The 113193-nt window shown below is 65.4% G+C and carries 104 protein-coding genes and 2 pseudogenes (1 of these 106 only partly in view); 73 read left to right on the plus strand and 33 right to left on the minus strand.

Annotation, left to right across the window (positions count from 1 at the left end; all coding sequences use genetic code 11):
- The 5 genes and pseudogenes from IN820_RS22590 to IN820_RS09785 form a co-directional block, all read left to right on the plus strand.
- Window positions 1–130 (plus strand): annotated as a pseudogene (locus IN820_RS22590) (tRNA threonylcarbamoyladenosine dehydratase); the annotation flags it as partial.
- A 251-nt stretch (window positions 131–381) separates the two neighbouring features.
- Entirely contained in the window at window positions 382–507 is a 126-nt protein-coding gene (locus tag IN820_RS22780; RefSeq protein ID WP_268939444.1) for a hypothetical protein, read from the plus strand.
- A 201-nt stretch (window positions 508–708) separates the two neighbouring features.
- On the plus strand, window positions 709–1767 hold the full coding sequence (locus IN820_RS09775; protein ID WP_235989119.1) for a porin: 1059 nt from the start codon (window positions 709–711) through the stop codon (window positions 1765–1767).
- A 331-nt stretch (window positions 1768–2098) separates the two neighbouring features.
- Complete coding sequence (locus tag IN820_RS09780) at window positions 2099–2800, plus strand: DUF2057 family protein (RefSeq protein ID WP_193680792.1); 702 nt, start codon at window positions 2099–2101, stop codon at window positions 2798–2800.
- 158 nt (window positions 2801–2958) lie between these two features.
- Entirely contained in the window at window positions 2959–4089 is a 1131-nt protein-coding gene (locus IN820_RS09785; RefSeq protein WP_193680793.1) for a GNAT family N-acetyltransferase, read from the plus strand.
- 66 nt (window positions 4090–4155) lie between these two features.
- On the opposite strand, the gene IN820_RS09790 is transcribed toward IN820_RS09785, so the two are convergent.
- The gene (locus IN820_RS09790) at window positions 4156–4710 is read right to left on the minus strand and encodes a peptidylprolyl isomerase (RefSeq protein ID WP_193680794.1); all 555 of its coding nucleotides are present in this window, start codon (window positions 4708–4710) and stop codon (window positions 4156–4158) included.
- A 63-nt stretch (window positions 4711–4773) separates the two neighbouring features.
- Entirely contained in the window at window positions 4774–5685 is a 912-nt protein-coding gene (locus IN820_RS09795; protein ID WP_193680795.1) for a LysR family transcriptional regulator, read from the minus strand.
- 63 nt (window positions 5686–5748) lie between these two features.
- Here IN820_RS09795 and IN820_RS09800 point away from each other — a divergent pair, with 63 nt between their 5' ends.
- Window positions 5749–6069: a 3-phosphoglycerate kinase gene (locus IN820_RS09800; RefSeq protein WP_193680796.1), complete on the plus strand. Its 321-nt coding sequence runs from the start codon at window positions 5749–5751 to the stop codon at window positions 6067–6069.
- 153 nt (window positions 6070–6222) lie between these two features.
- Window positions 6223–7551: a DEAD/DEAH box helicase gene (locus IN820_RS09805; protein ID WP_193680797.1), complete on the plus strand. Its 1329-nt coding sequence runs from the start codon at window positions 6223–6225 to the stop codon at window positions 7549–7551.
- A gap of 18 nt (window positions 7552–7569) precedes the next feature.
- Here IN820_RS09805 and IN820_RS09810 read toward each other — a convergent pair whose 3' ends face one another.
- Window positions 7570–7866: a hypothetical protein gene (locus IN820_RS09810; protein WP_193680798.1), complete on the minus strand. Its 297-nt coding sequence runs from the start codon at window positions 7864–7866 to the stop codon at window positions 7570–7572.
- Window positions 7867–8009: 143 nt separating this feature from the next.
- Here IN820_RS09810 and IN820_RS09815 point away from each other — a divergent pair, with 143 nt between their 5' ends.
- Window positions 8010–8390, plus strand: a complete 381-nt coding sequence (locus IN820_RS09815; protein ID WP_193680799.1) for a transcriptional regulator — start codon at window positions 8010–8012, stop codon at window positions 8388–8390.
- A gap of 11 nt (window positions 8391–8401) precedes the next feature.
- On the opposite strand, the gene IN820_RS09820 is transcribed toward IN820_RS09815, so the two are convergent.
- The gene (locus IN820_RS09820) at window positions 8402–9256 is read right to left on the minus strand and encodes a LysR substrate-binding domain-containing protein (RefSeq protein ID WP_193680800.1); all 855 of its coding nucleotides are present in this window, start codon (window positions 9254–9256) and stop codon (window positions 8402–8404) included.
- A 97-nt stretch (window positions 9257–9353) separates the two neighbouring features.
- Between IN820_RS09820 and IN820_RS09825 the strand changes: the two genes are divergently transcribed.
- A complete protein-coding gene (locus tag IN820_RS09825) occupies window positions 9354–9593 on the plus strand; it encodes a DUF1127 domain-containing protein (protein WP_193680801.1) in 240 nt (79 codons plus the stop codon).
- Between the two features lie 2 nt (window positions 9594–9595).
- On the opposite strand, the pseudogene IN820_RS09830 reads toward IN820_RS09825, so the two are convergent.
- From IN820_RS09830 to IN820_RS09850, 5 genes and pseudogenes are all read right to left on the minus strand, one after another.
- Window positions 9596–10356, minus strand: a pseudogene (locus IN820_RS09830) (sulfite exporter TauE/SafE family protein).
- A 192-nt stretch (window positions 10357–10548) separates the two neighbouring features.
- The gene (locus IN820_RS09835) at window positions 10549–11106 is read right to left on the minus strand and encodes a Tll0287-like domain-containing protein (protein WP_193680802.1); all 558 of its coding nucleotides are present in this window, start codon (window positions 11104–11106) and stop codon (window positions 10549–10551) included.
- 348 nt (window positions 11107–11454) lie between these two features.
- Entirely contained in the window at window positions 11455–13434 is a 1980-nt protein-coding gene (gene mnmC, locus IN820_RS09840; protein WP_193680803.1) for a bifunctional tRNA (5-methylaminomethyl-2-thiouridine)(34)-methyltransferase MnmD/FAD-dependent 5-carboxymethylaminomethyl-2-thiouridine(34) oxidoreductase MnmC, read from the minus strand.
- A gap of 274 nt (window positions 13435–13708) precedes the next feature.
- A complete protein-coding gene (locus IN820_RS09845) occupies window positions 13709–16465 on the minus strand; it encodes a response regulator (RefSeq protein ID WP_193680804.1) in 2757 nt (918 codons plus the stop codon).
- Window positions 16466–16730: 265 nt separating this feature from the next.
- Entirely contained in the window at window positions 16731–17357 is a 627-nt protein-coding gene (locus tag IN820_RS09850) for a trimeric intracellular cation channel family protein (protein WP_193680805.1), read from the minus strand.
- 144 nt (window positions 17358–17501) lie between these two features.
- On the opposite strand from IN820_RS09850, the gene IN820_RS09855 reads away from it, so the two are divergent.
- The 7 genes from IN820_RS09855 (at window position 17502) to IN820_RS09885 (ending at window position 25428) form a co-directional block, all read left to right on the plus strand.
- The gene (locus tag IN820_RS09855; protein WP_193680806.1) at window positions 17502–18410 is read left to right on the plus strand and encodes an HTH-type transcriptional regulator ArgP; all 909 of its coding nucleotides are present in this window, start codon (window positions 17502–17504) and stop codon (window positions 18408–18410) included.
- Between the two features lie 269 nt (window positions 18411–18679).
- Window positions 18680–19582, plus strand: a complete 903-nt coding sequence (gene cysM, locus IN820_RS09860) for a cysteine synthase CysM (protein ID WP_193680807.1) — start codon at window positions 18680–18682, stop codon at window positions 19580–19582.
- 77 nt (window positions 19583–19659) lie between these two features.
- Entirely contained in the window at window positions 19660–21012 is a 1353-nt protein-coding gene (gene rlmD, locus IN820_RS09865) for a 23S rRNA (uracil(1939)-C(5))-methyltransferase RlmD (RefSeq protein ID WP_193680808.1), read from the plus strand.
- A gap of 98 nt (window positions 21013–21110) precedes the next feature.
- Window positions 21111–23354, plus strand: coding sequence for a GTP diphosphokinase (gene relA, locus IN820_RS09870; RefSeq protein WP_193680809.1), 2244 nt, complete (start codon window positions 21111–21113; stop codon window positions 23352–23354).
- A gap of 162 nt (window positions 23355–23516) precedes the next feature.
- A complete protein-coding gene (gene mazG, locus IN820_RS09875; protein ID WP_193680810.1) occupies window positions 23517–24329 on the plus strand; it encodes a nucleoside triphosphate pyrophosphohydrolase in 813 nt (270 codons plus the stop codon).
- Between the two features lie 225 nt (window positions 24330–24554).
- Entirely contained in the window at window positions 24555–25094 is a 540-nt protein-coding gene (locus IN820_RS09880) for a DUF2058 domain-containing protein (RefSeq protein WP_193680811.1), read from the plus strand.
- 175 nt (window positions 25095–25269) lie between these two features.
- Window positions 25270–25428, plus strand: a complete 159-nt coding sequence (locus IN820_RS09885) for a hypothetical protein (protein WP_193680812.1) — start codon at window positions 25270–25272, stop codon at window positions 25426–25428.
- A 3-nt stretch (window positions 25429–25431) separates the two neighbouring features.
- Here IN820_RS09885 and IN820_RS09890 read toward each other — a convergent pair whose 3' ends face one another.
- Both IN820_RS09890 and IN820_RS09895 read right to left on the minus strand, forming a co-directional pair.
- Window positions 25432–26115 (minus strand): phosphoribosyltransferase, encoded by a 684-nt coding sequence (locus IN820_RS09890; RefSeq protein ID WP_193680813.1) that lies wholly within the window; start codon window positions 26113–26115, stop codon window positions 25432–25434.
- 3 nt (window positions 26116–26118) lie between these two features.
- Entirely contained in the window at window positions 26119–27456 is a 1338-nt protein-coding gene (locus IN820_RS09895) for an erythromycin esterase family protein (protein ID WP_193680814.1), read from the minus strand.
- Window positions 27457–27648: 192 nt separating this feature from the next.
- On the opposite strand from IN820_RS09895, the gene IN820_RS09900 reads away from it, so the two are divergent.
- Window positions 27649–27882 (plus strand): hypothetical protein, encoded by a 234-nt coding sequence (locus tag IN820_RS09900; protein ID WP_193680815.1) that lies wholly within the window; start codon window positions 27649–27651, stop codon window positions 27880–27882.
- 50 nt (window positions 27883–27932) lie between these two features.
- On the opposite strand, the gene pdeM is transcribed toward IN820_RS09900, so the two are convergent.
- From pdeM to mfd, 8 genes are all read right to left on the minus strand, one after another.
- Entirely contained in the window at window positions 27933–28595 is a 663-nt protein-coding gene (pdeM, locus tag IN820_RS09905) for a ligase-associated DNA damage response endonuclease PdeM (RefSeq protein WP_193680816.1), read from the minus strand.
- Window positions 28592–31210: a ligase-associated DNA damage response DEXH box helicase gene (locus IN820_RS09910; RefSeq protein ID WP_193680817.1), complete on the minus strand. Its 2619-nt coding sequence runs from the start codon at window positions 31208–31210 to the stop codon at window positions 28592–28594. The genes pdeM and IN820_RS09910 overlap by 4 nt, the downstream gene beginning before the upstream one ends.
- Before the next feature lie 129 nt (window positions 31211–31339).
- Window positions 31340–33064, minus strand: a complete 1725-nt coding sequence (locus tag IN820_RS09915; RefSeq protein ID WP_193680818.1) for an ATP-dependent DNA ligase — start codon at window positions 33062–33064, stop codon at window positions 31340–31342.
- Between the two features lie 109 nt (window positions 33065–33173).
- Window positions 33174–34190 carry a ligase-associated DNA damage response exonuclease gene (locus IN820_RS09920; RefSeq protein ID WP_193680901.1) on the minus strand — a complete coding sequence of 339 codons (1017 nt, stop codon included), beginning with the start codon at window positions 34188–34190 and terminating at the stop codon, window positions 33174–33176.
- 253 nt (window positions 34191–34443) lie between these two features.
- A complete protein-coding gene (locus tag IN820_RS09925) occupies window positions 34444–34983 on the minus strand; it encodes a hypothetical protein (RefSeq protein ID WP_193680819.1) in 540 nt (179 codons plus the stop codon).
- A gap of 236 nt (window positions 34984–35219) precedes the next feature.
- Window positions 35220–37550, minus strand: coding sequence for a DEAD/DEAH box helicase (locus tag IN820_RS09930; RefSeq protein ID WP_193680820.1), 2331 nt, complete (start codon window positions 37548–37550; stop codon window positions 35220–35222).
- A 117-nt stretch (window positions 37551–37667) separates the two neighbouring features.
- Window positions 37668–38189, minus strand: a complete 522-nt coding sequence (locus IN820_RS09935; RefSeq protein ID WP_193680821.1) for a CsiV family protein — start codon at window positions 38187–38189, stop codon at window positions 37668–37670.
- 9 nt (window positions 38190–38198) lie between these two features.
- A complete protein-coding gene (gene mfd / locus IN820_RS09940; protein WP_193680822.1) occupies window positions 38199–41636 on the minus strand; it encodes a transcription-repair coupling factor in 3438 nt (1145 codons plus the stop codon).
- Between the two features lie 158 nt (window positions 41637–41794).
- Between mfd and IN820_RS09945 the strand changes: the two genes are divergently transcribed.
- The 10 genes from IN820_RS09945 (at window position 41795) to sthA (ending at window position 52259) form a co-directional block, all read left to right on the plus strand.
- Window positions 41795–43246 (plus strand): glyceraldehyde-3-phosphate dehydrogenase, encoded by a 1452-nt coding sequence (locus IN820_RS09945; protein ID WP_193680823.1) that lies wholly within the window; start codon window positions 41795–41797, stop codon window positions 43244–43246.
- Window positions 43247–43582: 336 nt separating this feature from the next.
- Complete coding sequence (locus IN820_RS09950) at window positions 43583–44920, plus strand: Na(+)-translocating NADH-quinone reductase subunit A (protein ID WP_193680824.1); 1338 nt, start codon at window positions 43583–43585, stop codon at window positions 44918–44920.
- Window positions 44921–44923: 3 nt separating this feature from the next.
- Window positions 44924–46135 (plus strand): NADH:ubiquinone reductase (Na(+)-transporting) subunit B, encoded by a 1212-nt coding sequence (locus tag IN820_RS09955; RefSeq protein WP_193680825.1) that lies wholly within the window; start codon window positions 44924–44926, stop codon window positions 46133–46135.
- Window positions 46128–46922 carry a Na(+)-translocating NADH-quinone reductase subunit C gene (locus IN820_RS09960; RefSeq protein WP_193680826.1) on the plus strand — a complete coding sequence of 265 codons (795 nt, stop codon included), beginning with the start codon at window positions 46128–46130 and terminating at the stop codon, window positions 46920–46922. Before IN820_RS09955 ends, IN820_RS09960 begins: the two co-directional genes overlap by 8 nt.
- Window positions 46919–47593 (plus strand): NADH:ubiquinone reductase (Na(+)-transporting) subunit D, encoded by a 675-nt coding sequence (locus IN820_RS09965; RefSeq protein ID WP_193680827.1) that lies wholly within the window; start codon window positions 46919–46921, stop codon window positions 47591–47593. Before IN820_RS09960 ends, IN820_RS09965 begins: the two co-directional genes overlap by 4 nt.
- Window positions 47593–48201, plus strand: a complete 609-nt coding sequence (gene nqrE / locus IN820_RS09970; protein ID WP_193680828.1) for an NADH:ubiquinone reductase (Na(+)-transporting) subunit E — start codon at window positions 47593–47595, stop codon at window positions 48199–48201. Before IN820_RS09965 ends, nqrE begins: the two co-directional genes overlap by 1 nt.
- A gap of 12 nt (window positions 48202–48213) precedes the next feature.
- The gene (gene nqrF, locus IN820_RS09975; RefSeq protein ID WP_193680902.1) at window positions 48214–49440 is read left to right on the plus strand and encodes an NADH:ubiquinone reductase (Na(+)-transporting) subunit F; all 1227 of its coding nucleotides are present in this window, start codon (window positions 48214–48216) and stop codon (window positions 49438–49440) included.
- 103 nt (window positions 49441–49543) lie between these two features.
- Window positions 49544–50467 (plus strand): FAD:protein FMN transferase, encoded by a 924-nt coding sequence (locus IN820_RS09980; RefSeq protein WP_193680829.1) that lies wholly within the window; start codon window positions 49544–49546, stop codon window positions 50465–50467.
- On the plus strand, window positions 50464–50691 hold the full coding sequence (gene nqrM / locus IN820_RS09985) for a (Na+)-NQR maturation NqrM (RefSeq protein ID WP_193680830.1): 228 nt from the start codon (window positions 50464–50466) through the stop codon (window positions 50689–50691). The genes IN820_RS09980 and nqrM overlap by 4 nt, the downstream gene beginning before the upstream one ends.
- Before the next feature lie 173 nt (window positions 50692–50864).
- Window positions 50865–52259 carry a Si-specific NAD(P)(+) transhydrogenase gene (sthA, locus tag IN820_RS09990; protein WP_193680831.1) on the plus strand — a complete coding sequence of 465 codons (1395 nt, stop codon included), beginning with the start codon at window positions 50865–50867 and terminating at the stop codon, window positions 52257–52259.
- A gap of 414 nt (window positions 52260–52673) precedes the next feature.
- Here the strand turns inward: sthA and IN820_RS09995 are convergent, their stop codons facing one another.
- The 3 genes from IN820_RS09995 to IN820_RS10005 are packed head-to-tail and all read right to left on the minus strand — an operon-like array spanning window position 52674 to window position 54273.
- Entirely contained in the window at window positions 52674–53393 is a 720-nt protein-coding gene (locus IN820_RS09995) for a glycerophosphodiester phosphodiesterase (RefSeq protein WP_193680832.1), read from the minus strand.
- Entirely contained in the window at window positions 53390–53698 is a 309-nt protein-coding gene (locus tag IN820_RS10000; RefSeq protein WP_193680833.1) for a phosphodiesterase, read from the minus strand. The genes IN820_RS09995 and IN820_RS10000 overlap by 4 nt, the downstream gene beginning before the upstream one ends.
- Window positions 53699–53700: 2 nt before the next feature.
- Entirely contained in the window at window positions 53701–54273 is a 573-nt protein-coding gene (locus tag IN820_RS10005; RefSeq protein WP_193680834.1) for a PilZ domain-containing protein, read from the minus strand.
- A gap of 98 nt (window positions 54274–54371) precedes the next feature.
- Between IN820_RS10005 and IN820_RS10010 the strand changes: the two genes are divergently transcribed.
- From IN820_RS10010 to IN820_RS10020, 3 genes are read left to right on the plus strand one after another with little or no spacing between them, the layout of a single operon-like run.
- Window positions 54372–55619, plus strand: coding sequence for a lipoprotein-releasing ABC transporter permease subunit (locus IN820_RS10010; RefSeq protein WP_193680835.1), 1248 nt, complete (start codon window positions 54372–54374; stop codon window positions 55617–55619).
- Between the two features lie 7 nt (window positions 55620–55626).
- Window positions 55627–56325: a lipoprotein-releasing ABC transporter ATP-binding protein LolD gene (lolD, locus tag IN820_RS10015; protein ID WP_193680836.1), complete on the plus strand. Its 699-nt coding sequence runs from the start codon at window positions 55627–55629 to the stop codon at window positions 56323–56325.
- Window positions 56325–57569, plus strand: coding sequence for a lipoprotein-releasing ABC transporter permease subunit (locus IN820_RS10020; RefSeq protein ID WP_193680837.1), 1245 nt, complete (start codon window positions 56325–56327; stop codon window positions 57567–57569). The genes lolD and IN820_RS10020 overlap by 1 nt, the downstream gene beginning before the upstream one ends.
- Before the next feature lie 9 nt (window positions 57570–57578).
- On the opposite strand, the gene IN820_RS10025 is transcribed toward IN820_RS10020, so the two are convergent.
- On the minus strand, window positions 57579–58094 hold the full coding sequence (locus IN820_RS10025; protein WP_193680838.1) for a DUF2062 domain-containing protein: 516 nt from the start codon (window positions 58092–58094) through the stop codon (window positions 57579–57581).
- Window positions 58095–58241: 147 nt separating this feature from the next.
- Here IN820_RS10025 and IN820_RS10030 point away from each other — a divergent pair, with 147 nt between their 5' ends.
- From IN820_RS10030 to murB, 8 genes are all read left to right on the plus strand, one after another.
- Window positions 58242–60467 carry a DNA internalization-related competence protein ComEC/Rec2 gene (locus IN820_RS10030; RefSeq protein WP_193680839.1) on the plus strand — a complete coding sequence of 742 codons (2226 nt, stop codon included), beginning with the start codon at window positions 58242–58244 and terminating at the stop codon, window positions 60465–60467.
- Window positions 60468–60538: 71 nt separating this feature from the next.
- Complete coding sequence (locus tag IN820_RS10035; protein ID WP_193680840.1) at window positions 60539–61171, plus strand: MotA/TolQ/ExbB proton channel family protein; 633 nt, start codon at window positions 60539–60541, stop codon at window positions 61169–61171.
- Window positions 61168–61596, plus strand: coding sequence for an ExbD/TolR family protein (locus tag IN820_RS10040; protein WP_193680841.1), 429 nt, complete (start codon window positions 61168–61170; stop codon window positions 61594–61596). Before IN820_RS10035 ends, IN820_RS10040 begins: the two co-directional genes overlap by 4 nt.
- Window positions 61596–62600: a tetraacyldisaccharide 4'-kinase gene (gene lpxK, locus IN820_RS10045; RefSeq protein WP_193680842.1), complete on the plus strand. Its 1005-nt coding sequence runs from the start codon at window positions 61596–61598 to the stop codon at window positions 62598–62600. The genes IN820_RS10040 and lpxK overlap by 1 nt, the downstream gene beginning before the upstream one ends.
- A 45-nt stretch (window positions 62601–62645) precedes the next feature.
- Window positions 62646–62831, plus strand: a complete 186-nt coding sequence (locus IN820_RS10050; protein WP_193680843.1) for a Trm112 family protein — start codon at window positions 62646–62648, stop codon at window positions 62829–62831.
- Window positions 62828–63592 carry a 3-deoxy-manno-octulosonate cytidylyltransferase gene (gene kdsB, locus IN820_RS10055; protein ID WP_193680844.1) on the plus strand — a complete coding sequence of 255 codons (765 nt, stop codon included), beginning with the start codon at window positions 62828–62830 and terminating at the stop codon, window positions 63590–63592. Before IN820_RS10050 ends, kdsB begins: the two co-directional genes overlap by 4 nt.
- 2 nt (window positions 63593–63594) lie before the next feature.
- A complete protein-coding gene (locus tag IN820_RS10060; protein WP_193680845.1) occupies window positions 63595–64059 on the plus strand; it encodes a low molecular weight protein-tyrosine-phosphatase in 465 nt (154 codons plus the stop codon).
- Window positions 64056–65075, plus strand: a complete 1020-nt coding sequence (gene murB / locus IN820_RS10065) for a UDP-N-acetylmuramate dehydrogenase (RefSeq protein WP_193680846.1) — start codon at window positions 64056–64058, stop codon at window positions 65073–65075. The genes IN820_RS10060 and murB overlap by 4 nt, the downstream gene beginning before the upstream one ends.
- 41 nt (window positions 65076–65116) lie before the next feature.
- Here murB and IN820_RS10070 read toward each other — a convergent pair whose 3' ends face one another.
- Complete coding sequence (locus IN820_RS10070) at window positions 65117–66721, minus strand: FMN-binding glutamate synthase family protein (RefSeq protein ID WP_193680847.1); 1605 nt, start codon at window positions 66719–66721, stop codon at window positions 65117–65119.
- Between the two features lie 512 nt (window positions 66722–67233).
- On the minus strand, window positions 67234–70434 hold the full coding sequence (gene rne / locus IN820_RS10075) for a ribonuclease E (RefSeq protein ID WP_193680848.1): 3201 nt from the start codon (window positions 70432–70434) through the stop codon (window positions 67234–67236).
- Between the two features lie 558 nt (window positions 70435–70992).
- Here rne and rluC point away from each other — a divergent pair.
- From rluC to IN820_RS10090, 3 genes are read left to right on the plus strand one after another with little or no spacing between them, the layout of a single operon-like run.
- Complete coding sequence (gene rluC, locus IN820_RS10080) at window positions 70993–71946, plus strand: 23S rRNA pseudouridine(955/2504/2580) synthase RluC (RefSeq protein WP_193680849.1); 954 nt, start codon at window positions 70993–70995, stop codon at window positions 71944–71946.
- Window positions 71939–72625 carry an HAD-IA family hydrolase gene (locus tag IN820_RS10085; RefSeq protein WP_193680850.1) on the plus strand — a complete coding sequence of 229 codons (687 nt, stop codon included), beginning with the start codon at window positions 71939–71941 and terminating at the stop codon, window positions 72623–72625. Before rluC ends, IN820_RS10085 begins: the two co-directional genes overlap by 8 nt.
- Window positions 72615–73598 carry a S49 family peptidase gene (locus IN820_RS10090; protein WP_193680851.1) on the plus strand — a complete coding sequence of 328 codons (984 nt, stop codon included), beginning with the start codon at window positions 72615–72617 and terminating at the stop codon, window positions 73596–73598. Before IN820_RS10085 ends, IN820_RS10090 begins: the two co-directional genes overlap by 11 nt.
- A gap of 21 nt (window positions 73599–73619) precedes the next feature.
- Here IN820_RS10090 and IN820_RS10095 read toward each other — a convergent pair whose 3' ends face one another.
- Window positions 73620–74198: a Maf family protein gene (locus tag IN820_RS10095; RefSeq protein ID WP_193680852.1), complete on the minus strand. Its 579-nt coding sequence runs from the start codon at window positions 74196–74198 to the stop codon at window positions 73620–73622.
- A gap of 102 nt (window positions 74199–74300) precedes the next feature.
- On the opposite strand from IN820_RS10095, the gene IN820_RS10100 reads away from it, so the two are divergent.
- The 14 genes from IN820_RS10100 (at window position 74301) to IN820_RS10165 (ending at window position 86111) form a co-directional block, all read left to right on the plus strand.
- A complete protein-coding gene (locus tag IN820_RS10100; protein WP_193680853.1) occupies window positions 74301–74828 on the plus strand; it encodes a YceD family protein in 528 nt (175 codons plus the stop codon).
- Between the two features lie 12 nt (window positions 74829–74840).
- Window positions 74841–75023: a 50S ribosomal protein L32 gene (gene rpmF, locus IN820_RS10105; RefSeq protein WP_108105224.1), complete on the plus strand. Its 183-nt coding sequence runs from the start codon at window positions 74841–74843 to the stop codon at window positions 75021–75023.
- 3 nt (window positions 75024–75026) lie between these two features.
- Window positions 75027–76097: a phosphate acyltransferase PlsX gene (plsX, locus tag IN820_RS10110; RefSeq protein ID WP_193680854.1), complete on the plus strand. Its 1071-nt coding sequence runs from the start codon at window positions 75027–75029 to the stop codon at window positions 76095–76097.
- Between the two features lie 64 nt (window positions 76098–76161).
- Window positions 76162–77100, plus strand: a complete 939-nt coding sequence (fabD, locus tag IN820_RS10115) for an ACP S-malonyltransferase (RefSeq protein ID WP_193680855.1) — start codon at window positions 76162–76164, stop codon at window positions 77098–77100.
- 14 nt (window positions 77101–77114) lie between these two features.
- Complete coding sequence (gene fabG / locus IN820_RS10120) at window positions 77115–77858, plus strand: 3-oxoacyl-ACP reductase FabG (RefSeq protein ID WP_193680856.1); 744 nt, start codon at window positions 77115–77117, stop codon at window positions 77856–77858.
- Window positions 77859–78052: 194 nt separating this feature from the next.
- On the plus strand, window positions 78053–78289 hold the full coding sequence (gene acpP, locus IN820_RS10125; protein WP_003283670.1) for an acyl carrier protein: 237 nt from the start codon (window positions 78053–78055) through the stop codon (window positions 78287–78289).
- Between the two features lie 188 nt (window positions 78290–78477).
- The gene (gene fabF, locus IN820_RS10130; protein WP_193680857.1) at window positions 78478–79722 is read left to right on the plus strand and encodes a beta-ketoacyl-ACP synthase II; all 1245 of its coding nucleotides are present in this window, start codon (window positions 78478–78480) and stop codon (window positions 79720–79722) included.
- Window positions 79722–80540, plus strand: coding sequence for an aminodeoxychorismate lyase (pabC, locus tag IN820_RS10135; protein ID WP_408005234.1), 819 nt, complete (start codon window positions 79722–79724; stop codon window positions 80538–80540). The genes fabF and pabC overlap by 1 nt, the downstream gene beginning before the upstream one ends.
- Window positions 80537–81604 carry an endolytic transglycosylase MltG gene (mltG, locus tag IN820_RS10140; RefSeq protein ID WP_193680859.1) on the plus strand — a complete coding sequence of 356 codons (1068 nt, stop codon included), beginning with the start codon at window positions 80537–80539 and terminating at the stop codon, window positions 81602–81604. The genes pabC and mltG overlap by 4 nt, the downstream gene beginning before the upstream one ends.
- Entirely contained in the window at window positions 81601–82233 is a 633-nt protein-coding gene (tmk, locus tag IN820_RS10145; RefSeq protein WP_193680860.1) for a dTMP kinase, read from the plus strand. The genes mltG and tmk overlap by 4 nt, the downstream gene beginning before the upstream one ends.
- The gene (locus IN820_RS10150; protein ID WP_193680861.1) at window positions 82226–83212 is read left to right on the plus strand and encodes a DNA polymerase III subunit delta'; all 987 of its coding nucleotides are present in this window, start codon (window positions 82226–82228) and stop codon (window positions 83210–83212) included. The genes tmk and IN820_RS10150 overlap by 8 nt, the downstream gene beginning before the upstream one ends.
- 170 nt (window positions 83213–83382) lie before the next feature.
- Window positions 83383–83739, plus strand: a complete 357-nt coding sequence (locus tag IN820_RS10155) for a PilZ domain-containing protein (protein WP_037043113.1) — start codon at window positions 83383–83385, stop codon at window positions 83737–83739.
- A gap of 92 nt (window positions 83740–83831) precedes the next feature.
- Window positions 83832–84617: a TatD family hydrolase gene (locus IN820_RS10160; RefSeq protein ID WP_193680862.1), complete on the plus strand. Its 786-nt coding sequence runs from the start codon at window positions 83832–83834 to the stop codon at window positions 84615–84617.
- A 96-nt stretch (window positions 84618–84713) separates the two neighbouring features.
- Entirely contained in the window at window positions 84714–86111 is a 1398-nt protein-coding gene (locus IN820_RS10165) for an amino acid permease (RefSeq protein ID WP_193680863.1), read from the plus strand.
- Between the two features lie 413 nt (window positions 86112–86524).
- On the opposite strand, the gene IN820_RS10170 is transcribed toward IN820_RS10165, so the two are convergent.
- Window positions 86525–87658, minus strand: a complete 1134-nt coding sequence (locus tag IN820_RS10170; RefSeq protein WP_193680864.1) for an aminotransferase class V-fold PLP-dependent enzyme — start codon at window positions 87656–87658, stop codon at window positions 86525–86527.
- A gap of 73 nt (window positions 87659–87731) precedes the next feature.
- Between IN820_RS10170 and IN820_RS10175 the strand changes: the two genes are divergently transcribed.
- A complete protein-coding gene (locus IN820_RS10175) occupies window positions 87732–88352 on the plus strand; it encodes a TetR/AcrR family transcriptional regulator (protein WP_193680865.1) in 621 nt (206 codons plus the stop codon).
- A gap of 31 nt (window positions 88353–88383) precedes the next feature.
- On the opposite strand, the gene IN820_RS10180 is transcribed toward IN820_RS10175, so the two are convergent.
- Complete coding sequence (locus tag IN820_RS10180; RefSeq protein WP_193680866.1) at window positions 88384–88533, minus strand: transporter associated domain-containing protein; 150 nt, start codon at window positions 88531–88533, stop codon at window positions 88384–88386.
- 177 nt (window positions 88534–88710) lie between these two features.
- Between IN820_RS10180 and IN820_RS10185 the strand changes: the two genes are divergently transcribed.
- The 3 genes from IN820_RS10185 to IN820_RS10195 all read left to right on the plus strand — a co-directional run bounded on the left by IN820_RS10185 (window position 88711) and on the right by IN820_RS10195 (window position 92569).
- Entirely contained in the window at window positions 88711–89322 is a 612-nt protein-coding gene (locus IN820_RS10185) for a DUF4823 domain-containing protein (RefSeq protein WP_193680867.1), read from the plus strand.
- A gap of 99 nt (window positions 89323–89421) precedes the next feature.
- Window positions 89422–89988, plus strand: a complete 567-nt coding sequence (locus IN820_RS10190; protein WP_193680868.1) for a DUF1285 domain-containing protein — start codon at window positions 89422–89424, stop codon at window positions 89986–89988.
- A 445-nt stretch (window positions 89989–90433) separates the two neighbouring features.
- The gene (locus tag IN820_RS10195; protein WP_193680869.1) at window positions 90434–92569 is read left to right on the plus strand and encodes a putative bifunctional diguanylate cyclase/phosphodiesterase; all 2136 of its coding nucleotides are present in this window, start codon (window positions 90434–90436) and stop codon (window positions 92567–92569) included.
- Between the two features lie 14 nt (window positions 92570–92583).
- Here IN820_RS10195 and IN820_RS10200 read toward each other — a convergent pair whose 3' ends face one another.
- Both IN820_RS10200 and IN820_RS10205 read right to left on the minus strand, forming a co-directional pair.
- Window positions 92584–92916: a protealysin inhibitor emfourin gene (locus tag IN820_RS10200; RefSeq protein WP_193680870.1), complete on the minus strand. Its 333-nt coding sequence runs from the start codon at window positions 92914–92916 to the stop codon at window positions 92584–92586.
- Between the two features lie 9 nt (window positions 92917–92925).
- Entirely contained in the window at window positions 92926–93972 is a 1047-nt protein-coding gene (locus IN820_RS10205) for a M4 family metallopeptidase (RefSeq protein WP_193680871.1), read from the minus strand.
- A gap of 188 nt (window positions 93973–94160) precedes the next feature.
- Here IN820_RS10205 and IN820_RS10210 point away from each other — a divergent pair, with 188 nt between their 5' ends.
- Genes IN820_RS10210 through IN820_RS10220 form a run of 3 tightly spaced genes read left to right on the plus strand, consistent with a single transcriptional unit; the run spans window position 94161 to window position 96775 of the window.
- Window positions 94161–95600, plus strand: a complete 1440-nt coding sequence (locus IN820_RS10210; RefSeq protein ID WP_193680872.1) for a cytochrome ubiquinol oxidase subunit I — start codon at window positions 94161–94163, stop codon at window positions 95598–95600.
- Window positions 95601–95603: 3 nt separating this feature from the next.
- On the plus strand, window positions 95604–96611 hold the full coding sequence (gene cydB, locus IN820_RS10215) for a cytochrome d ubiquinol oxidase subunit II (RefSeq protein ID WP_193680873.1): 1008 nt from the start codon (window positions 95604–95606) through the stop codon (window positions 96609–96611).
- A complete protein-coding gene (locus tag IN820_RS10220) occupies window positions 96611–96775 on the plus strand; it encodes a DUF2474 domain-containing protein (protein ID WP_193680874.1) in 165 nt (54 codons plus the stop codon). The genes cydB and IN820_RS10220 overlap by 1 nt, the downstream gene beginning before the upstream one ends.
- A 446-nt stretch (window positions 96776–97221) precedes the next feature.
- Here IN820_RS10220 and IN820_RS10225 read toward each other — a convergent pair whose 3' ends face one another.
- On the minus strand, window positions 97222–98268 hold the full coding sequence (locus tag IN820_RS10225) for an AraC family transcriptional regulator (protein WP_193680875.1): 1047 nt from the start codon (window positions 98266–98268) through the stop codon (window positions 97222–97224).
- A gap of 1 nt (window position 98269) precedes the next feature.
- Entirely contained in the window at window positions 98270–99277 is a 1008-nt protein-coding gene (locus IN820_RS10230) for a carbon-nitrogen hydrolase family protein (protein WP_193680876.1), read from the minus strand.
- 182 nt (window positions 99278–99459) lie between these two features.
- Here IN820_RS10230 and IN820_RS10235 point away from each other — a divergent pair, with 182 nt between their 5' ends.
- From IN820_RS10235 to IN820_RS10250, 4 genes are all read left to right on the plus strand, one after another.
- Window positions 99460–101490 (plus strand): NADPH-dependent 2,4-dienoyl-CoA reductase, encoded by a 2031-nt coding sequence (locus tag IN820_RS10235; protein ID WP_193680877.1) that lies wholly within the window; start codon window positions 99460–99462, stop codon window positions 101488–101490.
- 277 nt (window positions 101491–101767) lie between these two features.
- Entirely contained in the window at window positions 101768–103114 is a 1347-nt protein-coding gene (locus tag IN820_RS10240; RefSeq protein WP_193680878.1) for a chromosome partitioning protein ParA, read from the plus strand.
- Window positions 103115–103119: 5 nt separating this feature from the next.
- Window positions 103120–104067, plus strand: a complete 948-nt coding sequence (locus IN820_RS10245) for a 1-aminocyclopropane-1-carboxylate deaminase/D-cysteine desulfhydrase (protein ID WP_193680903.1) — start codon at window positions 103120–103122, stop codon at window positions 104065–104067.
- A 22-nt stretch (window positions 104068–104089) separates the two neighbouring features.
- Window positions 104090–105193 (plus strand): cyclic nucleotide-binding domain-containing protein, encoded by a 1104-nt coding sequence (locus tag IN820_RS10250; protein WP_193680879.1) that lies wholly within the window; start codon window positions 104090–104092, stop codon window positions 105191–105193.
- Window positions 105194–105367: 174 nt separating this feature from the next.
- On the opposite strand, the gene IN820_RS10255 is transcribed toward IN820_RS10250, so the two are convergent.
- On the minus strand, window positions 105368–106759 hold the full coding sequence (locus IN820_RS10255; protein WP_193680880.1) for an MATE family efflux transporter: 1392 nt from the start codon (window positions 106757–106759) through the stop codon (window positions 105368–105370).
- Between the two features lie 111 nt (window positions 106760–106870).
- Here IN820_RS10255 and pdxB point away from each other — a divergent pair, with 111 nt between their 5' ends.
- The 7 genes from pdxB to IN820_RS10290 form a co-directional block, all read left to right on the plus strand.
- Window positions 106871–108013: a 4-phosphoerythronate dehydrogenase PdxB gene (gene pdxB, locus IN820_RS10260; protein WP_193680881.1), complete on the plus strand. Its 1143-nt coding sequence runs from the start codon at window positions 106871–106873 to the stop codon at window positions 108011–108013.
- A gap of 91 nt (window positions 108014–108104) precedes the next feature.
- On the plus strand, window positions 108105–110153 hold the full coding sequence (gene dnaX / locus IN820_RS10265; protein ID WP_193680882.1) for a DNA polymerase III subunit gamma/tau: 2049 nt from the start codon (window positions 108105–108107) through the stop codon (window positions 110151–110153).
- Between the two features lie 20 nt (window positions 110154–110173).
- On the plus strand, window positions 110174–110500 hold the full coding sequence (locus tag IN820_RS10270; RefSeq protein ID WP_193680883.1) for a YbaB/EbfC family nucleoid-associated protein: 327 nt from the start codon (window positions 110174–110176) through the stop codon (window positions 110498–110500).
- A 34-nt stretch (window positions 110501–110534) separates the two neighbouring features.
- Window positions 110535–111134 carry a recombination mediator RecR gene (gene recR, locus IN820_RS10275; RefSeq protein ID WP_193680884.1) on the plus strand — a complete coding sequence of 200 codons (600 nt, stop codon included), beginning with the start codon at window positions 110535–110537 and terminating at the stop codon, window positions 111132–111134.
- 186 nt (window positions 111135–111320) lie between these two features.
- The gene (locus IN820_RS10280) at window positions 111321–112310 is read left to right on the plus strand and encodes an ABC transporter substrate-binding protein (RefSeq protein ID WP_193680885.1); all 990 of its coding nucleotides are present in this window, start codon (window positions 111321–111323) and stop codon (window positions 112308–112310) included.
- A 102-nt stretch (window positions 112311–112412) separates the two neighbouring features.
- Entirely contained in the window at window positions 112413–113159 is a 747-nt protein-coding gene (locus IN820_RS10285; protein WP_193680886.1) for an ABC transporter ATP-binding protein, read from the plus strand.
- A protein-coding gene (locus tag IN820_RS10290) for an ABC transporter permease (protein WP_193680887.1) crosses the window boundary here: on the plus strand, window positions 113156–113193 show its 5' end (the start). 736 nt of this gene lie beyond the right edge of the window; only the first 38 of its 774 coding nucleotides appear in the window; it begins with the start codon at window positions 113156–113158; the stop codon falls past the right edge of the window. Before IN820_RS10285 ends, IN820_RS10290 begins: the two co-directional genes overlap by 4 nt.

Below are 113193 nucleotides of genomic sequence, written 5' to 3' on the forward strand. Positions count from 1 at the left end.
CGACTGCGCCGGCGGCTTTGGCGCGGTGACCATGGTCACCGCCAGCTTCGGCATGGCGGCCGCGGCCAAGGCGGTGGACAAGCTGGTGGCAGGAGCGCGGCGGCCCGCGGAGCGTGCGCGAGGCCGCTAGTGGCCTGTTTGGTTAGTTTGTTAACTCACTGAGCATTATGTTGTAGGAGCCAGCTTGCTGGCGATCCGGCGATGGTGGTCGGGATCGCCAGCAAGGACTGGGTGTTCCCAAGCTTTTGCGCTCGAAAGGCTCTTGCGCTTTTCCCGAGTCGAGGCAACGTATGAATAAACGAACTTCCAAGACAGTCCACTAGCGTCATCCGTCACGCTATCGCTCCAGACTGCTTGCGAGAAAGGCGCCGAACTGGGCGCATGAGCCCGCGCAAGCAGGTCCCTTCGCCCGTTGATATTGGCGAAGATAAAATAAAGGCCGCCATTCTGTGCCTTGTCGCACATTTTAAATTTTTTCTTCTGCTGATGCCTGGTGTCGGTACTTGAACCGGGCTCCTGCGTTTTCCATCGCCGCCTTTCGGCTTTTCTGTTTTTTAACGGAAAGTTCCTTCGACTTTAAATTTTCATAATCCAGAAAGCGTTCTGTCACATTCGATTTCCATACTCCGCTTCGACCGAAACAGCCAACCCTTACGTCATTTGCAGGACGACGTTATACAAAACCCAATGGAGCTCTGGAGCTTTCTGATGATGAAGAAGAAGTTGATTGCGATTGTTGTAAGTGCTGCAGCCGTCATGCCTGCTTTGGCTGCGGCGGAAGTCAATATCTATGGTCGCGTGCACGTCTCCACTGACTTCCTGGACGACGGTGACGACTACTCCGAAACCAACATTTCCAGTAACTCTTCGCGCCTGGGCTTCAAAGGCGACCATCAGATCAATCCCGATCTGAAAGCGTTCTTCCAGATCGAACAGCAGATCAACTTCACCACCGGTAGTGGGGATGGAAACAGTACCGATTTCGCTACTCGCGACACCTTCGTGGGGCTGGGCGGAAATTTCGGTGCCGTGCAACTGGGTCGTTTCGACAGCCCGTTCAAGGTGGCTCGCGGTCCGGCCAACCTGTTCGGCGATCAGGTCGGCGACATGCGCAACCTGACCCGTGTCGGCAATGCTCGCTTCGACGAGCGTTATGACAACACGGTCCAGTACACCACTCCGAATTTCAGCGGCTTCAACGCAGTGCTCGCCTATTCCGTCCACGAAGGGCAGTGGGTCGAGGAAGATCAGGATTCCGACGGCATCAGCATGGCGCTGAACTATGCCGGAGGCCCGCTCGAGGCATCGCTGGCCTATGAGGCTATCGAGGAAGACACCGGCCGTGGTGAGCGGGATGGTATCCGTGCCGCCGCCGCCTACAAGCTGACTGACGCCTTCAAGCTCGTCGGTTTCTACCAGACCGTCGATTACGATGGCTTCGAAGGTACTTCCGAGGCCCTGCGTGATCAGCTGAGTTCTGACACCTACGGTCTGGGCGGCGAGTACAAGATCACCTCCGACACGGCTCTCAAGGCCATGTGGATGACCCGCGATTCGGACGCCAGGGACTACGATGCCGACATGTGGGTAATCGGCGTAGAGCACAAGCTGGACAAGGCCGTTCGCGTCTATGCCAACTACGCGGTGCTCGACAACGATGACAACGTGGCCCTGACGCCTTGGAGCCAGGCGCGTTCCGCCACTCCCGACGGCGCTCTCGGCGAAGAAGCCTCCGGTTTCTCCGTGGGTCTGCGCTACGATTTCTAATTTCGAAATCGGAAATACCGAGCCGGGATACTCCCTTGCGAGTATTCCGGCTCTTTTGTCATTACGTTGAAATAATTTGTTCTTATGCTTGCTATCCGGTTGTAACTAGTGGCCTGTGCGGTTAGTTGGTTAACTCAAGTTCGGATGATCAGGGTTCTGAGACAAGGCGCTGCGACGAGTCATAGCGGGCTATGGCAAGGAGCAGCAACGCCGTATCGGAGCCCTGAGCGCCGAAATTGACTAACTGAACTGGCCAAGCAGGCCACTAGACAGAGCGGCCATTCCGGTTCGTGCAACCAGCCCATTCGCTGATCGTGTCCAAGGAGTTTCCATGCGTCGTATTTTATGGGTCGCCATTGTTGGCCTGTTATCGGGTTGTGCGCAGCAATCCCATGTGAAGTTGTATTCCGGCTCCGAACTGCCCAGGACGCAAGTTGTGGTAGTGGAAATACCCAGCACTCTGGAAGTATTGGACATCAACGGCCAGGAAGTGCCGTTGGCCAACTCGTCCTTCGGTACCGCGAACAAAACGCTGCATCTGCAGCCGGGCGAGTACCGGATCAATGCCTATTACAAGAACGGCTTCGATATCGGCGGCGGCCTCAGTCACGAAATCGTCCGCACGCGCAGTGCGCTGTATCGCCTGAACGGTCGTGCGGGTGACGTCTGGAAGCTGGAGTACGACGAACCGGCCAACCTGCAGGAGGCTCGGGCCATGAAGGATTCCTTTGCCGGGTGGTCAACGAATCAGCGCACCGGTGAGCGTATCGAGACGCAGGTGGGGGCTGAGCCGACGTCCGCCGTGAACCAGTTGCTGGTCGGCAGTTCCACCAGCTACACGCAGTCCACGGTCGAGCCGCTGAATGGTGCCCAGGCCGCTGCGGCCAGTGCCGCGGTGCCCGTTCCGTCCAGAGCGGCCGTGCCTTCGCAGACCCTCCCTCACAGTGATGCGACCCTGAACACGCTGCAGCAACTGTGGTTGATGCTCAGCCCAGAAAGCCGGAAGGCTTTCCTGGAGTGGGCGAAGCAGTAGATCTAACGCTGGTCAGGTGACCCCGGCGAGCCGGATGGCGACGGTAACGCCGCCGTCATCTGCCCCCGGTAAATTCCCGGATGCATGCTCCTTTATCCCGCCTTTCGGCGGGTTTTTTTTGCTTTTTTTCGTCGCACTGCCGAGGCAGACTGGCGGGCATGCCTATCCAGACGATTACCCGCCTCGCCGAAGTCGCCCCTGAACACTGGGATGCGCTGCTTGCCGATTCGCAACCCTTCCTGCGTCACGCCTTCCTGGCCACACTCGAAGAGAGCGGCAGTGTCGGCGGGCGTAGTGGTTGGCGGCCCGAACACAGGTTGCTGCGCGACGAGCAGGGCGCGCTGGTCGCCGCTTTGCCGCTGTATCGCAAGAGTCATTCCTACGGCGAATACGTATTCGACTGGGCCTGGGCCGACGCCTGCCAGCGCGCTGGCATCCGCTATTATCCGAAGCTGCTGTGCGCGGTGCCGTTCACGCCGGTGAGCGGTGATCGGCTGCTGGGCGACGTGCAGGCGGCCGCTCGGCTGCTCGACCTGCTGGTCGAGGGGCTGCAGGCGCAGGGGCTTTCCGGGCTGCACGTGAATTTCACCGAGCCGCGGGCCGATGCGGTGCTGGCCGGTCGGGACGGTTGGCTGGAGCGAATCGGCTGCCAGTTCCACTGGCACAACCGCGGCTATCGCGACTTCCAGGATTTCCTCGATGCGCTCACCTCGCGCAAGCGCAAGCAGTTGCGCAAGGAGCGTGAACAGGTGGCGGGGCAGGGCGTCGCGTTCGACTGGCGCGAAGGCCATCAGCTCGACGAGGCGGAGTGGGATTTCGTCCATGCCTGCTACGCCAATACCTATCATGTGCGCGGGCAGGCGCCCTATCTGACGCGCGGGTTCTTCAGCCTGCTGGCCGAGCGCATGCCGCAGGCGATTCGCGTGGTGCTGGCGCGGCAGGGGTCACGGCCGGTGGCGATGGCCTTCAGCCTGCGCAATGGCAACGGCCTGTATGGTCGCTATTGGGGTTGCCTGGCCGAATTCGATCGCCTGCACTTCGAGACCTGCTTCTACCAGGGCATCGAGCAGGCCATCGCCGATGATCTGCAATTCTTCGATGCCGGCGCCCAGGGCGAGCACAAGCTGATCCGCGGCTTCGAGCCGGTGATCACCCGTTCCTGGCATTACCTGGCGCATCCCGGGCTGCGCGCGGCGGTGGCGGATTTTCTCCTGCAGGAGCGCGCTGGCGTGCTGGCCTATGCCGAATCGGCGCGGGCGGCGCTGCCGTATCGGCAGGTAGGGGCGTGAGGAGCGGGTTTCGGCGGCGCCGCGATTCAAGCGGCGGAAAGGCCGGCGGCGCCGGCCCTCAGAGGATTAAAGCTTCTTCGCGGAAAGGATCTTGACCGGCGTCAGCGGGACGTTCTGCATCATGCTGCGGTTGCCGGTCGGCACCTGGGCGATCTGGTCGACCACTTCCATGCCGCGCACCACCTTGCCGAACACCGCGTAGCCGAAGTCACGGGTGCCATGGTCGAGGAAGTCATTGTCGCGATGGTTGATGAAGAACTGGCTGGTCGCCGAGTTGACGTTCTGGGTCCGGGCCATGGCGAGGGTGCCGCGCACGTTGTGCAGGCCGTTGTCGGCCTCGTTCTTGATCGGTGCCTTGGTCGGTTTCTGGTTCAGCCCTTCGCCGAAGCCGCCGCCCTGGATCATGAAGCCGGGGATCACGCGGTGGAACACGGTGTCGTCGTAGAAGCCGCTGTCCACGTAGCCGAGGAAGTTCTCGACGCTGATGGGGGCTTTCTCCGCCTCCAGTTCGATCTCGATCTCACCGAGGCTGGTCGTCAGCAGGACGTGGGGATTTTCCGCTGCCAGCAGGTTGCCGGCCAACAGAACGGAGCAGGCGGCGAGGGCGATGCGTTTCAACATGGTGTCTTTTCCTGGTGTCGAGGGGATCTGTTCGCTGGGGTCAGGTGGCTGGTGCGCGGCGGGTCAGCCGGGCATAGCGTTCCTGGACTGCCCGGCATCGTACGTCCTGATCAGCTCGATGAGAATCCGGGTCGCCGGGCCGAGCGGTTTGTCGTGGTTGGTGTAGAGATAGAACAGCGGCCGGCGAATGCTGCCCTGGACCAGTGGCAGCGGCTTCAGTACGCCTTCGGCCAGTTCGCGCTCGATCATGTGCCGCGGCAGCCAGGCGAAGCCCAGGCCGCTGCTGACGAACGCCACGGAAGTGGCCAGGCTGCCGACCGTCCAGCGTTGTTCCGCGCCCAGCCAGCCGGCATCGCGCGGTTGCCGCAGGCCGGTATCGCGTACCACGATCTGCATCTGGCTCTGCAGATCCAGGACGCTCAGCTTGCGGCCGAGCTGGTGCAGCGAATGCTGCGCATGCGCCACGGCGACGAATTCCACGGTGCCGAGCTCGCTGCCCAGATAGCCGGTGATGTCCAGGCCGCTGATGGCGAGGTCGGCGGTGCCGTCCTTGAGCACCTCCTCGACCCCGGACAGCACTTCCTCGCGCAGGCGCACCCTGCAACCACGGCTTTTCGGCATGAACTCGGTGAGTGCGCGGATCAGCTTGGCACTGGGGTAGGCGGCGTCCACCACCAGCCGGACCTCGGCCTCCCAGCCCTGTTCCATATGGTGCGCCAGTTCCTCCAGCTGGCTGGCCTGGATCACCAGTTGCCGGGAGCGGCGCAGCAGCACTTCGCCCGCCTCGGTGAGCACGGCCTTGCGACCATCGATGCGCAGCAGCGGGACGCCGAGCTGTTCCTGCATGCGGGCGACGGTATAGCTGACCGAAGACTGCGAACGATGCAGCGCCTCGGCCGCCTGGGCGAACCCGCCGTGATCGATGACGGCCTGCAGGGTGCGCCATTGATCCAGGGTCACTCGCGGCACTTTCATTGCTTGCTCATTCCTGTCTCCAGGGTCTGTTACGCTGGCCGCCTTTCGAGGAGACCGCCGGAAATGAAAAGACTCAGTTACCTGTTCCTTGCCTTGCTGCCGCTCGCGGCAACTGCCGCCAGCTACCCGGTGGAGCTCGAGCAGCAGCTCAACGGCGCGGAGATCACCGCTACGCCGGAATCCATCGATCGCGACCTCGCCGGGTTGCTGCTGCTCAATTACGGGCAGGCTCCGGCGGTGTGCACGGCGGTATTTCGCAACGGGCCGGAAGCGCCGCGCACGCGGCGCACGGAGCTGCAGCCCGGCGAGCGCAAGGCGCTGACCTCCAAGTTCAAGCGGGATGTGATCCGCCTGCGCATCAAACTGAGCTGCGAGCCGAAGTAGTCGCTCGGCCAGCACCTTCTAGGGATGTCGGCGACCGTGCCCAGCTTAACGGTTGTCCGCCGGGGAAAACATGCCGACGGTTACAGAACGCGCCTTTCCCTAGCGGACGGGTTAACCTATGCCATTGTTTTTCGATCCTTGAGGTAGCTCCCCTTGTTTGACCAATTCGCCCTGCACGAACGCCTGCTCAAGGCCGTCGCCGAACTGAAATTCGTCGAGCCGACTCCGGTGCAGGTGGCGGCGATCCCGCCGGCGCTGGATGGGCGCGACCTGCGCGTGACGGCCCAGACCGGTAGCGGCAAGACCGCCGCCTTCGTGCTGCCGATGCTCGATCGGCTGATCGGCGATGCCCAGCCACGGGTCGACGTGCGCGCATTGATCCTGCTGCCGACCCGTGAACTGGCCCAGCAGACGCTCAAGGAAGTCGAGCGCTTCTCGCAGTTCACCTTCATCAAGTCCGGACTGATCACCGGGGGCGAGGACTTCAAGGTGCAGGCGGCCATGCTGCGCAAGGTGCCGGATGTGCTGATCGGCACACCGGGGCGACTGATCGAGCACCTCAATGCCGGCAACCTGGTTCTCAAGGACGTCGAGGTCGTGGTGCTCGACGAAGCCGATCGCATGCTCGACATGGGCTTCGCCGAAGACGTGCAGCGGCTGGTCGGTGAATGCGCCAAGCGCCAGCAGACCCTGCTGTTCTCCGCCACCAGCGGCGGCGCCGGTCTGCGCGAGATGGTCGGCAAGGTCCTGCGCGATCCGCTGCACCTGCAGCTCAATCGCGTCAGCGAGCTGAACGAGGGCACCCGTCAGCAGATCATCACTGCCGACCATCCGGCGCACAAGGAGCAACTGGTGCAGTGGCTGCTGGCCAACGAGACCTACCAGAAGGCGGTGATCTTCACCAACACCCGCGCCCAGGCCGATCGCCTTTACGGCCACCTGGTGGCCAGCGACATGAAGGTCTTCGTGCTGCACGGCGAGAAGGACCAGAAGGAGCGCAAGCTGGCCATCGACCGCCTCAAGCAGGGCGGCGTCAAGGTGCTGGTGGCCACCGACGTGGCCGCGCGCGGGCTGGATATCGAAGGCATGGACCTGGTGATCAACTTCGACATGCCGCGTTCCGGCGACGAGTACGTGCACCGGGTCGGCCGTACCGGGCGCGCCGGGGCCGAGGGCCTGGCGATCTCGCTGATCTGCCACACCGACTGGAACCTGATGTCGAGCATCGAGCGCTACCTCAAGCAGCGCTTCGAGCGTCGCGTCGTCAAGGGCCTCAAGGGCAGCTACCAGGGACCGAAGAACCTGAAGGCCTCCGGCAAGGCCGCCGGGACCAAGAAGAAAAAGGTCGAGAAGAAGAAGGGCGTCGAGAAGAAGGCCAAGCCGGCTGCCAAACGGCCGAAGAATGCCAGGCGCGAACCGTCGCCGGTGGTCAGCCAGGACGGCATGGCGCCGCTCAAGCGCAGGAAGCCGGCCGCGGATTGACGCACCCGGCCTCAGCCGCTACCGCTGGCCGTCGGCCGGCGGGATGTCGGCCTGCTTTTCCGCTTCTTCGATCTGCTTCAGGCGCTTGTCGTAGGCCTCGCATTCGTCGCCGAGCTGATCGGCGCTGCGCTTGGCTTCCATCTGGCGGATTTCCTCGTTGATTTCCTCGGCACGCTGCGGATCGCTCTGGGTCAGCTGGTTGACGCGTTCGGCCAACTGCTCGGCCTTGGCGTTGATCTCGTCCGGCGTGCAGTCGGCATGGACGGCCGGGCTGGCCAGCAGGGCGGCGGTCAGGGTGATCATCAGCAATCTCATGGGCTCGATCCTCGCTCAGTCGTTCTGAACGGTGGATCGCCCCGCGGCCGCTTTAGTTCAGCGGCGAACCCCCGGGCACTGCGCACGGTCGGTATGCATAGGCGCCTCGTTCGCGGGGCGATGACCGTTACCGGAGAAATGCCATGAGCTACAAATGGGATCTGATCCAGCGCCTGCTGCATGAAGTCCAGACCGGCGCCAACGACAGTTTCAAGCCCCGCCGCTATGCCGAGGAGCATGCCGCACAGCTGGAGAGCGAAGGCCATCCGCTGCCGAACCTGGACAGCCTGCGTGCCGAGGCCGCCGACTACGAGAGCCTGTTGTTCGAAGGCGGCTTCATCGTCAGCCGGCCGGAAGAGCAGGGCGGCAACGGCGAGAATTTCGTCCTCACCGAGCGCGGCATGCGCCTGCTCGAGATACTCGACGGTCGCCAGGACGACAATGCTCTGCGCCAGCGGCTGGTGGACAAGGGCGAAGCGGCGCTGGTGCCGGAAGTCTTCGACGAGCTGGCGGCGGGCCGCTAGGCTGTCGCGTGCTACAGGCGGAAGCCGTCGACGATATAGTCCGCCAGGGTTTCGCTGATCTGCGACTGCTGCTGCGGGTTGCGCAATAGCACGATGCTGCTCTGTGGCAATCCGGGCAGGCCGTCCGCTTCGCCGAGAATCTGCAACTGCGGGGTGATCAGGCTCTGCAACTGCGCGGTCACCGCCAGTCCTGCGCCGACCACGGCGATGATCGCCGAGAGGCTGGGGCTGGTATAGGCGATCCGGTAGTCGATTTCCCTGGCGTCCAGCGCGTTGCACACCCAGGCACGACAGAAACAGTCGGTATTGAAGGTTGCCAGCGGCAGCGGCCGCTGCTCATGCAGGTTAAACCCTGGAGCTGCGGCCCAGACGACGTGCTCCTGGCGCAGCAATTGGCCGATCTCGGTCCCCGGCTCGCGGGTGACGATGCTGAGATCCAGGTCCCGACGCTGCAGCAGCTGGCTGGATGGTTCGCAGTGCACTTCGACCTGCACCAGCGGGTAGGCCTGGGCGAAGCGCGCGAGGATGCCGGGCAGGAAACGCATGACGTAGTCATCCGGCGTGCCGATGCGTACGGCGCCGACCATGTGCGGCTGGCGCAGGGTGGTCATCACTTCGCCGTGCAGCTTGAGGATGCGCCGCGCGTAACCCAGCAATATCTGGCCCTCCGCGGTGAGCCTCACCTGGCGCCCGCTGCGCTCGAACAGCGGGCGCTGCAGTACATCCTCCTCCAGGCGCTTCATCTGCATGCTCACCGCCGACTGGGTGCGGTTCACCACGTCGGCCGCGCGGGTGAAGCCGCCGTGGTCGGCAATGGCGACGAAGCTGCGCAGCAGTTCGGTATCGATACTTGGATAATTGGCCATTCATCAATCTCCGAGATGCAAGGCATCAGGAACATTCGTTGGATTGATCTTAAGCCCGGCGCAAGACTGGCGCCAATCCAATTCGGAGGGTATCGAGATGAATACGCAGAAAAATGCCATGCAGGGGTTGCTGCGCCTGCCGCGAACCGCGCAAGCGCCGGGGCCGGCACTGCTGATGCGGATCTGGCTCAGGGTGCGCCGCTGGAACGAGCTGTCGCGCCAGCGCCGACAGCTGGCTGGCCTCAGCAATGCGATGCTCAAGGATATCGGCCGCAGCCGCGCCGACGTCGAAGCCGAAGCCGGCAGGCCGTTCTGGGACGACCCCGAGCAGCATTGAAATCACTGCCCCAACAGCAGCTTCTGGATACCCAGGGACAGGCTGACGAGCACCAGCATCAGGGCGAACAGGCGCTGCAGCAGACCGCTGTTGAGGTATTGGGCCAAGCGGTTGCCGCTGAGTACGCCGAAGGCGCCGCNCCGCCGGCCGCCAGGCCGCCGAGCAACGGCAGCGGTGGTTCGGCGTCGGTGAGGTAGAGCAGAAAGCCGCCACCGCTGACCAGGGCGATCACCGCCATCGAGGTGGCCATGGCGCTGAGCAGCGGCAGCGGCGTGAACCAGAGCAGCGCCGGGACGATGAGAAAGCCGCCGCCGACCCCCATCAGCCCCGACAGCAGCCCGACGCCGACACCGATGCCGAGCAGTGCCAGAGGACGTTCCTCGCCGCTCGCCTTGGCCGGCAGGGCGGCGCCGCGCCACATGCGCCAGGCCGACCAGAGCACCAGCAGGCAGAAGGCGACGATCAGCCAGCGTTCGGCAATGAACTGGCCCAGCCATTGGCCGGCGGCGTTGCCCGGCAGGCCGCAGATGGCCAGCAACAGCACCGGGCGCCAGGCAACCTGGCCCATGTACGCACGCGGGATCGCGCCGATCAGCGCCGACATGGCGACCGCGCCAAGGCTCACGCCGATGGCGTCGCGCAGCGGCAGGTGCAGGCTGAGCAGCAGCGGCAGGGCGACCAGCGATCCGCCGGCGCCGGTGAGCCCGAGCAGCAGGCCGAGAATCAGGCCGATGCCCAGTGCTTCGAGCAACAGGATGTCCATCAGCGCTCGCTTGCCAATCCGGGTTCGCTAGCGGAATCGGGGCAAGGGAGAGGGGCGGGGCGCATTGGTTACTCCGTCGATTGTTGGATCGCTTCCCGGTTGGGCATGCCGGAAGTCTGGAGCGTTCCGCAGCGGGAACGAGCGGTGGGTGGCGCGTTACGGGCGAGCCCGTCGCACGGAGTGTAATCGCGATCAGGGCGCCAGGGTACGGCTGAGGGTGAACGCGCCGCGCAGATCGCCTTCGCGGAAACCACGAGCCCGGTCCTGCGGATACCGCTGGTCGAGCAGGCCGAGCAGCTCGGGCTCGAGGTTTTCGCCATGGCAGCCCAGGCAGGCTTCGGCGGTACCGATCGCCTGCATGTAGCGGTATTCGGCGCCGACGATTTCGCCGTGCGCGAGTTTCTCCAGCGGCTCGCCGGCGGCGGCACGCTCGGCGAACTGCCCGAGTACCGCGCGCTCCCAGGCATCCGGGGCGTTGTCTGGATTGCGGACCTTCAGCGCGGTGCGACCGATCTGCCACGGGGCCTTGCTGTGCTGGTCGGCAATTCCCGGGGCCAACAACTGGCAGGCTTCCACCGCCCTGGCCGGGCCGCCATCGGCCATCGCCTGTTTGACCGTGCCCAGCAACTGCTGCTGGAAGGCGGGAATCAGGTTGGCGGCTTCGCTGCGCAGACGTTCGGTGTCGGTTGCCGATGCGGCGTGTACGCCGAACGCGAGCAGGCCGAGGGTGATCAGGGGCAGCGCGTTCATGGGGCCTCCACGGGCTGGGTTGATAGTGGGGGGAGTATAACCGGCTTCAGGCTGGAAGCCATTCCGCCCAGGGGCAGGCTTTTCCTAAGGCGCTGTCCCAGTTGCGTGTCGCTCGGAGTGTCGAGGTGTTCTGAACGTCCGTAGGAGCGGGCCGTGCCCGCGAAGCTTTGCGCGCTGGAATATTCGCGGGCATGGACTCGGCGTCCCCGCCCTCTCCTACAGGGATACGTCTATCCGCAACAGCCAACTCGGACAGAGCCTTTCCTAATGGACTGTCTTGGACGTTCGTTTTGTGCTTCGCACACCGCTTGCGGTGCGCGGAGCGAACCTACGACGCGTCCAGCTCTGCTATCCGCCCCTTATCAGCTTGCGCAGCAGGAAGCGGTTGGGGTGGCAGGCTTCGGCGACGTCGCGCGGCAGTGGCAAGGGTTCGCCTTCCAGCCAGCCGGCCAGCAATTCGCCGGACAGCGGGGCGCTGATCATGCCCCGCGAGCCGTGCGCGGTATTGACGTAGAGCCCGTCCAGCCAGGGGCACTCGGCTTGTGGAACCTGTCGGGTGTTCTTGCTCAATGCCGCGTAGGTTTCGGCGAAGCGTTCCTGATCGGCCAGCGGGCCGATCAGCGGCAGGTAGTCCGGGCTGGTGCAGCGGAACGCCACGCGTCCCTGCAGTGCAGCGGTCTGCTGCGGGTCGGCCTGCAGGCGTCGATAGAGATCGCTGGAAATCTCTTCGAGCATGTCCAGGTTGGACTGGTGCTCGGCCGCGCTGGGCGCCATGTCGGTCTGCTGGAAGTTGAAGCTGGCGCCGAGGGTATGGCTGCCGTCGCGTGGCGGCGCGACATAGCCCTTGGCGCAGAGCACGGTGCGCAGCTCGGCGCTTGCCGGCGTCGCGGGCAGGCAGGAAATCTGCCCGCGGATGCGCTTGAGCGGCAGCCAGGCGCTGTGCTCGAAGCGGGCCGCATCGGCGGCGCCCGTCAGGACCACCACCGGCGCCCGCGCCAGCAGCCGCTCGCCGGCCATGGCTTGCCAGTTGCCGTCGTCGCGTTGCAGTTCGAGCGCTTCGTGGTGGCGCAGCAGCTCGATGCCCGGCTGCTGCAGCAGCCACTGGCAGAGCGCCGGCGGGTGCGCCCAGCCGGCTTCCGGGTAGAACAGGCCGCCCTCGGGCAGGGCGACACCGGCCAGGGCTTCGGCCTGCTCCCGGGCCAGCGGATGCATCAGCGCGGCCGGGAAGGCGCCGGCCAGTTCGGCCTGGCGTTGCCGCTCCTTGTCGTCATAGGCGATCTGCAGCACGCCGCAGGCCTGCCAGTCATGGCCCTGCTGCAGATGCCGGAGCAGGCGGCGGGTGTAACCGAAGCCGCTGACGACCAGCCGTGACAGCGCCGTGCCGTGGGCCGAGAGCTTGAGGTAGAGCACGCCCTGGGGATTGCCCGAGCCTTCCCGGGCCGCCTCGGCATGCCGTTCGAGCAGCGTGACCTGCCAGCCCCGCGCGGCCAGGGACGCCGCCGTGGCGCAGCCGGCGAGGCCGGCGCCGATCACCAGTGCGCGGCGCTCCGGGGAGACGAAGGCCGGCCGGGCATACCAGGGCTTGACGTCGTTCCCGGGCGCGCCGACGAAACGGCCGCGCAGGATCTCCCGCTTGTGGCCGAAACCCGGCACTCGCTGCATGTCGAAGCCGGCCTCGATCAGCCCACGGCGGACGAAGCCGGCACTGGTGAAGGTGCCCAGGGTCGCGCCGGGGGCCGAGAGCCGCGCCAGCTCGGCGAACAGCGCCGGCTGCCACATTTCCGGGTTCTTCGCCGGGGCGAAGCCGTCGAGGAACCAGGCATCGACCGTCGCGCCCAGGCCCGGCAGGGTTTCCAGCACGTCGCCGACCAGCAGCGTCAGCACCACCCGGCCTTGCCCGAAGATGAACCGCTGGAAGCCCGGATGCACCGCGACGTACTGCTCCAGCAGCCGCCCGGCCAGGGGTTGCAGTTCCGGCCAGAGCGCCAGCGCCCGCGCAAGGTCGTCGCGGGTCAATGGATGCTTTTCGACGCTGACGAAATGCAGCCGCGCCCGGCTGTCGGCGACGCGCTCGAACAGTTGCCAGGCGCAGAGGAAGTTGAGGCCGGTGCCGAAGCCGGTTTCGCCGATCACCAGGCGCTGGTCCGGCTGCAGCGCGGCGAAGCGCTGCGCCAGCGCGTTCTGGGCGAGAAACACGTGCTCGGTTTCCGCCAGGCCCGAGGCGCGGGAGAAATACACGTCGCCGTAGCGGCGCGATTGCGGCTGGCCGTTTTCGTCCCAGTCGAGTTCGGCGTGCTGAAACCTGGGGGATGCGGGGCGATCTTGCATGGGTGAGTCCTGAATGAAACGGGCGGCTCGGTAGAAAAGGAGGAAGTGCGCGGGCCGGAGAGCGTTCGCGGCGGCTAGTGTGATGTCTGGTTAGTTTGTCAACTCACTGGGCATTATGTTGTGGAGCCGGCTTGCTGGCGATCCCGGTCACCATTGCCGATGATCGCCAGCAAGGACCAGGCGTCCCCCCCCCAGGCGCCTACGCTCGAAAGGGCTCTTGCACTTCTCCCGCGTCGCGGCAGCGCATGGATAAACGAACCGCCAAGACAGTCCACTAGCTGTCGACGCGGGCTTGCTGCTCCAATCGGCCGATGGCTGCGTCCAGTTCGTCGAGCGCGGCTGCACTGTCGGGATGGTTCTGCTTGAGCAGGGTTTCGCTCTGCTGGCAGGCGCTGCGCAACTGCGGCACGCCGCAATAGCGGGTGGCGCCGTGCAGGCGGTGCACGCGTTCGAGCAGCGCCTGATGGTCGCCGGCCTGGCGCGCCTCGCGGATCGTCTGGCGGTCGCCTTGCAGCGAATGCAGTAGCATGCCGAGCATGTCGGCGGCGAGATCGGCCTTGCCAGCGGCCAGGCGCAGGCCTTCCTCTTCGTCGAGTACCTTGAGGGTCTGCTCCGGTGCTGGCAACAGCTCCAGCGTGCGTTGCGGCTGGCTGCGCAGGGCCAGGCCGGTCCATTTCAGCACCACCTGGGCGAGCTGGCGTTCGCTGATCGGCTTGGTCAGATAGTCGTCGAGGCCGCTTCGCAACAGCGAGCGCTTCTCGTTGGCCAGGGCGTGGGCGGTGAGCGCGATGATCGGCAGCGGCGCGCTGTTGCTGGCGCTCTCCCACTGGCGGATCGCTTCGGTGGTCTGCCGGCCGTCCATTCCTGGCATCTGCACATCCATCAGCACCAGGTCGAAGGGGTGCTGCTTGACCGCGTCCAGCGCCGCGGGACCGTTGTCCACCGCGACGACCTCGGCACCCATGTCGCCGAGCAGGGTCTTCACCAGCAGCAGGTTGGCCGGGTTGTCGTCGACGCAGAGCACGCGCGCCGCGCGGCTGGGGGCGGGCTGCGCGGGTTCGGCATAGGCCAGCTGCGGGCGTACCAGTTCCAGCAGCACGCGCTGCAGCTTGCGGGTGCAGGCGGGCTTGCCCTGCAGTTGGGTGTACGTATGGCTGTCGGGCAAGGCGTCGTGATAGTGGGCCTGTTCGGTCGTGGGGCAGAGCACCACGCACTTGCAGCCGAGGGTTTCGATCTCTGCCAGGCGCTGGCTGAGCTGCTCGGGCTCGATCTCGCGGCTGGTGACGCCAAGCACCGCCAGGTCGATCAGTTGGCTGCCCTGGCGCTCGGCATCGATCACCTGCTGCATCTGGTCGAGGCTGTCGAATGTCTGCACCTGCAGGCCGCAGCTTTCCAGCTGGTGCTGCAGGGCCTGGCGCGCCAGCGGGTGCTGCTCCAGCAGGGCGACGCGGCGACCCAGCAGGGCTGCGTGGGGATGGTCTTCGATATCGTCGCGGGCCTTGGGCAGGCTCAGGCTGATCCAGAACTCCGAGCCTTCGTCGGGAATGCTGTCGACGCCGATCTCGCCGCCCATCTGTTCGATCAGGCGCTTGGAGATGACCAGGCCCAGGCCGGTGCCGCCGGGTTGGCGCGACAGCGAGTTGTCGGCCTGGCTGAAGGCCTGGAACAGCGCACGCAGGTCCTGGTCGGTCAGGCCGATGCCGGTGTCCTGTACGCTGATGCGCAGCTGCGCGCGCTCGGCGTTGTCGCCCTCGACCATGGCGCGGACGGCGATGGTGCCCTCGTTGGTGAACTTGATGGCGTTGCTGATCAGGTTGGTCAATACCTGCTTGAGCCGCAGCGGGTCGCCCACCAGCGACAGCGGCGTATCGCGGTAGACCAGGCTGACCAGCTCCAGCTGTTTGGTGTGCGCCGCCGGAGCGAGGATGGTCAGGGTGTCCTCGATCAGGTCGCGCAGGTTGAAGGGAATGCTGTCGAGCACCAGCTTGCCGGCCTCGATCTTGGAGAAGTCGAGAATCTCGTTGATGATCCCGAGCAGGCTGTCGGCGGACTTTTCGATGGTGCCCAGGTAGTCCTGCTGACGCGGGGTGAGGTCGCTCTTCTGCAGCAACTGGGTGAAGCCGAGGATGCCATTGAGCGGCGTGCGGATCTCGTGGCTCATGTTGGCGAGGAATTCGGACTTGATCCGGCTGGCCTCCAGGGCCTCCTTGCGCGCCAGGTCCAGCTCGATGTTCTGGATCTCGATGGTTTCCAGGTTCTGCTGCACGTCCTCGGTGGCCTGGTCGATGCTCTGTTGCAGTTCCTCGCGGGCGCTGAGCAGCGCTTCGGCCATGCGGTTGATGCCGGAAGCCAGCTCGTCCATCTCGTGGCTGCCCAGGGGCGGCAGGCGGGTCTCGAGATGGCCATCCTTGAGTTGCGCGACGGCGCCTTTCACGCGCTGCAGCGGCTGGCTGATGGCGCGGCTCATGCGCAGTGCCAGCAGCGCGGTGATGATCAGGCCGGCACCGATCAGCAGCAGGCTGGTCAGCAGGCTGCGGTAGCCGCGCAGCAGCATGCCGTGGTGCGAGAGTTCCAGTTCCAGCCAGCCGATCAATTGCTCCCCGGAGCCGCGGGGGTCCTCGGCGAGGTTCAGGTGGCGGCTCAGCACCGGCATCAGGATGCGCGTATGGTCCAGGCTGCTGACGTGGGTGAGGCCTTCCGGATCGCCGGGCGGCGGCGGCGTGAGCATCCGCGGGCCGGCATGCACGCGCTGATTGCGCTCGGGGTCGAGGATGCTCACCGCGCGTACGTCGGCCTGATCCAGCACCTGCAGCAGGATGCGCTGCAGGCGCTTGTCATAGCCCAGGTTCATGGCGGGCGCGGCGAGCGGGGCCAGTTGCTGGGCGATCAGTTGGCCGCGTTCGTCGAGCTGATGGCGCAGATCGGACAGCTGCATCCAGGTGAAGTAGGCACCCAGCACCACCGCCAGCAAGGTGCTGGGCAGCAGCGTCAGTATCAGCACGCGGCCTCGAATTCCCAGGTCTTTCAGCACGTTCCCATACTCCCGAGGGGCTGTTGCCAGCGCGCTAGTGTAGCGGTTCGGCGGGGTGGAATCTGCAGCATGGGTTGTCTCGCCAGGGCAATTGCGCCATGCGTCATTCCGCAACGGCCATTCGATAAAGGCGCTGGAGGCTGGAAAGCTGGACGAAGGAACGCCGGATCCTCGCTCAATCTCGGGCCGCCTGTCGTTCAGCCTCCCGTGCTGTTTCGGCTTTGAGGCATGGCGCGATCCCTGGGCTGCCTTGACGCAGCGCCGCTCAATCCAGGCCGCGAATGTCCTTGCCGTTGAAGTCCGGCAGTTTCCAGCGAAAGGTCATGGCCAGCACGCGGAACAGGAAGCCGCTGCCCAGGGCGAGCAGGGTGGCGACCGAAGTGTTGATCTGCAGCCACAGCAGCGCCACGTAGAACACCCCGGTGAACAGCGCCACGGTGGCGTAGAGTTCGCGCTGCAGCACCATCGGCACCTGGTTGCACAGCACGTCGCGCAGCAGCCCGCCGAAGATGCCGGTGATCACACCGGCGAGCACCACGATGGATGGATGCGCGCCCATGCCCATCGCCACGTCGCAGCCGATCACGGTGAAGGCCACCAGGCCAAGGCCGTCCACCAGCAGGAAGACCATGCGCAGATGGTGCAGGTGGCGGGCGATGAAACCGGTGACGATCGCTGCACCAATGGTGAACGTGAGGTATTCCGGATGCGCGATCCAGCCGACCGGATAATGGCCGAGCAACACGTCGCGGGCGGTGCCGCCGCCCAGCGCGGTCACGGTGCCGAGCAGGCAGATGCCGAACAGGTCCATACCGCGGCGCATGCCCATGATGGCGCCGGACATGGCTTCGGCCGTGATCGCGATCAGGTAGATGATGTGCAGCAGTTCCACGGCGGTCGGTCTCCGGGTAGGCCGCTGCTCCGTGATAGGGCAGGGCGGTTTGAAGGGGCGCGATTATGGGGCAGGCACTGGCTTGAATTGATATGGCTAAGTATTTTTAGGCTATCCAAATATTTTCTTAATGAGCGGCTTGCGATGAATCTCGATCCGAAGCAGACCGAAGCCTTCCGCTGCGTCATCCGCACCGGCAGTTTCGAACAGGCCGCGCTGCGCCTGCACCTGACGCCGCCCGCCATTTCCCAGCGGGTCCGTGCCCTGGAAAGCGCTCTCGGCAGCGCACTGGTGGTGCGCAGCCGCCCGTGCCGGCCCACCGAGACCGGGCAGCGCCTGCTGCAGTACCTCAAGCGCGCCACGTTGCTGGAAGCGGACCTGCTCGCCGACCTGGCCGAGCGCAGCGATGCACCGCTGGTGGTGGTCGCGGCACTCAATGCCGACAGCCTGGGCACCTGGTTCTTCCCGGCGCTGGCCGAGGTGCTGATTCGCGAGCGGGTATTGCTGGACCTGACCGTGGAGGACCAGGACCACACCTACAGCCTGTTGGAGACCGGCCTGGCGATCGGCTGCATCAGCACCGAGCCCAAGCCGATGCGTGGCTGCACGGCGAGCCCCCTGGGCAGCATGCGCTATCGCCTGGTGGCCTCGGCCGGCTTTCGCCTGCAGCACTTCGCCAATGGCCTGACCCGCAACGCCGCGCGCAAGGCGCCGGTGGTCGCCTACACACGCAAGGACACCCTGCAGTCAGTCTTTCTGCTGCGCCGCCTGGGCTTGCCCGAAGGCGCCTATCCCTGCCACTACGTGCCCGGCGCCGAGCCGCATTTCAGTGCGATCCGCTACGGGCTGGGCTACGGCATGGTGCCCGAACTGTTGCTGCACGATGCGCTGCGCCAGGGCGAGGTGGTCGATCTGGCGCCGGACCAGCCGACGGACATCGCGCTGTACTGGCACACCTGGAAGGTACAGTCGCCACGCATGGAGCATCTTTCGCGACAGATCGTCGAGGCGGCGCCGAAGATTCTCGGCAGGCCGTTGGGGCAGGGCGCGTAGGTTGGGTTGAGCCGCATTGCGGGGAAGCCCAACAGCGCATACCGCGCAGCCCAAGGCCATGCGCGCGGGCTTCCTGCAGCCGAAAGGCAATGGCGTGACGGATGCGCCGCCTGATGCATCGTCGCGTTGGGCTTCGCTGCGCTCAACCCAACCTACATGCACCCGGCCTGCGATTCGGAGCCGATCCATGCGGCCGCTTCGGCTACACGGTCTGCCCGTCGCCGGCGGTTGCCGTTATCATGTTCGCCTTTTCAGACGCGTGCGCCGCCATGACCATTGATTATCCGACCATTGCCGATTGCATAGGCAACACGCCGCTGGTTCGCCTGCAGCGGATGCCCGGCAAAACCAGCAACACCCTCCTGCTCAAGCTCGAGGGCAACAACCCGGCCGGCTCGGTCAAGGATCGCCCGGCGCTGTCGATGATCAACCGTGCCGAGCAGCGTGGCGACATCCACCCCGGCGACACCCTGATCGAGGCCACGTCCGGCAACACCGGCATCGCCCTGGCGATGGCCGCGGCGATCAAGGGCTACCGGATGATCCTGATCATGCCGGACAACTCCAGCGCCGAACGCAAGTCGGCGATGACCGCCTACGGCGCCGAACTGATCCTGGTGAGCAAGGACGAAGGCATGGAGGGCGCCCGTGACCTGGCGCTGAAGATGCAGGCCGAAGGGCGCGGCAAGGTGCTCGACCAGTTCGCCAATGGCGACAACCCCGAGGCCCACTACCGCAGCACCGGTCCGGAGATCTGGCGCCAGACCGGGGGCAGCATCACCCATTTCGTCAGCTCGATGGGCACCACCGGGACCATCATGGGCGTGTCGCGCTACCTCAAGGAGCAGAATCCGGCGATCGAGATCGTCGGCCTGCAACCGATGGAGGGCTCGGCGATCCCGGGCATCCGTCGCTGGCCGGTGGAATACCTGCCGAAGATCTACCAGGCCGAGCGGGTCGATCGCGTCGTCGACATGTCCCAGGCCGAAGCGGAGCAGGCCATGCGCCGCCTGGCCCGCGAGGAAGGCATCTTCTGCGGCGTGTCCTCCGGCGGTGCCGTGGCGGCCGCGCTGCGGTTGTCGCAGGAACTGGAGAATGCGGTGATCGTCGCGATCATCTGCGACCGCGGCGATCGTTACCTCTCCACCGGCGTGTATGACGTCCCCAACTGAGCACGCCATGGTCCGGGCCTGGAACGGCCCGGGCGTGGCATGCGTAGCGTATTGCGAATTCCTGCAGGTCCCAACCGATGGCCAAACGTAGCGGCGCTCTGCGCTTCCAACCCAGTGGTGGCGAGCGAAAGCCGCAGGTGCCCGCGGGCAAGAAACAGCGGCTGGGCATCGAGCGGCTGGCCCACGACGGCCGCGGCATCGCCTTTCTCGATGGGCGCACCTGGTTCGTCGAGGGTGCGTTGCCGGGCGAGGAGGTCGAGGCTCGGGTGCTGGCGGCGCGCAGCCAGATCGTCGAGGCCCGTTGCGAGCGCGTGCTCGTCGGCAGTGCGCAGCGCCGCGCCGAGCCCTGTCCTCACGCCCGCCAGTGTGGCGGATGCAACCTGCAGCATGCCGCCGCCGACGATCAGCTGGAGTTGAAGCAGCGCACCCTGAACGAGCAGCTGGCACGCTTCGCCGGCCTGCAACCCGAAGCCTGGGCCGCTGCGCTCAGCGGGCCGGAACTGGGCTATCGCCGCCGCGCCCGCCTGGCCGTGCGCTGGGACGTGAAGGCCCGGCGGCTGGATATCGGCTTCCGCGCCACGGCCAGTCAGCAGATCGTTTCCATCGAGCAGTGCCCCGTTCTGGTACAGCCCTTGCAGTCGCTTCTGCCGGACCTGCTGGCGATGCTGCGTGGGTTTGACAGGCCGCAGGCGATCGGCCACGTGGAGTTGTTCAGCGGCACGGCCGAAGCGCTGCTGGTTCGGCATACCGCGACCTTGCCCGCAAGCGATCTGGCGCGCCTGGCCGCGTTCAGCGAGGCGCACCGGGCGCAACTCTGGCTACAGGGCGAGGGCGAGCCGCAGGCCGTGGAGCCGGCGCAATTTCTGGGCTATCGCCTCGCGCAATGGCAACTGGAGCTCGCCTGGCGGCCGGGCGATTTCGTCCAGGTCAACGCGCCGGTGAACGAGGCGATGGTGGCGCAGGCCCTGGAGTGGCTGGCGCCGGCGCCAGGCGAGCGGGTGCTGGATCTGTTCTGCGGGTTGGGCAATTTCAGCCTGCCGCTGGCCCGGCAGGGCGCTCGGGTGGTCGGCGTGGAGGGCGTCGAGGCGATGGTCGGGCGTGCCCGCGACAACGCGCAGCGCAACGGCCTGGAGCATGCGCACTTTTACCAGGCCGACTTGTCGAAGCCGCTGGCCGACGCCCCATGGGCGCGCGACGGTTTCGCCGCGGTGCTGCTCGATCCGCCCCGCGACGGCGCGCTGCAGATCGTTCGACAAATGTCGATGCTCGAAGCCCGGCGGGTGGTCTATGTTTCTTGCAATCCGGCGACCCTGGCCCGCGATGCGGCCGAACTGGTTGCCCAGGGCTACCGGTTGAAGCGTGCAGGCGTGCTCGACATGTTCCCGCAGACCGCGCATGTCGAGGCGATGGCATTGTTCGAGCGGGCCTAGGCTGTATTTTTGACAGGCAATCGGCCTGTGGTTCAACCGACCGGCACGCAGAAATGCCGGCGTTATGGCGCACTAGCTGCGCAGAAGGGAAGGTTTAGATGGTACAGGTCAGAGCACTTCAGCCGATCAACACCGACGGCAGTATCAACCTCGAAGGCTGGCTCGATCATGTGCTGGGCATGGACCCGGCACTCGACCGCGCGGCGCTGAAAGATGCCTGCGAGTTCGCCCGCGAAGCGGAGCAGCAGGCCAATGCGGCGCAGAATCTCTGGAGCGAAGGCACCTCCAGCTATCGGATAGGACTGGAAATCGCGGAAATCCTCGCCGATCTCAAGCTCGACCAGGACAGCCTGGTGGCGGCGGTGATCTACCGCGGCGTGCGCGAAGGCAAGATCAAGCTGGCCGACGTGCACCAGCGCTTCGGTTCGGTGGTGGCCAAGCTGATCGAGGGCGTGCTGCGCATGGCGGCGATCAGCGCCAGTCTCAACCCCCGCGAATCCCTGGTGCTCGGCTCCCAGGCGCAGGTGGAGAACCTGCGCAAGATGCTGGTGGCGATGGTCGACGACGTGCGCGTCGCCTTGATCAAGCTGGCCGAGCGCACGTGCGCGATCCGCGCGGTGAAGAATGACGACGACGAGAAGCGCCAGCGCGTCGCCCGCGAGGTGTTCGACATCTATGCGCCGCTGGCCCACCGGCTGGGCATCGGCCATATCAAGTGGGAGCTGGAGGACCTGTCCTTCCGCTACCTGGAGCCCGAACAGTACAAGCAGATCGCCCAGCTGCTGCACGAGCGCCGGCTCGATCGCGAGCAGTACATCACCAACGTCGTCCAGCAGCTCAAGGACGAACTGGCCGCCGCCGGCATCCAGCCGGAGATCGACGGGCGCGCCAAGCATATCTATTCGATCTGGCGGAAGATGCAGAAGAAAGGCCTGCAATTCAGCCAGATCTACGACGTTCGCGCCGTTCGCGTGCTCGTCCCCGAAGTTCGCGACTGCTACACCGCGCTGGGCATCGTGCATACCCTCTGGCGGCACATTCCCAAGGAATTCGACGACTACATCGCCAACCCCAAGGAGAACGGCTACCGCTCGCTGCACACCGCGGTGATCGGCCCCGAGGGCAAGGTGCTGGAAGTGCAGATCCGCACCCACGCCATGCACGAGGAAGCCGAACTGGGCGTCTGTGCGCACTGGCGCTACAAGGGCACCGACGTCAACTCCGGCTCCGACCATTACGAGGAGAAGATCGCCTGGTTGCGTCAGGTGCTCGAATGGCACGAGGAACTGGGCGACATCGGCGGCCTGGCCGACCAGCTGCGCGTCGACATCGAGCCGGACCGGGTCTACGTGTTCACCCCGGACGGCCACGCCATCGACCTGCCCAAGGGCGCCACGCCGCTGGACTTCGCCTACCGGGTGCACACCGAGATCGGCCACAACTGCCGCGGCGCCAAGGTCAACGGGCGCATCGTGCCGCTCAACTACAGCCTGCAGACCGGCGAGCAGGTGGAGATCATCACCAGCAAGCACGGCTCGCCGAGCCGCGACTGGCTGAACCCCAACCTCGGCTACATCACCACCTCGCGCTCGCGGGCGAAGATCGTCCACTGGTTCAAGTTGCAGGCGCGCGACCAGAACGTCGCCGCCGGCAAGGCGCTGCTGGAGCGCGAACTGGCCCGCCTGGACCTGCCGCCGGTGGATTTCGACAAGCTGGCTGAAAAGGCCAACCTGAAGAACGCCGAGGACATGTTCGCCGCGCTGGGTGCCGGCGATCTGCGCCTGGCGCACCTGGTCAACATGGCCCAGCAACTGGTCGAGCCGGAGCGCGGCTACGACCAGCTGGAGCTGATCCCGCGGCGTTCGGCGCCGCACAAGCCGGGCAAGCGCGGCGACGTGCAGATCCAGGGCGTGGGCAACCTGCTGACGCAGATGGCCGGCTGCTGCCAGCCGCTGCCGGGCGATCCCATCGTCGGCTACATCACCCAGGGGCGTGGCGTCAGCATTCACCGCCAGGACTGTCCGTCGGTGCTGCAACTGGCCGGACGCGAACCGGAGCGGATCATCCAGGTCAGCTGGGGCCCGGTGCCGGAGAAGACCTACCCGGTGGAAATCAGCATCCGCGCCTACGACCGCGCCGGCCTGCTGCGCGACATTTCGCAGATGCTGCTCAACGAGCGGATCAACGTGCTGTCCATGAACACCCGTTCGAACAAGGAAGACAGCACCGCGCAGATGACGCTGACCATCGAGATTCCGGGGCTGAACGCGCTCGGCCGGCTGCTGAGCCGGATTTCCCAGCTGCCCAATATCATCGAGGCCAAGCGGCAGAGGGCCACGTAAGACGCAAGGCCGGCGGTGTCGCCGGTCACGTCACGGTGGATGGGTGAAGCGTCATCCACCCTACGATCTAAAGACAGCAGCAAGCTTCAAGCCGCAAGCGACAAGCAGGACAACCACTCCCTGCTCTTCTTGCAGCTTGAAACTTGCCGCTTGGAGCTATCCATGTACCAACTCAACGACCTGCTGCACCTGATGGCCCGGCTGCGCGATCCGCGGCACGGCTGCCCCTGGGACCTGCAGCAGGATTACGCCAGCATCGTGCCGCACACGCTGGAGGAGGCGTACGAGGTCGCCGATGCCATCGAGAGCGGCGACTTCGATCACCTGCCCGGCGAACTGGGCGATCTGCTGTTCCAGGTCGTCTACTACAGCCAGCTGGCGCGGGAAGAGGGGCGGTTCGAGTTCGCCACGGTGGTCGACGCGATCACCCGCAAGCTGATCCGCCGTCATCCGCACGTGTTTCCCGATGGCGACCTGTACGGCTCGCCCGAACTGCCGCGGCTCGACGAGGCGGCGATCAAACGGCGCTGGGAAGAGATCAAGGCCGAGGAGCGCGCCGAGAAGGCCGCCGTGCCCGAGCAGCTGTCGCTGCTCGATGACGTGCCCGCTGCGCTGCCGGCGCTGAGTCGCGCCGCCAAGCTGCAGAAGCGCGCGGCCCAGGTCGGTTTCGACTGGCCTGAGGCGCTGCCGGTGGTGGACAAGGTGCGCGAGGAGCTGGATGAAGTGCTGGAGGCCATGAGCGAGAACGGCCCGCAGGCCATCGCCGAAGAACTGGGTGACCTGCTGTTCGTCGTGGTCAACCTGGCGCGCCATCTCAAGGTCGACCCGGAAAGCGCCCTGCGCGCGGCCAACGGCAAGTTCGAGCGACGTTTCCACTTCATCGAGCAGGCGTTGCGCGAAGCGGGGCGGCCCATCGAAGATTGCGACCTCGAAGAGCTGGATGCGCTCTGGGAGGAGGCCAAGAAGCAGTTATAAGCCACAAGCCACAAGTGGCAAGAAAAAGCCGAGCAGAAGCGGAATCGAGCAGCCATGCTGATTCGCTTGCAGCTTGCAGCTTGCAGCTTGCAGCTTGCAGCTTGCAGCTTGCAGCTTCGTAGGGTGGATGTCGCTTTTCACATCCACCACAATCCCGCTCGGTGGATCGATGAAGCGCGATCCACCCTACGCCCAATTCGAATTCACGACGAGACGAGCCGAAACATGAGTCTTTCCCTCCGTGACCAGTTGCTCAAAGCCGGGCTGGTCAACGAAAAGCAGGCCAAGCAGGCCGTCAAGCAGAAGCAGAAGCAACAACGCCTGGAAAAGAAGGGCCAGATCGAGAAAGACGATTCGCAGCGCGAGGCGGCGTTGAAAGCGCAGGCCGAGAAGCTCGCGCGCGATCAGGAGCTGAACCGCCAGCAGCAGGAAAAGGCCGAGCAGAAGGCTCGCGCGGCACAGATCAAGCAACTGATCGAAACCAGCCGCCTGCCCAAGCTGACCACCGACGATTACTACAATTTCGTCGACGACAAGAAGGTCAAGCGCCTGTCGGTCAACAAGCTGATGCGCGACAAGCTGGCCAGCGGCTCCCTGGCCATCGTCCGCCACGGCGGCGGTTACGAGGTGATTCCGCGCGAGGCCGCGCTGAAGATCCAGGAGCGTGACCCCAAGCGTGTGGTGCAGCTCAATACTCGCAGCGAAGAGCCGGATGCCGACGATCCGTATGCCGCCTACCAGGTGCCCGACGATCTGATGTGGTAAGCCGTTCGCCCTGGCGCGGGTTGTCGATGCTTCGGCTGCGCTCTGCGCACCGGCTTTTTTCTCACCCATCGTGCCGCTCGCGCAGCGTCCGACCAAAGGCCGGATAGAAAGCGCGTCGTTCGCCCTCTATTGCAGACCTGCCCGCAACCGTGGGCAATGCCGTGGAGGGCGATGCATGGGCATTCAGTCGATTCGTTTCACCAATGCACAAAGCAGATACTGGCGTGCCGGGGGTGTGCCCGGCGATCCGGAGGAGCCGGGCGTACCGGACCTGCCCAGCGAACCGGGCGAACCCACCGTGCCGGATCAGCCACCGCCCGCGCCGGTGGCCTGATCTTCAATCGGTGGCTTCGACGAACTCGGCGGCGCGCTGCAGCAGGTCGATGACCTCTTCGTCGCTGGTTTGTCCGAAGTCGGCGTAGTGCAGCCCGACGCCGATGAACGGCTCGGGCATCGCCAGGCAGACCAGCTCGTCCACTTCCTCGCGCAGGGCTTCGATGACCTCCCGCGGGCCCACCGGGGTTGCCAGTACCAGGCGCCTGGCGCCGGCCCGCGCGAGGCCCTTGAGTGCGGCGCGGACGGTGGCACCGGTGGCGATGCCGTCATCCACCACGATCACGCAGCGTTCCGCCACCGCAGGTGCCGGCCGATTGCCACAGTACTGTCGACGGCGGCGCTCCAGTTCGACCAGTTGGCGCTGCATTTCCTCGTCGAACCAGCTCTCCGGCGGGTTGAGCTGGCGCAGCAGCCCCTGGTTGACCACCCATTGCGGCTGGGCACCGTCGACCACCGCACCCAGCGCCAGCTCTTCGTTACCCGGGGCGCCGATCTTGCGTACCAGCACCAGGTCCAGCTGGGCCTTCAACTGCCGGGCGACCTCGAACGCCACCGGCACGCCACCACGCGGCAAGGCGAGGACCAGTGGGTGCTCGTCCGCCAGGGCCAGCAGGGCCTCGGCCAGTTCCTGACCGGCATGTTGGCGATCTTTGAACAGGTGGGTTTGCTGAGCGAACATGCGCATGGCTCACTCTCCGAACGGGTAGGTATCCGGAACGATGCTGTCGTCGATCCGCCGTGGGCCGATGGGGGTGACCGCATGGGTCTGCTCCAGCCAGATCAGCGCATCGAACTGCTCGGCCAGTATGGCGCGAAAATAGTGGCTCTGCCGCTCGGTCAGCGGCCGGTAGATCACCCCGATGGCGCGCTCGAGCCTTGGTATCGCGAGCGCCTGGCGCAACTCCTGGCGACCGTTGCGCCAGTCGGTCAGCGAGGCGGGATGGCCGGCGCGCAGGAACAGTTGCTCCCAGCTATCCGGGCGTGATGGCAGCACCTGCTTGACCTGCATCGGCTCGTCCCAATTGTCCGCCGCCGCCACTTCGCCGCGATCGGTCGCCATGCCGAGCAGCACCGCATCCTGGCCGAAGGCCGTACGGCAGAGTTCGCCGATGTTGAATTCGCCACCCCAGCCCATCGAGGTCGCCGCGGCGTTGCCGATGTGCGAATTGTGCGCCCAGACCACGGCCTTGGCTTCGGGGCCGCGGTGTTCGAGCAGGGCGCGCAGGGTGTCGAACATGTGCCGGTCGCGCAGGTTCCAGGATTCGCTGGAGCCCCGGTACATGGCGCGGTAGTAGTGCTCCGCGGCGAGCACCACGCGGGCGTTGCGTTCGGCGTCGAAGAAGCGTTCACCGTCCTGCCCGATGTAGTCCAGGCGCTGCTCGAGCAAGGCCTGCAACTGCTCGACCACGGCATCCTCGCAGGACGGCTGGCCGCGCATGACGTTGCGGCCATAGACCGCCGGATCTTCCTGCCAGGGGCTCAGGCAACCGTAACGCAGGCGCGCGCTGGCGGCCGCTTGCGGGTCGATGCGGTCGAGATAGGCCAGCACCTCGCCGATCGAGCTGCCCAGGCTGTACACGTCGAGGCCGCGGAATTCGACGCGCTGCTCGGCCGGCAGACGGCCGTTGTGGTCGTGCAGCCAGCGGGTGAAGTCGGCGACCTCGCGGTTTCGCCACATCCAGGTGGGGAAGCGCTTGAACGCGTCTTCGACCCAGGCGGCCGGTTGCCGCTGCCGTGTGTAGCGGTCGATCTGCGCGGCATCCGGCCAGTCCGCCTCGGCGGCGACGATGGAAAAACCGTGGCGTTCGATCAGGCGCCGGGTAATCGCCGCGCGGGCCCGATAGAACTCCGAGGTGCCGTGACTGGCTTCGCCGATCAGCACCACCCGCGCATCGGCGAAACGTTCGAAGCGGTCGGCGAAACGCGGATCGTCCGGATCGGGAAGGGGTTCGGCATGCTGCCTCAGCAGGGCGACCAACTGATCTTCGGAGGACACGGAAGAACGATGCAGACGCGATACGGTCATGATCTCGGCTCCTGTCGAAGGGCGTCTACGGAGGACAAAGTGGCACAGGGGTCGTTCCTTGGTCTACGACTAAAGGCAGCAACTTTTTCCCTCGGGCCGAACTGCCGGCGCCGCGGGGGTCTAAAAAGAACAACAACCGGTGTCGGGCGGTGTTTCCGCGCGCTCCGGTGAATCCCAACGAGGGGCACTGTCATGACAACCTGGATCATCGCGTACAACAAAGACGGTAATACCGCGACGTTGAAGGTCGATTCCGAGCATCAGCCGGATATCGACGAGGCGGTAGAGCTGGTGACGCGCAAGGCCGAGGAGCTCTATGCCGATCAGGAGATCGAGCACGAGCACGATCCTGACCTGGAGGACACACCGGCGACGCGCCTGGCCGAGCGCTACGGCATCACCCTTACCGGGATTTCCCAGGCGTAGGCCTGTTGACGCTTGGCTCGTTGCAACACGACCTGCGACGTCGACAGCCCTTAGCCGCGGGCAAGCGGCCAGACGTTGCCATCACCGACCAGATAGATTCGCCAGCGATCCTCGGTGGCGATGTCCATTGCGCCAGTGAAGCTGCCGAAGGCCGGTAGCAGGCTGAGCCGTTCGCCGATGCAGAAACACGGCAGGCGCAGGCTCTGCCGACCGCGACCCTGCAGGCGAAAGGCGGGGTGCAGGTGGCCGGCAATAACGTGGTGCGTCGGGTGTGGCGCGGGTTCGTGCTGCAGTGCGAAGGGCCCCTGCAACAAGGGTTCGTCGATGACCGTGATGGCCAGCGCAGCGGGCGGGTCGCCGGCGCGGCGGTCGTGATTGCCGCGTATCAGCGTGACGGCCAGCTGTGCCTGTCGCGCACGCCACTCGGCCAGCCGCGCCAGCGTCGCCGGCACCTGGGATTCGGGCGCATGGAGGAAATCGCCGAGGAAGATCAGCTGGCGGCAGGCATAGCGCGCCAGCAGGGCGTCCAGACGCCGAAGATTGTTTTCGGTGGTGCCATGCGGCACCGGCTGACCCAGCCGGCGGTAGGCGGCGGCCTTGCCGAAATGGATGTCGGCAATCAGCAAGGCCCGTTGTTCGGGCCAGTAGATGGCCTTGTCGGCCAGCAGCCAGAGTTCGCTGCCGGCCAGCTCGATGGGCAAGTAATCGCTCATGGTCGGTGTCCGCCGCTTGGGTCCGCATCGATCTGTTTCTTCGCCTTCCGCGGTGTGCCGGTCTTGCGCTGGCGCGGCTTGCGCGGCCGTTCGGGCTCGCGTTCGACGGCGATCGCGTTCTGCGGTGCGGCCTGATAGCCGCCTGGGCCGGCGGCATTGTCCAGTTCGGCGACCATGCGCCGGATGCGGTCGGCGAGTTTTTCCGAACTCAGGCTTTCGCGAAAGCGTTCCACCAGCAACGGGAAGGCCAGTGGCGTGGGGCGTCGGATGCGGTGCAGGTCCAGTCGCTGGCGCTGCATGCGCGCCAGGGTCCGCTCGAGCCGCCCGATGTCCAGTTCCTGGCGCAGCACTTCCTCCTGCGCCTGGTCGAGCAACAGGTTGTCCGGATCGTATTGGCGGAACACGTCGAAGAACAGCGCACTGGAGGCCTGTACCTGGCGGGCGCTTTTCTGCGCCCCGGGATAGCCGGAGAACACCAGCCCGGCGATCCGCGCGATCTCGCGAAAGCGCCGCCGTGCCAGTTCCCCGGCATTGAGGCTGGCGAGCACGTCGTGCAGCAGGTCGTCGCGGCTCGACAAGGCCGGTGCCAGGGCCTGGAGCCAGTCCACTTCGGTCGCCGAAAGCAGCTCCAGGCCGTAGTCGTTCACCGCGATGGAGAAGGTCACCGGCTGGCGCTGGGCGATGCGCCAGGCGAGCAGGCTGGCCAGGCCCAGATGGACGTGGCGGCCGCCGAAGGGATAGAGGAACAGGTGCCAGCCCTCGCGTGACTTCAGCACCTCGGCGAGCAGGCTGCTTTCGCTGGGCAGCGCCGACCAGTCCTGCTGTACCTGCAGCAGTGGTTGCAGCAGGCGCATCTCGCGGCTGACGAACTCGCCGCGCGCGGCGGCGCCGAACTGCTCCACCAGCGCGTCGGCCAGTTCGCTGGAGAGCGGCATGCGCCCGCCGTTCCAGCGCGGTACGGCGGCCTTGCGGCCGCTGGCGCGATTGACGTAGGCGGTCATGTTCTCCACGCGCACCAGCTCCAGCAGTCGGCCGGCGAAGAGGAAGTTGTCGCCCGGCCGCAGGCGCGCGATGAAGCCCTCCTCCACCGACCCCAGCGAACGCCCGGCACCGCCCCTGGCCCAGAATTTCACCGTCAGGCTGGCATCGCTGACGATGGTGCCGATGCTCATGCGGTGGCGCAGCGCCAGGCGCCGGCTCGGGACCTTCCACAGGCCGGTCGCATCCGGCTCCACGCGCTGGTAGTCGGGGTAGGCGGTCAGCGAATGGCCACCGTGGCGGACGAAGGCCAACGCCCACTGCCAGTGGCCGTCGGGCAGATCCCGGTAGGACCAGGCCGTGCGCACCTCGGCCAGCAGCTCGTCGGGGCGGAAGCCGCCGCCCAGCGCCATGCTCACCAGATGCTGGACCAGCACGTCCAGCGGCCGCTGCGGCGCGCAGCGCACCTCGATCCGCCGCTCGGCCACCGCCCGTTGCGCCGCGGCGGCTTCCAGCACCTCCAGGCTGTGGGTGGGCACCAGCGTCACCCGCGAGGTGCGCCCCGGCGCATGCCCGGAACGGCCGGCGCGCTGCAGCAGCCGCGCCACGCCCTTGGGCGAGCCGATCTGCAGCACGCGTTCCACCGGCAGGAAGTCGACCCCCAGGTCCAGGCTGGAGGTGCACACCACGGCCTTCAGCGCGCCGTGCTTGAGGCCCTGTTCGACCCAGTCGCGGACCTCGCGCGCCAGCGAGCCATGATGCAGGGCGATCAGCCCGGCCCAGTCCGGGCGGGCGTCGAGCAGCGCCTGGTACCAGCGCTCGGACTGTGAACGGGTGTTGGTGAACACCAGTGTGGTGCTTGCGGCGTCGATCTCGGCGATCACCGGCGGCAGCATGCGCAGGCCGAGGTGCCCGGCCCACGGGAAGCGCTCGATGGCCTCGGGCAGCAGCGTATCGAGCAAAAGCGGCTTGCTCACCTGGCCTTCGACGAGGCGGCCGCTGCCGGGATGCAGCAGCACCTCCAGCGCATGGGGTTGGTTGCCGAGGGTGGCGGAAAGCCCCCAGACGATCAGCCCGGGGTTCCAGCGTCGCAGCCGTGCCAGCGCCAGCTGCAACTGGACGCCGCGCTTGTTGCCGAGCAATTCGTGCCATTCGTCCACCACCAGCATGCGCAGCCCGGCGAAGGCCTGGCGGGCGTCGGCGCGGGTGAGCAGCAGGGTCAGGCTTTCCGGCGTGGTGATCAGCGCGCTGGGCAGCCGGCGGCTCTGTCGTGCGCGTTCGGCGCTGCCGGTGTCGCCGGTGCGCAGGCCGATGCTCCAGTGCAGGCCGAGCTCGTCGAGCGGCAGTTGCAGGGCGCGGGCGGTATCGGCGGCCAGCGCGCGCATCGGCGTGATCCACAACAGCGTCAGCGGCGCCGGCCGGTCGGCGCTGGCGGGAAGGGCATGGGCGAAACGGTTCAAGGCGCCGAGCCAGACGGCGTAGGTCTTGCCTGAGCCGGTGGTGGCGTGCAGCAGGCCCGATTCGCCGTGCCGGACCGCCGCCCAGACCTGCTGCTGGAAAGGGAACGGCTGCCAGGCGCGGCTGGCGAACCAGCGTTCGGCCAGTTCGGCCGTTTCCGTGGAGGCTGGCCCGGTCATGCGTTACGGCCCTCGCCCGGGTATGGCGTAGAGCATGCACGGTGATGAACGGCCTTCGTAGGAGCGGGCCATGCCCGCGAAAGGCTGCCAGGCCCGTTCACGGGGGCGGTTCGCAGGCATGGCCTGCTCCTACAGGGAGCGTTCATGGCTAACCAGCAATGCCTTCAGGGTCTGCAGGGTATCGGCTTCTTCCACCGGCTTGTCGTGCCGCCAGCGCAGCATGCGCGGGAAGCGCACGGCAAGGCCGCTCTTGTGTCGGCTGCTGACGGCGATGCCTTCGAAGCCGAGCTCGAAGACCAGGGTCGGCGTCACGCTGCGCACCGGGCCGAATTTTTCCACGGTGGTCTTGCGCACGATGGCATCGACCTGGCGCATTTCCTCGTCGGTCAGCCCTGAATAGGCCTTGGCGAAGGGCACCAGCGCGCGCTCGGGATCGCCCGGCTCGCCGTTCCAGACGGCGAAGGTGAAGTCGGTATATAGGCTGGCGCGGCGACCGTGGCCGCGCTGGGCATAGATCAGCACGGCGTCCACCGCGAAGGGGTCGATCTTCCATTTCCACCAGACGCCGACATCCTTGGTCCGACCGACGCCGTATCGCGACGCGCGGGCCTTGAGCATCATGCCTTCGACGCCGAGGGCGCGGGAGCGCTCGCGCAGGCGCGCGAGGGTTTGCCAATCCTCACCTTCGACCAGTGGCGAGGCCATCAGCGCCGGATGATTGCATTGGCGAAGAATGGCTTCGAGCCGGCTGCGGCGCTGCTGGTGCGGGCGCTGACGCCAGTCTTCGCCCTGCCATTCCAGGAGGTCGTAGGCCAGCACCGCCACCGGTGCCGCGGCGAGTACCTTGCCGGTGAGGTTCTTGCGGCCGATGCGCTGCTGCAACAGGGCGAACGGTTGCACACCGAAACCCGCGGCCGGCTCCTGCTCGCCCTGCGGTTCGCTCTGCAGCAGTGGGGCGGGAGGCGCCTCGGCGGCCTTCCACACCACGATTTCGCCATCGAGTACCGTGCCGTCCGGCAGGCAGCCGGCCAGCGCGCAGAGTTCGGGGAAGCGGTCGCTGACCAGCTCCTCGCCGCGCGACCAGATCCAGATCTGTCCGTCGCGCTTGACCAGTTGCGCGCGGATGCCATCCCACTTCCATTCGATGTGCCAGTCGCTCGGCGGGCCGAGCAGTTCGTCGAATCGCTCGATGGGGGACTGCAGCGGATGGGCGAGGAAGAACGGGTAGGGTTGGCCGCCACGCTGGGCGTGCTCGGCATCCGACTCGGCGGCGATCAGTGCACGATAGCCTTCGGCGCTGGGACGATGGGACAGGTCGGTATAGCCGACCAGGCGCTGCGCCACCCGCTTCGGATCGATTTCGGCCAGTGTCGCCAGGGCGCGGGTGACCAAGAGTTTCGAGACGCCGACGCGAAAGGCGCCGGTGATCAGCTTGATGCAGACCATCAGGCTGCGCCGGTCCAGCTGCGCCCAGAGCCGCGGGAGCCGTGCGCCCAGCTCTTGCGGCGGCAGACCGCGCAGCGGCAGCAGGCGGTCCTGCATCCAGACGGCCAGCCCTTGCTCCGAGCGGTGTTCGGCTTCGGGCACCACCAGCGAGATCGTCTCGGCCAGGTCGCCGACGGCTTGATAGCTTTCCTCGAACAGCCACTCGGGCAGTTGCGCGACTTGCATCGCGGTTTCGCGCAGCAGGCGGTTCGGCACCAGCTGGCGCGGCCGGCCGCCGGCCAGGAAGTACACCGCCCAGGCGGCATCTTCGGCCGGGGCCTCGCGGAAATAGTCGCGCATGGCGGCGAGCTTGGCATTGCTCGAGGTGGTGGCGTCGAGGCGGCTGTACAGCGCGGCGAAGGCTTTCATGCGACGCTCTTTTTGTAGGAGCCCGGTGGGACGTCGAGTCCTTGCTGGCGATCAAAGGGGAGCTGATCGCGAGCAAGCTCGTTGCTACAGGGGAACGGAGTGGGACGGGTCATTCGGCCTCCTGTACGGTCACGTCGTCCTCTTCGCCGTACTCGGTCTCGAAGGCCTGCGCGTCCAGCCCGCGTTCCTCGCGCAGATAGCGCACCAGCGTGGCGACCGAACCGTGGGTGACCATCACCCGTTCGGCGCCGGTCGCGCCGATGGCCCAGAGCAGGCCCGGCCAGTCGGCGTGGTCGGAGAGCACGAAGCCACGGTCGACGCCGCGGCGCCGACGGGTGCCGCGCAGCAGCATCCAGCCGCTGGCGAAGGCATCGGCGTAGTTGCCGAAACGGCGCATCCAGCTGCTGCCGCCGGCCGCGGGCGGGGCGATGACGATGGCCTGTTTCAGCCGCGGGTCGTTCCTCGCCAGGTCCCCGGCGTAGAGTGTCGGCGGCAACTGGACGCCGGCGTCGCGGTAGACACGGTTGAGCGGTTCCACCGCGCCATGCACGACGACCGACCCGATGTTTTGGTCGAGCCCGTGGAGAATCCGCTGGGCCTTGCCGAAGGCGTAGCAGAACAGCACGCTGGGGCGGCCGACGGTGGCGTTGGCGCGCCACCAGTCGTTGATCTCGCGAAATACCTGGCTCTGCGCGGGCCAGCGGTAGATCGGCAGGCCGAAGGTGGATTCGCTGATGAAGGTGTGGCAGCGCACCGGTTCGAAGGGCGCGCAAGTGCCATCCGGCTCGACTTTGTAGTCGCCCGAGGCGACCCAGACTTCGCCGCGATGCTCCAGGCGGATCTGCGCCGAGCCGAGCACGTGGCCGGCCGGGTGCAAGCTCAGGCGTACGCCCTGGTGCTCCAGCGCCTCGCCGTAGGCCAGGGTCTGCAAGGGCATGTCGCTGCCGATGCGCGCCCGCAGGATGCCTTCGCCGTCGCGGGTCGCCAGGTAGTGGCGCATGCCCCAGCGCGCGTGATCGCCGTGGGCATGGGTAATGACGGCGCGCTCGACCGGGCGCCAGGGATCGATATAGAAATCACCGGGCGGGCAGTACAGGCCTTCGGGACGGGCGACGACGAGGTCCATGGCGACGGCTGGCATGAGGGCTTGCAGTCTTGGAGCCCAGTGGGGCCCTTCGAGTTCGCTTGCGCGGTGCCGCGGGGTGGGTGCCAGGTGGGCGTGGATGCTTTTGCAGGGTGCGTCTCGTGCATCAGGGGCGCCATGCTCGCGGTGCGCGGACGTACCCTACGGGGATATATGGGGGCGAGTGCGCGTACCAGAGGCCTCTGGTGGGCTGAAGCGGAACGCCGCCCGGCCCACCCCACGGGCAGGCGCTGGGTCAGTCCTGCAGCTTGATGTGGGAGATGTCCGGTACCGCGGCGGATGCGTCGCGGGGGATCTCACCCATGTCGCTGCCCACCGGCGCGAGGCTGAGCCGGGACAGGTCGACGGACGGCACCACCGGGTCGGGGCGTGCATCCTGCAGGTCGGCGCCGATCGGCGCGATGCCGAAGTCCGGCGCCTCGACATCGGCGAAGGCCGCCATGTATTCATCGCGGGGCGCCACTTCGAGCCTGCCGCTGGCGATGGCCGTGGCGACGGGGGGCATCGCGGCCGGTGGTGGCGCCAGTTCGATCTCCTCGACGTCGACCGGCATCGGCCGCACTTCGACCTGTGCGCCGGCGCGCTCCATGGCCTGCCGGTATTTCTCGACGGCGGCATGATCCAGGTTCTGCTTGATGACGATCCGACGGCCGGAGAACAGCAGGGCGATGCGCTGGGCGTCGGCCTGGAACAGGCGGGTCAGGTTGGCTTCGACCTGTTCGAGCCTGGCGCCGGGAAGCAACTGGCCGGAAAAGGCGATCTCGTAGAGGCTCATCGGAATGTCCTTGTTCGGTGCGAGGGCAGGCTTGTGGATAGCAGCGCAAGCTTGGACGAAAAGCATGCCGCCATCCAGTGAGCCATGTCCCATCGATGAGCGTGCGGGTGGCTAGCGTGAGGCTGTAGGGCGGGTCAAACCCGCCAGAAAGTGCACAACGCCAACTCCGCCCGGCGGGTTTCACCCGCCCTACGATTTCTTGCCGCTTGCCGCTTGCCGCTTGCCGCTTGCCGCCTTCAGTCCGGCAGTGGTGCGAAGAGCGCATCGATATCATGCTGCTGCAGCGTCCAACGACCTTCCGTATCGCCCGCCAGCACGCCGGCGGCGAGTTCGGCCTTGCGCCGTTGCAGCTGGCGGATGCGTTCCTCGACGGTGCCGCGGGTGATCAGGCGGTAGACGAACACCGGTTTGTCCTGGCCGATACGGTAGGCGCGGTCGGTCGCCTGGTTTTCCGCGGCCGGGTTCCACCAGGGATCGTAGTGGATCACGGTGTCCGCTGCGGTGAGGTTGAGGCCGGTGCCGCCGGCTTTCAGGCTGATCAGGAACAGCGGCACTTCGCCGGCCTGGAAGCGTTCCACCGGCGTGCGCCGGTCGGCGGTGTCGCCGGTGAGCTTGAGGTAGTCGATGCCGCGCTTGTGCAGTGCCTGTTCGATCAGCGCCAGCATCGAGGTGAACTGCGAGAACAGCAGCACCCGCCGGCCTTCGCTCATCAGCTCGTCGAGCATCTCCAGCAGACTGTCCAGCTTGCCGGAGCTGCCGCCGCGGGCCGTGCGGGTGGACTCGCTCTTGACCAGGCGCAGGTCGCAGCACACCTGGCGCAGCTTGAGCAGTGCCTCGAGAATGACCATCTGGCTGCGCGCCAGGCCCTTGCGTTCGATTTCCGCCCGGACCTTGCGGTCCATCGCCAGGCGCAGGCTTTCGTAGAGTTCGCGCTGGGCGTCATTCAAATCGACCCAGTGGACGATCTCGTTCTTGGCTGGTAGCTCCTTGGCCACTTCTTCCTTGGTCCGGCGCAGCAGGAAGGGTTTGATCCGGGCGCGCAGGTGCGCCAGGCGGGCCTCGTCGCCGTGCTTTTCGATCGGCGTGCGGTAGTCGCGGCTGAAGCTCCTGGCGTCGGCGAGCCAGCCGGGCATGAGGAAGTGGAACAGCGACCATAGCTCGCCGAGGTGATTCTCCAGCGGGGTGCCGGTCAGGCACAGCCGCTGGCGCGTCTGCAACTGGCGTGCGGCCTGTGCGGCCTTGCTGAGCGGGTTCTTGATGTGCTGCGCCTCGTCGAGAATCAGCACGTGCAGCGGCTGCTGCTTCAGCGTCTCGATGTCGCGCGGCAGCAGAGCGTAGCTGGTGAGCAGCAGGTCGTAGTCGGCGAGCTCGATGAAATGTTTCTGCCGGCCGACGCCCTTGAGCGTCAGTACACGCAACTGCGGGGCGAAGCGGGCCGCCTCGTCCTGCCAGTTGGGAATCAGGCTGGTGGGCATGACCACCAGCGCTGGCCGATCGAGCCGGCCGCTCTGCTTCTCGAGCAGCAGGTGGGCGAGGCTCTGCAGCGTCTTGCCCAGCCCCATGTCGTCGCCGAGGATGCCGCCGGCGCCCAGCTCGCGCAAGGTCTGCAGCCATGCCAGGCCCTGCAGCTGATAGGGCCGCAGGCGGGCGTTCAACCCGGCCGGCGGCAGGCCTGGCCGGTCACCGAGGTGCTGCAGGCGCCTGGCGAAGTCGCGCAGCCGTTCGCCACCGCGCCATTGCGCGTGCAGGCCGTCGAGCCCGGCGAGGCGCGCGCCGTCGGCCTTGCTCAGGCGTAACGCAGGGCCGTCCAGCGACTCGCGCAGGTAGAGTTCGCCGAGCGTGGCGAGAATCGGCTTGAGCCGCGCGAAGGGCAGCGTCACCTGCAGAGGCTGGTCGTCACGCCGGCGCGGTTGCTCGAGCTGCAGGCGCAACAGTTCGTCATCGCCGCGCAGGCTCAGGTTGCGCGGGCTGAGCAGTCGCGGATTCTGCCGGATCAGGCGCAGCAGGATCGGCAATATGCCGATGCGCTGGCCGTCGACGACGATCCCCAGCTCGAGGTCGAACCAGTCATGTTCTGGCGCTTGCTCGATCTCGGCGTACCAGCCGTCGATGGGCGTCAGGTCATAGAGAAAGCCGGGCTGGATATCGATCTGCCAGCCCTGCCTGCGCAGCTCGGGCAATTGTTCCTGCACGAACCTGATCCAGGCGTCTTCGCCGGACAGCTGGAACATTTCCGCCGAGTCCTTGGGGAGCGCGAGGCTCTGGCGCAGGGCGGGGCGGAAGTCCAGCTGCTCCAGTTGCCTGCGCAGCGCCTGTTCGGCCTGGGGCTGGCGCGCGATGAGTTCGATCGTCTCGCCCACGCGATGGCGAATCCGCTCGCCGTCGCGCTTGCCGTGAATCCGCGCCTCGCCATAGAGGAAGCTGAGCCCGGCGCGGTGCTGGTACTCGCTGACCATGCGCCGGTTGCCGGGCTGGTAATTGATCGCCAGGTGGCTGCCGAGGCTGAGCAGCGGGACGGGCGCCAGGTCGTCGACCAGACGTTCCTGACGCGGTGGAAGGGGCGCCATCGGCTCAGCGTCCGGGCACGGGATTGCCCATCGCGCACGCGGCCGCGGCGAGCATGCGTGGCCGCTGGCAGATGATGGCGGAAAGGGGCAAGGGCATACGAGAGGGACCTGCGGGACTTACAGTGGTTTCAGTTCGATCAGCAGCCCGAGGCTGTCATGGTCTATGTAGTTCAGCTTGCGCGGTTCCAGGCGCACGCGCTGCTGCAGTCGCTCGCTGGCCAGCAGTTGTCCATGTTCGCCGAAGCGATTGACCCAGAATACGGCATCGGCCTGGATGTATCGCCCCGGCCGCAGTTTCAGCCTGCCTTGCAGCGGGTAATGCTCGAAGCGTCGATCTCCCTGGGTCAGTGCGATGGTCTCGCCATCATTCGCGATGCGTTGCTGCCAGGCGCGTTGCATCAGTACCTGGTAGCCCCGGTCGGGGCTGAGCCGTGCGGCGACGTCGTGCAGGGCGGGGGCGCGCTCGTCGGCTCGCGCCAGCAGCCGCGTGCCGTGCGCCCAGTCAGGGGGCGCAGGGCGGCTGGCTTCCAGCGCGGCGGCATGGCGGAACAGGATCAACTCGACCCGGTACAGCGTATCCGCCAATGCCTGTGGCGCGACCAGCACGGCCAGCAGGGCGAGACAGCGTAGCGACTGCATGCGGCATCCTTATTCGTTGGGCGCGAGGCGTTCCAGCAGGGCTTCGAGGGTGTTGAAGCGTTCCTCCGGGCGCTCCATGGGCACCTGGAATTTGAACAGCGTGGCGCCCTCGAATTTGTAGCGGTTCGGCTGGCCCTGGATCAGCTTGATCAGCACCATCGGGTCGACCGAGGTGTCGGCGGAGAACTCGATGCGCCCGCCCTGGGGGCCGGCATCGATCTTGACGATACCGAGCTTCTCGGCCTGCAGCTTGAGCAGGGTCAGGCGCACCAGGTTCTTGGTCGGTTCGGGCAGCAGGCCGAAGCGGTCGATCATCTCCACCTGCAACTCCTTCAGGCCGTCCTCGTCGGCGGCGTTGGCGATGCGCTTGTAGAGGATCAGCCGCGCGTGCACGTCCGGCAGGTAGTCCTCGGGAATCAGCGCCGGCAGGCGCAGGTTGATCTCCGGACCGCCACCCAGCGGCTGTTCCAGGTTCGGCTGTTCGCCCTTCTGGATCGCCTTGACCGCGCGTTCGAGCATTTCCATGTAGAGCGTGAAGCCGACCGCCTGGATCTGCCCGCTCTGGCCTTCGCCGAGCAGTTCGCCGGCACCGCGGATTTCCAGGTCGTGGGTCGCCAGGACGAAGCCGGCGCCGAGGTCCTGGGCGTTGGCGATGGCTTCCAGGCGCTTCTCGGCATCCGGCGTCATCGCCTTGCGCGGCGGCGTGAGCAGGTAGGCGTAGGCCTGGTGGTGGCTGCGGCCGACGCGGCCGCGCAGCTGGTGCAGCTGGGCCAGGCCGAACTTGTCGGCGCGCTCGATGATGATGGTGTTGGCGCTGGGCACGTCGATGCCGGTCTCGATGATGGTCGAGGCCACCAGCACGTTGAAGCGCTTGTGGTAGAAGTCGCTCATCACCTGTTCCAGCTCGCGCTCGCGCATCTGCCCGTGGCCGACGGCGATGCGCGCTTCCGGCACCAGTTCCTTGAGATCGGCGGCGCACTTCTCGATGGTCTTGACGTCGTTGTGCAGGTAGTACACCTGGCCGCCGCGCAGCAGTTCGCGCAGCAGCGCCTCCTTGATCACGGTGTTCTGCTGTTCCATGACGAAGGTGCGCACCGACAGCCGGCGCGCCGGCGGGGTGGCGATGATCGACAGGTCGCGCATGCCGGCCACCGCCATGTTCAGCGTGCGCGGAATCGGCGTCGCGGTGAGCGTGAGGATGTCCACCTCGCTGCGCAGGGCCTTGAGCTGTTCCTTCTGGCGCACGCCGAAACGGTGTTCCTCGTCGATGATCACCAGGCCCAGGTTGCTGAACCTGACGTCGCCCTGCAGCAGCTTGTGGGTGCCGATGAGGATGTCGATCTTGCCCTCGGCCAGCTCGGCGATGGCGCTCTGCACGTCCTTGGCCGACTTGAAGCGGCTCATCACCTCGACCCGCACCGGCCAGTCGGCGAAGCGGTCGCGGAAGCTGTTGTAGTGCTGCTGGGCGAGCAGGGTGGTGGGCACCAGCACCGCCACCTGCTTGCCGCCGTGCACGGCGATGAAGGCCGCGCGCATGGCCACTTCGGTCTTGCCGAAACCGACGTCGCCGCAGACCAGGCGGTCCATCGGCTTGGCCGCCAGCAGGTCTTCGCGTACCGCGTCGATGGCGGCCTGCTGGTCCGGGGTCTCCTCGAAGGGAAAGCCGGCGCTGAAGGTCTCGTAATCGAGTTGCGGGTCCCTGAAGGCGTAGCCCTGGCGGGCGGCGCGACGGGCGTAGATGTCGAGCAGTTCGGCGGCGACGTCGCGCACCTGCTCGGCGGCCTTGCGCTTGGCCTTCTGCCAGGCTTCCGAGCCGAGCCGGTGCAGCGGTGCCAGGGCATCGTCGCTGCCGGTGTAGCGGGCGATCAGGTGCAGGCTGGCAACCGGCACGTAGAGCTTGGCCTCATCGGCGTACTGCAGCAGGAGGAATTCCTGCGCCTGGCCCTCGATCTCCAGGGTGACCAGCCCCTGGTAGCGACCGACGCCGTGGTCGATGTGCACCACCGGCGCGCCTTCGCGCAGCTCGGTGAGGTTCTTGATGACGTTGTCGCCGGCATCGCGGCCCTTCTCGCGGCGCCGGCGCTGCATGACGCGCTGGCCGAACAGCGGGCTTTCCGCGACCAGCGCCACGTCGTCCAACTGCAGGCCCTCGTCGAGCGGGGCGATGGTGATCGCCAGGCGCTCCGGGCTGGCCAGGAAGCCGGGCCAGCCGTCGACTTCCTGCGGGCGCAGTTTCAGCCGGGCGAGCAGTTCCAGCAGCACTTCGCGGCGGCCGGCGGACTCGGCGGTGAACAATACGCGGCCTGGGTAGTTGTCGAGAAACTGGCGCAGTTTGCCCAGCGGTTCGCTGGCCTTGGCCTCGATCGCCAGTTCCGGCAGCGGCTGCGCGGTAAACCGCTCACGACCGATGCCCGGCTCCACGTCCTGCTGGCTGGCGACCACGCGCGGCCACAGCTTGAGCCGCGCGAAGCAGTCTTCCACCGGCATGAACAGCTCGGCGGGCGGCAGCAGCGGCCGCTCGGGATCGACGCGGCGCTCCTCGTAACGGTTGCGCACGTCGCTCCAGAACTGCTCGGCGGCCTGCTCGATGCCGGGCAGCGAGAACACCTGGCTGTCCTCGGGCAGGTAGTCGAAGAGCGTGGCGGTCTCTTCATAGAACAGCGGCAGGTAGTACTCGATACCGGCCGGGGTGATGCCGGTGGAGAGGTCCTGGTAGATCGGGCAGCGGCGGAAATCCACGTCGAAGCGCTCGCGAAAGCGCGCACGAAAGCCGGTGACCGCTTCCTTCTTCAGCGGAAATTCGCGCGCCGGCAGCAGGCGGATCGACTCGACCTTGTCGATCGAGCGCTGGTTCTCCGGGTCGAAGGTGCGCAGCGTCTCGATCTCGTCGTCGAACAGGTCGATGCGATAGGGCAGGGGGCTGCCCATGGGATAGAGATCGATCAGCGCGCCGCGCACGGCGAACTCGCCGTGTTCGTATACGGTGTCCACGCAGCGGTAACCGGCGGCCTCCAGACGCAGGCGCATCTGCTCGACGTCGAGCTTCTGGCCGACGTCCAGCACCAGGCTCGAGCCCAGCAGGAAACGCGTGGGCGCCAGCCGGTGTAGGGCGGTGGTGATCGGCACTACCAGCACGCCATGGCTCAGCTCGGGCAACTGGTAGAGCGTGGCGATGCGCTGGGAAACGATGTCCTGGTGCGGCGAGAACAGATCGTAGGGCAGGGTTTCCCAATCGGGGAAATGCAGCACCGGCAGCTCGGGGGCGAAGAAGGCGAGCTCTTCCTGCAGGCGTTCGGCGCTCTGGCTGTCGGCGGTGAGCAGGAGGGTGAAGCGCGTGGCATGGCTGGCTGCTTCGGCAATCGCCAGGCTCAGCGCGGCTCCTGGAAGATTGCCCCAGTGTTGCTTGCCGCTGGCGGCGGGCAGAGGCGGAAGGCGCAAGACGGACACGGGTGGGCGTGACTCCGATCGAAAAATAGGCCGCCGGGATTGTAACTATCGAGGCGCTCGGCTGTCAGTGTTTCGTCCGCTGCAGATTGCCGGCGCTAGGGTGCGTCGTCATAATGTAGCCCCTTTTCTCAGCCCCTACATGTTGGAAGGAACTGCCCGTGACTCAGAAGCCCGACCAGTGTCTTGGTGAATGGATTGACCGCGAAGCCCTCGCCGAAGCGATGATTCCGCTGATTGGTCAGCTGTACCGCAACAACAACGTGGTGACTTCGATCTACGGGCGTGGCCTGATCAATCGCTCGGTGATCGCCATCCTCAAGGCGCACCGTTTCGCCCGCCATCGCATCGCCGATGAGGCCGAGCTGTCGGTTCACGACACCTTCCAGGTCCTCAAGACCATGAGCGAGATGAACCTGGGGGCCGCCTCGGTGGACCTGGGCAAGCTGGTGGCCAAGTACAAGGAGGCCGGCAACGGCCGCAACCTCGAGCAGTTCGTACGCGAGGAGCTGGCCGAAGTGGCCGACAAGCGCCATGCCTCCACCGCGCGCAAGGGGACCGACGTGGTGCTCTACGGCTTCGGCCGCATCGGCCGCCTGCTGGCGCGCATCCTGATCGAGAAGACCGGTGGCGGCGACGGCCTGCGCCTGCGCGCCATCGTCGTGCGCAAGGGCGCCGACAATGACCTGGTCAAGCGTGCCAGCCTGCTGCGGCGCGACTCGGTGCATGGCCCGTTCGACGGCACCATCACCATCGACGAGGCGAACAACACCATCACCGCCAACGGCAACCTGATCCAGGTGATCTACTCCAACGATCCGGCCTCGGTGGACTACACCCAGTACGGCATCGAAAACGCCCTGCTGGTCGACAACACCGGCAAGTGGCGCGACGCCGAAGGCCTGGGTCAGCACCTCAAGTGCCCGGGCGTCGAGCGCGTCGTGCTGACCGCGCCGGGCAAAGGCGAGCTGAAGAACATCGTTCATGGCATCAACCACGGCGACATCACCGCCGACGACAAGATCATCTCCGCGGCGTCCTGCACCACCAACGCCATCGTGCCTGTGCTCAAGGCGGTCAACGACCAGTACGGCATCGTCAACGGCCACGTCGAGACCGTGCATTCGTACACCAACGACCAGAACCTGATCGACAACTTCCACAAGGGCAGTCGTCGTGGCCGCAGCGCCGCGCTGAACATGGTCATCACCGAAACCGGCGCGGCCACCGCGGCGGCCAAGGCGCTGCCGGTGCTCAAGGGCAAGCTGACCGGCAACGCCATCCGCGTGCCGACGCCGAACGTGTCGATGGCCATCCTCAACCTGAACCTGGAAAAGGCGACCAGCCGCGAGGAGATCAACGAGTACCTGCGCCAGATGGCCATGCACTCGGACCTGCAGAAGCAGATCGATTTCGTCAACTCGCAGGAAGTTGTATCAACCGATTTCGTCGGTTCGCGGCATGCCGGCGTGGTGGATGCCGAAGCGACCATCTGCAACGACAACCGCGTCGTGCTGTACGTCTGGTATGACAACGAGTTCGGCTACAGCTGCCAGGTGGTGCGCGTGATGGAGGACATGGCCGGGGTCAACCCGCCGGCCTTCCCGCGCTGAGCAGGGTGCTGGTTGTAACCTGAAAAAACGGGAGCCTGGGCTCCCGTTTTGCATTTCCGCATGGCTAAAGGCGCTGCAAGCCCCGTCATTGAGCGGCTGCTGCAGGCCCGCCTGCGCGGTGCCGGGTTATCCCGTATCTCTTGTCCCGGGTCAAAAATCCGCAAGGCTTGGGTGGCCAGTCAAGGTCTGCGGCCTCTATAATCGGGCGGATTTTTTACCTGGGTCCGCGACATGGTGTCGCGTCAATAACTCATTGGCGCGCGCTATGCAATGCTACTTTCCGCTATGTCGGCTGGCCTGAAAAAAGCTTTCTAAAATCAGTGGTTAGGCAAACCGATGATCAATATAAAACGAGGGCTTGATTTGCCCATAGCCGGTGCGCCGGCGCAGCGTATCGAGGCCGGAAGGTCCGTGCGCAGCGTCGCCGTGGTTGGCTTCGACTATCCGACCATGAAGCCGACCATGGCTGTTCAGGTCGGTGATCGGGTTAAGCTGGGGCAGGTTCTTTTTTCCGACAAGAAATCGCCGGGCATCGACTACACGGCCCCCGGGGCCGGCGTGGTAAGCGCCATTCACCGCGGCGAGAAGCGTGTGCTGCAATCGATCGTCATCGACCTCGAAGGCGACGAAGAAATGACCTTCGCCGCCTATTCGCCAGCTCAGCTGGACAGTCTGAGCAGCGAGCAGGTTCGTGAGAACCTGCAGCAATCCGGCCTGTGGACCGCCTTGCGGACGCGGCCGTTCGGCAAGGTGCCGGCAATCGATGCGGTGCCCAATTCGATTTTCGTGACCGCGATCGATACCCACCCATTGGCGGCCGATCCGGCCGTCGTCATCGCCGAACAGCCCGAAGCCTTCGAAGCCGGCCTCAAGGTGCTCACCAGTCTGGCCAAGGTATTTCTCTGCAAGGCTCCGACGGCTTCGCTGCCGGGCGAGACGCTCGCCAAGGTGCAGACCGAGGCGTTCAGCGGCCCGCACCCGGCCGGCCTGGCCGGTACCCATATCCATTTCCTCGACCCGGTGAGCGCCAGCAAGAGCGTCTGGACCATCGGCTATCAGGACGTGATCGCCGTCGGCAAGCTGTTCACCAGCGGTCGCCTGTCGGTCGAGCGCGTGGTGGCGCTGGCCGGTCCGGTCGTGGAAAACCCGCGGCTGGTGCGCACCCGCCTGGGTGCCAACCTGGACGAACTCACCGCTGGCGAGCTGCAGCCGGGCGCCAACCGTGTCGTTTCCGGCTCGCTGCTCGGCGGCCGCACCGCGCATGGCGCTTTCGCCTATCTCGGCCGCTACCACCAGCAGGTTTCCTGCCTGCGCGAGGGCAAGGAGCGCGAGATGCTCCACTACATGCGCCCGGGCGTGGATAAGCATTCGATCCTCAATATCTATATCTCCAAGCTGATGGCAGGCAAGAAGTTCGCCTTCTCCACCTCCACCAACGGCAGCCCGCGGGCCATGGTGCCGGTAGGCAACTATGAGGAAGTGATGCCGCTGGACATCCTGCCGACCCAGTTGCTGCGCTCGTTGATCGTGGGCGACACCGAGGTGGCGCAGAAGCTCGGCTGCCTGGAACTCGACGAAGAGGACCTGGCGCTGTGCAGCTACGTCTGTGCCGGCAAGTACGAATACGGCCCGATCCTGCGGGACAATCTGACCCGCATCGAGAAGGAGGGTTAAGGCATGGGCATTCGCGCATTCCTCGACAAGATCGAGCATCATTTCGAAAAAGGCGGCAAGTACGAGAAGTGGTACGCACTGTACGAAGCGGCCGACACCTTCCTCTATCGTCCCGGTAGCGTCACCAAGACCACCGCTCACGTGCGCGACGGCATCGACCTCAAGCGCATGATGATCACCGTCTGGCTGTGCACCTTCCCGGCGATGTTCTTCGGCATGTGGAACACCGGCTACCAGGCCAACCTGATCTTCGCCCAGAGCCCGGAACTGCTGGCCGCCCAGGAAGGCTGGCGCTTCGGCCTGATCGGCGCGCTCGCCGGCTTCGATCCCAACAGCCTGTGGGACAACTTCATCCAGGGCGCGGCCTACTTCCTGCCGATCTACGCGGTGACCTTCATCGTCGGCGGTTTCTGGGAGGTGCTGTTCGCCTCGATCCGCAAGCACGAAGTCAACGAAGGCTTCTTCGTCACTTCGGTGCTGTTCGCGCTGATCCTGCCGCCGTCCATCCCGCTGTGGCAGGTCGCGCTGGGCATCAGCTTCGGTGTGGTGATCGGCAAGGAGATCTTCGGCGGTACCGGCAAGAACTTCCTCAACCCGGCACTCACCGCCCGTGCGTTCCTGTTCTTCGCCTATCCGGCGCAGATGTCCGGCGATGCGGTCTGGACCGCCGTCGACGGCTATGCCGGCGCTACCGCGCTGAGCCTGGGCTTCGTGGGCGGCATCGAGAACGTGATCGACAACGGTATCACCTGGATGGATGCCTTCATCGGCACCATGCACGGCTCGATCGGTGAAACCAGCACGCTGGCCATCTTCATCGGCGGCGCCGTCCTGCTCATGAGCAAGATCGCTTCCTGGCGCATCGTCGCCGGCGTGATGCTCGGCATGATCGGCCTGAGCTACCTGTTCAACCTGATCGGTTCCGACACCAATGCCCTGTTCGCCATGCCCTGGTACTGGCACATGGTCGTCGGTGGCTTCGCTTTCGGCATGATCTTCATGGCGACCGACCCGGTTTCGGCCTCCATGACCAATACCGGCAAGTGGGTGTTCGGCATTCTCATCGGTGTGATGGTCGTGCTGATCCGCGTGGTCAACCCCGCCTTCCCGGAAGGCATGATGCTGGCGATCCTGTTCGCCAACCTGTGTGCGCCGCTGATTGACCATTTCGTCATTCAGGCCAATATCAAGCGGAGGCTGGCACGTAATGTCTAGTCAGAAAGAATCCACCGTTCGCACGCTGACGGTAGCCCTGTTGGTCTGCCTGGTGTGCTCCATCTTCGTGGCGGGTGCCGCCGTGGCGCTTCGCCCGACCCAGCAGGAAAACCGCCTGCTGGACAAGCAGCGCAGCATCCTGGCCATCGCCGGCCTGGGTGAGGCCGGAATGTCCGGCAATCAGGTCAAGCAGCTGTTCAACGAGCGCATCGTCGCCCGTCTGGTCGATCTGGAAACCGGCAAGTTCAGCGATGAGTTCGATGCCGGGACCTTCGATCCGCTGGTGGCGGCCAAGGACCCTGCGCTGTCCAAGGCATTGCCGGGCGACCAGGACATCGCCTCGATCAAGCGTCGTGAGCGTTACAGCACCGTGTATATCGTCGAAGGGCAGGGCGAGGGCGAGATCGATACGCTGATCCTGCCCGTTCGCGGTTACGGCCTGTGGTCGACCCTCTACGGTTTCATGGCCGTGAAAGGCGACCTGGATACCGTCGCTGGCTTCGGTTTCTACCAGCATGGCGAAACCCCCGGCCTGGGCGGCGAAGTCGACAATCCGAAATGGCGCGGCATGTGGCCGGGCAAGCAGCTGTTCGACGACGACGGCAAGCTGGCCGTGCAGATCGTCAAGGGCGGTGTCGATCCGCAGAGCCCGAGGGCCGACCATCAGGTCGACGCCCTGGCCGGTGCAACCCTGACCAGCAACGGGGTCAACCACCTGTTGCACTTCTGGCTGGGCGAGAACGGCTTCGGTCCATTTATCGCTAATCTGCGCGCTGGGGAGGCTTGATCATGTCGCAACCCACTGTCAAAGAAGTTCTGTTCAATCCGATCTTCAACAACAACCCCATCGGCTTGCAGATCCTCGGGATCTGCTCGGCGCTGGCGGTGACCTCCAACCTCAACACCGCCCTGGTGATGTCGGTCGCGCTGACCCTGGTGACCGGGTTCTCGAACCTGTTCATCTCGATGATCCGTAGCCAGATCCCGAATTCGATCCGCATGATCGTACAGATGGTGATCATCGCCTCGCTGGTGATCCTGGTGGACCAGGTGCTCAAGGCCTATGCCTTCTCGCTGTCCAAGCAGCTGTCGGTATTCGTCGGCCTGATCATCACCAACTGTATCGTGATGGGCCGCGCCGAAGCCTTCGCCATGCAGAACCCGCCGCTGCTGTCGTTCTTCGATGGCATTGGTAACGGTCTGGGCTACAGCGCCATGCTGATCGCCCTGGGCATCATTCGCGAGCTGACCGGCGCCGGCAAGCTGATGGGTTACACCATCCTGCCGACCGTCAATGACGGCGGCTGGTATCTGCCCAACGGCATGATGCTGCTGCCGCCTTCGGCGTTCTTCCTGATCGGTCTGTTCATCTGGGGCATTCGCAGCTGGAAGAAGGAACAGATCGAGAAGCCGTCCTTCAAGATGGCGCCGCAGGTCTCGAGCAAGGAGGCTTACTAATGGAGCATTACATCAGCCTGTTCGTCCGCGCCGTGTTCATCGAGAACATGGCCCTGGCGTTCTTCCTCGGCATGTGCACCTTCATCGCGATTTCCAAGAAGGTGGAAACCGCGATCGGTCTGGGTATCGCGGTCATCGTGGTGCAAGCCATCACCGTGCCGGCCAACAACCTGATCTACACCTACCTGCTCAAGGACGGCGCGCTGGCCTGGGCCGGCCTGCCGGAAGTGGATCTGAGCTTCCTCGGCCTGCTCAGCTACATCGGCGTGATCGCGGCCATCGTGCAGATTCTCGAGATGACCCTCGATAAGTACGTGCCCAGCCTTTACAACGCCCTGGGGGTGTTCCTGCCGCTGATCACCGTGAACTGCGCCATCATGGGTGGCACGCTGTTCATGGTCGAGCGCGACTACAACCTGGGCGAGAGCGTGGTCTACGGCATGGGCTCCGGTTTTTCCTGGGCGCTGGCGATCGCCTTGCTGGCCGGCATTCGCGAGAAGCTGAAGTACAGTGACGTTCCGGATGGGTTGCAGGGTCTGGGCATCACCTTCATCACCATCGGACTGATGTCGCTGGGCTTCATGTCTTTCTCTGGCGTACAGCTGTAAGGACGGAACGAACTGATGAGTTACGAAATTTTCCTCGCCATCGGTATGTTCACCGCCATCGTGCTCGCGCTGGTGGTGATCATCCTGGCTGCGCGCGCCAAGCTGGTTTCCAGCGGTGACGTAAGCATCGAGATCAACGGGGAACGGACCATTACCGTGCCCGCGGGTGGCAAGCTGCTGCAGACGCTGGCGGCCAACAATATCTTCCTCTCGTCCGCCTGTGGTGGCGGCGGCACCTGCGCGCAGTGCAAGTGCATCGTCGAGAGCGGTGGCGGTGAGATGCTGCCCACCGAAGAGTCGCACTTCACTCGCCGCGAGGCCGGTGAAGGCTGGCGCCTGTCCTGCCAGACCCCGGTCAAGGCGGACATGAAGATCGAGGTGCCGGAAGAAGTCTTCGGCGTGAAGAAGTGGGAATGCACGGTGGAATCCAACCCCAACGTGGCCACTTTCATCAAGGAGCTGACGCTCAAGCTGCCGGAAGGCGAGAACGTCGACTTCCGCGCCGGTGGTTACGTTCAGCTCGAATGCCCGCCGCACACGGTGAAGTACAAGGATTTCGACATCCAGCCGGAATTCCGCGCCGACTGGGACAAGTTCGACCTGTGGCGCTACGTCTCCAAGGTCGACGAGACCACCATCCGCGCCTACTCCATGGCCAACTATCCGGAAGAGCGCGGCCTGGTGAAATTCAACATCCGCGTCGCTTCGCCGCCGCCGGGTCGCGATGACATTCCGCCGGGCAAGATGTCTTCCTGGGTATTCAGCCTCAAGCCGGGCGACAAGGTCACGGTGTACGGCCCGTTCGGTGAGTTCTTCGCCAAGGATACCGACGCCGAGATGGTCTTCATCGGCGGCGGTGCCGGCATGGCGCCGATGCGCTCGCACATCTTCGACCAGCTCAAGCGTCTCAAGTCCACGCGCAAGATGAGCTTCTGGTATGGCGCCCGTTCCATGCGCGAGGCCTTCTATGTCGAGGAATACGACCAGCTGCAGGCCGAGAACCCGAACTTCCAGTGGCACCTGGCGCTGTCCGATCCGTTGCCCGAAGACAACTGGCAAGGTCCCACCGGCTTCATTCACAACGTGCTGTTCGAGAACTACCTGAAGGACCATCCGGCTCCGGAGGATTGCGAGTTCTACATGTGCGGCCCGCCGATGATGAACGCATCGGTGATCAAGATGCTCACCGACCTGGGCGTCGAACCGGAGAATATCCTGCTCGATGACTTCGGCGGCTAGCGTGTCTCGAGCCATGCTCCGGCCCGTCATCGCTGTCGCTCTGGCGGCAGCCCTGACGGGCTGTCTGTTTCGGGACCAGGTCGCAAGCTTCGGCGGTCCGACCATGGGCAGTACCTATACGGTCAAGTACGTGGCCAGCCGCGATGTCGCCGCTAAGGAGCAATTGCAGAAAGAGACCGAGGCCATTCTCGGTGAACTCGACAAGCAGCTGTCCACCTACCGCAGCGACTCCGACGTCGAGCGGTTCAATGGCCTGGCGGGCGACAGCTGCGAACCGATGCCCGAGGCGGTGCGCGAATTGGTCGCAGCCGGAGCCCGCTTGTCCGCCGACAGCGACGGCGCGTTCGACCTTACACTCGAACCCTTGCTGAACCTCTGGGGCTTCGGTCCGCAGGGCCGGGCCGAGCGTGTGCCGGATACGCAGGAGATCGAAGCGGCGCGGGCGCTCACCGGCCATCGTCACCTGCGTATCGACGGCGAGCGGCTGTGCAAGGACGTGGCCGTGCAGCTGGATTTCAACAGCATCGCCGCCGGCTACGCCGTGGATCGGGTGATCGCGCGCCTGCAGGAGCTGGGTGTGCAGAGCTACCTGGTGGAAATCACCGGCGAGCTGAAGGCACAGGGGCGCAAACCGGATGGTTCGCCATGGCGCATCGCCATCGAGGCGCCGCGGGATGACGAGCGCGTGGCGCAGAAGATCATCGAACTCGATGGTCTGGGCGTCTCCACGTCGGGCGACTACCGCAATTATTTCGAGCGCGAGGGCAAGCGCTATTCGCACACGCTCGACCCACAGACTGGCCGGCCGATCGAGCATCGTCTGGCATCGGTTACGGTGATCGACCCATCGACCCTGCGGGCTGATGGGTTGTCTACCGCACTGATGGTGCTCGGCCCCGAGCGTGGTTTCGCGCTTGCCGAGCAAGAGGCTATCGCTGCGTTCTTCGTGATTCGGGAAGGACAAGGCTTCGCAACGAAAAGCACCAGGGCTTTCGATGAGCTGTTCGGTGCGGGAGTGGAACAATGACCTGGTTACTGGTTTTTCTGGTGATGCTGCTGGTCGTCTTCGGTATGGCGATCGGCGTGATCATGGGCCGCAAGCCCATCGCGGGATCCTGCGGCGGTATCGCCAACCTCGGGATCGAAAAGGAGTGTTCGATCTGTGGCGGCAGCCGCGAGAAATGTGAAGAAGTGAACGAAGCGAACAAGGTGGGCAAGACCGATCTTGCTTACGATGCGACCAAACGGTGAGCGTGGCTCGGTGGAGCACTGAGCTGAACGCTTGCTGCCAGCATGGCTGGCCGTAGCGGATATCCGTAGCGCGGCGTCGTGCCCGGCGGATACGCATGTGCGGTGGCTTTCCTTGATTCTCGGCGAGTTCGTTGACAGCAGCGGCGTGGTCCGCTGCGTTTTCAGGAGTGTATATGGCTGTCTATAACTACGATGTGGTGGTACTGGGTTCCGGTCCGGCCGGGGAGGGCGCGGCGATGAACGCCGTCAAGGCGGGACGCAAGGTCGCCGTGGTAGACAACCGTCCGCTGGTCGGAGGCAACTGTACCCACCTGGGCACCATTCCCTCCAAGGCGCTGCGTCACTCGGTACGGCAGATCATGCAGTACAACACCAACCCGCTGTTCCGCCAGATCGGCGAGCCGCGCTGGTTCTCTTTTCCCGATGTCCTGAAAAGCGCCGAGAAGGTCATCAGCAAGCAGGTGACGTCGCGCACCAGCTACTACGCGCGCAACCGCATCGACACTTTCTTCGGTACCGCCAGCTTCTCGGACGAGCAGAGCGTCGAGGTGGTCTGCCTCAACGGCATGGTGGAAAAACTGGTCGCTGGCCAGTTCGTCATCGCCACCGGCTCGCGCCCCTATCGTCCGGCGGATATCGACTTCAGTCACCCGCGTATCTACGACAGCGACACCATCCTCACGCTGAGCCACACCCCGCGCCGGATGATCATCTACGGAGCCGGGGTCATCGGCTGCGAGTACGCCTCGATCTTCAGTGGTCTCGGCGTGCTGGTGGATCTGATCGACAACCGTGAACAACTGCTCAGTTTCCTCGATGACGAGATTTCCGACGCGCTCAGCTATCACCTGCGCAACAACAACGTGCTGATTCGCCACAACGAAGAGTACGAGCGCGTCGAGGGGCTGGAAAACGGCGTGATCCTGCACCTGAAGTCGGGCAAGAAGATCAAGGCCGATGCCTTCCTCTGGAGCAATGGCCGCACCGGCAATACCGACAAGCTCGGACTGGAGAACATAGGCCTGAAGGCCAACGGGCGTGGCCAGGTGCAGGTCGACGAGCACTATCGTACCGACGTGGGCAACATCTACGCGGCGGGCGACGTGATCGGCTGGCCCTCTCTGGCCAGTGCGGCCTACGACCAGGGGCGCTCGGCGGCCGGCAGCATCGTCGATAACGACACCTGGCGCTTCGTCGACGACGTGCCGACGGGTATCTACACGATTCCCGAGATCAGCTCGATCGGCAAGAACGAGCGCGAGCTGACCCAGGCGAAGATCCCTTACGAAGTGGGCAAGGCATTCTTCAAGAGCATGGCGCGGGCGCAGATTTCCTTCGAGCCGGTCGGCATGCTGAAGATTCTCTTCCATCGCGAAACGCTGGAAGTGCTCGGCGTGCACTGCTTCGGCTACCAGGCCTCGGAGATCGTGCATATCGGCCAGGCGATCATGAACCAGAAGGGTGAGGCGAACAGCATCAAGTATTTCGTCAACACCACCTTCAACTACCCGACCATGGCCGAAGCCTACCGGGTCGCCGCGTTCGACGGGCTCAACCGGCTTTTTTGAGCGGCTCCGGCCGGTGGCCTGAGCCGGCTGGAGAGGAGGACTGGAGGAATTCTTCCGACTGGCGCTGGCCGAATCGGGAGAGCTTCTAGCGTCTCAGGCGGCAGCAGCGAAAAACCGGCTCCTGGGCCGGTTTTTTCGTCCGGGGCTCGCTTCGATCGGCGGCGGCTCAAAGGTGGGCGCGAATCCGTTGTCCGGGATCTCGCGCGTTGGGCTTCGCTGCGCTCGACCCAGCCTATCTTCCAGCCCGCCGGTTTGCGGTTGTGGGGTTGGTTGAGCCGCTGCGCGGGAAAGCCCACCCTGCGCCGATGCGAAGGCCTGACAATCCGCCTGTTGGGTGTCGCGTTGCCGCAACCTCGGCGGCCCCACCCAATCTGTGGTACGCGGTCGTGGCGCGACCCGTGCGCCGGATGATGCTCAGCTGCGCAGGGTCTGTACCGCCAGGCCGGGGAAATCGGTGATCAGGCTGTCGACGCCGAAATCGGCAAGGCGGCGCATCAGGGCCGGTTCGTTGACCGTCCATACGGACACGTGCAGCCCCTGCCTGCGGGCTTTCTCCAGGCGCTCGGGGGTGCAGAGCGTCCACTTCAAGGCCAGCACTTCACAGCCATACTGCCGGGCCACCTTGAGTGGGTCGAGCCAGGCGTATTCGGCGACCAGCCCGCGGGAAATCTCGGGTGTCAGCCGTTTCAGCGCGCGCAACACCTCGCGTGAACCCGAGGTGACGGTGATCCGCTCGAGCAACTGGTGGCGCTCGGCCAGTTCCCTGATGGCCAGTACGGTGCGCGCGGCACGCACGCGCGAGGCGCTCTTGACCTCCAGCTGCCAATGTTCGAAATCGCATTTCTCGAACAGCTCGCTCAGCCGCGGTATGGGACAGGGTACCTTCCAGCCGGGGCCGCCCGAGCGTGCGTCGTAGCCCACCAGTTCGTCGGCATCATGTTCGGCCACCTTGCCGCGCCGGCCCGTGGTGCGTTTGAGCGTGGGGTCGTGGATGACCATCAGCTCGCCATCGCGGGACAGGTGCAGGTCCAGTTCACAGCGACGCACGCCGTGTTGCAGGCATCGCTCGAAGCTCGCGAGGGTATTTTCGGGGGCTTCGCCCTTGGCGCCGCGATGGCCGTAGATGAGAGTCACGGTTTCGATTCTTCCTGAGCGGTGGGTTGGGTGCGCTGGTGGTGACGCACGCTGTTGATGACCCGGTCGCCTTCGAAATACACCGAGAATTCCCGGTAATCCCAGCGGGTGATCGGCGGCTGGCCGACGCTCGGGCGTTCTTCGTCGGCGAGACCGAAGCGGTCCAGGACACGACTCTTCGATTCGCCGCGGGCCGGCATCGCCACTTCGGGCAGGCCCTGCTGGCCGATGGGGATGCGGATCTCTTCGGCGAACAGCGAGGGGCTGAACGTCAGCATGAGCAGGAGAATTGCCAGGTGGCGCATGGTCAGGTTCCTTGCAGGCTATCACGGGCCAGGCGCCGTTCCAGCGCCTGTTTCTGCAGGATATGTCGTGCCAGCAGTTGCCGCTGTGCATCAGTCAACGCTTCGAACTCCGTGCCGATTTCGTAGCGGCCGTTTTCCAGGGGCTCGCAGCGGGTGACCCGTGCGTCCAGCAACAGGCCGAGCCCCTGGGGCAGCAGCACCAGCTTCAGGCTGAGCACGGAATCTTCGGCCAGCGCCTGATCGTGGGCGAAGCTGATGCCGCCTTCGGACAGCACCACCGGCCGGGGCGGATCGAAATCCTTCAGCAGATCCTGCGCCAGCGCCTGTCCCAGCAGTTCGATCCGCTTGTTCTGAACCTTCAGGTAGTTGGCCAGGGTGCGGTTGTTTTCGGCGATCTGGCGCAACAGGTGCTGCGCTTCGAAGTCGAGCTGGTGCAGCTCGCCGAGCAGACCGAAGAGGGGGGCGAGACTGCCTTGCTCGGCGGTGCCGAGCTGACCCGCGGGCATGATTTCCAGTGCGACGTGATCCTCGATACGGTAGTATTCGCGGCGTTCTTCAGTGTCTTGTGTCGGCATGGCGATACCCGAGGCGGCAGTGATGGCCAGAGTGTATCAGGCCCCGGGGCCGCGTCAGCCGCATGTTCGTTTCTTCCCGCCAGCGAACCCGTCGATCTATGTTCAGACCGCTGTCCGTGTACATCGGAGCGCGCTACACCCGCGCCAGACGCCGCAGCCTCTTCGTTTCCTTCATCTCCCTGACCTCGATGATCGGGCTCGCCCTCGGCGTGCTGGTCATGATCGTGGTGCTGTCGGTGATGAACGGTTTCGATCACGAGATGCGCACCCGCGTGCTGGGCATGGTGCCTCACGCCACCATCGAGAGCGCGGTGCCGATCGATGACTGGCAGGCGCTCGCCCGGCGCCTCGAAAGCCATTCCCAGGTGATCGCCACGGCGCCGTTCATCCAGACGCAGGGGCTGCTGACTCACCAGGGGCAGGTCAGCAAGATCCTGATCAATGCGGTGGAGCCCCGGGCCGAGCGGCAGGTTTCGATCATCGACCGATTCTTGCGCGAGGGCTCGCTGGACGATCTCGTCCCCGGCGGCTTCGGCATCGTCATCGGCGACAAGGCCGCTGCCAAGCTGGGCGTTGGCGTGGGCGACAAGATCACCTTCGTCGCGCCGGAAGTCACCGTGACGCCGGCGGGCATGTTCCCGCGCATGAAGCGCTTCACCGTGACCGGCATCTTCCATGTCGGCGCCGGCGAGATCGACGGCTACGTGGCGCTCGCCAATATCGCCGACATGGCACGCCTGCAGCGCTGGCAGCCGGAGCAGGTACAGGGCGTGCGCCTGCGCTTCGACGACCTGTTCCAGGCGCCGCGGATCGCCTGGGAACTGGCTGGCCAGTTGGGCGACGATTTCTACTCGCGCGACTGGACGCGCACCCACGGCAACCTCTACCAGGCGATTCGCATGGAGAAGGCGATGATCGGCCTGCTGCTGCTGCTGATCGTCGCCGTCGCCGCGTTCAACATCATTTCGACCCTGGTCATGGTGGTCACCGACAAGCGTGGCGACATCGCCATCCTGCGTACGCTGGGGGCCACGCCGCGGCAGATCATGGCGATCTTCATGGTGCAGGGCACCGTGATCGGTGTGGTCGGCACTCTGGTCGGGGCGCTGCTCGGCATGTTCGCGGCGCTGAACGTCAGCAGCTGGATCGCCGCGCTGGAGCGCCTGATCGGGCACAAATTCCTCAGCGCCGATGTGTATTTCATCGACTACCTGCCATCGCGGCTGATGGCCGCCGATGTCGTCCAGGTCTGCGTCGCGGCGCTTGTCCTGAGTTTTCTCGCCACCCTGTATCCGGCCTGGCGCGCCGCGCGCACCCAGCCGGCGGAGGCGCTACGTTATGAGTGAGCTGGCTATGAATGAGCTGTCTTCGCAAGAGCACGCCGTGCTGAGTTGCCGCAACCTGAGCAAGCGCTACGAACAGGGGCCGGAATCGGTGGAGGTCCTGTCCGGGCTGCAGCTGGAGCTGTTTCCCGGGCAGCGGGTCGCCATCGTCGGCAGCTCGGGCTCCGGCAAGAGCACCCTGCTGAACCTGCTCGGCGGCCTGGACACGCCGAGCGGGGGCAGCGTCTGGCTGGCCGGCGAGGAGTTGTCGGCGCTCAACGAGAAGGATCGCGGCCTGCTGCGCAACCGGGCATTGGGGTTCGTCTACCAGTTCCACCACCTGCTCGCCGAATTCACCGCGCTGGAAAACGTCTGCATGCCGTTGCTGATCGGCCGCACGCCGATCGCCGAAGCCCGCCAGCGGGCAAGCGCACTGCTGCAACGGGTCGGGCTGGGTCATCGCCTGGAACACAAGCCCGCCGAACTCTCCGGCGGCGAGCGCCAGCGGGTCGCCATCGCCCGGGCGCTGGTGAACGAGCCGGCGCTGGTGCTGCTCGACGAGCCTACCGGCAACCTCGATCACCACACCGCCCAGGGCATCCAGGACCTGATGCTCGAGCTCAGCACCTCGCTGCGTACGGCCTTCCTCGTCGTGACCCATGACCGCCAATTGGCCGCGCAGATGGATCAGATCCTGCGTCTGGAAGACGGGCAACTGGTGACCGAATGATGTTCAGGCCCCTGAGTGTCTTCATCGGTAGCCGCTACACGCGAGCCAAGCGGCGCAACCATTTCATCTCGTTCATTTCCCTGACCTCGCTGATCGGCCTGTCGCTGGGCGTGCTGGCGATGATCCTGGTGTTGTCGGTGATGAATGGCTTCCAGCGCGAGATGAGTTCGCGGATTCTCGGCATGGTGTCGCACGCGACGGTCATCGGCGATCAGCCGCTGGACGACTGGCAGTCCGTCGCGGCACGCCTCGACGCCCATCCGCAGGTCGTCGGCATGGCACCGATCACCCAGTTGGAAGGCATGCTGTCGTTCAAGGGCAGCATGCAGCCGATCCAGATCAGCGGCATCGAGCCGCAGGCCGAAGCGCAAGTGTCCATCGTCGGCGAGCGCCTGGTCGCCGGCCGCCTGGAGGATCTCGAGCCTGGCGAGTTCGGCGTGATCATCGGCCTGATGACGGCGCGCCGGTTCGGCCTGAAGCTGGGCGACAAGCTGACCCTGATCGTGCCGGAGGTCAGCTCGACGCCCGGCGGCGTCACGCCGCGCATGCAGCGCCTGAACGTGGTCGGGGTATTCAAGGTCGGCGCCGACCTGGACGGCAGCATGGCGCTGATCCACCGCGCCGATGCGGCGCAGATCCATCGCTGGGAGCCGCAACAGGTACAGGGTGTCCGGCTCAAGCTGGGCGATCTGTACCGCGCGCCGGAGGTGGCGGCGCAACTGGCGGGCGTGCTCGGTGATGGCTACCGTGTCGAGGACTGGTCCTATACGCAGGGCAGCCTGTTCAGCGCGATGAAGATGGAAAAGACCATGATCGGCCTGCTGCTGATGCTGATCGTCGCGGTCGCCGCGTTCAACATCATCGCGACGCTGATCATGGTCGTCGCCGACAAGCGTGCCGACATCGCCATCCTGCGTACCCTGGGCGCCACGCCGCGGCAGATCATGGCGATCTTCATGGTTCAGGGCAGCATCATCGGCTTCAGCGGCACCCTGATCGGCGTGGTGCTGGGGGTGTTGGGCGCGCTGAACGTGAGCGAGTTGGTGGCCTGGCTGGAAAGGGTGAGCGGCCAGCATATCTTCAGCTCCGACGTGTACTTCATCAGTACCCTGCCGTCCGAACTGCGGCTGGAGGATGTCGTGCTGGTGTCCATCACGGCACTGACCCTGAGCTTCCTGGCCACCCTCTATCCGGCCTGGCGCGCGGCGCAAACCCAGCCGGCGGAAGCCTTGCGCTACGAATGAGGACGAGGGCTAGCGCCGGTCGTTCCGGCGCTTGCGCCAGCTGCGGCCGACCCACCAGCGCCAATAGGCCTGCGTGCCGACATAGCCCAGCAGCGCCAGGATGACGGCCATGACCAGCGAACCGAGGTAGAGCGGCTGCCAGTGGCTTTGCAGCAGCTGGGTGATCCATGCCAGGCTCAATTCCTCCGGCATGCTGGTCGCCGGGGTGTCCATCAGCCAGGCGCCAAGCTTGTAATTGCAGTAGAACACCGGCGGCATCGTCAGGGGGTTGGTCAGCCAGACCAGGCCGATGGCGATCGGCAGGTTCGCGCGGGCGGGCAGGGCGCAGGCCGCTGCCGCGAGCATCTGCATGGGCATCGGGATCATCGCCCAGAACAGGCCGATGCCCATGGCACGGGATACCGAATGGCGATTGAGGTGCCAGAGGTTGGGATCGTGAATCAGCGCGCCGAGAAAACGCAGAGACTTGTTAGTCTTGATGCGATCGGGGTGCGGCATGTAGCGTTTGAATAAGCGACGCGGCATGAAGTTTCTCTGGCAGGCTGAGCCTGGCGATTATGCCTCGAAACGGCATACGACGCTGACAGTAGTTTTGTCACATTACGTCTACGACTACGCCAACTTACCACCCGCTAGATAGCGTTCCGGAATGGATTCCTGGAGTCGAGAACCATGCGCACATGGATGCTGGCGCTGGCCGTTGGCCTGGCCCTGCCACGTTTTCTACCCGAACTGCCGCCTGCCTGGGCTTATTCGGCCGTTGCCGCGTTCGGGGCGCTGCTGCTATTCAGGCGGCGCTTGCGCGTAGTGGCGCTGTTTTGCCTGGGCCTGGCCTGGGCCTGTCACCAGGCCCAGAGCGCCCTCGACGATCGCCTGCCGGCCTCGCTGGACGGGCGCACCTTCTGGCTGGAGGGCAGGGTCGTCGGGCTACCTGCCGTGCGCGGCGACGTGGTGCGCTTCGAGCTGGAAGACATCGCCTCGCGCCACGCGGGCTTGCCCTCCAGACTGCGTCTGTCCTGGTATGGCGGGCCGCAAGTGCAGGCCGGCGAGCGCTGGCGCCTGGCCGCGAGGCTCAAGCGCCCGCATGGTCTGGTCAATCCGCAATCCTTCGACTACGAAGCCTGGCTGCTGGCACGGCGAATTGGTGCGACCGGAACCATCAAGGCCGGGGAGCGGCTGCTGTCGTCGACCGCCAGCAACGCCTGGCGTGATCGCCTGAGGATGCGCCTGATGTCCGTTTCGGCATTCGATCGCCAGGGCGCCATTGCTGCGCTGGTGGTGGGTGACGATTCGGGGTTGAGCCGAGCCGACTGGCAGGTGCTGCAGGATACCGGGACGGTGCACCTGATGGTGATCTCCGGCCAGCATGTCGGCATGCTGGCCGGGTTGCTGTACGGGCTGGTGGCGTTGCTTGCGCGTTGGGGGTTGTGGCCACGGCAGTTGCCCTGGCTGCCCTGGGCATGCGCCCTGGCGCTGGCCGGTGCCCTGGCTTACGGTTGGCTGGCCGGTTTCAACGTGCCGGTACGCCGGGCCTGCCTGATGGTCGCGGTGGTGCTGCTCTGGCGCCTGCGCTTTCGCCACTTGGGCGTCTGGCTACCGTTCCTGCTGGCACTGAACGGTGTTCTGCTGATGGACCCGCTGGTCAGCCTGCAGCCGGGCTTCTGGTTGTCGTTCGGCGCCGTGGCGGTGCTGGCGCTGGTCTTCGCCGGCCGCCTGGGGCCCTGGCCCTGGTGGAAAACCCTGTTGCGTGCACAATGGGCGGCATCCCTCGGGCTGCTGCCGCTGATGCTGGCGCTCGGGCTGCCGATCAGCGCCAGCGGCCCCCTGGCCAATCTGATCGCGGTGCCCTGGGTCAGCCTGACGGTCCCCTTCGCCTTGCTCGGCACACTGCTTCTACCGCTATGGGGGATAGGCGAGGCACTGCTCTCGGCGGTGGGCTGGTCGCTCGCCGTCCTGTTCGAGCTGCTGACGGCGATCTCGGCCTGGCAACCGGCGTGGCTGGCGGCCGGTGTGCCGGCATGGGCCTGGATTCTGATTTCGCTGGGCGTCCTGCTGCTGTTGCTGCCGGCGGGTGTGCCGTTGCGTGCGCTGGGCCTGGTACTGCTGCTGCCGCTTGCCTTCCCGCCAGGGGAGACCTTGCCCGAGGGACGCGCGCAGGTGTGGCTGTTCGACGTCGGGCAGGGCCTGTCCGTGCTGGTGCGCACCCGCGAGCACGCGTTGCTCTACGATGCGGGGCCAAGCTATGGCGAATTCGATACGGGGGAACGGGTGGTTTTCCCTTCCTTGCGCACCCTGGGCGTGCAGGGGTTGGACATGCTGTTGCTCAGCCATGCCGACAACGATCATGCCGGCGGCGCGCAGGCGATCCAGCGGCTGATGCCGGTCGCGCGCGTCGTCAGCGGCCAGCCGCAGCGACATGCGCCTTCCCTGGTCGCCGAGCCCTGCCGCAGTGGGGCCGAATGGGAGTGGGACGGGGTGCGCTTTCGCCTGTGGCAATGGCAGGCGGCGCGCGACAGCAACCAGATGTCCTGTGTGCTGCTGGTCGAGGCCGGCGGTGAGCGCCTGCTGCTGACCGGCGACATCGACCAGGCGGCCGAGCAGGCGCTGCTGGACGGCGCGATGCCGCTCCAGGCGCAATGGCTGCTGCTTCCGCATCATGGCAGCCGCAGTTCCTCGTCGGAGCGCTTTCTGCGATCCGTGGAGCCGGAGGCGGCGCTGATTTCGCGCAGCCTGCACAACGCGTTCGGCCATCCGCACCCGAGCGTGACGGCACGCCTGCAGGCGCTCGGCGTGGCAAGCTACGACACCGCATTGCAGGGCGCGATCCGGATCGATCTCGGCCGTTTCTCGCCGGGCCATGGCGAACGCGCGCAACGACGCTTCTGGCGGGAAAAATGAGAACGGCGGCCGTCGGCGGCCTGGCGACCCTATGCTAGAGTGGCGCCACTTTTTCGAGGGGGATTCATCTCGTGTGGGAGCTGGTCAAAGCGGGCGGCTGGATAATGCTGCCGATCATTCTGTGTTCCATCGCCGCTGCCGGCATCGTCGCCGAGCGCCTGTGGACGCTGCGGCCGAGCCGCGTCACGCCACCGCATCTGCTCGGCCAGGTGTGGAAGTGGATCAAGGACAAGAAGCTCAGCAACCAGAAGCTCAAGGAACTGCGTGCCGATTCGCCCCTGGGCGAGATCCTCGCCGCCGGCCTGGCCAACTCCAAGCGCGGCCGCGAGATCATGAAGGAATGCATCGAGGAAGCGGCCGCCCGCGTGGTGCATGACCTCGAGCGTTACCTCAATGCGCTCGGCACCATCGCCGGCATCGCGCCGCTGCTGGGGCTGCTGGGTACGGTGCTGGGCATGATCGAGATCTTCAGCGCCTTCATGGGCTCGGGCATGGCCAACGCGCCGCTGCTCGCCGGCGGTATCGCCAAGGCGCTGATCACCACCGCCGCGGGGCTGATGGTGGGCATCCCGGCGCTGTTCTTCCATCGTTTCCTGCAGCGCCGGGTGGACGAGCTGGTCGTGGGCATGGAACAGGAGGCGATCAAGCTGGTGGAAGTGCTGCAAGGCGACCGCGATGTCGATCTCGGTGAGGACAGGGCGTGAAATTCCGTCGCAAACCTCGCGAGAACGTGGAGATAGGCCTGGCACCCTTGATCGACGTGGTGTTCATCCTGTTGCTGTTCTTCGTGGTCACCACCACCTTCACCCGCGAGACGCAGCTCAAGGTCGATCTGCCGGAGGCGGCCAGCGGCACGCCGCCGCAGGAAAACGAAGTCAGGCAGCTGGAAGTGCTGATCGACGTGGCCGGTAACTATTCGCTCAATGGCAAGGCGCTGTTGAAGAGCGATCTGAACTCGCTGATGGCGGCGCTGAGCAAGGAGTCCGGCGGCGACACCGGCTTGCCGATGATCATCAGCGCCGACGGCAAGACGCCGCATCAGGCGGTGATCACCGCGATGGATGCGGCCGGCAAGCTCGGCTTCGCCCAGTTGCGCATCACCACCGTCGAGGCGCAGGCCACGCCCTGATGTCGTTCTCCGATCGTCTGCAGCGCGCCTGGTACCAGGGGCATCCGGCATTGCGCTTACTGGCGCCGCTGGAGCTGCTGTACCGACGCGTGGTCGAGGCGAAGCGTCGGCGTTTCCTCGAAGGTGCCAGCGAAGCCTATCGGGCACCCGTGCCGGTCATCGTGGTGGGCAACATCACGGTGGGCGGCACCGGCAAGACGCCGTTGATTCTCTGGCTGATCGAGCATTGTCGCGCGCGCGGGCTGCGGGTCGGCGTCGTCAGCCGCGGCTACGGCGCCAGCCCGCCTTCGCTGCCGTGGCGGGTACGGCCGGAGCAGTCGGCGCAGCAGTCCGGGGACGAGCCGCTGCTGATCGTGCAGCGTACCGGCGTGCCGCTGATGATCGACCCGGATCGCCCGCGCGCGGTGCGCCGGTTGCTGGAAAGCGAACCACTGGACCTGATCCTGTGTGACGATGGCCTGCAGCACTATCGGCTGGCGCGCGATCTCGAACTGGTGCTGATCGATGCGGTGCGCGGGCTGGGCAATGGCCGTTGCCTGCCGGCCGGCCCCCTGCGCGAGCCGGCCGCGCGGCTGGATACGGTGGATGCGGTGCTGCTCAATGGCGCCCACGCCGATTCTGCCGATGGCTATGCATTCGCCCTGCAACCCAGTGCGCTGGTCGAGCTGCGCTCCGGCGAGCGCTGGCCGCTCGACCATTTCCCGCCCGGGCAGCAACTGCATGCGGTGGCCGGTATCGGCAACCCGCAGCGTTTCTTCGCCACGCTCGAGGCGCTACACTGGCGCCCGATTCCGCATGCCTTCGCCGATCATGCCGCCTACGCTCCGGAGCAACTGAACTTCAGCCCCGAGCTGCCGCTGGTGATGACCGAGAAGGACGCGGTGAAATGCCGGGCCTTCGCGCCATCGGGCTGGTCCTACCTGCAGGTGCAGGCGTCGCCCTCGGCGACCTTCGTCGCCTGGTTCGACGGTCAGCTGGCCCGTTTGCTGCCCGACCACTCTTAAGCCGCTCGATCTGCAGCCGCAGTCGACCGCTTCCAAGGACTGCGCATGGATACCAAACTGCTCGATATTCTGGCCTGCCCGCTGTGCAAGGGGCCGCTGAAGCTGGCCGACGACAAGGCCGAACTGATCTGCAAGGCCGACGGCCTGGCCTTTCCCGTGCGTGACGGGATACCGGTGATGCTCGAGAGCGAAGCTCGTACCCTCGACGTGGACGAGCGCCTGGACAAATGAGCAGCCCCTACACCGTCGTGATCCCGGCGCGCTATGCCTCAAGCCGCCTGCCGGGCAAGCCGCTGCTGGACATCGCCGGCAAGCCGATGATCCAGCATGTCTGGGAGCAGGCGCGCAAGAGCGCCGCGCAGCGGGTGGTGATCGCCACCGACGACCCGCGCATCCTCGATGCCTGCGCGGCATTCGGTGGCGAAGCCCTGCTCACCCGCGCCGATCACAACTCCGGCACCGACCGCCTGGCCGAAGTGGCCGAGACGCTGGGGCTCGCCGACGATGCGATCGTAGTGAACGTGCAGGGCGACGAGCCGCTGATTCCTCCGGCGGTGATCGATCAGGTCGCGGCGAACCTGGCCGCGCACGGCGAGGCGGCCATGGCGACGCTGGCCGAGCCGCTGGCCGATGCCGCAGCGCTGTTCAATCCCAACGTGGTCAAGGTGCTGACCGATTGCAACGGCCTGGCGCTGACCTTCAGCCGTGCTCCCTTGCCCTGGGCCCGCGACGCCTTCGCGATCGATCGCAGCACGTTGCCCGCGGGCGTACCTTATCGCCGGCACATCGGCATCTACGCCTATCGCGCGGGCTTCCTCGCCGATTTCGTCGCCTGGGGCCCATGCTGGCTCGAGAACACCGAGAGCCTGGAGCAGCTGCGCGCGCTCTGGCATGGCCGACGCATCCACGTACAGGACGCCGTCGAAGCGCCGCAGGCCGGGGTGGATACGCACGAGGATCTCGAGCGGGTTCGCCGGTTGCTGGGGAGCTGAGCGTGCGGGTGCTGTTCGTCTGCATGGGCAATATCTGCCGTTCGCCCACGGCCGAAGGCGTCTTGCGCCAGCGGGTGCGCGCGGCGGGGCTGGAAGGGCGGATCGACATCGATTCGGCCGGCACCGGCGACTGGCACGTCGGCAAGCCGCCCGATGGCCGCGCCTGCAGCGCGGCGCGGCGGCGCGGCTACGAACTCGGCACGTTGCGCGCGCGCCAGGTACGGCCGGACGACTTCCAGCGCTTCGACCTCATCCTGGCCATGGACCACGACAATCTCGCCCGGCTGCGTGCCCTGCAGCCCGAGCAGGGCGGCGCCGAGCTGGACCTGCTGCTGCGCCGCTACGACCTGGGCTGCGATGCCGTGCCCGATCCCTACTACGGCGCCGAGGATGGCTTCGAAGAGGTGCTGGACCTCCTGGAGCAGGCATGCGACGCCTTGCTCGAAGAAATCAAGGGGCGGCTGTGAGCCTGATCATCGAAGCGAACCGCTCGCTCAAGCCGTTCAATACCTTCGCTGTCGAGCAACGAGCGGCTTTTTTCGCCACCGCGCGCAGCGATGCCGAGGTTCGCGAGGCGGTTGCCCAGGCACGGCTGCGCGATGTGCCGCTGCTGCCCATCGGCGGCGGCAGCAATCTGCTGCTGACGCAGGATGTCGCCGCGCTGGTGCTGCACATGGCCAGTAGCGGTCGACACGTGCTCGAAGAGACCGGCGATCGCGTACTGGTCGAAGCGGAGGCCGGCGAAGCCTGGCATCCGTTCGTGCTCTGGACGCTGGAGCAGGGGCTGTCCGGGCTGGAGAACCTGAGCCTGATTCCGGGCACGGTGGGCGCTGCGCCGATCCAGAACATCGGGGCCTACGGGATCGAGCTCAAGGACGTATTCGCCGGCCTCACCGCGCTGGACAGCGAAACCGGGCAGTTGCGTGACTTCGAGCTGGACGAATGCGCGTTCGGCTATCGCGACAGCCTGTTCAAGCGGCAGCCGGGGCGCTACCTGATCCTGCGGGTGCGTTTCGCGCTGCGGCGCCAGGCTCTCCTGCACCTCGAATACGGGCCGATTCGCCAGCGCCTGGCGGAGCAGGGCATCGCGACGCCTACCGCGCTGGATGTCAGCCAGGCGGTCTGTGCGATTCGCAGCGAGAAACTGCCGGACCCTCGACAGCTGGGCAATGCCGGCAGTTTCTTCAAGAACCCGCTGGTGACCGAGGCCGCCGCACAGGCGCTTGGCGAACGCTATCCCGATCTGGTCGCCTACCCGCAGGGCGATGGGCAAGTGAAGCTGGCGGCCGGCTGGCTGATCGAACGTGCCGGCTGGAAAGGCTTCCGCGAGGGCGACGCCGGGGTGCATCGCCTGCAGGCGCTGGTGCTGGTCAACCACGGGCAGGCCAGCGGCAGCCAGTTGCTGCAACTGGCGCAGCGTATCCAGGCGGATATCCTTGCGCGCTTCGGTGTATCGCTGGAGATCGAGCCGAACGTGCTCTGAGAACCTGTTAACGATCTGCTGCGCGTCGTTTCGTGCCCAGTTCAGTCGAGTCTGGGCGCGAAACTCTCCGCCTGGGCCATGTCCCACATCCGCCGGTAGAATTCACCCTGCACGTCGTCGTTGAGCAGCACGCCGGGCTCGAGAAAGGTGTGCAGCTGCGAGAACAGCTTGATCTCGGTGGCGGACATGCGCCGTACCAGGTGCTTGGCTTCGAGTTGTTGCGGGTGTTCGAGGCCGGCGGCGGCGAGCATTTCGGACAGCGCCTGGAGCGTGTTGCGGTGGTAGTTGTAGACCCGCTCGGCCTTGTCCGGCACCACCAGGGCGCGCTGGCGTAGCGGGTCCTGGGTGGCGACCCCGGTGGGGCATTTGTTGGTGTGGCACGACTGCGACTGGATGCAGCCGATCGCGAACATGAAGCCGCGCGCCGCGTTGGCCCAGTCGGCACCGATCGCCAGCACGCAGGCGATGTCGAAGGCGCTGACGATCTTGCCGCTGGCGCCGAGCTTGATGTGCTCGCGCAGGTTCAGCCCCACCAGGGTGTTGTGCACGAACAGCAGGCCCTCGCGCAGCGGCACGCCGATATGGTTGGTGAACTCCAGCGGCGCCGCGCCGGTGCCGCCTTCCTTGCCGTCGACGACGATGAAGTCCGGCAGGATGCCGCTCTGCAGCATGGCCTTGGCGATGGCCATGAATTCCCAGGGGTGGCCCAGGCAGAGTTTGAAGCCGACCGGTTTGCCGTCACTCAGTTCGCGCAGTTGGGCGATGAAATCGAGCAGTTCCAGGGGTGTCGAGAAGCTGCTGTGGCTGGCCGGCGACACGCAGTCGCGATCCATGGGTACGCCGCGGGTCGCGGATATCTCTGCGGTGATCTTGTGCTTGGGCAGGATGCCGCCGTGCCCTGGCTTGGCGCCCTGGCTGAGCTTTATCTCGATCATCTTCACCTGCGGTTGCCGCGCCTGCTGGGCGAAACGCTGCGGATCGAAACGGCCCTGTTCGTCGCGGCAGCCGAAATAGCCGCTGCCCAGCTCCCAGATCAGGTCGCCGCCGTGCTCGCGGTGGTAGCGGCTGATGCTGCCTTCGCCGGTGTCGTGGGCGAAGCCGCCCATCTTCGCACCGCGATTGAGGGCGCGGATGGCATTGGCGCTGAGCGAGCCGAAGCTCATCGCCGAGATGTTGAAGATCGAAGCCGAGTAGGGCTGCCGGCACTGCGGCCCGCCGATGGTGATGCGAAAGCCCTGCGGGTCGGCGTGCGGCGCGGTCCTGATCGAGTGGCTGATGAATTCGAAGCCGGTGCCGTAGACGTCGGCCAGCGTACCGAAGGCCTTGTCGGCGACCTGGTTCTTGGCGCGGGCATAGACCAGCGAGCGCTGCGCGCGGGAGAAGGGCAGCGGATCGCTATCGTTCTCCAGCAGGTACTGGCGGATCTCCGGGCGGATGGTTTCTATCAGGTAGCGGATATTGCCGAGGATCGGATAGTTGCGGCGCACCGCCTGTTTGCGCTGGAGCAGATCGTTGATGCCGATGGCGCTGAGCGCCGCCGTGACCAGGCTGAGCGGCCAGATGTGCTCCAGCCATGGCAGGCCGAGCAGGGTGAACAGCACGCAGAACGCGAAGAAGGCATAGCGGTTCATCAACGACAGGTTCATTCCGGCTCCTTTGCCTGATCTACAAGGCGTGATGTTCCGATGCTGGCCGGGTAATGGCAATCGCTGCCTTCGTCTATCGTGGCGGTTTCCAGGCGCAGGGGCATGCAAGGACCGATGTTCGGGCGATCGGGCGCACGCCGGTAGGTTGGCGCTGGGCGCAGCGAAGCCCAACGGGGATCGGCACGAACGTGTCGGGCTTCGTCGCTTCGCTCCTCAGGCTGCGCGCCTCGACCCAACCTGCGCGCTGCCTGAAGCTCGCCGGCACAGTGCAGCCACAAAAAAAACCGGTTTCCAGCCACGTAGGTTGGGTTGAGCCGCGCAGCGGCGAAGCCCAACATCACACGGAGCCAGGGCAGGTCTCCTGCCGAAGTTCGCATTTCGACGAATGTGTCGCCTGATGCCTTGCTCGTTGGGCTTCGCAGGCTCAACCCAACCTACGTTCAGCCGATGCCGGGGCGTGGCGCAAAAAAAGGGATGCCGAAGCATCCCTTTTTTAGGCCCATCGCCCTGAATCAGCCCTGGGGCTTTTCCCGAGTGTCCGGCTCGCTGCCTTTTTCATCGGTATCGACCGGTTCACGAGGCGCTTGCTGGGGCGCGTCCTCATTGGCGGTCGGCTGCTCCTGCGGCTCGACGGCTTCGAGCGGCTGCTGCTCCGGCTGCTCCTGCGGCTCGACGGCTTCGAGCGGCTGCTGCTCCGGCTGTGCCTGCGGCTCGACGGCTTCGAGCGGCTGCTCCTGCGGCAGTGCCTTCTGCTCGGTGCTCGGCTCGGCCGGATGCTGGACGGCCTCCGCTTCGCTCTCGACGATGCTCGGTTCAGCCACTTGCGCGGGCTGCGCTTCGCTCACCGGCTCGCTGACGACGATTTCCGGGCTGGCCAGAGGCTGTTCTGCCGCCTTGGCTTCGGCTTCGGCGGCTTCCCTGGCCAGGCGCTCGGCTTCGCGCTGACGGCGGCGAACTTCGCGCGGATCGTTGGGCGCACGGCCGCTGGGCGTGAGCACCGGTGCGGCTGCGGTCGGTGCCGCTTCGGTTAGTTCAGCGACTTGTTCAACAGCGACTTGTTCAGCGATCGGTTGCGGCGCTACTTCCGGGGTTTCGCTGACTTGAGGTGCCTCCAGGGGCTCGCTCGGAGCGGTTTCGGCCTGCAGCGGCTGTTCGGCTTCGACCGTCGTTCTGGTTTCTACCGGTTCCGCGACGGTCTCGACCACAGCCGGCGCTTCTTCGGTTACGGCTTCGGCGGTTGCCAGGGGCTGCTCTACCGCTTCTTCGGCCTGTTCCTCGCCTTGCTGCTGCGGCTGCGGCTGCGGCTGCGCGGCTTCGGTATCGGCGGTGTTGGCAGCCAGAGCGGCGGCGGTTGCGGCGATGGCAATTTCCTCGGTCTTCACCGGGGCGTTGCTTTCGTCGACTTCCTCGATCTCGTTGCCGTTGGCATCACGCTGGCGCTCGCGGCGGTTGCTGCGGCGACGCTGGCCGCGGGAGCGGCGGCGGGGGCGCTCGCCTTCGCTGCCGTCAGTGCCGTCGTTGGCATCCTGGCTTTCCTCGCTCGCCTCCTCGCCTTGCTGCAGCAGCTCTTCGCCAAGGGCCGGTGCCTGCTCGGCACGTGGCTTGCGCTCTTCGCGCGGGGCGCGTGGCTGGCGTTCGGCCTGCTCTTCGTCGGCGACGGCTGGCGCTTCGTCGATCGGGGCGCGCAGTTCGCGCTTGCGCTCTTCGCGCGGCTTGCGTTCCTCGCGCGGAGCGCGCTCGCGGCGTGGCTGGGCTTCACCGGCTTCAGCCTGCTCGCGTGGCTTGCGCTCTTCACGCGGCGGACGTGGCTGACGCTCTTCGCGCTGTTGACGTTCCTCGCGTGGCTGGCGTTCCTCGCGCGGCTTGCGCTCTTCGTCGCGACCGCTGCGCGAATCGCGGCGGCGGTTCTGCTGGCGGCCGCTGCGGCGCTCGTCGTTGCGCGGTGGGCGCTGGGCGGCGGGCTTCTTCTCGACTTGCGCGGCAGGCTGCTCTTGCGCCTTGCCGGCGAACAGACCGACCAGCGACTTGATCAGGCCCTTGAACAGGCTGGGTTCCTGGGCAGCCACGGTGGCGGCTACCGGTGCTTCGGCAGGAGCCGCGACGGTCGGCGTCGGTGCGGTACGCTGGGGTGCGGTCTTGACCGCCGCTTCCTGGCGTACCAGGGTGCGGGTGGAGCTGATCGGCTGAACCTCTTCCGCTTCGCTCTGGCTCATCTCGTAGCTGGCCTGGCCTGCCATGATTTCCGGGCTGTCGTCGCGCAGGCGCTGCACTTCGAAGTGCGGCGTTTCCAGGTGGTCGTCCGGCAGGATGAAGATGCGTGCGCGGGTGCGCAGTTCGATCTTGGTGATCGCGTTGCGCTTCTCGTTGAGCAGGAAGGCGGCAACCTGGAAGGGCACGCGGGCGCGGACCTCGGCGGTGCGGTCCTTGAGCGCTTCTTCCTCGATCAGGCGCAGGATCGCCAGCGACAGCGACTCGACGTCGCGGATGATGCCCTGGCCGTTACAGCGCGGACAGACGATGCCGCTGGTCTCGCCGAGCGACGGGCGCAGGCGCTGGCGGGACATTTCCAGCAGGCCGAAACGCGAGATGCGGCCGACCTGGATGCGCGCGCGGTCGGCTTCGAGCGCTTCGCGCATCTTCTCTTCCACGGCGCGCTGGTTCTTCGCCGGGGTCATGTCGATGAAGTCGATGACGATCAGGCCGCCGATATCGCGCAGGCGCAGCTGGCGGGCGATTTCCTCGGCCGCTTCCAGGTTGGTCTGCAGCGCGGTTTCTTCGATGTCGCCGCCCTTGGTGGCGCGCGCCGAGTTGATGTCGATGGAGACCAGGGCTTCGGTCGGGTCGATGACGATGGAGCCGCCGGACGGCAGCTTCACTTCACGCTGGAAAGCGGTCTCGATCTGGCTTTCGATCTGGAAGCGGTTGAACAGCGGGACGCTGTCTTCGTAGAGCTTGATCTTGCTGGCGTACTGCGGCATGACCTGCTGGATGAAGCTCAGCGCCTCGTCCTGGGCCTCGACGCTGTCGATCAGCACTTCGCCGATGTCCTGGCGCAGGTAGTCGCGGATGGCGCGGATGATGACGTTGGATTCCTGGTAGATCAGGAAGGGCGCGGCGCGATCCTGCGAGGCTTCCTTGACCGCGGTCCACAGCTGCAGCAGGTAGTCCAGGTCCCATTGCAGTTCTTCGCTGGAGCGACCGAGGCCGGCGGTGCGCACGATCAGTCCCATGTCGGCCGGCACGTTGATGCCATTGAGGGCTTCGCGCAGTTCGTTGCGCTCCTCGCCTTCGATGCGGCGGGAGATGCCGCCGGCGCGGGGGTTGTTGGGCATCAGCACCAGGTAACGGCCGGCGAGGCTGACGAAGGTGGTCAGGGCTGCGCCCTTGTTGCCGCGTTCTTCCTTCTCGACCTGGACGATGACTTCCTGGCCTTCGCGCAGGACGTCCTTGATGTTCACGCGGCCTTCGGGGGCCTTGCTGAAGTATTCGCGGGAGATTTCCTTGAGTGGGAGAAAACCGTGGCGCTCGGCGCCGAAGTCGACGAAGGCGGCTTCGAGGCTGGGCTCGACGCGGGTGATCTTGCCTTTGTAGATGTTGGCTTTCTTCTGCTCGCGGGCACCCGATTCGATGTCCAGGTCGAACAGGCGTTGGCCATCGACCAGTGCGACACGCAACTCTTCAGGCTGAGTTGCGTTAATTAGCATTCTTTTCATGTAGTACCGTCGGTTTCCGTGGCATCCGGAAACGGCGTTCGGCACACACGACTCTCGCGGTCGGTGTCAGGTGAGTCAGGAATGGTTGTAAGGCACTCCAGTGTCCAGCGATGTGCGGCCAGATGGGCCGGCGTCGCGACGACGTCTCCTGCTTGCTGTCGGAACAGCAGCAATGGTTCGGGAGGAGGAATCAGGCATCGGTAGCGGACGGAATGAAGCGTCTGTGAAAGCCTTTGCTACGCAATCCGATGCTCTGTGCATCTCCACCCAACACGCATACTTTGAAAATCGGGTGCCGCTCGCAGAATCCGGGGAGCGGGTTGTCGATTATCGCGATTCCCCAGCGGGGGCACGCATCATGTCTTCAAGGCTTGTTTCGCAACTTCACCGCTACTTGAGGGAAGCTCCGTCGGACGGCCTCACGTCCTCGAACATTTTAGCCGGTCAGGGATGGCGATCTCGCTGGCAGCCCTGGACCTGGCCGCTTTGGGCGGCGTTCGCGACTATAACAGCAATGTTTAAGTGCTTCAATTCCATGAAAATTGGTATGATGCCGCGATGACCAATACCCCCTCCCAGACCTCTGGTGTGCAAATACTCGAGGTGGCGCCGGAACTTGCAGGCCAGCGCATCGACAACTTCCTCCGTACCCAGCTCAGAGGCGTTCCCAAGACGCTGATCTACCGCATCCTGCGCAAAGGCGAGGTGCGGGTGAACAAGGGGCGGATCAAGCCTGAATACAAGCTGCAGGCGGGCGACCTGGTGCGTGTTCCGCCGCTGCGCCTGGCCGAGCGTGACGAGCCGGAGCCGCTGGCGCAAGGGCTGCTCGAGCGGCTGGAAAAGGCCATCGTCCACGAGGACAAGGCGCTCATCGTGTTGAACAAGCCGGCCGGCATCGCGGTGCATGGCGGCAGCGGACTCAGCTACGGGGTCATCGAGGCGTTGCGGCAGTTGCGCCCGGATGCCAAGGAGCTTGAACTGGTCCATCGCCTGGATCGCGACACCTCCGGTCTGCTGATGATCGCCAAGAAGCGCAGCATGCTGCGCCATCTGCATCAGGCCTTGCGTGGCGACGGTGTGGACAAACGCTATATGGCGTTGGTGCGTGGCCGCTGGGAGACGTCGAAGAAGCAGGTCAACGCGCCGCTGCTGAAGAACACGCTGCGTTCGGGCGAGCGCATGGTCGAAGTGACCGAGGAAGGCAAGGAGGCGCTGACGCTGTTTCGTGTGTTGCGGCGTTTCGGCGACTTCGCCACCCTGGTCGAAGCGAAGCCGGTGACCGGGCGTACCCATCAGATCCGGGTGCATGCGCGGCATGCCGGTCACAGCATCGCCGGCGACAGCAAGTACGGCGATGAAGAATTCACCCGCGAGATTCGCGAGCTCGGCGGCAAGCGCCTGTTCCTGCATGCCTATGCCTTGAAGGTGCCGCTGCCCGATGGCGGCGAACTGTCGCTGGAGGCGCCGGTCGATGAAGTCTGGGCGCGGACGCTGGAGCGGTTGGGTGAATAGATACGAGGTCCTGATCTTCGACTGGGATGGCACGCTGGTCGACTCCATCGGGCGTATCGTCGAGTCGATTCGTGTCGCTGCGCGCAGTTGCGATCTGCCGCAGCGCGATGATGCGGCGATCAAGGGCATTATCGGCCTGGCGTTGCCCGAAGCCATCGCCGTGCTCTATCCCGAGGTGTCCGATGTCGCGCAGGTAGAGGTGTTTCGCCAGCGCTACAGCGAGCACTACCTGGCGCTGGAGGCGCAGCCGTCGGCGCTGTATCCGGGGGTTGCGCAGGCATTGCAGGCGTTTCGCGACGCGGGCTATCTGCTGGCGGTGGCCACCGGGAAAGGGCGGCGCGGCCTGGATCGCGTGTTGATGGGGCAGGGCTGGGAGGATTTCTTCGATATCACCCGCTGTGCGGACGAGACCGCGAGCAAGCCGGACCCGCTGATGCTCCATGAGATTCTCGCCTACTGCGGCAAGCGTCCGGAGCAGGCCCTGATGGTCGGTGATTCGGTGTTCGATCTGCAGATGGCTCAGCGTGCGGGAGTGGATAGCGTGGCCGTCGCTTATGGTGCGCAGTCGCTGGACGTCCTGCAGCAGTGCCGTCCACGGATGGCGATCAATCGTTTTGCGGAGCTCGGCACCTGGTTGCGCTCCGCGGCTGGTTCTGAGGTGAATGCATATGTCGGATGAATGGAAGGCGCCGGTGGATGACGACAAGGCGGACCGCAACAGCTGGAAACTGCTGGAGAAGACCCTGCTCGCCGGTGTCCAGGAGCAGCGGCGCGCGAGGCGCTGGGGGATCTTCTTCAAGCTGCTGACCTTCATCTACCTGTTCGGCGCGCTGGCGCTGTTTTCCCCGGCGCTGCAGTTGGGCAAGGGCAAGGCGGCTTCGGAAAGCCATACCGCGGTGATCAACGTGCGCGGGATGATCGCCGACGAGGAGTCGGCCAGCGCCGATAACGTGGTGGGCGCCCTGCGGGCGGCGTTCGAGGACGCCAATACCAGGGGCATCGTCCTGCGGATCAACAGCCCTGGCGGCAGTCCGGTCCAGTCCGGCTATATCTACGATGAGATTCGGCGGCTGCGTGGCGAGTACCCGGCGATCAAGGTCTATGCGGTGATCACCGATCTCGGCGCCTCGGGTGCCTACTATATCGCCAGTGCGGCGGATGAAATCTATGCGGACAAATCCAGCCTGGTGGGCTCCATCGGCGTAACGGCGGCTACCTTCGGTTTCGTCGATACCATGGAGAAGCTCGGTGTCGAGCGTCGGGTATATACCGCCGGCGAACACAAGGCGTTCCTCGATCCGTTCCAGCCGGAGAAGCCCGAGGAAACCGAATTCTGGCGCAGTGTGCTGGCCACCACGCACCGGCAGTTCATCGACAGCGTCAAGCGCGGGCGCGGCGACCGGCTGCAGGATGCCGAGCATCCGGAGCTGTTCTCGGGGCTGGTCTGGTCGGGCGAGCAGGCGCTGGAACTGGGGCTGATCGATGGCCTGGGTGGTACCGCGCATGTTGCCCGTGAGGTGATCGGCGAGCCGGAAATCGTCGATTTCACCGTGAAGGAATCGCCGCTCGATCGCTTTACCAAGAAGTTGGGGGCCGGCGTCGCCGAGCGCCTGGCGCTCTGGTCCGGGCTGCAGGGGCCGGCGCTGCGCTAATGGCCGCGGCCTGGTGATCGATCAGGGTATCTCGATGCCTTCGTTCAGCAGCATGTCCACCAGGCGGATCAGCGGCAGGCCCACCAGGCTGGTGACGTCCTCGCCCTCGGTGGCGCGGAACAGGCTGATGCCCAGGCCCTCGGCCTTGAAGCTGCCGGCGCAATCGTAGGGCTGCTCGATCGTCAGGTAGCGCTCGATGCGGTTGTCGTCCAGTTCGCGAAAATGCACGGTGAAAGGGACGCAGCCCACCTGGATGCGGCCACTACCGCTGTCCAGCAAGGCCAGTCCGGTGAGAAATCTCACGCGGGTGCCGCTGGCGGCCTGCAGTTGCTGCTTCGCGCGCTCGAAGGTGTGCGGCTTGCCGAGGATGCTGTCGCCGAGCACTGCGGCCTGATCGGAGCCGATGATCAGGTGGTCCGGGTATCGTTCGGCCAGCGCCCGGGCCTTGCTCTCGGCAAGCCGGCGCACCAGCCGTTCGGCGTCTTCTCCGGGGCGCGGGGTTTCGTCGATTCGGGGTGCGCAGCTGTCGAACGGCAGGTGCAGGCGAGAAAGCAGTTCCTGGCGGTAGGGTGAGCTGGATGCGAGAAGCAGGCGGCGCATGTTTCCTCCTTTTATATAGGGGCGAAATTGTATGCGTTCGGCGATGAAGTGGGGCGGAATTCCTTTGACAGGTCGCGGGCGCGTCCCTAAAATGCCGCGCTTATGTTGAAAGGACCGATACCTCCGCACGTTGATCCGCGCAAGCTCGCTGACCGGGCGGCCACCCTCGAGGGTGAGCTGCAGCTGTCACAGCTCGAGCGGCTCGCTGATCCCCTCGAGGATGATCAGGGTGTGGTGCGCGCCCATTTTGCATTCGGGCGCGACGAGCAGCGCGCTGTGGTCATCCACAGTCGGCTCGATGTTGAAGTCAAGATGATTTGCCAGCGTTGTCTGGAGCCGGTTGTTCTGCCGATTCACAGCGAATGCGATTACGCGGTTGTGAATGAAGGGGCGAGCAGCCAGCACCTGCCCAAGGGGTACGACGTGCTGGAAGTGGGAGAGGATCCTCTGGATCTGCTGGCGCTGGTCGAGGACGAGCTGTTGCTCGCTCTGCCGATTGTTCCACTCCATGACCCTGAAATTTGCCAGCCGCCGGTTGGGCCAGATGAGCCTGAGCCGAGTGAGGACGAGGTAACGCGGTCCAACCCGTTCAGCGTACTGGCGCAGTTAAAGCGTGACCCAAACGTTTAGGAGTTGATCCAAATGGCTGTTCAGCAGAACAAAAAATCCCGTTCCGCCCGCGACATGCGTCGTTCCCACGACGCCCTCGAGGCGAGCGCTCTGTCCGTGGAAAAGAGCACCGGTGAAGTTCACCTGCGTCACCACGTTTCCCCGGACGGTTTCTACCGTGGTCGCAAGGTGATCGACAAGGGCGCCGACGAGTAATCCTTGTCCGCTCCGGTCATCGCGATCGATGCAATGGGTGGGGACTTCGGTCCCCACTGCATTGTTCCGGCCAGCCTTTCCTGTCTGGCTGAAAACACCTCGCTGCATCTGGTCCTCGTCGGCCAATCCTCCCTGCTCGAACAGCTCGCCGCCCAGCATTCGCGGCTGGATCGCTCGCGCCTGCGTATCGTCGATGCGCCTGAAGCGATCGGCATGGACGAGCGCCCGACCCAGGCCTTGCGCGGCAAGCCGCGCTCCTCCATGCGCGTTGCGCTCGAGCTGGTGCGCGACGGTCATGCGCACGCCTGTGTCAGCGCCGGCAATACGGGGGCGCTCATGGCGCTGGCGCGGCAAGTGCTGAAAACCCTGCCGGGGATCGATCGGCCGGCCATGGCCACGGCCCTTCCCACCCGGGGCAAGCCCTGCCTGCTGCTGGATCTGGGCGCGAATGTCGACTGCACGGCGGGACAGCTCTATCAGTTCGCGGTGATGGGCGCGGTGGCAGTCGAGTCCCTGGGCGTGGAGCGGCCGCGGGTCGCGCTGCTGAACGTCGGCACGGAAGAGATCAAGGGCAATCAGCAGGTGAAACTGGCGGCGAGCCTCCTGCAGCAGGCCGGCGACCTCAATTACCAGGGCTTCATCGAGGGTGACGGGCTCTATCGTGGCGAGGCCGATGTCGTCGTGTGCGACGGCTTCGTCGGCAATGTGCTGCTCAAATCCAGCGAGGGCCTGGCCGAGATGCTGGTGGCGCGGGTCGAGGCGCTGTTCAGGCGCTCGCTGGGCGCGCGGCTCGTGGGCGCCATGGCGCTGCCGCTCCTGCGCCGGTTGCGCGCCGATCTCAATCCGGCCCAGTACAACGGCGCGAGCTTTCTCGGGCTTCAGGGCATCGTGGTCAAGAGTCATGGCAGTGCCGGAGCGGATGGTTTCAAGTCGGCGATCCGGCGCGCCGCCCAGGATGTCGAGCACGACCTTCCCGGGCAGCTTCACGGCAGGCTGGAGCGCTTCCTGGCGGATGGTCGGCTATCCGGGGTCGCGGATGATGTGACTGCCGGGGATGGCCCGCCATCCAACTGAAATTCGCTGCGCCTGCTCGCGGGCGTATTCTTCAAGACGAACAGAACCACAAGAGAGCCGTTTCATGTCCGCATCATTCGCTTTCGTCTTTCCCGGTCAGGGTTCGCAGTCCCTCGGCATGCTTGCCGAGCATGGCGCCCAGCAGAGCGTGATTCTCGACACGTTCGCCGAGGCTTCCTCGGCGCTGGGCTATGACCTCTGGGCGCTGACCCAGCAGGGTCCCGAAGAGCAACTGAACCAGACCGACAAGACCCAGCCGGCGATTCTGGCTGCTTCCATCGCGCTGTGGCGCCTGTGGTCGGCCGAAGGTGGCGCGCAGCCCGCGTTCGTCGCCGGTCACAGTCTCGGTGAATACTCGGCCCTGGTGGCCGCTGGCAGTCTGCCGTTCGCCGACGCGGTCAAGCTGGTCGAATTGCGCGGCCAGCTGATGCAGCAGGCGGTGCCGGCCGGGCAGGGCGGTATGGCGGCCATTCTCGGTCTGGAAGATGCCGATGTGCTGGCGGCCTGCGCCGAATCCGCGCAGGGCGAGGTGGTCAGTGCGGTCAATTTCAATGCGCCAGGCCAGGTGGTGATCGCCGGCAGCGCGGCGGCCGTCGAGCGTGCGATCGAGGCGTGCAAGGCCAGGGGCGCCAAGCGTGCCATGGCCTTGCCGGTGAGTGTGCCCTCTCACTGCGAGCTGATGCGCCCGGCTGCGCAGCGCTTTGCCGCGTCGGTGGAGGCCATTGCCTGGCAGGCCCCGCAAATTCCGCTGGTGCAGAACGTCAGTGCGGCGGTGGTCGCGGACCTGGATGCCCTCAAGCGCGACCTGCTGGCGCAGCTCTACAGTCCGGTACGCTGGGTCGAATCCATGGTCGCCCTGGGCGAGCGCGGAGTCACCGGTCTGGTCGAATGCGGTCCCGGCAAGGTTCTGTCGGGGCTCAACAAGCGCTGCGTCAAGGGCGTCAGCACCTACAATCTCGATACCCCCGAAGCTTTCGCGGCGACTCGCGCCGCGCTGGCTTGAACAAGGAGAACGCTATGAATCTGCAAGGCAAGGTGGCGCTGGTAACCGGCGCGAGCCGCGGCATCGGTCAGGCCATCGCCCTTGAGCTGGGCCGTCAGGGTGCGATCGTAATCGGCACGGCGACCACGCCGTCAGGTGCCGAGCGTATCGCCGAGACGTTGAAAAACAATGGCATCGAAGGCGCTGGCCTGGTACTCGACGTGGGTAACGACGAGTCGGTCAGCAGCACCTTGGAACATATTCAGCAGCATCTCGGGCAGCCGGCCATCCTGGTCAACAATGCCGGTATCACCCGCGACAATCTGATGCTGCGGATGAAAGACGACGAGTGGTTCGACGTCATCAACACCAATCTCAACAGCCTGTATCGCCTGTCCAAGGCGGTGCTGCGCGGCATGACCAAGGCCCGTTGGGGGCGAATCATCAACATCGGGTCGGTGGTTGGTGCCATGGGTAACGCCGGGCAGGTAAACTACGCCGCAGCCAAGGCCGGTCTGGAGGGTTTCAGCCGTGCATTGGCTCGTGAGGTCGGTTCGCGTGGCATCACGGTGAACTCTGTGGCGCCGGGTTTCATCGACACCGACATGACTCGCGAGTTGCCGGAAGCCCAGCGTGATGCGCTCCTGGGGCAGATTCCCCTGGGGCGTCTCGGTCAGGCCGAAGAAATTGCCAAGGTCGTCGCGTTTCTCGCTTCGGACGGTGCAGCCTATGTCACCGGGGCCACGGTTCCGGTGAATGGCGGCATGTACATGAGCTGAATGTGACGCCAGGCACAGGAAGGCAGTCATAAGGGCTGTCTTGAAAATAGCTATAAAACCGCAGCCGGTTTATAGACAGATGGTTGGAGGTGGCTTCATGCTTGCCTGCTTTCAACTTGAAATGCGGAAAACGCTTTCTATACACTACCGCGCACACCAGCTGCCTGATTTTTCCATAGGAGTGAAAACAAGGTATGAGCACCATCGAAGAACGCGTCAAGAAAATCGTTGCCGAGCAACTTGGCGTTAAAGAAGAGGAAGTAACCAACAGCGCTTCCTTCGTCGAAGACCTGGGTGCCGACTCTCTTGACACCGTTGAGCTGGTAATGGCTCTGGAAGAGGAGTTCGAGACCGAAATCCCGGACGAGCAAGCCGAGAAGATCACCACCGTTCAGGAAGCCATCGATTACATCAACGCGCACGCGCAGTAAGTTGTAATCCGCTTCGGAACCTGGAAAAGCCGCACTGCCTTGCACGGGTAGTGCGGCTTTTCTTTGAGAAGGAATCATCCCCCGGTCGCGTAGCTGCCCCTGCAGCTGGACCGAGGACTGTTCCTGTCTCGGCAAGAGCCGGTCGATAGGAATCGAGCCAAGTACGTTTAGGTATAGGAGTAATTGCTGTGTCGCGTAGACGCGTCGTGGTCACCGGGATGGGCATGCTATCGCCACTGGGTAACGATGTGCCGAGCAGCTGGCAAGGCATTCTGGCCGGCCGCAGTGGTATCGGCCTGATCGAGCACATGGACCTTTCGGCCTATTCCACTCGTTTTGGCGGGTCGATCAAGGGCTTCGAGGTCGAGCAGTATCTGCCTGCAAAAGAGGCGCGCAAGCTCGACCTGTTCATTCAGTACGGCCTCGCCGCCAGCTTCCAGGCGATGCGCGATTCCGGCCTGGAGATCACCGATGCCAACCGTGAGCGCGTCGGGGTGGCCATGGGCTCCGGTATCGGCGGGCTGACCAATATCGAGAGCAGCTGCAAGGCGCTGATCGAGCAGGGCCCGCGGCGTATTTCGCCGTTCTTCGTGCCGGGTTCGATCATCAACATGGTGTCCGGCTTCCTGTCCATCCATCTGGGATTGCAGGGGCCCAACTATGCCATCGCCACCGCCTGTACCACCGGTACGCACTGCATCGGCATGGCTGCGCGCAACATCGCCTATGGCGAGGCCGACGTCATGATCGCCGGCGGTTCCGAAATGGCCGCCAGCGGTCTCGGGATCGGCGGCTTCGCAGCGGCGCGGGCACTCTCCACGCGCAACGACGACCCGGCCGGGGCCAGCCGTCCCTGGGACAAGGGACGTGATGGTTTCGTGCTGTCCGACGGCGCCGGCGCGCTGGTGCTCGAGGAACTGGAGCATGCCAAGGCACGCGGTGCGCACATCTATGCCGAGCTGATCGGTTTCGGTATGAGCGCCGATGCGTTCCATATGACCTCGCCGCCGGATGACGGGGCGGGTGCGGCGCGGTGCATCCGCAATGCGCTGAAGGATGCCCAGCTGAATGTCGACCAGGTGCAGTACATCAATGCGCATGGCACTTCCACGCCGGCGGGCGACAAGGCCGAGGCCGCGGCGATCCGTAATGTGTTCGGCGATCAGGCCTATGAGCTGTCGGTGAGTTCGACCAAGTCGATGGTCGGTCACCTGCTCGGGGCTGCCGGCGCGGTCGAGGCGATCTTCAGCGTGCTGGCGATTCGTGACCAGGTGGCGCCGCCGACCATCAACCTGGACGAGCCGGACGAGGGCTGCGATCTCGACTTCGTGCCGCACCAGGCCAAGCCGAGGCCAATCGACGTCGCGGTTTCCAACTCGTTCGGCTTTGGCGGCACCAACGGCTCGCTGGTGTTCCGCCGGTTCGCCGAGTGATATCGAGCTGGCTGGACGGGCGGCCCTGCGACGGGCTGTCCGTGCATGACCGTGGTCTGGCCTATGGCGATGGCCTGTTCGAGACGATCCGCGTCGTGGACGGGCGAGCGTGCCTGCTCGAACGTCATTTGCAGCGTGTGGGCGAAGGCTGCCGGCGTCTCGCCATTCCCGTCGATCTGGCGGGGCTGCGCGAAGAACTCGTGCACTTTTGCCGGGAGTTGGGGCGGGGCGTTGCCAAGCTGATCCTGACCCGGGGAGCCGGCCAGCGCGGCTATGCGCCGCCGCAACCCTGCCAACCGCGGCGGTTGCTGCTCGGCTCGGCTCTGCCCGCTTATCCGTCGCAGCATGCCGAATCCGGTGTGCGGCTTTTTCCCTGTGCGACACGCCTGGCCGAGCAGCCCCTGCTCGCCGGTATCAAGCATCTCAATCGCCTCGAGCAGGTTCTGGCGCGGGCCGAATGGCAGGATCCGGGCTATGCCGAGGGGCTGATGCGCGACACGTCCGGCCGGGTGATCGAAGGCGTGTTCAGCAACCTGTTTCTGGTCGTCGATGGCCAGCTGCGCACGGCATCGCTGCAGCGCTGCGGCGTGGCAGGGATCATGCGCGCGGAGATCATCGCCCAGGCCTCGCGGCTGGCGATCCCGCTGGTCGAATGCGATATCGCCTACGACCAGTTGCTGCAGGCCGATGAAGTGTTCGTCTGCAACAGCCTGTATGGCATCTGGCCCGTGATCGGCCTGGCCGAGCATGCCTGGCCGGTGGGGCCGCTGACCCGTAAACTGCAATCCGTCGTTGCCGACCTGTTGAGTGATTCGTGATTCGTAGACTGTTTATCCTGCTGCTGGCGATCGTGCTGCTGGCAGCCATCGCCCTCGGGCTGTTCGCCTGGAAGCAGTATGCCGCGCTGGAGCAGCCGTTGGCTGTGGCCGAGACGCAACTGCTCGATGTCCGCCCGGGCGATACGCCCAGCGGCGTATTCCAGCGCATGGAGGCGCAAGGCCTCCTGAAGGATTCGTTCTGGCTGCGCATCCACTGGCGGCTGAACCTGTCCGGGCAGAACCTGCACAGCGGCGAATACCGGCTGGAGCCGGGCATGACGGTGCGCGACATGATCGGCCTGTGGCAGCGCGGCGAAGTCGAACAGTACGGCCTGACGCTGGTCGAGGGCTGGAATTTCCGCCAGCTGCGCGTCGCCCTGGAGAACCAGCCCAAGCTGCAGCAGACCTTGCCGGGGCTCTCCGACCGCGAGGTGATGGCGCGCCTCGGGCATCCCGAGCTGCATCCCGAAGGGCGTTTCTTCCCCGATACCTACCGTTTCACCCGTGGGACCAGTGACCTCGACCTGCTCAAGCGGGCCTTCGCGCGGCTGGAGCAGGTGCTCGACGAGGAGTGGCAGCAACGCGCAGAGGGCTTGCCGTACAAGGATGCCTACCAGGCGCTGATCATGGCCTCGATTATCGAAAAGGAAACCGGCGTGCCCAGCGAACGCGGCGAGATCGCCGGGGTCTTCGTGCGCCGGCTCGCGCGGGGCATGCTGCTGCAGACCGATCCGACCGTGATCTACGGGATGGGCGAGGCCTATCGCGGACGCATCACCCGCAACGACCTGCGCACGCCGACGCCGTACAACACCTACACCACCGCCGGGCTGCCGCCGACGCCGATCGCCATGGTCGGGCGCGAGGCGATCCATGCGGCGCTGCATCCGCTGGAAGGCAAGAGCCTCTACTTCGTCGCCCGTGGCGATGGCAGTCACGTATTCAGCAACACCCTCGACGAGCACAATCGTGCGGTGCGCCAGTACCAGCTCAAGCGCCGCGCCGATTACCGCTCCAGCCCACCGCCGCGGCAAGCGCCGGCAACCAGCGAGAATGGCCAATGAACGGACTCTTCATCACCCTGGAAGGACCCGAAGGCGCGGGCAAGAGCACCAACCGTGAATATCTCGCCGAGCGTCTGCGTGCCTGCGGTCTGGACGTGGTGCTGACGCGCGAGCCGGGCGGGACGCCACTGGCCGAGCGCATTCGCGAACTGCTGCTGACCCCGGCCGACGAACCGATGGCCGCCGATACCGAGCTGCTGCTGGTGTTCGCCGCACGCGCGCAACACTTGGCACAGGTCATACGGCCGGCGCTGGCACGCGGCGCGGTGGTGCTCTGCGATCGTTTCACCGATGCCACCTATGCCTACCAGGGCGGTGGCCGCGGGCTTTCGCCGGAACGGATCGCACAACTGGAAACCTTCGTGCAGGGCGATCTGCGCCCTGATCTGACGCTGATCTTCGACCTGCCGGTGGAGGTGGGGCTGGCCCGCGCTGCGGCGCGGGGCAGGCTGGATCGGTTCGAGCAGGAGGGCATGCGCTTCTTCGAGTCCGTCCGTCGCGCCTATCTGGAACGCGCCCGGCTTGCGCCGTCGCGCTATCGCATCCTCGATGCCGGCCAGCCGCTGAAAGCCGTGCAGCGGGATGTCGAGGCGCTGGTTCCCGAGCTACTGGAGCGCCTGCATGGCTGACGTCCTTCCCTGGCAGGCCGCTCTCTGGCAACAACTGGCAGGCCGCCAGCAGCATGCCCATGCCTATCTGCTGCACGGCCCCGGCGGGATCGGCAAGCGTCTGCTGGCCGAGCAACTGATGGCGCTGCTGCTGTGCCAGCGGCCGTCGGGCAACGCTGCCTGCGGGCAGTGCAAGGCGTGTCAGCTGCTGGCGGCGCATACGCATCCGGATCACTACGTGCTCGAGCCCGAGGAAGCGGACAAGGCGATCCGGGTCGACCAAGTGCGCGATCTGGTCGGCTTCGTCACCCAGACCGCTCAGTTGGGCGGGCGCAAGGTGGTGCTGCTGGAGCCGGCCGAGGCGATGAACCTGAATGCCGCCAACGCGCTGCTGAAAAGCCTCGAAGAGCCCTCCGGCGACACCGTGCTGCTGCTCATCAGCCACCAGCCCAGCCGTCTGCTGCCGACCATCAAGAGCCGCTGCGTGCAGCAGGCCTGCCCGCTGCCGGGGCGCCAGCAGAGTCTCGACTGGCTCGCCGGACAACTGCCGGAACTCGATCAAGTGCTGCGCGAGCAATTGCTGGCCCTGGCCGCGGGCTCGCCACTGGCTGCGCTGAAGCTGCACGAGCAGAAGGTGCTGGAACTGCGCGCGCTGGTGGTCGATGGCGTGAAGAAGCTGCACAAGCAGCAACAGTCGGCCAGTCAACTGGCCGAGGGCTGGAACGCCCTTCCGCTGATCCTGCTGTTCGATTGGTTCTGCGAGTGGGCGCACCTGATCCTGCGCTACCAGATGACCTCCGACGAAGCGGCGCTCGGTGCCGCGGATATGCAGAAGGTGGTGCAGTACCTGGCGCAGAAGGCGCCGCGACAAAAGGTCCTGGGCATGCAGGACTGGCTGCTCGAACACCGGCAGAAAGTCCTGGGCAAGGCCAACCTCAACCGTGTCTTGCTTCTCGAAGCGTTACTGGTGCAGTGGGCAAGCCTGCCTGGCAAAGGCTAGAATCGAGCGGAATGTTCATTAGCAGGTCGTTGAAAAGCTGCCTGCGTTGGCAATGCTGCGTTAAACAGCCTCAAATGCTCATTTACAGTGCGTAAACTCCGCTTTTCGGCTGTTTTTGCCTTGTCTTGCCTGCCTCGCCTACGTTTTTCAGCTGCCTGTTAGGAACCCGCATGAGCCTGCCAGCAAACCTCGGTCCGCGTAACGGTATCCTGTCCCTGACCATCAAGGACAAATCGGTGCTCTACGCCGCGTTCATGCCGTTCATCAAGCACGGCGGGTTGTTCATTCCGACCAACAAGAGCTACAAGCTGGGCGATGAAGTGTTCATGCTGCTCAACCTGATGGACGAGCCGGAAAAGATTCCGGTCGCCGGCAAGGTGGTCTGGATCACTCCCAAGGGCGCCCAGGGCAGTCGCGCCGCCGGCATTGGCGTGCAGTTCAACGAAGGCGACAACACCGCGCGCAACAAGATCGAGACCTATCTTGCCGGTGCGCTGAAGTCGGACCGGCCGACCCACACGATGTAAACCCACGGCTCGTTGCGGGCCGTCGCGATTATCAGCTTTCCCGCCTTTTGCTCTACAATCGCTCCTTTTCGCGATGGCAAGTAGCTCCCTCCATGCTGGTAGATTCCCACTGTCACCTTGACCGACTCGACCTGACGGCCCATGGCGGCTCGCTCGACGCGGCGCTCGACGCCGCGCGGGCGCGTGGGGTGGGGCACTTTCTCTGCATCGGCGTCAGCGCCGACAACGCCGCCGCGGTCAAGGCATTGGCCGAGCGCTATGCCGACGTCGATTGTTCGATCGGCGTGCACCCGCTGGACCTGGACCCAGGCAGCCAGCCGGCGCTGGATTGGCTGCTGGCCGAGCTGCAGCATCCGCATGCCGTGGCCATCGGCGAAACCGGGCTGGATTACCATTACGAACCCGAAGCGGCATCGCTGCAACAGCAATCCTTTCGCCTGCATCTGGAGGCGGCCCGGCTGACGGCCAAGCCGGTGGTCGTCCATACCCGCGCGGCGCGCAGCGATACGCTGGCACTGCTGCGCGCGGCGGCCTTGCCGCAGGCGGGCGTGCTGCATTGCTTCACCGAAGACTGGGACATGGCCAAGGCCGCCCTCGATCTTGGCTTCTACATCTCCCTCTCCGGCATCGTGACCTTCCGCAATGCCGAGGCGCTGCGCGAGGTCGCCCGACAGGTTCCGGCCGACCGCCTGCTGGTCGAGACCGACTCGCCCTACCTGGCGCCCATTCCGTACCGCGGCAAGGCGAACCTTCCGCAGTACGTGCGTGAAGTGGCCGAGTTCCTCGCCGCTCTGCGCGGCGTTGCCCTCGAGGAGCTGGCCGAGCAGACGACCGCCAATTTCAAGCGACTGTTTCCGTTGGCGAGGGTGGCCGGCTGACCCGCCCGCTGCCCCGGCCCTTCACCGATCGTTGTCCATTCCACGTGTTTCGGCGCGTGGCCTTACCTCCGTCGCAGAGACCTGCAAGGTGACGTAATGACCCGCGACACGCTGCACACCGGCCCGCTCCAGCGCGGCCTGAAGAACCGCCATATCCAGTTGATCGCCCTGGGGGGTGCCATCGGTACCGGATTGTTCCTGGGCTCGGCGGGAGTATTGAGAAGCGCCGGGCCTTCGATGATTCTCGGCTACGCCATCGGCGGCTTCATCGCCTTCCTGATCATGCGCCAACTGGGCGAGATGATCGTCGAGGAGCCGGTCGCCGGCTCCTTCAGCCACTTCGCGCACAAGTACTGGGGCAGCTACGCGGGCTTCCTTTCAGGCTGGAACTACTGGGTCCTGTACGTGCTGGTGGGCATGGCCGAGCTGACGGCGGTGGGCAAGTACGTGCAGTTCTGGTGGCCGGAGATTCCCACCTGGGCCACGGCGGCGGCATTCTTCGTGCTCATCAACCTGATCAACCTCAGCAACGTGAAGGCGTTCGGTGAAACCGAGTTCTGGTTCGCCATCATCAAGGTCGTCGCCATCGTCGGCATGATCCTGCTGGGCCTGTTCCTGCTGTTCAGCGGCTACGGCGGCGAGCAGGCGAGCATCAGCAACCTGTGGAGCCATGGCGGCTTCTTCCCCAACGGCTTCAGCGGGATGGTGATGGCGCTGGCGATCATCATGTTCTCGTTCGGCGGCCTGGAGCTGGTCGGCATCACGGCGGCGGAAGCGGCCGAGCCGAAGACGGTGATCCCCAAGGCAATCAACCAGGTGGTCTACCGCATCCTGATCTTCTATATCGGCGCGTTGACCGTGCTGCTGGCGCTCTATCCCTGGGATGCGCTGTTGCAGACCCTTGGCTCGGCCGGCGACCCCTACAGCGGCAGCCCCTTCGTGCAGATATTCTCGCTGATCGGTAGCGATGCGGCGGCGCACCTGCTCAACTTCGTCGTCCTCACGGCGGCGCTGTCGGTGTACAACAGCGGCGTGTATTGCAACAGCCGCATGCTCTACGGCCTGGCCGAGCAGGGCGATGCGCCGCGTGGGCTGATGAAGGTGAACCGTCGTGGCGTGCCGGTGCTGGCCATCGGCGTGTCGGCGCTGGTGACGTTGCTGTGCGTGGTGGTGAACTACCTGCTGCCGCGCAATGCACTGGAACTGCTGATGTCGCTGGTGGTGGCGGCGCTGGTGATCAACTGGGCGATGATCAGCCTGGCTCATCTGAAATTCCGCAAGGCGATGCAGCGCCAGGGCGTGGAGCCGAGTTTCAAGGCGTTCTGGTTTCCCCTGAGCAATTACCTGTGCCTGGCTTTCGTGACCGGCATTCTGGTCATCATGCTGTGGATTCCGGGCATTCGCCTGTCGGTATTCGCCATTCCGGTCTGGATCGGATTCCTCTGGCTTTGCTTCCGCCTGCGCCAGGCGCGGCTGGTAGCGCGTACGGCATAGCAGGTTTTTTTGAGCCGACCCGCGAGCATCGGAACCGACATGACGCGCCCAGGTGTCACGTAGATTGGGTTGAGCCGCGCAGCGGCGAAGCCCAATACCACGCGGAGCCAGGGCAGGTCTCCCATGCGCCGAAGCCCGTATTTCACGAATGCGTCGCCTGGTGCCTCGCGTGTTGGGCTTCGCAGGCTCAACCCGACCTGCCTGGTCCTTGGCGTAAAAAAACCCGGTTTCCAAGGAAGCCGGGCCAAGACCATTAGGAGTATGAAACCGCAATCCTCGCGGTTTCATCTGGCTGGGCAGTGGGGGGTTGCCTAGCCAGTTACTCAAGTATTAGTCCGGATGACTGGCTTTGCAGGCCGATTTCCGGCCTTTTTAAACGCATTTGGAATACATCCGGCCCCGACTGATTGCCTTCAGTGGCCAGCGATGGCACGAAGTTGTGCGAGGGTTTCGTCGATTACCCGCTCCTCGGTGTAAAAATGCGGGGAGAAACGGATACCGCCGCCACGCAACGCACAGACCACCTGTTCCGCCTTGAGGCGCTCGAACAGCGCGGCGTTGTCCCAGCCGGCGAGACGAAAGGTGAGGATGCCGGAACGCCGTTCTCGCTCGGCCGGCGACAGCATCTCGATCCCGTTCAGCCCCTCCAGCCCCTGGCGCAGCCAGTCGATGCGCTCGGCCAGAGCGCTGGCGACCTGTTCCATGCCCACTTCCTCCAGCAACGAGAGGCTGGCCTCCAGAGCCATGGTGCCCAGCAGATTGGGGCTGCCACATTCGAAGCGCCTGGCGCTGCGTGCCGGTTCCCAATCGGTGCGATCGTAGTCGCCGGCATGCTCCAGCATGTGCCAGCCATACTCGTGCAGTGTCAACCGATCACGCAGATCGCCGCGGCAATAGAAGACGCCGAGGCCTTCCGGGCCGAGCATCCATTTATGGCCGTCGGCCATGGCGAAGGCGCAGCGGTTCGACTGAACGTCGAAGGGCAGGGCGCCCAACTGCTGGATCGCGTCGATGCACAGCAGTACCCCGCGTTGCTCGCAGCCTTCGCCCAGGCGCTGCAGATCGAGGCGCATGCCGCTGGCGTACTGCACCGCGCTGATGGACATCAAGCGTACCCGCGGGCCACAGGCGGCCAGCAGGTCGGCCTCCGGGTCGCTGCCCTTGAGGCTGACCTGGATGACTTCCACACCCTGCGGTCGCAGGGCCTCCCAGACGACACGGTTGGAAGGAAACTCCTCGTCGCTGATGACGATGCGGTCACCGCTCTTCCAGTCCAGTCCGAAGGCGACGAAGGACAGCGCTTCCGAGGTGTTCTTCACCAGCGCGACGTCCGCACTGGTCGGCGCGTTGAGCAGGCGGGCGAGGCGCTGGCGCAGGCTGCGCTCCACCGTCAGCCATTGCGGATAATCGCGCGCGCCGATGCCGACGTTCTGTTCGGCGAAGGCGCTGACTGCCCTGGCTGCGCGGCGGGGCCAGGGTGCGACGGCCGCATGGTTGAGGTATCGCAAACCGACTATTTGGGGGAATTCGTCATTGTTTTGAATCATGGGCGGATGTTCCGTGCATTTCATGACCGGTTAGGCATAATGTCTGCCTCGATTTTCACCCAAGCAGCCTCTTATGCAGAATGAACCTCGTAAGGTCCGCGAATTTCGCCGCCGCGAACAGGAAATCCTCGATACCGCGTTGCAGCTCTTTCTCCAACAGGGTGAAGACAGCGTCACCGTCGAGATGATTGCCGATGCAGTAGGCATCGGCAAAGGCACGATCTACAAGCACTTCAAATCCAAGGCCGAGATCTACCTGCGGCTGATGCTCGATTACGAACGCGATCTGAACCAGCTGCTGCACTCGCCGGACGTGGATCGCGACAAGGAAGCCCTGTCACGGGCCTATTTCGAGTTTCGCATGCGCGATCCGCAGCGCTACCGGCTGTTCGACCGCCTCGAGGAGAAGGTGGTCAAGGGCAACCAGGTGCCGGAGATGGTCGAGCAGTTGCACAAGATCCGCACCTCGAACTTCGAGCACCTCACCCAACTGATCAAAGGGCGCATCGCCGAAGGCAAGCTGGAGGACGTGCCGCCCTATTTCCACTACTGCGCGGCCTGGGCGCTGGTGCATGGCGCCGTGGCGCTGTATCACTCGCCGTTCTGGAGCAACGTGCTGGAGGATCAGGAGGGCTTCTTCCAGTTCCTGATGGACATCGGCGTGCGCATGGGCAACAAGCGCAAGCGCGACTGACACCTGCCCGGCTGGCATCGAATCGGCGGGATCAGCGGCTCGCTTGCGGGGTGGCCAGCACCTTGTCGACCCGCTTGCGGTCCATGTCCATGAGCTCGAAACCCCAGCCCTGCCAATCGGCCTTGTCACCCGTTTCCGGGATGCGCCACAGCGGTCTGCGGTTGATTCGTCGGATGGACACGACGACCTGACTGGGTTTTCAGGGGCTGGCCGTGCCGCAAGAGTTTTGCAACGCCGGTGTTCGTGGATAATCCCGGCAACGCCACGGCCCGGGTTGTGCCGGCAATAATGAAATGGCGTGGATGCTGCATTGCCCGGCTGTTCGCCGGTTTTCCGTCACCGGCCTGGGAGGTAGGAGATGCGATTTCTGTACGGTGCGCCGTGGTTGCTGACGGCGTTGCTGCTGACCGGCTGCATGAAGATCAGCGACATGGCCGAGGGCACCCGGTATCACCTGCGTGACGCGGGCATTCTCGATCACAGCGATACGCGGCGCTCCAGTTCCTGGCGTCTGCAAGCCGATTCCTTCATCTATATAGCCCAGGGGCACTTCGTACCGCCGGGCGACGTCTACCCGCGCCCGAACGTGGTCGCGGAGGAGGCCTTCAATGGGTTCGTCGAATACTTCCCCATGGTCCGTCGCGCGCGTGAGCCGGCGGGCCTGGAGGAGGCGATGGAGCAAGCGTGGGCTGTCGGTGCCCATTACCTGCTCTATACGCGTTTCGCCGCGGCGGACGACCGTATCGGCAGTTTCGACGAGTTCAACGACCAGCGCGCGCTGGATCGCCTCGGTGTCGACAGTGGCGTGGTGCAGCTCATGCTGGTGGAAACGTCGACGCGCTATCTGGTCGATACTGCCCGTATCCGCAGCCGCGGCGGGCTGATCAGCCTGTACGACGCCAGGCCGGAGGAATTGCTGGGGCCGCCGCTGCAGGAGTACGCGCGGCGGCTGCTCGGTCTCTCACGCTGAGCGGGATGCCGGCGGGATTGCGTGGTCATCTGTCAGGGGCATGGGCGTTTCAGCCGCCACGCTGAGCGCTCGGTCGCTGGCCCGACGGAGGAGAAAAGCATGAGCGATACAGGCAAGGCCGGTGATCTGCTGGCACAGATCCCTGGCGGCGGGAAAAAGGGGCTGCCACCGGTGCATTTGTGGAATCCCCCGTTCTGCGGCGATCTGGACATGCGCATCGCGCGTGACGGTACCTGGTACTACCAAGGCACGCCGATCGGCCGGCCGGCCATGGTCCGGCTGTTTTCCACGGTGATCCGCCGCGATGGCGACGCCTATTTTCTGGTCACGCCGGTGGAAAAGGTTGGCATACGGGTCGAGGACGCACCCTTCGTGGCGATTCGCCTGGAGGTGAGCGGGCAGGGCGAGGATCAGTTGCTGCGTTTCGTCACCAATGTCGAGGACGAGGTCGAGGCGGGGCGGGAACACCCGCTACGTGTCGAGCTCGATCCACGGACCCAGGAGCCGGCGCCCTACGTGCATGTGCGCGCCAACCTCGAGGCGCTGATCCACCGCAACCTGTTCTATCAACTGGTGGATCTGGCTGTGTCGCGGCAGATCGACGGTCGCAGTTGGCTGGGCGTCTGGAGTGGCGGCGCGTTCTTTCCCATCGGTCGGACCGATTGATGGCCCCGTTGCGCTCGCGCATCAAACGAAAAGGCTTCGGTTCGGGGTGGAGTCCCCGTCTGTTGCCAACGATGCAGCAAGCCCCGCGAGGAAACCACGGCCGTTAGTGAGTGATCCGCTTTGCTTCGATCAGCGGGCACTGCCATAGTGCTCACGGCTCTGCGCCGTATCGGGCGGATTCTATCGATTTCCTGTGCTTGTCCGACGAGCTGCATCATGCTGGGGCGCAAGTGATGTGTGTGCATTGCTATGGGGCGCGGTAACCCTTCTGGGCCTCGGAAACGACCCAAAACAGGCCGCTATTGCCGGCTGGAGCAGTTCTTGCTCTGCCTGTACCGATCGTCCTGCCGTGCCAGGCTTGAAACGGACGATCGCCACGAATCGAAACTCATCCGCTCCGCCCCGGTGCGGCGGCGGGGTCCATTTTCCTGTTGCCTGCTCACCGATGACCCAGAAAAACCCTTCCAGAATCACCCGCCGCGGCAGCCTGCTGACCAGCGAGGTCCTGGACCGCTCCCGCGTTCTCGACACGCTGGTGAACAATCTCGAAGGCATGGCCTATCGCTGCCTCAACGACGGGCACTGGACGATGATCTTCGTCAGCCAGGGCTGCCTGGGCTTGTGCGGCTACCGTGCCGCCGAGCTGGTCAACGACACGACGGTTTCCTGGGAGCAGATCATCCACCCGGACGATCGGGCGCGGGTGAGACGCAGCGTCGAAACGGCCATCGATGGGCCGGGGCGCTTCACCATGCAGTACCGGATATGCACGGCGGCCGGCTACTTCAAATGGGTGATGGAACGTGGCGTCGCGGTGCCGGACGAGCAGGGCGAGACCGTCATCGAAGGGTTCATCGAGGACATCACGGCGCAGAAGGCGGTGCTCGAAGCCCTGGAACAGGCCGAGCTGCGCTATCGCAGCATCTTCGAGAACGCCAGCGAAGGGATTTTCCAATCGACCCGCGACGGCCGCTACCTGGCCGCCAACCCGGCCTTGGCACGAATCTATGGGTATGACACCGCAACCGCGCTGGTCGCCGACCTGGCCGACATCGAGCGGCGCCTGTACGTCGAGGGCGGGCGCCGCGAAGCCTTCTGCCAACTGATGGAGCAGCAGGGCGAAGTGCTCAACTTCGAATCCGAGGTCTACCGGCGCGACGGCACGCGCATCTGGATTTCCGAGAATGCCCATGTCGTGCGCGGAGCGAACGGTGAGTTCATCTGCTACGAAGGCACCGTGCAGGACATCTCCGAGCGCAAGCATTACCAGCAGCAGCTCGAGCGGCAGGCCAACCACGACCTGATGACCGGCCTGCCCAACCGCATCCTGCTCAACGACCGCATCGAACAGGGGCTGGCCCGCGCCGCTCGGTTGGGCTACTACCTGCCCCTGGTGTTCATCGATCTGGACAATTTCAAGTTCATCAACGACGGCCTCGGGCATGTCGCCGGCGACGAGCTGTTGAAGAGCATCGCCAGGCGTCTCGCCGGCAGCCTGCGCAGTTCCGATACGGTGGCGCGAGTCGGGGGCGACGAGTTCGTCCTGGTGCTCAACGATCATTACCGCATCAGCACGGTGATTTCGTTGCTGGAACGGATCCTGAACGAGATTCGTCGACCCGTGACGCTCGCCGGCCGCGAATTCCAGGTCGGCGCAAGCCTGGGTGTGGCGATGTTTCCCGATGACGGCGAGGATGCGCAGAGCCTGCTCAAGCACGCCGATATTGCGATGTATGCGGCCAAGAAGCGTGGCCGCAACAATTTCCAGTTCTTCACCCATGACCTCAACCGGATCGCCGACGAGCGCCTCAACCTGGAGGCGGCCATGCGCGTTGCCCTGGAGGGCGACGAATTCACCGTGCACTACCAGCCCAAGGTCGATGCGTCGTGCCGCATCGTCGGGGTCGAGGCGCTGGCGCGCTGGACGCATGCCGAGCTGGGCGTGGTCGGCCCGGACCGCTTCATCCCGATCGCGGAGGAAAGCGGGCTGATCATGCCGCTGACGCTGGCCATCCTGCGCCGTGCCTTCAGCGATGCGCGCAAGTGGAACGAGGGGCGCGATACGCCGCTGCTGGTCGCGGTGAACCTCTCGCCGCTGCTGTTTCTCGGCGACGATATCGTCGAGCGGATCACCACGCTGCTGGACGAAGTCGGATTGTCGCCGACGCTGGTGGAACTGGAGATCACCGAAACGGTGTTTCTCGGCGATGGCACGCGTGCCGTTGCGATCCTCGCCGAGTTCAAGGCGCTGGGCTTTCGCCTGGCCATGGACGATTTCGGAACGGGTTATTCATCGCTCAGCTATCTGCGACGGTTCCCGCTGGACATCATCAAGATCGACCGCTCGCTGGTCACCGGGCTCGAGCACGAGGACGAGGTGGCGATGATCGCCCGCGCCGCCATCTCGCTGGGCAAGAGCCTGCACAAGACGGTGATCGCCGAGGGTGTGGAGAACCAGGCGCAATTCGAATTCCTCTGCCGCCAGGGCTGCGACGAGTTCCAGGGCTTCCTGCTTTCGCGGCCGTTGCCCGAGGCGCAGATCAGCGCGTTGCTCGCGGTCGGCGGAGTGATCCGCCTGTAGCGCCGTTCGTCACCTCAGGGCGCGTCGCTGGCAATGGCGCCGTCCTGCCAGAGCTGCACCAGTTCCCGTGGGGCACGCTCCTCGGGTATCTGCAGGATCATCTCGGCGTCGGCATCCTCGCGGCGGTAGTGCAGTTCGACCTGGTAGAAGCGTTGGTCGCCCGCGCCGACGCTCTTGCTGGCGACCGGCAGGCAGCGCTCTAGCACCGCGCAGATGCCGCGGCGCTGCGCGGCGTCGCAGCGGGCGAACTCGATCTGCCGGGGCCGTGCCAGGCCCGGCACCGCGGCGAAACCGCCCTGGCGGGATAGGCGTAGCGAAGTCTCGGGGCCCAGTTCGGGTATCGTCATGAATCCTCCTCAACGCGGCTCGACCCCGACGCCGGCCCAGGCCTGGTTCAGCGCTTCGACCTGTTGTGATGGCGCGCCGAACATGCGTGCCGCGTGGGTCAGGGTCAGCCCGGCGAACGTGGCGAAGTCGGCGTCGTTGGCCAGCCGCGGGTCGCAGATCGTGTCGTACCAGATGCGCCCGGCCTGTTCCCAGGCATAGCCGCCCAGCGCGGTGGCGGCAAGGTAGAACGCCCGGTTGGGGATGCCCGAGTTCAGGTGCACGCCGCCGTTGTCCTCGCGGGTTTCGATGAAGTCGCGCATATGCGCAGGCTGTGGGTCGCGGCCGAGCAGCGGGTCGTCATAGGCCGTGCCGGGATGGGCCATCGAGCGCAGGGCCACGCCCTGGACCTTGTCGGTGAGCAGTTCCGCGCCGACCAGCCAGTCCGCCTCCGCGGCCGTCTGGCCGAGGCTGTGCTGCTTGGTCAGCACGCCGAAGACGTCCGAAACGGATTCGTTCAGCGCCCCCGACTGGTTGAAGTAGACCAGCCCGGCCTCGCTCTCGATCAGCCCGTGAACCAGCTCGTGGGCGACCACGTCCAGCGATCGGGTGAAGCGCTGGAACAGCTCGCCGTCGCCATCGCCGAAGACCATCTGCTCGCCGTTCCAGAAGGCGTTCTCGTAGCCCTGGCCGTAGTGCACGGTGCCGATCAGCGGCATGCCCAGGTCGTCGATCGAATCGCGCTGGAACACCTGCCAGAACAAGTCGTAGGTCGCACCGAGGGCGTCGTAGGCCTCGTCGACGGCCGGATCGCCCGTGGCCGGCTGGCCTTCGCGGCGCCGCTGCCGGCCAGGCAGCTGCATGCGCTGCTCGGCGTCGTGGATGCGCCGTTGCGGGTGCCCCGGCGTGCGCTGCTCGCCAAGCTCGGCGATGGCGGTGGGGTGCGGTGGACCGGGATTGGGCAGCAGGCTGTGCAGGTGATCGAGGGTAATCCGGGCGCAGCCGCGCTGGTAGGCGGAGCCGCGGTCGACGATGCGGTCGAGGATGTACGGCGGGATGAAGGTGGAGCGGGTGTGCATCGGCGGCTCCTCGTCTGACGATGCTGGTTAGCATAGACCCGCGCTCGGCGGCGGACGCGGCCACCGACCGAAGGGCATGCGACGATGTGGCTCGCGGAAACGAGCGCACCCTTGGCATCTTCTGCTGTCATTACCCGTATCACTGGCCCGGGGTGCCGGGCGAGCGATCACCTGACGAGGAGTTGCCCATGTTCGGATTGGAAGCACTGGCGCTTGCGCGGATCCAGTTCGCCTTCACCATCTCGTTTCACATCATCTTCCCGGCGATCACCATCGGTCTGGCCAGCTATCTTGCCGTGCTCGAAGGCCTGTGGCTGAAGACCCGGCAGGAGGTGTACCGCGACCTCTATCATTTCTGGCTGAAGATTTTCGCGGTCAACTTCGGCATGGGGGTGGTCTCCGGAATCGTCATGGCCTACCAGTTCGGCACGAACTGGAGCGCCTATTCCGATTTCGCCGGCAGCATCACGGGACCGCTGCTCACCTACGAGGTGCTGACTGCCTTCTTCCTCGAGGCGGGCTTCCTCGGCGTAATGCTGTTCGGCTGGAATCGCGTCGGCCCGGCGCTGCACTTCTTCTCCACGGTCATGGTGGCGGTGGGCACGCTGATCTCGACCTTCTGGATCCTCGCTTCCAACAGTTGGATGCACACCCCGCAGGGCCACGAGATCATCGATGGGATCGTGGTGCCGGTAGACTGGCTGGCGGTCATCTTCAATCCGTCCTTCCCGTATCGGCTGGCGCACATGGCGGTGGCCGCGTTTCTCGCCACGGCGTTCTTCGTCGGCGCCTCGGCGGCCTGGCAACTGTTGCATGGGCGGGACAATCCGGCGATTCGCAAGATGCTGTCGATGGCCATGTGGATGGCCCTGCTGGTGGCGCCGGTGCAGGCGGTGATCGGCGATTTCCACGGGCTCAACACCCTCCAATACCAACCGGCGAAGATCGCCGCGATCGAAGGCCACTGGGACAATTCCTCGGGCGAGCCCACGCCGCTGCTGCTGTTCGGCCTGCCCGACATGGAAGCGGAAGTGACCCGCTACAAGGTGGAGATTCCCTACCTCGGCAGCCTGATCCTCAAGCACAGCCTGACCGAGCCGATCCCGGCGCTCAAGGATTTCCCGCCCGAGGATCGGCCGAACTCGGCGATCGTCTTCTGGACCTTCCGCACCATGGTCGCGCTCGGCCTGCTGATGATCTTCACCGGCATCTGGAGCCTGCTGCTGCGCCGCGGCGACCGGCTGTACGGCTCGCGGCCGTTCCTGCGCCTGGTGCTGTGGATGGGGCCTTCCGGGCTGATCGCGATTCTCGCCGGCTGGTATACCACCGAGATCGGCCGGCAGCCCTGGGTGATCTACGGCCTGATGCGCACCGCCGATGCGGTGTCCAGTCACGGCGCCGGTCAGCTGGGGCTGACGCTGGCGATGTTCGTCATCGTCTATTTCGCGGTATTCGGCGTCGGCATGCTCTACGTGCTGCGTCTGGTCAAGAAGGGCCCGGTGATCAGCGAAGGACGCGAGCAGGGCGCTGGCGGGCCGGGCGAGCCACGCACGCCGATGCGTCCGATATCCGCCGCGGACGAAGCGATTCCCGAAGGGCAAAGCGATCAACTGGGCGAGAGGAACTGATCCATGGGCATCGATCTTTCACTGATCTGGGCGGTGATCATCATCTTCGGCATCATGATGTACGTGGTGATGGACGGCTTCGATCTCGGCGTCGGCATCCTCTTTCCCTTCGTCCAGGACAGTTCCGAGCGCGACGTCATGATGAATACCGTGGCGCCGGTCTGGGACGGTAACGAGACCTGGCTGGTGCTGGGCGGCGCGGGGCTGTTCGCGGCGTTTCCGCTGGCCTATTCGGTGGTGCTCTCGGCGCTTTACCTGCCGATCATCTTCATGCTGATGGGGCTGATCTTCCGTGGTGTCGCGTTCGAGTTCCGCTTCAAGGCCAGCAAGCGGCGCCAGCACATCTGGGACAAGGCCTTTATCGGCGGGTCGCTGGCCGCGACCTTCTTCCAGGGCGTGGTGCTGGGTGCCTTCATCAGCGGGCTGCCGGTGGAGGGCAGGGTCTATGCCGGCGGCGCGCTGGACTGGCTGACGCCGTTCTCGCTGTTCTGCGGCCTGGCGCTGATCGTCGCCTATGCGCTGCTCGGCTGCACCTGGCTGATGATGCGCACCGCTGGCGACCTGCAGAAGCGCATGCACGACATCGGCGTGCCGCTGGTATGGGCGGTGCTGGCGGTCACCGGCATCGTCAGCCTGTGGACGCCGCTGACCCATCCGGATATCGCCGAACGCTGGTTCAGCCTGCCGAACCTGTTCTGGTTCATGCCGGTTCCGATCCTGGTGCTGCTGTGCACCCTCGGCCTGCTGCGATCGATCCGGCGCTACGCCAACTACACGCCGTTCCTGCTCACCCTGGCGCTGATCTTCCTCGGCTACAGCGGGCTGGGGATCAGCCTGTGGCCGAACATCATTCCGCCATCGGTGAGCATCTGGGACGCCGCCGCGCCAGCGCAGAGCCAGGGCTTCACCCTGGTCGGCGCGCTGTTGATCATCCCGCTGATCCTGATGTACACCGCCTGGAGCTACTATGTGTTCCGCGGCAAGGTCAGCGCCGACGATGGTTACCACTGATGGCGCGCGACAGGAAAGACCCGGCCGCAGAGCCGGAACAGAAGCCGCTCTGGCAGCGCATGACCTGGCTGGTGCTGATCTGGAGCGGCAGCGTTCTGGCGCTTGCGATGGTTGCCTGGCTGTTGCGCCAGGCAATGAATGCGGCGGGGCTGGCGGCACCTTGAAGGCACCTGCGCCTCGTTTGGGCATGACCGCGCGCAGGCTGCGCCGTTTTATGGCATGGACTCGCTCGGGCTGCCCGCTGGCGTGGATGAAAGCGTCACCGATCGTTCATTCGCGGGCTGTAGATTGTCTGGCATGAACCTTGAAGGGCTTGGTGAAAATTGCCAAGTCATCTTCTACCTAGACAAATCAAAGAAGGAGTCCTCCTAATGGACGATTATCAGGACGAACTACTCGAATGGCACGCCGCGGAGCAGGATTGCCTCGATTCCGCAGAGGATGCCGTGGAGCTTTAGGGGCTGTTTTGCGATGGCTTCTCCCCCCAGATACGAAAACTCCGTTTTGCACGATGCATCGTCGCTTCGCCTTATCTGGGGAAGCCATCAGCCTGCACTCGCGCACAAGCGGGCTCCGCCGCAGTCACGGCCTTGGCCCATTTATCGGCCGTTCAGGCCCGCTCGGCCGAGCGTCGCTGGGTGCGCCGATAGTCGCCCGGCGTCTGCCCGCTCCAGCGCTTGAACGCGCGCTGGAAGGCTTCGGCCGAGGAGAAGCCGAGCAGCCAGGCAATCTCGCCGAAGGCCGATTCGGTATCGCGGATGTAGGCCATCGCCAGGTCGCGGCGCGTGTCGTTCAAGATCGCGCGATAACTGGTGCCTTCCTCGAGCAGCTTGCGCCGCAGTGTCCAGGGCGGCATCTGCAGGCGCCCGGCGATCTGTTGCAGGTCTGGTTCCTGCCCCTTGAGCAGCGGGCCGAGTAGCTGCGCCACCCGCTCGCCCAGGCTGCGGGTGCGGGTGCGTCGCTCCAGTTCGCTTTCGCAGAGTTCCAGCAGGTGGCGCCAGGTGCCGGGACAGTGCTCCGGATTACGCAGGGCCAGGACGCTCTTTTCCAGATACAGCTGATTGGCCTCGGCGCCGAAGTTCACCGGCCGGCCGAACAGGGCTTCGTAGCGCGGCGCATAGTCCGGTGCTTCGAACTCGATATGGATTGCCAGCGGCACGAGCGCCTGTCCGGCCAGGCGGGCGAGTTGCGCGATCCAGCTGGCCAGCACGGTGTCCACCACGAAGCGGTTGTAGGCGTTGTAGGGGCTGATCGAATAGAAGCGCAGCCAGGCGCCCGACGCGTCTTCATGGAAGCTGGAGCTGCCGCGGTAGTTGGAGGCGTACAGGGCTTCGAAGCGGATCAGCGCCCGCGCGGCTTCACGCACCGTCGGCGCCTGGGTGGCGGTGAGTCCGGCCAGGCCGAGGTGGCCCGGCTTGCGCAGGCGGCCCATCTCCAGGCCGAGTGCGGGGTCGCCGGCAAGCTGGATGGCCGCGTGGCCGAGGCGCATGTAGCGTGGAATCGACAGCCGTGCCTGCGGCTCGGCGAGGCGTTCGGCATCCAGCCCGTAGGCTTCCAGCAGGGGGCGGGCATCGAGGTCGCGCCGCTGCAGTGCTTCGTCGAGGCTGTGCACGAAGCCCACGGAAAGGTCCCCCAGTCGCACCCGTTGCGCATTCATGTCATTCACCGAGCCAGAGATTGCGCAGTTGCACGGGCGTGCCGTGGTTGGGCAGGGCGGGACGACGTGGCGAACCGAGCAGGTTCCAGGGCAGGCCGAGGGTATGCACGGCCATGTAGGGAATATCGCCGGGCATGTCGCGGCGCGCAGCGCCGCAGTGGGCTTGCGGTTCCGCCGACGCGCCGGGGATGGCCAGCAGCTTCGCTTCGCCGGGCGGCCGTTGCCGATAGGCATCACAGCCCAACAGCACCGCCAGCGCGCCGGCCGGAGTGTCGATCAGCGGTCGTCGTTCATGGTCGGGCGCGACGCTGTAGCGGCGCTCGTAGCGACTCAGGGCGTGCTTGTACTGCAGTGGGCCGAGCGGCTTGCCGTGGATGTCGAAGGTCAGGCTGACCTGGCGCAACGGGCCTTTGCCGACCCGCAGTCGTTGGCCATCCAGATAGGGCTCGGGCAGCACGATCGAGCCGGCTACCAACGTCACGCCAAAGTGCCTGGCCAGCCCGCCGAAAATGCTCTGGTAGTCTTCGGCCATCTGCCGGGCCTTGAGCTGCAACACGGCGCCGGTGCGGCGGTCGTCGCCCTGGTGGCCGGTCAGGGCGCGCAGGTAGCGCCCCGGATTGCTCAGCGCCATCCATTGCATGGCATCACGCAGCGTGCGGGCCTGTTGCACTTCCGGTTTCTCGCCGAGGGCGAACAAGCCCGTGCCGACGTGCTCGGGCAACACCACGATGGTCTTGCCGTTGAGTAGGCCGGCATCGGCGGCCTGCTGCAGGTAGGTGGCGAATTTCAGTTGCAGGCGTTCGCGGCTCTGGTAGTCGGCCGGCTGCAGCCGCGTCTCGATGCCGAGCAGGTTGCCGGCGCTGCCCGGCAGGCCCTGGCTGTCGATCGGCAAGGTACGCAGGTCCGACAGCAGCGGGCCGCTGCGGCGGTCGCGCGTCCAGTCCAGGTAGAGGGCGAGCGAGATGCCGGCGAACACCAGCAGCAGGAGGAATTTGATCGAGTTGCGCATGGGCCTGGCGACAGTCGTGATCGGCCCACCCTAGGCAAAACGGGTCATATTGCCAAGCTGTTTTGCACTGAGGGATCAGAAAGTTGTCATTTTCGATCATTGAGCAGGGCGCGAGCCCTGTTTATCGTCGCTGCATACCGACCGTAGCCCCATGAGGCTCGGCACTTTGATGAGGACAGACCATGACCGCTTTCCCGAATCTCCTGGCTCCGCTCGACCTGGGCTTCACCACTTTGCGCAACCGTGTCCTGATGGGCTCCATGCACACCGGCCTGGAGGAGATGCCCAACGGTTTCGAGCGGATGGCGGCGTTCTTCGCCGAACGCGCCCGCGGCGGTGTCGGCCTGATCGTCACCGGCGGCGTCGGGCCGAACGAGGAAGGCTCGGTGCGCGCCGGTGCGGCCAAGCTGTCCACGCCGGAAGAGGCCGAGGAGCACAAGGTCGTCACCCAGGCGGTGCACGAGGCGGGCGGCAAGATCTGCATGCAGATCCTGCATGCCGGGCGCTACGCCTATAGCCCCCAGTTGGTCGCGCCGAGTGCGATCCAGGCGCCGATCAACCCGTTCACCCCGCGCGAGTTGGACGAGGCGGGCATCGAAAAGCAGATCCGCGACTTCGTCAATTGCGCCAGCCTGGCCCGGCGCGCCGGCTACGACGGCGTCGAGATCATGGGCTCGGAAGGCTACTTCATCAACCAGTTCCTGGTCGCCCATACCAATCACCGCAGCGACCGCTGGGGCGGCAGCTACGAGAACCGCATGCGCCTGGCCGTGGAGATCGTGCGCCGCGTGCGTGAGGCGGTCGGCAGCGACTTCATCATCATCTACCGCCTGTCGATGCTCGATCTGATCGAAGGCGGCAGTACCTGGGAAGAGGTGGTGCAACTGGCCAGGGCGATCGAGCGGGCCGGCGCGACGCTGATCAACACCGGCATCGGCTGGCACGAGGCGCGGATTCCGACCATCGCCACCAAGGTACCGCGCGCGGCCTTCACCAAGGTCACCGCCAGGCTGCGCGGCGAGGTGGGCATTCCGCTGGTCACCACCAACCGCATCAACACGCCGGAGGTGGCCGAGCAGGTACTGGCCGAGGGCGATGCCGACATGGTCTCGATGGCGCGGCCGTTCCTCGCCGATCCGGAGTTCGTCAACAAGGCGGCCGCCGACCACAGCGAGCGCATCAATACCTGCATCGGCTGCAACCAGGCCTGCCTGGACCATACTTTCAGCGGCAAGCTGACCACCTGCCTGGTCAACCCGCGCGCCTGTTACGAAACCGAGCTGAACTACATCCCGACCACGGCGGTGAAGAAAATCGCCGTGGTCGGCGCCGGCCCGGCGGGGCTGGCGGCCGCCACCGTCGCTGCCGAGCGCGGCCACCGGGTGACGCTGTTCGATGCCGCCGGCGAGATCGGCGGTCAATTCAACGTCGCCAAGCGCGTGCCGGGCAAGGAGGAGTTCCACGAGACCCTGCGCTATTTCCAGAACCGGCTGCAGGAAACGGGCGTCGAGCTGCGCCTGAATACCCGCGCCAGCGTCGAGCTGCTGCTGGCCGGCGGCTTCGACGAGATCGTCCTGGCCACCGGTATCGCCCCGCGCATCCCGGAGATTCCCGGCATCGATCATCCGAAGGTGATCGGCTACCTGGACGCGATCCTCGAGCGCAAGCCGGTCGGCCAGTGTGTCGCCGTGATCGGCGCCGGCGGCATCGGTTTCGACGTGTCGGAATACATCACCCACGACGGACCATCCACCAGCCTGGATCGCGAAGCCTTCTGGAAGGAGTGGGGCATCGATCTCGGCCTGTCGGTGCGCGGCGGCGTCGCCGGCATCCAGCCGGCGCCCCATGCGCCCAGGCGCCAGGTCTATCTGCTGCAGCGCAAGAAATCCAAGGTCGGCAACGGCCTGGGCAAGACCACCGGCTGGATCCACCGTGCCGGGCTGAAGAACAAGCACGTGCAGATGCTCAACTCGGTCGAGTACCTGCAGATCGACGACGCCGGGTTGCATATCCGCGTGGCCGAAGGCGCGCCGCAGGTGTTGCCGGTGGATACGGTGATCCTCTGTGCCGGCCAGGAGCCGCTGCGCGAGCTGCAGGCAGGGCTGGAAGCCGGCGGCGCGCGCGTGCACTTTATCGGCGGTGCGGATGTGGCCGCCGAGCTGGATGCCAAGCGGGCGATCAACCAGGGCTGCCGCCTCGCCGCCGAACTCTGAAACCGATGCCTCGTCCATGAGCGGCCCGCCGGTGCCCGGCGAAGCGCTGTAGCACCGGCTCGCGGGCGTACGCGGGACGAGTTAGATGGCCATCGCAAATCGATCGGGCCACCCATCGCTTGCGCCGCGACGGCAGGGGCGCTGCCAACCCAGTCACATTGCCTGCTCGAACTTTTCCCCTAAACTTGTCTCACCAACGCAACGGCGCCGGCCTTGGATGGCCGCACCGTCCCGGAAATCGCTGGCTCGCGGTCGCGGGCGATAAAGGATGTCGAGCATGCAGAACAAACCGCAGATGGTCGAAGCCATTCTGTTCTACGGCGACGACGGCATCTGCAAGGAAATGCTGTTCCCGGAATTCGAAGCGGTCCTGGACGGCGTGGTCAACCTGCCCGAGTTCGCCGACCGGCAGATGCGCGCGGTCTACGTGTTGATCAATCCGCGGCTGCTGGTGCGTGCCGCGGTGTTTTTCTGTCTCGATTTCAATGAGGATGGTTCCGCCGACGACGGTTGGAACATCCCCCTGCGCCAGCTGGCCGAACGCACCGGCCGCGGCCCGGACATGGGCGCCGGGCCGATCCGCCTGGCCTGCCGTAGCCAGTGCCCGGTGTCCTGGCACCAGATGCACATGTGGGACCCCAGGGTGAGTCCCGAACGCAACGACCTGGTTCTGCTGCGCGAGCGCGTCAAGCGCAACCAGCTGGGCCTGCTGGTCGAGGACGAAGCGCCGCTGGCCGTGCCGACCGAGCGCCTGCAGATGGTTGCCGAGGATACCTGGTATGCCGCCGATGCCGCCAAGGCGAAGGCCGCCAGACGCGCCGAGAAGCTCGAGCAGGAACAACGTCAGAAGGCCGCCCTGCTGATCAAGCAGCAGCGCCAGCGCATCGCCAATCTGGAACGCCAGCGCGAAGAGGACGTGGCTGCCGCGGACAAGGAACAGCAGCGGCTGCAGGGCGAGATCCAGGCGCTGCAGCAGCGCTTGCAGCAACAGGCCGAGATCAACGGCAGCCTGCATGCGCAGATCGCGACGCAGGCCGCGAGCTTCCAGACGGCTCGCGAAGAGATGAGCAAGCAGCTGCGCATGCTGGAGATGAACGGCCGCGTGGAAGCGGGCGCGGCCCGTGAACAGTTCGAGCGTGAAGCGCAGGCACGCATCGCCGCAGCGGTCGCCGAATACAAGGAACAGGTGGCGATCCGCGACGTGGAGCTGGCGTACCGCAACGAGCTGGACGTGCAGCTGGAAGAGGAGGTCCAGCGCCTCAAGCGCGAATGCGAGGTGCTGAGTCGCAGTGGCGATCGTGTGCTGGAGGAACTGTCGCGCCAGGGCGTCGTGTTCACGGCCTATCATCCGGGCGCCGGACATCTGACCATCGCATTGCCGGACCTGGCCCGCTACCGGGCCAATCCCCTGGCTTACGCCGCTGCCAAGTGCTCCGTGTCCGAGGAGCAGTATCGCCAGTGGCTGGAGCACTATCAGAAGCCGGCATGCGTGGCCGCGCTGCCCAGCGGCGAGCGTTGTGCGATGCCGCTGGACAAGATCGATACGCCGAGTCGCTTCGTGATCGGCGAGTCCAATTGCTGTGCCCGCCACGGCAAGGAAGGCCGGCAGCGCACCGGCAGTTGAACGTTTTGTCCTTCACTCATCCTTCCCATGCCTTCGACGGCTCCTTGCGGCTGCAGCGGTTGCCGCTGGACTGGTTGCAGCGCGCCGGCGTCGAGGTCGCCGTGCTGCGACTCGACCAGGTCGACGCGCAACTGTCCGGCAACAAGTGGTTCAAGCTCACCCGGCATCTCGATGCGGCTCGTGCTGCCGGGGCCCCCGGGTTGGTCAGTCTTGGCGGCGCGCATTCCAACCATCTGCACGCCCTGGCGGCTGCCGGCCGTCGCTTCGGCTTCGCCACTGTCGGGCTGCTGCGCGGGCATGAGCAGGAAACACCGACGGTATGCGACCTGCGTGCCTGCGGCATGCAATTGCACTGGCTGGGTTATGGCGGCTATCGGGCACGCAATCTACCTGGTTTCTGGGCGCCCTGGCTCGAACGCTATCGCGGGTACTACCCGGTTCCCGAAGGCGGTGGCGGCCTGGCTGGGGCACGGGGCTGCGTCGTGCTGGTTTCGCAGTTGCAGGCGCTGCTGCCGACTATCGGCTGGGAGCATTACGACGCGAACTGGCTGGCGGTGGGCACCGGAACCACCCTGGCCGGGCTGGTCATCGGCGAAGCGGGGCGGCATCCGGTCTTCGGTGCGCTGGCCGGGCCGCCATCGCATGCGGTCGATGCGCGCCTGGCCGAGCTGTTCGCCGAGGCCGAGGTGGCCGACAGCGGCTACCGGCTGCTGGATGCGAGCCGTGCCGGCTTCGGTCGTTTCGACGCCGAGCTGGCGCATTTCATCCAGGCCACGGAGCGCGACGGGGGCGTGCCGCTTGACCCGGTCTACACCGCCAAGGCGATGATGGCATTGCGCCTTTACATCGAGCGCGGTTATTTTCCACCAGGCACGCGGCTCGTCTTCATTCATACCGGCGGGCTGCAGGGACGCCGGGCTGCCCAGGCGCAGCTGCGACGGTTGATGGGCTGATGGACCTTTTGGATATTTCTGGATGAACACCCCCCTGCACCCGGAGCAGTTGCGCAATCTGATACCGCTCAATGCACTGTCGCCCCGCCAGCTGTGGGAGCTGCGAGGCCGGCTGGTGCCGCAAGCGCTGGCGGCCGGACGGCTTCTCGAGCGCGATGGCAGGCAGGCGCCGGCGCACTATTTCCTGCTGTCCGGCAGCCTGGCGCTGGTCGATGACGATGGCCATGAGACTCGCCTGCAGGCCGGTACGCCCGCCAGCTGCCACAGCCTGCCGCATGCCCATCTCCGGCAAGTGCGTGCCCTCGAAGACTGCCGGTTGCTGGCCGTGGACGACGCGGATCTGGATCGGTTGCTGTCCTGGCGCCAGGCCCATCAGGATGTGCTGCTGCAACTGTCCATGGATGGCGAGCTGGGCGACTGGCTGGAGCCGTTGCTGGACAATCCGCTGTTCGCCCAGGTTCCGCCTGCGAACATCCGCAGCATGCTGCAGCGGCTCGTGGCGCTCGAGGTGCCCGCCGGGCGGACCCTGTTGCAGGAGGGGGAAGCCGGCGACTGTTGCTATTTTCTCAAGAGCGGCCGGGCCGAGGTGGCCAGGGGCGCGGGCGCCGATCGGCAGCGGCTGGCCGAGCTGGGGCCGGGGGCCTGTTTCGGAGAAGAGGCCTTGCTCGAGGATCGCCCGCGCAACGCCAGCGTGAGCATGATCGAGGATGGCTGCGTGCTGCGCCTGGCGCGCGCCGATTTCCTCGAACTGCTCAAGGCGCCGGTGGTCGGCGAAATCGACCTGGACGACGTGGCCGACCTGCTGGGTTGCGGCGCGCAATGGCTGGATGTGCGCCTGCTCGACGAATACGAACGTGGCCACGCCATGCAGGCGCTGAGCATGCCATTGCATCTGCTACGCCTGAAAACCCGCCTGCTGGACCATGAGCGCATCTACCTGTGCTATTGCGAGAGCGGCAAGCGCAGCGCCACTGCGGTGTTCCTGCTGACCCAGCTCGGCTTAACCGCCTATGCATTGCGCGGCGGCCTCCAGGCGCTGACCACCGAGCAGCGGGATGCGCTGCTCTGGGAATGCGGCACGGGCTATCTGGCTCGCTCCGATGGGCGTATCGAGCGCAGCCTGTGAGCGTTGGATCTTCGAGTCGTCGTTCTGTGCGGGCCTTGAGCGCTGTTGGTGGGCTTCTTTGGGGCGACCTGGGGCGATGTGTTTGCGTCTTTGGCAGTCCAGGTAGGGTGGGTTTCAGCCCACCACACGTTCGGTGGCGCCCTGGTGGGATGAAGCCCATTGCTGCTGATTCTGTTAAGCCATCGCCCTGCGCCGCGCATGCCGACGGATCTCGCGGCGCGCGCTGCGTGCCAGGCGCACGCTGAGCAACAGCGCTGCGCAGCTCAGCCCGGCGATCAATCCCTGCCAGAGGCCGCTTGGGCCGCTGGCGGCGCCGAGATGATCGGTCAGGCCCAGCAGGTAGCCCACCGGCAGGCCGATTCCCCAGTAGGCGAACAGGGTGAAGACCATCGTCATGCGGGTGTCCTGATAGCCGCGCAGCGCCCCGGCGGCGGTGACCTGCACCACGTCGGAGAATTGGAACAGCGCGGCGTAGAAGAACAACCCGGCGGCCACGGCGATGACGGCCGGGTCTGGCGTGTAGATTCGCGCGATCCGTTCGCTGAACAACAGCATGACGCTGGCGGAGAAACAGGCATAAACCAAGGCAGCGGCGATTCCCACGCCAGCGACGAAGCGTGCATCCCGCGGTGCATGGCGGCCCAGGGCCTGACCGACGCGCACCGTCACCGCCATGCCCAGCGACAGCGGGATCATGAAGATCAGCGAGGTGAAATTCAGCGCGATCTGATGGCCGGCGACGACGGTCGCGCCCAGCCCGCCGATCAACAGGGCGATCACGGAAAAGATGCTGGCTTCGGCGAACACGGCGATGCCGATGGGCACGCCGACCGAGAGCAGGTGGCGCAGCGGTGGCCAGCGCGGCCATTCGAAGTGGGAGAACAGCTCGCTCGCCTGGTAGTAGCTGGCACGCTTCACCCAGAAGCTCATCGCCAGCAGCATGAACGCCATCACCAATGCGGTGGCGACGCCGCAGCCGACCCCACCCATCGCCGGGATACCAAGCTTGCCGTAGATGAAGATGTAGTTGAGCGGAATGTTCAGCAGCAGCCCGAGGATGCCGATGACCATGCTCGGTCGTGTGTGACCCAGGCCGTCGCTGAAGCAGCGCAGCACCTGATACAGCGCCACGGCTGGAAAGCCGCAGGCGACGGCGCGCAGATAGGCCATGGTCGGCTCGATCAGGGCCGGCTCCACGCGCATGCGATGCAGCACCGGTTCGGCATTCCACATCAGCGATGCGGCGAGCAGGCCGATGCCCAGACCCATCCACAGCGCCTGGCGCACCAGCGGCCCGATCTGCTGCTGCTGCCCGGCACCGAAGCGCTGGGCGACGTTCGGCGTGGTCGCCAGGGTGATGCCGCTCACCAGCAGGTACACCGGCACCCAGATCGAATTGCCCAGCGCCACCGCCGCCAGGTCGTGCGGGCTGACCCGCCCGGCCATCACGGTATCGACGAAGCCCATGGCGGTGCTGGCCAACTGGGCGATCATCATGGGCAGGGCGAGGGCGAAGAGGGTGCGCAATTCAACGCGTACCCGTCTGAGTCTGGGCTCAGTGGGCATTGCAGGCATTCCGGTTGTATACAATGAGCGCGCTAGTCTACCTTTCGGGAACGCGCTCAGAAAGGCAAAGCGGAGCCTGGCTAAAATGACCTCGATTGCAACGGAGTCCCCATGCGTATTCTTGCCGACGAAAACATTCCATTGGCCGAAGCCTTCTTCGCGGGGTTCGGCGAGATTCGCCGCATGGCCGGCCGTAGCATCAACCGGGCGGCACTGGAGCAGGCCGATGTCCTGCTGGTGCGCTCGGTAACCCGGGTCGATCGCGAGCTGCTGGAAGATACGCCGGTACGCTTCGTCGGCACCTGCACCATCGGCACCGATCATCTGGACCTCGATTATTTCCAGGAAGCCGGCATCGACTGGGCCAGCGCGCCCGGTTGCAATGCGCGGGGCGTAGTCGACTACGTGCTGGGCGGCCTGCTGGCGCTGGCCGAAGCACGAGGTGAGACGCTCGGCGCGCGACGCTTCGGCGTCGTCGGCGCTGGCGAGGTGGGTGGGCGCCTGGTGGAAGTGCTGCGGGGGCTCGGCTGGGATGTACGGGTTTGCGATCCGCCGCGCCAATCGCGTGAGGCCGGCGACTTCGTCTCGCTGGACGAGGTGCTTGCCGAGTGCGATGTCATCAGCCTGCACACGCCGCTGAGCATGCAGGGTGAACATCCGACCTTCCATTTGCTCGACAAGGACCGCCTGGCGCGGCTGCGGCCCGGTGCCTGGCTGATCAATGCCAGTCGGGGTGCGGTCGTCGACAATGCGGCCTTGCTGGAACTGCTGCTGCAGCGCCCTGACGTGGAGGCGGTGCTGGACGTCTGGGAAGGCGAGCCGCAGGTCGACGTCGAACTCGCCGGCCTGTGCCGGATCGCCACGCCGCACATCGCCGGCTACAGCCTGGACGGCAAACTGCGTGGCACGGCGCAGATCTACGCCGCATTCTGTGCTGCGAAAGGGCTGGAGCCCAAGGTGGAACTTGCGCAACTGATGCCGGAAGCCGCGCTGCTGGGCATGACGTTCAGTTCGTCGGCGAAGCCGGCCGATATGCTGGCGACCCTGTGCCGGGCGGTGTACGACCCGCGCCGTGACGATGCGGATTTTCGCCGCAGCCTGCGCGGTGACGAGACGCAACGCCGCGCCGGCTTCGACCGGTTGCGCAAGCACTACCCGCCGCGCCGGGAAATAGACGGGCTGCAGGTGCGGATCGAGGGTGCCGACGCCGTGCTGGGGCAGGTGGTGCGGGCGCTCGGCGCTCGCGTGTCGTAGACGAGCACGCTCGATCGAGCGCGGGTCGGATGCAATTTATTGCTTGCTCCGCTAGCATTACCCGTCCTCTGCTTTATCCCGCGATGGTGTTATGAGTTATCAGGTCCTTGCCCGAAAATGGCGTCCGCGCTCGTTCCGCGAAATGGTCGGCCAGACGCATGTGCTCAAGGCCCTGATCAATGCGCTGGACAATCAGCGCCTGCACCATGCCTATCTGTTCACCGGAACCCGCGGGGTCGGCAAGACCACCATTGCGCGGATCATCGCCAAGTGCCTGAACTGCGAGACCGGCGTCTGCTCGACGCCCTGCGGCCAATGCTCGGTCTGCCGGGAGATCGACGAAGGGCGCTTCGTCGACCTGATCGAGGTCGACGCCGCGAGCCGGACCAAGGTCGAGGACACCCGCGAGCTGCTGGACAACGTGCAGTACGCACCGAGCCGCGGGCGCTACAAGGTCTACCTGATCGACGAAGTGCACATGCTCTCGTCGCATTCGTTCAATGCGCTGCTCAAGACCCTCGAGGAGCCGCCGCCGCACGTCAAGTTCCTGCTGGCGACCACCGACCCGCAGAAACTGCCGGTCACCATCCTCTCGCGCTGCCTGCAGTTCTCCCTGAAGAACATGCCGCCGGAGCGGGTGGTCGAGCACCTGACCCATGTACTGGGCGTCGAGAACGTTCCCTTCGAGGAGGACGCGCTCTGGTTGCTCGGACGTGCGGCCGACGGCTCGATGCGCGACGCCATGAGCCTCACCGACCAGGCGATCGCCTTCGGCGAGGGCAGGGTACTGGCGGCGGATGTGCGCGCCATGCTCGGCACCCTCGATCATGGCCAGGTCTACGGCGTACTGCAGGCCTTGCTCGAAGGTGACGCCAGGGCGATGCTCGAGGCGGTTCGCCATCTGGCCGAGCAGGGGCCGGACTGGGCCGGCGTGCTGGCCGAGATGCTCAACGTGCTGCACCGCGTTGCCATCGCCCAGGCGTTGCCGGAGGCGGTGGACAACGGCCAGGGCGATCGCGACCGGGTATTGGCCCTGGCGCAGGCACTGCCGGCCGAAGACGTGCAGTTCTACTACCAGATGGGCCTGATCGGTCGACGCGACCTGCCGCTGGCACCCGACCCGCGCAGCGGCTTCGAAATGGTGTTGCTGCGCATGCTGGCGTTCCGCCCGGCAGACAGTGGCGATGCACCGCGAACGCCGCTAAAGACCCTGGGGATCAGCCCGGCCACAGCTGATTCCAATCCCGCAGCGGTGGCCGACACGGCCTCGGCTGGCGTGTCGCGCGGCGCTCCATCCAGTGCCGCGGTCGTGGACGCTGCGCCAGCCGCCACGCTGGCGCCGTCGGTCGTTGCCGACGACAGCGCTGCCGCATTGCCGGAGCAGAGTGTCGACCAGCAGGCTGAGCCCGAGATGCCGTCCCCCGCGGTCGATATCGCTGTTGCGCCTCTACCGCAGCCCGAGCCGGAAGCGCCTCCGGTCATAGATGTGCCCTGGAACGAGCCGCCGAGCGTGCCGCCGGTGGCGGTGGAGGCCGAGGCCATCCTGCCGCAAGCGCCGCCGTTCGAGGCCGACCACGTGGCTGCGGTGGTACAGGTGGAGGAGCCGGACGATGACGAGCCGCCGCTGACCGACGAGGATTATTTCGAAGTCGAGAACCAGGCCGAGGCCTATCTCGATGAGCTGGTACAGGTAGAGGCCGAGCCGGATGCCGTCGAGCCGCTGCCCGCGGTCGAGCCGGCGACCGGCCTGGCGGCCGAGTGGCTGGATCTCTACCTCAAGCTTGGCTTGTCGGGCCTTACCGGCAGCATCGCTGCCAACTGCACGCTGATTGCGGTCGAGGGCGATCGCTGGCTGATGCACCTCGACCCGGCACAGAGCGCGTTGTTCAATGCCACTCAGCAACGGCGCTTGAACGATGCGCTCAACCAGTACCATGGACGCACGTTGCAGCTGGACATCGAACTGCACAAGCCCGAGCAGGAAACCCCGGCGCAGGCAGCCCAGCGCCGTCGGGCCGAACGTCAGCGCGCCGCGGAGCGGTCGATCCAGTCGGATCCGCTCGTCCAGCAACTGATGCAGCAGTTTGCCGCGGTCATCCGCGAAGGCACCATCGAACCCGTAGAACACTCCGAACCCTGATCGAATTGAGGTGATATCCCATGATGAAAGGTGGCATGGCCGGCCTGATGAAGCAGGCGCAGCAGATGCAGGAAAAGATGCAGAAGATGCAGGAAGAGCTGGCGAACGCCGAAGTCACCGGCCAGTCCGGCGCGGGGCTGGTGAGCGTGGTGATGAACGGTCGTCACGACGTCAAGCGCGTCAGCCTCGATGACAGCCTGATGCAGGAAGACAAGGACATCCTCGAGGACCTGATCGCCGCGGCGGTCAATGATGCCGTGCGCAAGATCGAGCAGAACAGCCAGGAAAAGATGGCCGGCATGACCGCCGGCATGCAACTGCCACCCGGATTCAAGATGCCGTTCTAACAAGCAGCCTCCAGCCTCCAGCTTCGAGATTTCCATGAGCTTCAGCCCCCTGATTCGCCAACTCATCGATGCGCTGCGCATTCTCCCCGGGGTCGGGCAGAAGACTGCGCAGCGCATGGCCTTGCAGATGCTCGAGCGCGACCGCAGCGGTGGCTTGCGCCTGGCCCAGGCGCTGACGCGGGCGATGGAGGGTGTCGGCTATTGCCGGCAGTGTCGGACGCTGAGTGAGGACGAGCTGTGCCCGCAGTGCGTCGACCCGCGCCGGGACGATTCGCTGCTGTGTGTGGTGCAGAGCCCGGTGGACGTCTTCGCCGTCGAGCAGACCGGCTTTCGTGGCCGCTATTTCGTGCTCAAGGGGCACCTGTCGCCCCTGGATGGCCTGGGGCCGGAGGCGATCGGCATTCCCGAGTTGCTTGCCCGGGTTGCGGAAGGGTCGTTCAGCGAAGTGATCCTGGCCACCAATCCCACCGTCGAGGGCGAAGCGACCGCGCATTACATCGCCCAGATGCTCGTTCCCAAGGGACTGACCATCAGTCGTATCGCTCACGGCGTGCCCTTGGGTGGCGAGCTGGATCTGGTCGATGGCGGCACGCTGGCCCACGCGCTGGCCGGGCGCAAGCCGATCAGCCTGTGAGCGCCTGCATGACCGGATATTGAAACGACCGAGCGCTATAACCCCGAGCATTATGGATATAGCACTTGGGTAGTGCCGTTATGCCCATGATTCGGGTAAAGTTCTAAGCCATAAAAGTTAGATAACCAAATCGAATAAACGACTTCGATTTGGTTATATGACATGGCTGCCCGCATCGAGGTTGAAATGAAAGCAAAGCATTGGCTGGTTCCGGCTCTCCTGCTCCTGAGCGCATTCGCCCAGGCCCAGGATAAGTTCAAGGTTGGCTACATCCGGGTGATGGATGATGCCCAGGCGATGGTCGCCCACGAGGCCGGCTTGTACGAGAAGCACGGCCTGGATGTCGAGCTGATCGAGTTCAGCTCGGGCACCGACCTGATCAAGGCCATCGTCGGCGGGCAACTGGACACCGGCGTACTGGGTTTCACCAACGCGGTGGCCTGGGCTTCCAAGGGTGCCGACCTGAAGGTGGTGGGCGGCGCGCAACAGGGCTATCACTCGATCCTGGTGCGTGAGGATACCCAGATCCAGGACGTCGCCGGCCTCAAGGACCGCACCCTGGCCTCCCAGCGCGAGGGCAGTACCGCCGATGCGGTGTTGCGCGGTGTGACGCTGAAGAACGCGGGCCTCGCGCCGAGCGATGTGAACATCATGGGCGTCAGCCCAGCGGTGGCCGTACAGTCGCTGGTGTCCGGCCGGGTCGACGCGGCCTTCCTGTTCGAGCCCTATGACCGCATCGCGCAGTTGGTCGCGCCGGTTCGCCAGGTCTACGAGATCGGCGAAGTCTGGCCATTCCCCTGCATGGTGGTGATCACCTCCGGCGATACCCTGGCCAAGCGCAAGGATGCCGTATGGAAATCGCTGGATGCCCAGCGTGAAGCCATCGAACTGCTCGAGAACCAGCCGGAGGAGGCGGCCAAGCTGATCGCCAACTACTTCATCGCCGAGCCGACCCTGAAGACACTCAAGCGTGGCGAGCTGGCCCGCGAGGTCGTCATCGAGGAAGCGATCGCCACCCAGACCTTCAGTGCCAAGCTGGGCGAGGAAGATCTGGCCCGCATTCAGGAGCTGGCGGATATCCTGCAAGAGCAGGGGGCGCTGAAAACCCGTGATGGCAAGCCGTTCGACACCCGGGCGATCCTCGATCTGTCCTGGCAGGAAACCCGCGAACTCTGATCGCGCCGGTTCGCCGAATACCGCACAGCCCGGCTTCTGGTCGGGCTGTTTTCATATCGCCCGTATTGTCGGGCACGTTCGTTTTCGGATTTCCGGATTTTTATGCAGCTCAAGTTTGAAGAAGTAGACAAGCGCTTCGGGCAGCTCGAGGTCATCAAGGGGTTCAGCGGCGAGTTCTCCCAGGGAGAGCTGGTTGCATTGGTCGGTCCGTCCGGCTGTGGCAAGTCGACCCTGTTGCATCTGGTGGCGGGGCTGGAGAAACCCACGGGCGGCCGTGTGCTGGCCGATGGCAAGCCGATCAGCGCGCCGAGCCCGCGTCGCACCCTGGTGTTCCAGGAGCACGCGCTGTATCCCTGGCTGAGCCTTCAGGCCAATGTCGCCATGGCGCTGGAGTTGCAGGGCGTGGCCAAGGCGGCCGCGTTCGAGCAGGCGCAGGGCTGGCTCGGGCGTGTCGGCCTCGATGGTTTCGAGCACTACTACCCGCATCAGGTATCCGGCGGCATGCGTCAGCGCACCGCCCTGGCCCGGGCTTTCATCGCCAAGCCCGAAGTGCTGCTGCTGGACGAGCCGTTCGGTGCGCTCGATGCGCTGACCCGCATGGCGCTGCAGGACGTGCTGCGTGAGCTGATCGACGAACATCAGCCGACCGTGCTGCTGGTGACCCATGATGTCGACGAAGCGCTGTACCTGGCCGACCACGTGATGGTATTCAGCGCCCGGCCGGCTCGCGTGCTGAAGACCTTCAATTTCAGCCATTGCGAAAAGAGCCACGATTTGTCCGAGTTCGCCGCCGAGCGCAAGGAAATCCTCAGCCTGCTGGGCATCAAGACGGAGGTTGCACACCCATGAGCCAGGCACGCCGTCTTACCGGGCCCAGAAAATA

Origin of the sequence: Pseudomonas lopnurensis (assembly GCF_015070855.1) — a bacterium.
In the GTDB taxonomy this organism is placed as follows: Bacteria; Pseudomonadota; Gammaproteobacteria; order Pseudomonadales; family Pseudomonadaceae; genus Stutzerimonas; species Stutzerimonas lopnurensis.

Bases quoted from the DNA above. Each gene is read 5' to 3' on its own strand.
- IN820_RS10150 (WP_193680861.1), top strand. From the start codon at position 82,226: ATGGCTGACGTCCTTCCCTGGCAGGCCGCTCTCTGGCAACAACTGGCA.
- IN820_RS10050 (WP_193680843.1), top strand. From the start codon at position 62,646: ATGGATACCAAACTGCTCGATATTCTGGCCTGCCCGCTGTGCAAGGGG.
- IN820_RS09885 (WP_193680812.1), top strand. From the start codon at position 25,270: ATGGGCATTCAGTCGATTCGTTTCACCAATGCACAAAGCAGATACTGG.
- relA (WP_193680809.1), top strand. From the start codon at position 21,111: ATGGTACAGGTCAGAGCACTTCAGCCGATCAACACCGACGGCAGTATC.
- IN820_RS09980 (WP_193680829.1), top strand. From the start codon at position 49,544: ATGGGCAGTACCTATACGGTCAAGTACGTGGCCAGCCGCGATGTCGCC.
- IN820_RS09890 (WP_193680813.1), bottom strand. From the start codon at position 26,115: ATGCGCATGTTCGCTCAGCAAACCCACCTGTTCAAAGATCGCCAACAT.
- IN820_RS10190 (WP_193680868.1), top strand. From the start codon at position 89,422: ATGAGCGATACAGGCAAGGCCGGTGATCTGCTGGCACAGATCCCTGGC.
- IN820_RS10165 (WP_193680863.1), top strand. From the start codon at position 84,714: ATGACCCGCGACACGCTGCACACCGGCCCGCTCCAGCGCGGCCTGAAG.
- cysM (WP_193680807.1), top strand. From the start codon at position 18,680: ATGACCATTGATTATCCGACCATTGCCGATTGCATAGGCAACACGCCG.
- IN820_RS10030 (WP_193680839.1), top strand. From the start codon at position 58,242: ATGCGCACATGGATGCTGGCGCTGGCCGTTGGCCTGGCCCTGCCACGT.
- cydB (WP_193680873.1), top strand. From the start codon at position 95,604: ATGGGCATCGATCTTTCACTGATCTGGGCGGTGATCATCATCTTCGGC.
- IN820_RS09775 (WP_235989119.1), top strand. From the start codon at position 709: ATGATGAAGAAGAAGTTGATTGCGATTGTTGTAAGTGCTGCAGCCGTC.
- fabD (WP_193680855.1), top strand. From the start codon at position 76,162: ATGTCCGCATCATTCGCTTTCGTCTTTCCCGGTCAGGGTTCGCAGTCC.
- IN820_RS10200 (WP_193680870.1), bottom strand. From the start codon at position 92,916: ATGACGATACCCGAACTGGGCCCCGAGACTTCGCTACGCCTATCCCGC.
- IN820_RS10185 (WP_193680867.1), top strand. From the start codon at position 88,711: ATGCGATTTCTGTACGGTGCGCCGTGGTTGCTGACGGCGTTGCTGCTG.
- IN820_RS10020 (WP_193680837.1), top strand. From the start codon at position 56,325: ATGTTCAGGCCCCTGAGTGTCTTCATCGGTAGCCGCTACACGCGAGCC.
- pdxB (WP_193680881.1), top strand. From the start codon at position 106,871: ATGCGTATTCTTGCCGACGAAAACATTCCATTGGCCGAAGCCTTCTTC.
- IN820_RS10280 (WP_193680885.1), top strand. From the start codon at position 111,321: ATGAAAGCAAAGCATTGGCTGGTTCCGGCTCTCCTGCTCCTGAGCGCA.
- IN820_RS10070 (WP_193680847.1), bottom strand. From the start codon at position 66,721: ATGAACCTGTCGTTGATGAACCGCTATGCCTTCTTCGCGTTCTGCGTG.
- IN820_RS09820 (WP_193680800.1), bottom strand. From the start codon at position 9,256: ATGGCCAATTATCCAAGTATCGATACCGAACTGCTGCGCAGCTTCGTC.
- lpxK (WP_193680842.1), top strand. From the start codon at position 61,596: ATGTCGTTCTCCGATCGTCTGCAGCGCGCCTGGTACCAGGGGCATCCG.
- pdeM (WP_193680816.1), bottom strand. From the start codon at position 28,595: ATGAGCGATTACTTGCCCATCGAGCTGGCCGGCAGCGAACTCTGGCTG.
- dnaX (WP_193680882.1), top strand. From the start codon at position 108,105: ATGAGTTATCAGGTCCTTGCCCGAAAATGGCGTCCGCGCTCGTTCCGC.
- IN820_RS09835 (WP_193680802.1), bottom strand. From the start codon at position 11,106: ATGAACGCGCTGCCCCTGATCACCCTCGGCCTGCTCGCGTTCGGCGTA.
- IN820_RS10240 (WP_193680878.1), top strand. From the start codon at position 101,768: ATGCAGAACAAACCGCAGATGGTCGAAGCCATTCTGTTCTACGGCGAC.
- IN820_RS09960 (WP_193680826.1), top strand. From the start codon at position 46,128: ATGTCTAGTCAGAAAGAATCCACCGTTCGCACGCTGACGGTAGCCCTG.
- IN820_RS10160 (WP_193680862.1), top strand. From the start codon at position 83,832: ATGCTGGTAGATTCCCACTGTCACCTTGACCGACTCGACCTGACGGCC.
- IN820_RS10270 (WP_193680883.1), top strand. From the start codon at position 110,174: ATGATGAAAGGTGGCATGGCCGGCCTGATGAAGCAGGCGCAGCAGATG.
- IN820_RS09955 (WP_193680825.1), top strand. From the start codon at position 44,924: ATGGGCATTCGCGCATTCCTCGACAAGATCGAGCATCATTTCGAAAAA.
- IN820_RS10100 (WP_193680853.1), top strand. From the start codon at position 74,301: ATGTTGAAAGGACCGATACCTCCGCACGTTGATCCGCGCAAGCTCGCT.
- IN820_RS10230 (WP_193680876.1), bottom strand. From the start codon at position 99,277: ATGCGCAACTCGATCAAATTCCTCCTGCTGCTGGTGTTCGCCGGCATC.
- IN820_RS09950 (WP_193680824.1), top strand. From the start codon at position 43,583: ATGATCAATATAAAACGAGGGCTTGATTTGCCCATAGCCGGTGCGCCG.
- IN820_RS09935 (WP_193680821.1), bottom strand. From the start codon at position 38,189: ATGCAGTCGCTACGCTGTCTCGCCCTGCTGGCCGTGCTGGTCGCGCCA.
- IN820_RS10195 (WP_193680869.1), top strand. From the start codon at position 90,434: ATGACCCAGAAAAACCCTTCCAGAATCACCCGCCGCGGCAGCCTGCTG.
- IN820_RS09910 (WP_193680817.1), bottom strand. From the start codon at position 31,210: ATGACCGGGCCAGCCTCCACGGAAACGGCCGAACTGGCCGAACGCTGG.
- nqrM (WP_193680830.1), top strand. From the start codon at position 50,464: ATGACCTGGTTACTGGTTTTTCTGGTGATGCTGCTGGTCGTCTTCGGT.
- IN820_RS09815 (WP_193680799.1), top strand. From the start codon at position 8,010: ATGAGCTACAAATGGGATCTGATCCAGCGCCTGCTGCATGAAGTCCAG.
- IN820_RS10175 (WP_193680865.1), top strand. From the start codon at position 87,732: ATGCAGAATGAACCTCGTAAGGTCCGCGAATTTCGCCGCCGCGAACAG.
- IN820_RS10285 (WP_193680886.1), top strand. From the start codon at position 112,413: ATGCAGCTCAAGTTTGAAGAAGTAGACAAGCGCTTCGGGCAGCTCGAG.
- IN820_RS09825 (WP_193680801.1), top strand. From the start codon at position 9,354: ATGAATACGCAGAAAAATGCCATGCAGGGGTTGCTGCGCCTGCCGCGA.
- IN820_RS09895 (WP_193680814.1), bottom strand. From the start codon at position 27,456: ATGACCGTATCGCGTCTGCATCGTTCTTCCGTGTCCTCCGAAGATCAG.
- kdsB (WP_193680844.1), top strand. From the start codon at position 62,828: ATGAGCAGCCCCTACACCGTCGTGATCCCGGCGCGCTATGCCTCAAGC.
- IN820_RS09880 (WP_193680811.1), top strand. From the start codon at position 24,555: ATGAGTCTTTCCCTCCGTGACCAGTTGCTCAAAGCCGGGCTGGTCAAC.
- rne (WP_193680848.1), bottom strand. From the start codon at position 70,434: ATGAAAAGAATGCTAATTAACGCAACTCAGCCTGAAGAGTTGCGTGTC.
- IN820_RS09810 (WP_193680798.1), bottom strand. From the start codon at position 7,866: ATGAGATTGCTGATGATCACCCTGACCGCCGCCCTGCTGGCCAGCCCG.
- IN820_RS09855 (WP_193680806.1), top strand. From the start codon at position 17,502: ATGAATCTCGATCCGAAGCAGACCGAAGCCTTCCGCTGCGTCATCCGC.
- IN820_RS10010 (WP_193680835.1), top strand. From the start codon at position 54,372: ATGTTCAGACCGCTGTCCGTGTACATCGGAGCGCGCTACACCCGCGCC.
- rluC (WP_193680849.1), top strand. From the start codon at position 70,993: ATGACCAATACCCCCTCCCAGACCTCTGGTGTGCAAATACTCGAGGTG.
- IN820_RS09785 (WP_193680793.1), top strand. From the start codon at position 2,959: ATGCCTATCCAGACGATTACCCGCCTCGCCGAAGTCGCCCCTGAACAC.
- lolD (WP_193680836.1), top strand. From the start codon at position 55,627: ATGAATGAGCTGTCTTCGCAAGAGCACGCCGTGCTGAGTTGCCGCAAC.
- IN820_RS10250 (WP_193680879.1), top strand. From the start codon at position 104,090: ATGAACACCCCCCTGCACCCGGAGCAGTTGCGCAATCTGATACCGCTC.
- IN820_RS09795 (WP_193680795.1), bottom strand. From the start codon at position 5,685: ATGAAAGTGCCGCGAGTGACCCTGGATCAATGGCGCACCCTGCAGGCC.
- IN820_RS09930 (WP_193680820.1), bottom strand. From the start codon at position 37,550: ATGGCGCCCCTTCCACCGCGTCAGGAACGTCTGGTCGACGACCTGGCG.
- IN820_RS10090 (WP_193680851.1), top strand. From the start codon at position 72,615: ATGTCGGATGAATGGAAGGCGCCGGTGGATGACGACAAGGCGGACCGC.
- IN820_RS10170 (WP_193680864.1), bottom strand. From the start codon at position 87,658: ATGATTCAAAACAATGACGAATTCCCCCAAATAGTCGGTTTGCGATAC.
- IN820_RS22780 (WP_268939444.1), top strand. From the start codon at position 382: ATGAGCCCGCGCAAGCAGGTCCCTTCGCCCGTTGATATTGGCGAAGAT.
- mazG (WP_193680810.1), top strand. From the start codon at position 23,517: ATGTACCAACTCAACGACCTGCTGCACCTGATGGCCCGGCTGCGCGAT.
- acpP (WP_003283670.1), top strand. From the start codon at position 78,053: ATGAGCACCATCGAAGAACGCGTCAAGAAAATCGTTGCCGAGCAACTT.
- IN820_RS10235 (WP_193680877.1), top strand. From the start codon at position 99,460: ATGACCGCTTTCCCGAATCTCCTGGCTCCGCTCGACCTGGGCTTCACC.
- IN820_RS10210 (WP_193680872.1), top strand. From the start codon at position 94,161: ATGTTCGGATTGGAAGCACTGGCGCTTGCGCGGATCCAGTTCGCCTTC.
- rlmD (WP_193680808.1), top strand. From the start codon at position 19,660: ATGGCCAAACGTAGCGGCGCTCTGCGCTTCCAACCCAGTGGTGGCGAG.
- rpmF (WP_108105224.1), top strand. From the start codon at position 74,841: ATGGCTGTTCAGCAGAACAAAAAATCCCGTTCCGCCCGCGACATGCGT.
- IN820_RS09790 (WP_193680794.1), bottom strand. From the start codon at position 4,710: ATGTTGAAACGCATCGCCCTCGCCGCCTGCTCCGTTCTGTTGGCCGGC.
- IN820_RS09925 (WP_193680819.1), bottom strand. From the start codon at position 34,983: ATGAGCCTCTACGAGATCGCCTTTTCCGGCCAGTTGCTTCCCGGCGCC.
- tmk (WP_193680860.1), top strand. From the start codon at position 81,601: ATGAACGGACTCTTCATCACCCTGGAAGGACCCGAAGGCGCGGGCAAG.
- IN820_RS10095 (WP_193680852.1), bottom strand. From the start codon at position 74,198: ATGCGCCGCCTGCTTCTCGCATCCAGCTCACCCTACCGCCAGGAACTG.
- IN820_RS09920 (WP_193680901.1), bottom strand. From the start codon at position 34,190: ATGGACCTCGTCGTCGCCCGTCCCGAAGGCCTGTACTGCCCGCCCGGT.
- IN820_RS09915 (WP_193680818.1), bottom strand. From the start codon at position 33,064: ATGAAAGCCTTCGCCGCGCTGTACAGCCGCCTCGACGCCACCACCTCG.
- IN820_RS10220 (WP_193680874.1), top strand. From the start codon at position 96,611: ATGGCGCGCGACAGGAAAGACCCGGCCGCAGAGCCGGAACAGAAGCCG.
- IN820_RS10155 (WP_037043113.1), top strand. From the start codon at position 83,383: ATGAGCCTGCCAGCAAACCTCGGTCCGCGTAACGGTATCCTGTCCCTG.
- nqrE (WP_193680828.1), top strand. From the start codon at position 47,593: ATGGAGCATTACATCAGCCTGTTCGTCCGCGCCGTGTTCATCGAGAAC.
- mnmC (WP_193680803.1), bottom strand. From the start codon at position 13,434: ATGCAAGATCGCCCCGCATCCCCCAGGTTTCAGCACGCCGAACTCGAC.
- IN820_RS10225 (WP_193680875.1), bottom strand. From the start codon at position 98,268: ATGAATGCGCAACGGGTGCGACTGGGGGACCTTTCCGTGGGCTTCGTG.
- IN820_RS10025 (WP_193680838.1), bottom strand. From the start codon at position 58,094: ATGCCGCGTCGCTTATTCAAACGCTACATGCCGCACCCCGATCGCATC.
- recR (WP_193680884.1), top strand. From the start codon at position 110,535: ATGAGCTTCAGCCCCCTGATTCGCCAACTCATCGATGCGCTGCGCATT.
- IN820_RS10255 (WP_193680880.1), bottom strand. From the start codon at position 106,759: ATGCCCACTGAGCCCAGACTCAGACGGGTACGCGTTGAATTGCGCACC.
- IN820_RS10205 (WP_193680871.1), bottom strand. From the start codon at position 93,972: ATGCACACCCGCTCCACCTTCATCCCGCCGTACATCCTCGACCGCATC.
- IN820_RS10005 (WP_193680834.1), bottom strand. From the start codon at position 54,273: ATGCCGACACAAGACACTGAAGAACGCCGCGAATACTACCGTATCGAG.
- IN820_RS09780 (WP_193680792.1), top strand. From the start codon at position 2,099: ATGCGTCGTATTTTATGGGTCGCCATTGTTGGCCTGTTATCGGGTTGT.
- IN820_RS10000 (WP_193680833.1), bottom strand. From the start codon at position 53,698: ATGCGCCACCTGGCAATTCTCCTGCTCATGCTGACGTTCAGCCCCTCG.
- fabG (WP_193680856.1), top strand. From the start codon at position 77,115: ATGAATCTGCAAGGCAAGGTGGCGCTGGTAACCGGCGCGAGCCGCGGC.
- IN820_RS09900 (WP_193680815.1), top strand. From the start codon at position 27,649: ATGACAACCTGGATCATCGCGTACAACAAAGACGGTAATACCGCGACG.
- sthA (WP_193680831.1), top strand. From the start codon at position 50,865: ATGGCTGTCTATAACTACGATGTGGTGGTACTGGGTTCCGGTCCGGCC.
- IN820_RS09800 (WP_193680796.1), top strand. From the start codon at position 5,749: ATGAAAAGACTCAGTTACCTGTTCCTTGCCTTGCTGCCGCTCGCGGCA.